We start from the raw sequence: 115,343 nt of genomic DNA, 5'->3' as shown, positions 1-115,343 counted from the left end.
GATGAGCCAGATGGTACATTATTAACAGCACGAAAATCTTCTACTAAAATTTAAAACCATCTTTATGACTATTACTAATGCTATTTATTGCTACAATATTGGCATTTTTTCTCGTATCAAGTAGCGATAAATTTGTTGTTCCTTTTTCATCAATTCTCTTTAATAACTGCTTCTCTGATTCAGAGATCACTGCTGAAGAACTAGCTTTTTTAGTATCCAGATCAGTTAAGTGTTTTTTTGCATTATCAAGAAGTTCTTTTAGCTTACCATCAGTCATCTGTACAATTTCAGAAACTGCACTTTTGTCGACTATTGATTCCAATGCTTTAGCAAGATATGCTTATTGATCTGGTGTACTGTTTTCTGCTAAATCCTTAAGCCTCTTTTGTAGTGCATCAATTATTCTTTTTACTTCAGTCATTTGCACAACGTTGGCAATAGCTTTTTTATCTGCTATCAATTCCAGCGATTTTGCAAGATATGCCAGTTGATCAGGTGTGCTATTTGCTGCCAAATCTTTAATTCTTTTATGCAATGCATCTATGGCTTCTTTAGCAATGGTCATTCCACAAATTCAATAAAGTTTCAAAGCTCAATCGTTTAAAATTATCTTTTAGTTCATCTTTCGGTGATATCTTCATCTATTTTTTTGATAGCTCTGCGAATACGTACTACATCTTCCACTACAATACTTTCTGGATGTGGTAGTGTATATCTTCGTTTGCTTCGGTCATTTGGCATTGATTCAAGTAATAATCACTCGCAATTTTTTTACTTTAGGACGATAGATAACCGTACCACTTAAAACTAATTTTATCCTTGTCTCATTGCCATTCAAATTTGTCAGTACATGAATTCTCTCTACCCAATTTTCTCCAATTGGTTTTCCTGATGTTAAATTCACTGTTAAATAATTGGCAATTCACGTTTTTTTGCACATACGCTTCAACATCTGCAGTACCAGGTATTAGCGCATCATAGGTAATTGTAATCTTAGTGTTAGCCCCTGCTGTAATACTTCTTGGAACATAATCTCCTTTTTCCCCTTTATTACCTATAACTAGCTGTAACCCAGGATAAAGAACTGGACTTTTCTCTCGTCCTCCTTTTAGGCTTGCTTTTACCGTTAGCTCTCCAGATAATCTTTCACGCAGTGCAAGAGGCAAATTATCAGACAAAAAATTCTCTTTTCCCTCTTCATCTGTTATGATAAGTTCTACATTGGTATCAAATGCTACTTTTTCGACGTTCGTCAAAATAATTAAATCTGATGCATTATTTGCAGTACCTTTACCCAGATCTATAATGTGAGAAACTTCGCTAAATTTTGCAGCTAGTAATCGAAACGTTAAATCTAAATTTTGATGTGGAGTCTAGGTACTTGCATTGCTTGATGAAAGTAATACTCCTACTTGATATGGTTGACTCGTTACCCAGCGGCTATTTACTGCATCATATTTGCCAAGCTCTGCTATTTTGACTGTTGTCTCTGAATCATCGGTAAGTAAAACTATTGCATACTAATCTCCTGCATGACAAAACACTGGCAACCATTCTATACGCGTTGCTGTGCCATCTATCTTTATATCTTTTGGCTCAATATAACTTTCAGCAATGACAGTCTGCGAGGGCATTCCCACTGCTGTTTCTCTAATCTGCATAACAACACGTCTTTTGTCGTTATTTATAAACCATAACTCTACGCCTCCTATGTGCCTACTCTCATTCAGAGTAAATGTTTGCACTAAAGGATCAATTCTTTTTGCTACGATAACTCTTCTTCTTTCCTCTATGGTAATTGTTTTTTTACTAGTGTAAGTTGCCTCTCCATAGCTTCCTTTATCCCCATAAAACTGTACTAATTTAGCACCTGCTGGAATGTTTGCTGGGATTTTTATTTTTCCCTTTAATTTTCCTTGGTTGTTAGCTGTTAACATCTTTTTTTACGCTGTAAGTTGAATAATTATTCCGTCAAATTTTATCTCTTTAAGCTTCTCACTTGACTCAAAGCCTTCGATCTCAAAATTCCGTATTGCTTCTCTCATAAATTTAGTTTCGTATGAAGTACTTGACAGCAGCTCTGTCGTTTCTTTAACATTAAATACTCTGGTTACTGGACTTTTCCAATTAGTGGTAACCTCTGTCCAGTGGTCAATGTTTTTATTTAGAGTAATTTGTGCCGGGACTGGATCAAAAGCTTGATATGGATTAATATTTTCTCCTTTAGTCTGTAAAAGCTGCTCCTATACCGGTTCAAGTTTATAAGGTAAAAGATAAGGTTCTCTACCTCTTTCGATATCAATGATTTCTACGTTTATCGGCAATATCAGCTCCCTATTTACTATTGCTGCAGATTGTGAAATTCCTTGATCACGCATATCATCATCGAAGAATGAGTCAACAAATACTCCTTTTTTAGTGGTAGGTTCTCGTGAATTTGCATCACTGCGTAAACTCTCAGGTGTAACAAGTGCATAAAGATCATTTATTCCTTTTTTCACTGCTTCAAGTTCATTCATTGGCACAGCATGAACAGCATTATTTACTATTTTTACCCCTTCGCCTTTTTTCCACGTCTGATGAATGTAGCAGAGCAAAAGTTGTCCGCAAGGTGTTTTAGGCATCGATGGTCGCCAAGGGTAAGCTATACCTTTTATTCTCCTTACTACCCCTTTTGCATCTATAGTAATTAAATCAAAGCGGGGCATTTTCCAAGTGTAATCAATCAAAACCAAGCTGTTATCAACTGCACCTCTTACCTTACACCCCTCTTCACTTATATCTTCAGGGCTTACATGAGTGCGGCAGCGGTAGGTTATTAGGTAACTACTTCCAGGAGCTGGTTCTTTGCCGGGTAATGACCAATCAATGTTTCCTGCATTTAACTTATAGTCTATACTATTTTCATAAATAACATTGCCTTGTTTAATTTGAATAATCTCAAGTACTTCAGAGTCAGGTATTGGATCAACAGCTCCTGAATATAAACCATGAGTAATGGTAATGGTTTTTTGAACAGTTATATCTACTTTTTTGATTTCACTTATTGGAAAATCATTAACTTTAAGTTCCATTACTCTTTGGCTATTTTGTTGAAAAGTATGTGGTTCTGATTCAACTGATTTTATATCTGGATCTTCATAAAAAGAAATGCGAATACTGTGAGGTAACTCAATCTCATAGCCATCAACATGAGCTTTGCCCTCATTAATCACAAATATTTTTTTCCTCCTTCTCCCTCTTCCTTTTGCAGGAACATTACTTCAAGACCATTTACGACATAGGAACCATTGGCTTCTTTGTCATAACGAGCAAGCGCAGTAGTTACTATATTTGCTTTTGGTGGCGGTGAATGTTCTATTAATCCTCCATTTTCAATGTTATAAATTGGATAAAATTCTCCATTTACAGAAAAAGGGGAAGAAATACCTTCAGATTGATAACCCCAAATGGTGGAAACTTTAAGTCTTGCTGCCCCTACTTCTTGATAATTTCTTGTACCAACAGCAGGATCACGAAGATTTTCATCCTCAAGTTCTGTAATAGTAGATTCTAGATAATAAACACCTATGCGAACTGTAGTACTCAGTGGAATAATAAACTCTTTTTCCTCTACTTTTCTCACCGCTCCACGAAGATAGATTTTTCCTGCTTCAAGTGTAGCTTTACCAGTTTCTCTATCTATAATACAATTGCTTCCTGTTATAACATCACCATCACGAAATATTGCATCGCCTATGCCTTTAAGCTTAGAGAGAGCATACTCCTGAGTCTCGTTTAATTCTGCAGATTGCAAACCTCTTCCAGCAAGAAATAAGCTTTTTTCGTATTCTTTGTCAGGATTAAAGCGGTTATAATAGTTGTTTAAAGTCATTTTATTCTAAAAAGTTACAACAAATGAAAAAGTCTCTCTTGTGGCCGATGTTCTGATAAGTGGTACGGTGTGTTCTAAAACTAACAAAATTCCAGGATTTTCCACGTCTTTTGGCTCAAAATATCTCTGCCCAGATGACACTTTTTCCTTTACCTTTGTACCAACCATAACCCCGAGCTCCCTTATTACTTGATTTGCTGAGTCCGTGAAATCGAAAGTGAATTTGAGAAAAAGATTATTAGTTGGTACATTAGAGGGTTTAAACCTACCTGTGGGAGTTAGAAGCTCTCCATCATCACCAGTACAAAAGAGTATCTCATCAACAACACGACGTCCAACTTCCTTAATTAATGTTGCAGAAGTAATTAGTTCCGGTGGTGTGTCTTGAGTGTACTCTATAGTGATTACGCTATCTGCTATAATTGCACCATTTTCTACACGCTCAATAGTGCCTAAGCTACTATCAACTATATAATCTATGCTTGACTGATAAATTGTTTGCCCTGTATAAACTTTTACATCTTTAATAGTGTGGTGATCTAAACTTATCTTGCCGCCTGCTGCAAAAGTTTTTTCAACTTTGTAGCTGCTTTCCCAGGTAGAATCTCCAGATCCCCAAGCAAGATGTATCGGTTGCTCTTTTATGCTCGCAGCAATAGCTGCTCTGCCTGATTGTGTGAGTACTGACATAGTTGATTGTGCAGTTGATATTATGTATATACAAGATACGTAGAAAAAACGTCCAATTTTTTTGCAATAATAGGATCAAAATCTTTCCAAGGGCGATGTAAGTGGCGATGTTCATGCCAAGTAACCATACCTAGATAGAATGCTGCTACATAATTTTCTAGCTCATGAATGGGATCTTTCTGTTTTGAATCTGAATCATTTTTACAATCAACGTGATATTCCACTAAATTAGACTCTATTATTTTTTGATCAGTAAAATTCTTCGCTTCATAGTAATAAGTTATACTAAATCGCTCTAAAATTGGTGTACGTTGAAAATTCCAAATCTGCTCAGAAAGTTTATCTTCACTTAAGTGAAATGTATGCTCTATTTCTTCATAAGTAGTTGATGCAAAACAAGCATTGATATCCCCTAAATTCCAACTATCTGACAATACTATCAATGCTTTAGCAAACTTAATTTCTGGCAATAAACTCTGTAGTAGAGGATATAGTGCTTCTAAGTTGTACCACTCATGATTTCTTTCATATGTACCGTTGTAATTCTTCGTGTGAGGCTCTGTCTCTCCTAATGTTGCAACATCTAATCTATATAAATCATTACTGTAACTTCTATCATAATGTGATCTAAAAGTGCCAAATTTAAATCTTGGATTTCCTATTTTCAGCTCAAATGAGTTTTTTCTTCCAAACGATAATACTGGTCCTTCTTTTGCTATTTTTACACCTGAGTAGTCTGAAAGAAGATCTTCAAAAATACTTTCATCTAACATAAACCGCTGAGCATTGTAATAGTCATTGAATATTCGCATTAATCGAGATCTTGCCAGTGCAGAAAGTTTTGCCAGAGCAATTACACTATCGACAAAAAAGTCATTAGGAACATCAGAGATGCCAATTTGAAATTCAGCAAAATGCTCTCCTGGTGGTTCTTCTTGAATGGTAATATTATCAATGTTTGCCCACTTCAGCGCCATCTTCAGCAACTGTGGTGTACCGCGCAAACGTTGAAATCTTATTCCGTTTTGCTTAGCTAAGACCCATTCTTTTAATGCACTCTTAGTAACTTTCTTACCCCAGGATAAAATTTCTCCCAATCCGTATTCCGCTACTAGCAACGGCAACATTTCAGTCTGTGGGTTAAATTTAAATCCCCGTAGAGAATTTGCATCAAAAGAATAATTAATTATGTCTGTAAGTATTTGCTCTTGCTTTGAAGCATTTTGAGGAAGTATCACCAATTTTTACCTAACACTTAAATTATTGAAAGTAACGCATTCATTATCTTGCACGACGATGTCTTCTATCGGCTCTGTAAGCTCTATATTCTGCATACCTTCTATAAAGAGGTGGGCAATAATCCATGATCTGGTAACATTCTACCCTAAACCTTTAGCAGATTCAAGATCTTTGATAAATTGTTCCTTTGCAGCTTCGATAACATCTTTGGATGCAGTAGGGTAAATATGCACTTTAGCATGAATAGTAATGGGAATAATACCACAGCCAATAACTGTAAGCGTATCTGTTAATACACGAATATCATCACGAATAACGTGATTTCTGACGATCTCTAGCAATTCTTCTGAAGGTACTCCATCATTTTCTGTGGAAAGTATTGAAATCTGTACACTTCCTGGTATAGGTGATACCACTTGCGCATCTTTTACTCTCGTGTCAGCAGATAATGCATGATAGCGATAATGCTCTTTACTCCCTGCTGTTGACCAACCAACAATTTTGGCTTTTACCCGCTTCCTTAAGTATTCATCATTCTCTGACTCCTTTCTCAGCACACCATAAAATTCAGCCAAGTGATCAAGGTCATTACCTCTTGCAAAACCAAGTAAATTTGCCTGTGCTGCATCATTAATCCTTTGCCTAAGCAAAAGTTCACGCCAGGCTGCTACTTCCAGTATCTTTATTGCTGGATCACTCTCAGTTAGAGCAGAAAAACTTGCATCTCGATGCACTAACTCTTCTTTCATTCGCGAAAGGATTTCCTCAAATTTTAATGTTTCGACAATATTTGGTGTTTTCATTCTACTGCCTTATACTATAATACCATCAAGGCGGATTGGCTTTCCATTTGGCAGATAGATTCCTTCTAAAATGAGAGTTACTTTACCTTCTTTTATTTCTGTTATTTGTACACGTTTAAGCTTAAATCGACGTTCCCACTTTTCTAATGCTTCTGCAACTGCAGCATAAAGTTCTTGTGCAAAACCAGGTACAATTGGATGATCAATCAGCTCAAATAACCTTGATCCATAATCTCGGCGCATAACACGAGTGCCAATTGGTGTAGTTAAAATATCAACTATTGATTGTTTTAACTGCTCTATACCACTTATTGTTTTACCAGTTTCAGAATTCATACCACGCATATTATTTACCCTGCAAAGACATTGTTACTTCCTTGTTCTGCTATTGCTCCACAAGAAATTAGGTCACCTGTACGAGCAATAGCTTTGCCATTTACAAATACTGAATTTGATCCCTGAACAAGAATTACATTATTATGAATTGGTAGTTCAGGATTAGTAGTAGATGAATGTTCGAGCCATCTGTCACCTTGACGATATACAGGCTTGCCGTTTATAAACACGTTTCCACTACCTTCTACACAGGGGATTTGTGGGTAAACTACATGTGCATTACACATATCACCTAATCGAACAACTTTTCCCTGTTCTGTCAGACTTAAGCCTTTGATGCGTTTTTCTACTCTACCTAATTCTGAAGGTTGTAGTCGTTTTTTCCCTAATACTGAACCTGTTTGACTCTCTGCTTCTTCTGACTCATCTTTGCTTGAGCATGCTGATTCATATCCACTTGATTCTAATGATAATTCACTTTGAGAGGTATGTTCGATGTTACCGAGTATTGTACCATAATAAATAAGTTGCTCATTATTTTGAGCACCTGCATTGAAAACCATGTACGGTTCTGTAAACTTCTTTTCATCACTAAAGGTCTTAAGATTAGTTTTATACTTCTCTACCTGTTCTTTTGCTTCATTAAATTTGTTTTGAGAGTCTATTTTGCCTTCTGCATATTTAAGTTCTATTACTGTAATTTTATGCTCGTTGTTGTTTTTCCCAAATAGTGAAACGACTACATCTATTCTTCCTTGGCCTGAAGGATTTGCCTCTGTAAATACCAAAGTTTTTTTGTCTTCTTTCTTATAATTCATCAACAAACCTTGCATAACCGCTTGAAAGTGGCTTTCTGACTCTATCAATCCTCTATGCGAAAACAACGCTTCTTTCAGTAATTTTATGGTTTCATTTTGACTTTCTTGATCCTCTTTCGTAACATTTTTGCTATCTCCTTCTTTTATATCAAAAAAGCTATCTAAAGTTATGTTTTTAATTTCTGATGACTTACCTTGATATTCTTTCTCTGAGAAGTCGTTAATACAGTTAACATTGATTTCTAATGATTTTGTTTCTACTGACTCTAAATTTACTTTTATGTTGAATTCTGTGTACTTATTGTCTTGTGAAGTAAAAAAATATCTACCTTCAAAACGAACTGGTTTTTTGTGTCTTGTTACAGGTATACCAGTTCCTTTATATTCTATAATATTAAAAACTAATGCTTTGCTCTGTTTTTTAATTAGGAAGGTACTGATTTGGCCACTTTTTACTATTACTTCGTTTTTGCCATCATAAAAAGATAAATATTTGTCATCGTGAATAAAAATATGCTTACTACCGTTTGGTACTTCTGCAGCCAGCATTTGTCCTAAAATTAACCTACTTAGGTAATTTTCTGTTCTTACTCCAGAAGATGCAAAGTATAGGTATTTTATTTCTTTTTCTATTTTTTCCTTTAAGTCATTTTTAATGTTATCTCTTTTTGCACTATCTGTGGTTTTAAGTAGATCATTTATTCCGTTCAACAACTCGTTTATAAAGCCTTGTGACTGATATATTTTTTCTTTCTTCGTTACAACTGGAGGGTTAAGAGTAAAATTTACTCCCACTATTACTCCTTGTTCAGCAGAGGTTCTCATACTAAGAGGAGTGTATAGATAACCTCTGTCCTTTATCCTATTTTATTGCTTTTTCTACAGTTTCGTCTTTTGCTTTAAACTCCACTACCACAGGTATTGCATTCCAACTTTTATTTTTTTTACGCGAAATTAATATCAAATCTGTATAACCTTTACCTTCTATACGTTCAACATAGCAGTCAAGGTCATACCTATATTTGAAATTCATTGCTAGAAAACCATAAACAAAGCCATGGTATGCTGACTCTGTTTTATCAAGCAACTTCTCATGTTCTTTATATATATCAGCAAGTTTTTTACAAATTCCTTCTATAGCTTTCTCTACTTTATCTATTTTAAGATTAGAAAGTTCTGATAAAAGATCGTCAAAACTGTTACTGCGTGATCCTAAGTTAATCTCCTTAAATTCCTCATTTGCTGTATCTGAAATTCGTGCTTCTTCGAATGCTTGGTATAATTCCTTTCCTTCTAATGTTTTTAGCTCTTCCACCTTCAACTTAAACAGCTTAATTTTTTTTTCGTCCTTTTTTGATATTTCCTCTTCTTCTGCTCAAATGTGAAATATTTTACCACTAATATCGCATCCATTCATGAACACGCTTTCTAATGCTCTTTTTTTAAATTCTTTTAACTCATTGCTATTATAGTGCTGAAGCAAAGAAATATCTTTGGCAGTAGTAACCGTTCTGAATATCAGCTTGTTTTTTCCATCATTACTAACCTTAAAAATTAATTTTAGTGTTGTAATTTTAGCATTCTCATCTTTTATAATTTTCCAAAATATGTTATTAACAATGATGTTTTTCATCAATGTGTCAGAAGAGCTACTTAAAATTGTAAAAAAGCAGGTTACTAGAGATGATATAAGGGTTTTAACTGATACAGTAACAGTGATAAGTTGCAATATTACGGAAATAGATATTCACAGCAGAATGAGCATAAGTCCTGTAATATCGTCCTCTTCCTGCAAGACTTCAGATCTGCTACAATAATCTCAAACTTTCCTCGACTTATATCACTTGGATATAAACTTCCCATATCCTACTTTATCCTCTCATTCTATCCCTTTTTTGAGATCACGTACAGTCTCTTAGAACATTCAGATAGTTTTTCCTTGAATTCTTTAACAAAAGTCTTAACAAAAAAAGTTGCTTTTTTCACTATTTCATCACTTGTAATGCTTATACAGCTAAACATTTCTTCATCAGTCGATGTACTGCTGCTGCCTATAGATGAAGATCTTGTTACTCTAGGGCTCTCTTGACTTCGTCAACACTGAAGTTCTTCACTAGATAATATATTTTCATAATCAACTATTGCTGATCCAGCATCTACATAATCCATTTGATTATCTGCTACTTGTTCTCCTATATTTTCTTTACCTAACATAAAGCCGCCTATATTTTAATATTCATATTTTGATTGTTTTGTCGTAAACCTCTTTTCTGAAGATTGATTTCAACATTTGATTCTTATGCAGCTGTACCAAAACAATTTGCTGTAGAAACCTTACGGTAATCCTAAGTGACTTTAATTGCTGAGTAACAGTGTGCTTTTCTTTTGACTTCTGACTAAAATAGATGTATTCTTAAAAAATCCAGAATTGCTTTCTGAGTGATATACATAATAAAATGCATCTAACTCACACCCCATGTGTTCATTACGTTAGACTGCATTGTAGCTAAAGAGATCTAGCAAAGCAAGAATTTTTTTGCATACTTTAGCGTTTTATTTTAGTTTTTATTTTAAAACTAAAGCAGCTCAGTTTCATGTATTTTTATTTCTTCATCGACTATTATTTTTCTTCTTCAATGCATCTATGAGTAATGATAACGTGGCCGGTAAAGCTTGTAAAGCAATTTTTTTATATAGCAAGATTCAGCTATTTAATAAAAAGATCGTGGCTAGACCAAAAAATATAAGAGCTGACAGAATATCAGTTGTTGCTGATGTTAAGATTGAAGACGAAACAGCAGGATCGGATCTTAAACGATGAAGCATTATAGGAATGAAAGTGCCGATAAATGTTGCAATAATCGACATTGCAATCATGGAAACTACGAAAATGATCTCTACTTTTAAACTATGGAACCTTATTGCTAATACTACAAGCGAAATTGTAGATAAAATCACTCCATTTATAAGACCTATTAAAAATTCTTTCATCAGTATTCTTTTTGCATTTTGCTCAGTTAGATATTTTGTTGCGATTGCCCGGATAGTTAGTGTTACTGTTTGGGATCCTGCATTTCCGCTCATCGATGCAATGATTGGCATAATTATTGGCAGTACTATAAAACTTTGTATTACGTTATCAAAAAAGCCAACTACTATAGAACATATTGTTGCAGCTAAGAGGTTAAACAGTAACCAAGGTAGTCTTTTAATTATAGTTTTATGTATAGGGGCATTTATATCAGATTTAGAAGATACACCGCTTATTTTAAGCACATCCTCTTCTGCTTCTTGTTGAACAATTTTGATTACATCTTCAATAAGGATTACACCTATAATTTTACCATTCTTATTTACTACTGGAGCTGATAATAGAGCGTAATCTTTAAATATTCTTGCTACTTCTTCTTGGTCCATTCCAGTTTTAATTATTTTTATATCTTGACTCATTATCTCTTTTATTATTGTTTCTCCTGAGTGAGATATTACCTTATTTAAGTTGAAAATGCCTATGGGTTCTAATTTTGAGTTAATGATGAAAATTTGATAAAATGTTTCTGGTATTTTTTTATAGTTGCGCAAGAATTCCATTAGCTGATTTATCGTCCAATAATATGGAGCTATAACCATATTTTTATGTATCAACCTTCCTGCACTTTCTTCTGGGTATGATAACAATTCCTCTACTAATTTTTGAGTTGCATTGGGTAAGTAGTTAAGTATATTTTCTATAGACTTTCTATCTAAATCTTTCACTATAGCTACTATGTCTTCTATATCAAGAAGCATTAGTAACTTTGCTGTATTTTCTATTCCCAATATTTCTATGATCTCTACTTGTAAATCTGGTACTACATGTACTAAGGCATCACTTAACAAATTTTGATCGAGGATATTAACTAATTTCTCCCTGTGATCACTGATCGAAGTAGATAAAAAATAAGCTAACTGAACGCTATCTATCGTTTTTACAATATTACGAACATTCTCTAATTCTTGATTATCGAGAGACTCTATTAAATCATCAATAGCCTTTTTGTCTAAACCATAATGAGAACTTATTTTAATATTCATTACTTTACCTTATTTTTTAATAAATATACACACTTGATTTTATTGAACATTCAAGTATAATAAAATTATTTTGAATTAACTATTATATGGTTAAATTTCTATTTTGTTTGCTGTTATTGTTAGTGATAATAAATATATTAAAGTCTAAAGTATAATGAAAACCCATCCAGAAATCCTTGAATACTTTCAAGGATTAAATAAAAGTATTTCTCTTATCAGGAGGTGTCTTTGACATAGAAAAATTGAAGTTGCGTCTTGAAAAGCTGGATTCTCAAGCGTCGAATGATAATCTGTGGCAAGACAATCAAAAAGCACAAGAAATTTTAAAAGAACGCTCTAAAATTAAGCATGACATAGAATCGTTTTCAAAGCTAGAAAGCGATTATAACGATGCTATCAGCTTGATGAAATCTGCTATTGATGAGAATGATGAAGAATTTTTTTCTGAAGTTAAAGGTGAGTTAGTAAAGCTAGAGAAATTAATCAAACTTAAAGAGACAGAATCCTTATTTACTGGTGAAGCAGATAACAATAACTGCTTTTTAGAAATCCACTCAGGAGCTGGTGGAACAGAGAGCAATGATTGGACTGAGATGCTCATGCGCATGTATACAAGATGGGCAGAAATTTATCACAATTTTAAAATTGAAGTTGTAGAAAAATTAGATGGTGATGCAGTTGGTATAAAATCTACAACAATAAAGATCATCGGAGAAAAAGCTTACGGGTGGGCAAAAAGCGAAAGTGGAGTTCATAGATTGGTTAGAATATCACCATTTGATGCAAATGGTAAACGTCATACCAGTTTTGCAAGTGTAGGAGTAAATCCAGTAATTGAAGATTCAATAGATATTGTTGTGGATGAAAAGGATTTAAAGATCGACACTTACCGTGCTTCTGGAGCAGGTGGTCAGCATGTAAATAAGACTGAAAGCGCGGTACGTATTACGCATATTCCAACAGGCGTTGTAGCTCAATGCCAAAATGGTCGTTCTCAACATAAAAATAAAGATGAAGCACTTAAACTACTTAAAGGACGTTTATATCAAATTGAATTGGAAAAAAAAGAACAGAAAATGGCCGAAGAATATGGCAAGAAATGCGATATAGGTTGGGGCAGTCAGATCAGATCGTATGTTATGCATCCATATCAAATGGTAAAGGATTTAAGGACTGGACATGAAGTTGGCAATATAAATTCCGTTTTTGATGGCAATATAGATTGTTTCATAGTTAGTGTATTGGAGTTAAAATGAGATTTATTAAAAAGCTAAGTTTTATGCTCTCCTAATAAGGGGAAAAGAAAACCAAAATCTATTGAGAAAAATGGAACAATTTTGTGAATATATCTATTATCCAAGTAGCTGATGAAAATGGCAATTCGTTTCTTATGGGTACAAAAATGTAATATGAAGAGAAATCTTCGTACATTAAGTTGTAGCCGCGCAACGTCTGCCATTGATGATTATTTCACCTACTGTAACTGCTGCTAAAATAAAGCAGTAATAAACTTGTATTAACAAAGAAATAGGTGAGACAGAAGCAATGCTACCTGCTAGCAGCAGCTGGGAACCATAAGGCAAAATGCCTTTTGTAACGCAAGCAAAAATGTCTAACAAGTATGCACTACGGTATGACGGAATATTATGCTTTTGCGCGAGCCTTTTTGCAATATCGCCACTTAATAAAATAGCAATGGTATTATTAGCAACTAAAACAGTAAACATAGATGCTATGCCCGCTATTACAAATTCAGCTTTAGTTTTTGTGATATTGCTTTCATCGATAAGTTTGTGTAATGCCTTTTGACCCTGCTTGTACATTATATGACTCAATCCGCCAATAAATAGAGCAAATATCACTATCTCGTTTACTTTTTTGAAACCGTCATATATGTCATGAGAGAGTTGAATGATAGTATAGTCAAAAAAAGTCATCCCTAATACACTAGCAACAATTATATTTATAGTTATTGTTACTAAAGTAGTAACTTCAAATAACCCCATGATTATTAAAGAAATATAAGGAATAATCTTTATTACTGATAAATAATCTAAATTTGATGTAGGAATAATTTTTGTACTATCTGCCATAATTGCCAGATAGACAAGCGTTATAATGCTGGCAACAAATGCTACTTTAGAATTCACTTTAAGTTTATCTTTTATCGTGGCCCCCTGTGAAGAAACAGATGCAATAGTAGTGTCAGATATCATTGAAAGATTATCACCAAATACGGCACCTCCAACTACAGTTGCAGTTCCTATTTCAAGACCAAAAGCCCCACTTTTTGCTAAGTTAACAGCTATTGGTACCATTAATACAACAACTCCCATAGACGTACCAATTGCAGTTGATATAAAAGCGGAAGCTAAAAATATTCCAGGCAGTAATAATCTTGCTGGAAGGAAATTGAGAATTAAATCAGCAACAGTATCTGCACTACCAATTGATTGAGTCACCACAGAAAATGCTCCAGAAAATAGAAAAGTTAAACACATAGTAAGGGTGTTTTTATCGCCCATACCCTCGATGAAAGTATCGATGTTACGTTGAATTTTACCTGCACTGCATGCAACAGCAAAAAATAGCGCCGGTAATAGGCAAATTACCGGTGAAACTTGGCGAAGCGGATTATCAATTCCAATAAAGGAAAAATAGACACCACTTCCAAGGTATAAGATTAAAAAAATAACTAAAGGAAAAAAAGCTGTCATTTTACTGCCTTAAAACTTATGATTATAATCAATTAAGTGGTTTCAGGCAAGCTTGGTTTTCTGTAAGTTAATAACAGTCCTTTTAGACTCTCAAGTTACGCTATGGAAAATGCGTTGACTATTCTACCATAATATATAGCATCAAAAAATACTCTATAGTATGAGGTAAAGCTATGGTAATGACATATGAACAGTTGAACATAATATTAGGTATAATTGATCAAGAGGTAAATTTAAGTAAAGACAATGTAATTGAAAGAATAAAAGAGCTATTAAAGGAAGTAAAGATACTAGGGCAAGCAGAAACATCAAGAATGTTAGAAGAGATATCGCATGGATTAGAAGTATCAAGCAAGATTAAAAGAGTACAAGAGACACAAGAGCCATTAAAAAAGAGACTAAAGGTGGTAAATGTACCGCAGACAAAAGAAGAAGCAAAAAAGATACTAAAGGAGTCAAGGGTATCAAATGCGCAACAAATGATAAAAAGAATGCTAAAAAGGTTAGGTGTACAAGAGACATCAGAAGAATCAAAAGCAGTGGCGCTAGAGGATGTGCTAAATGTACGAAAGATCTCAGAAAAGGTACCAGTGATGCTAGATACACAAAAGATACTAAAAACATTAAATAGACTAAAGAAAGAAAGTAAAAATGTGTATAAAGAGTGGAAGAAAGCCAAATTTGATGTAAATTATTGGTTTGAAATAGATTGTTTGCATGAACGCTTTTCATACACGTTATTATATTTAGCTATTGATTTTAAGCTGAGCAATTTAATAAATGCTATGCTTAAAGTAAAAGGAATCGATATTAATGCACCAAGTCCGTTTTCCGAATGGACTGCTTTACATTGGGCTGTTGAAGATAGGAACACAGAAGTAGAACGCAAGCTAATAGAAAAAGGGGCAAATGTTAATCAGTTGGATTCATCTCAACGAACTACTGTATATCAGCCATCTGTAAATGGCGATATAGAAATAACAAAAATCTTAGTAATGAATAAGGTAAATCCTAATGTGGAAGATCTGATGAACTTGACTGCTTTATATAAAGCTGCCAGGAATGGCCATAAAGAAGTAGTAAGGTTCTTAATGAATAATGGAGCAGATGTTAAGAAGAATGGGGCGCTTAAACTTACTCCTTTACATATTGCTGTTGCAAATGTTGATAGAGCAATGGTGGATTGTATAATAAAAAACGACAAGAATATTGACAAAAATATTGAGATAGTAGATGTATTTGGATGGACTCCTGTATATTGGGCTGCTATAAAGAACGATATTTCAATATTAGAAGCCCTATTAAAGTGCACATCAGAACATGGAGCAGATGTTAATCTAGAGGATAATTTAATTGGACGATCTCCCTTACATATTGCTGCTACGAATGGTAATGTGGAAGCAGTAGAGCTCTTAATAAAATATGGAGCAAATGTTAACCATAAGGATGCATGGGGATGGACTCCTTTTAATTGTGCTGTTACAAAAGGCAATAGAAAAGTAATGTATTATCTAATAGCCCATGGAGCAAGTATTGAGACGAATGATCCACAGAAAATATTACTTTCTATTTGTCCATATAATCATCTAGAAGCAGTAACTACTATGATATAACTTGGAATATGGAAGGATGTGATGAAATTGATGGGAGCTGAGTTTTTACGTTGTGCTGCCAGACATGGTGATACACTAATGGTACATGCTCTATTAGAAGCTGGAGTAAATGCTAATGCAGGTGATGATTTAGGATCAACTGCTTTACATAAAGCTGCCAAATATAACCATCCGGAAGTAGTAAGGATCTTAATTTTATATGGAGCAAATGTTAATGCGCAGAATAACTTAGGGGAATCTCCTTTAACTTATGCTGTCGAACGTAGAAACTGGATAGTAGTAATAACCTTACTATGCTATGGCGCAAATCCTTCATTGCCTGATAATTGTTATGAAACTGTAAGAGATTTAGCTAAACTTCAAGGTATAAGTAATCTTCTAGTGGAAGCAGAACAAAGAGCACTAGCTATACTTACACAGCTTGACTTAGAATCAAGTATACTCAGAAACAGATCATTACTGATAGTGCAACACATAGCATCATATATGTTGAGAGAAATAGAATTACATCCATCTATCAGCTTTGAATTTATGATAAGAGATCAAGCTAATCAAATTGAACAATTACAGTATAACGCTAAACTTAATGAAAAAGGAGTAGCATTTATAACTGACCACATTAAATGTGTGCAGTTAGGGACTACCACTAAAGCGTGTCCAGCTGAAATGGATGGAGTAAAAGAACAAATATTACATAGTCCTTGCAGGTGGTCATATCGCACTAAAAATGTTAATGTAGGAAGAGTAATATCTTTAGCTAACGGCATTGAGTGTACGAAGTTAGGGCCTAACACTGAAGCGCGTCCAGGCCCTAGTACTAAAGAGCTTAATACTCACCTCTCTATGATCGAGAAATTATCATTGTTACTACTTTACTCAGCTGTAGGAAAATATGAAGCTGTTATAAATAGTTAAATAATCCTCTAAATTCCAGCACGTAGCACTTGATGCAAATAGCTGAAACTGAGGAGTACATTAGGTATTTTAGATTTTAGTTTACACAATAAAATTTTTATAAGTAAGATGTCAGAAGGTATCAAAACCATATTAGTAGAAGACAATAACGTTAGGCTCGATAGGTACATTAGAAGAATTTTTCCCAATTTGAAACAATCTGCAATTGAGAAGTCTTTAAGGAAAGGATTAATCAAGGTTGATAATTGCACGGCAAAATCCAGCGATAGGGTAAGCTCTGGGCAAACTATAATGATAAGATACTTAGACTATATTGAGAACACTAATTCTGACTGCAAATATAATGAAAAGTTAGTGAATCTACTAAGAGAGAACATATTATATGAAGACGAATATATACTAGCTATAAACAAACCCGCAGGGGTCATTGTTCAAGGCGGCATAAAGGTAAAAATTAGCATTAGTGATTTACTTGACCAAATAAGAGAGGGAGAAATATTTAAAATTGTCCATAGACTAGATAGAGATACGAGCGGAGTGATAATATTCGCACGCAATGCTAATGTTGCCAGATACCTTATGGAGGAATTTAAAGAACGGAGGATAAAAAAAACTTACCTAGCATTAACTTTTGGTATACCAAGCAAAGATAATGGAACAATAGACTACCCATTGGTAAAAAAATATATTTCAGGACAAGAAAAAGTAGTTATTAATGAAGATTCACCTCAAAATGCCACTACGCATTTTTCAATTATAGCAAGGTTAAAACATAATGTTGCTTATTTAAAATTACAACCAATTACTGGCAGAACTCATCAATTACGTGCACATTTAGCCCATATAAATTGTCCTATTCTTGGTGACGGTAAATATGGCGGTAGAAAAGCTTTTATTGATGGAGTAGCAAATCAGATCCATCTTCATTCGCATTCTTTATCTTTAAAACTACCAAATAACAAAGAAATTACCATTACTGCCCCTATCCCTGGGCATATCGAAAAATCTATAGAAATGCTATCTTTTGACTGAAAAGATTTCACCAATCAACTTTTCTGTCTTTGGCTTTGATTTGAAGCACAGATATTAAGCTAATTAACGCACAAACAATAAGATAAATCCCTGCTGCAAGTTTTGTTTCGGTTTTTTCTATAATCCACATGCATATCGATGGAGAAAGACCACCAAAAATACCTGCAGATATGTTATGTGCGATGCTAAAGCCGGTGCACCTAACTTTTGTTGGAAATAACTCGCAGGCAAGAGAATTATATATTCCAAAAGATGCACCTATCGGCACACTTATCAACAGAAAAGAGAGCGTGACAATATAGTGGTTATCATTTGATAATAGCGAAAGTACCGGCAAATCGGCGCAAGCTAGAGCTACTAATGTAGGAATCATTACATTTTTTCTTCCAACTTTATCAGACAGTATTGCAAATAGCACTGCGGACGTTCCAAATGTAATTTCAACTATAATCCTTACTACATTTTTAATATCAATACCTGACAGAGTAAGCGCTTTTACAGATATGTTATAAAACATTATTACCGAATAAACGATTGCATTTTGAGCGATACCAAGCCCAATTGCTAGCACAAATGCCTTTTTATAATCCCTGATTAATTCTAAAAATGGAGAATCAGATAAGTTTCTATTTTGATCATGAATTTTATATGCTAAGCTCTCTTCCATTATATATCTTGTTAAAAAGCCTATTATGCCCATAATGAAGCAGAAATAGAATGGCAACCTCCAGCCCCAAATTTCATAATTTTCACCTGTAAATTTTTTGCAAACAGCTATCATTACAAAGCATGTAATAGAACCAAGAGCACCACTAAAAGCTTTCATGCTACCTAAAAAGCCTAGATTTTTTTTATCGCTTGAATGCTCTATTAAAAAAGCTGAATTGATACTTGTTTCTCCACCTGCTGCCATTCCTTGTGTTATTCTACAAAGCAGAAGCAGTATAGGAGAAAATATTCCTATTTCTTTAAAGCTTGGTATAATCGCAATTGCAGTAGATGATATCGAAGCTAATATTACGGAAGTCAGCAAAATTTTCCTTCTGCCGTATTTATCTCCAATGTAACCAAAAATAAATGCACCAAGTGGTCTAAATCCAAATCCAATTGCAAAACTGCCAAGAAATTTGATTGTGCTTAAATAATCACTTTCTGAAGGAAAAAAAACGTTGCTTATTATATGCGTTAAAACTCCAAACAGAGTTACTTCATACCATATAATCATATTGCAGATTATGCTTGATAGTATTGCTTTTTGAATATTGTTCATGATTTTTAACTCACTATAACTTAACTTACTAATAACAAGTATTTTTGTCTATAGATTGTAGTTTAGAATTTTGTAACTGTTTTAGTATAAAATTGTTTACAATATGCTCAAAAGATATTCATTAAATTTTCACTATTATATTTTATATTCAACATTTATTGTAATTATGAGGTTAGTATGAGTGAAAAAGGTATAGACGTATCTCATTGGAACGGAGAGATTGATTGGTCGAAAGTTGCAAAGGATGGGGTAAGGTTTGCATTTGCTAAAGCAACTGAGAGAGAAACTTCTCAAGACACTAAATTTGGACAAAATTTTCAAAGTATGAAAGATAATAATGTGCAAGCTGGGGCATATCACGTATTTAGGATGAACTCAACACCTAAAGGTCAGTTGAATAACATAGTTAACGAATTTAAAAAAGCTAATTTTGAGCCAGGTACAAATAAGTTAGCTGTTAGTGCTATAACTGGTATTTGCGAAGGAAGAACAACAAAATGTGATGATCTTACAAAACACACTAACACACAGAGAGCCAAAAAACTTCATTCTTTATTGACTCAATTGAATGAAAAAGGATACAGTCCAATTGTATATGCTTCACCAAAAACGTGGAATGATTACTATACACAAAAAGAACATAATTTTTCTCACTATCCATTATGGGTTGCTGATTGGAGAGGAAGATCGGAGCCTGAATTACCTAAAGATTGGAAGGATGCAGGTAAAAACTATACTTATTGGAATTACATCTCTCAAGGAAAAGTAGACGGAATAGAGGGCCAAGTCCCGCTAGACCAAACGTTTTGATATCCTAAAACTATAAAGTAGTGCTAGGGCCTAGCACTACTTTAACAGAATTCAATATTCTTGTTTTTTCCCCACCTAAACTCAAGTTATATACAACTTTATTCAACAATCTTTAAAGATAACTCACGTAAATGCTTATCCTCTACTTTAGAAGGAGCACCCATTAGAACATCTTCACCTTGCTGATTCATAGGAAAACAGATTACTTCACGAATGTTCGGCTCATCAGCAAGTAGCATAACCATTCTATCAACCCCTGGTGCTATTCCACCATGAGGTGGCACTCCAAACCTAAATGCACGCACAAGCGCACCAAATTTTGTATCAACTTCTTCTTTACTGTAGCCTGCAATGGCAAAAGCTCTGTACATAATATCTAGTTTGTTATTACGAATTGCTCCACTTGACAGCTCTATTCCATTGCAAACAAGATCATATTGGTAAGCAAGGATATCCAGTGGATTCTTTTCTTCTAAATCTTTCAAGCCACCATGTGGCATAGAAAATGGATTATGAAAGAAATCAAATTTTTTATTTTTATCGTCATACGCAAAGTAAGGAAAATCAATCACCCAACAGAATTTGAAGATATTGTCATCTATAAGACCTAGTTCTGATCCCAAAAGAATACGCACTTTCCCTGCAATTATTGCTGCTTCATTTTCCTTATCAGAAGCAAAAAATACACTATCTCCAGGTTCTATATTTGTTATTTCTTTTATGGAATTTAACCTATTGTCATCAAGGAATTTAGCAATTGGTCCTTTTGCAATTCCATCTTTATCGAACGTTATATATCCAAGACCTTTAGCACCGAATTCTTTTTGTGCATGTTCTATTTTTTTATCAAAAAAGCTACGAGGTTCCTCTGCTGTTTTAGGAGCAGGAATGGCTCTCACTACCATACCGCGTTCAATATTGCTTTTGAAAATATTGAACTCTGAATCACGGAAAATTTCCGTAACATCTCTGATTAATAACGGATTGCGCAAATCTGGCTTATCAGAGCCATATTTGAGCATTGCATCTTTGTATGTAATGCGTGGAAAATCTTTATCGACAGACTTGCGAGAAAATTTGGCAAATACTTTGTATAAGCTAGACTCAATAACCTGAAATATATCTTCTTGAGTCACAAAAGACATTTCAAGGTCGAGCTGATAAAACTCCCCAGGAGAACGGTCAGCCCTTGCGTCCTCATCACGAAAACAAGGTGCAATTTGAAAATATTTATCAAACCCTGAAACCATAAGCAACTGCTTAAAAATCTGTGGAGCTTGTGGTAATGCATAGAATTTACCAGGATTTAGTCTGCTTGGCACTAAGTAGTCACGTGCACCTTCAGGAGAAGAGGCAGTAAGTATTGGAGTTTGAATTTCCAAAAATCCTTGCTCTATCATGAGCCTCCTGAGCTCTGAAATGATCTGTGAACGCAGAATAATGTTATTACGAACCTTTTCACGTCTTAAATCAAGAAAACGGTATTTAAATCTCATGTTTTCTGGGTATTCTTGCTCGCCGGCGATACTTGCTAATATACTCCTTTCTTCTTTTGCTATTTCTTCATCACAGTGGAACTCAACTTCCGATTCAACTTGTAAATTACTAACTATAACTTCAATTTCTCCTGTGGAAATAGAGCTGTTTACCGTATCTTCAGTTCTAGCTTTGACTGTTCCTGTGACAGTAATCACACTCTCTGATTTTAAATTTGAAATTTCATTGAAAAAGTTTTTATCATTATTGAACACTAGCTGAGTGATTCCATAAAAGTCTCTCAAATCAACAAAGATTAGGTTACCATGGTCACGTTTGCGGTACAGCCACCCAGAGAGAGTAACTTCCTTTTCTACATCATTCTTCCTTAATTCATTACACTCGTGAGTTTTATAACAGTTCATTTAATTGAAATTTCTAAAATACAGAAAGATTATAAAATAAATTAACCTTTGGGCAAGCTAATATCTGAAAATCCTTTACAACCAATTCTGATTTTAATATAGTTTCTTTATTTATGTATGTTGAGGTATACTTATGAATTCTGAAGAATTAGAAGAAATGTTGGCTAAAAAAAAGAAGGTGGATGTTGTAATAAAAGATCTTGTTGATACTGTTACCAAAAATGATTTAGAAAAAGTAAAGTCAATTTTTGAGAAAAATAGTTCCATTATTCGAGATGTTGTTACTGACGTTAATTCCCGAAGAGGTACAAATTTATTAAAGTGTTCTGCTAATAACAAAATGGCCGAATATCTAATAGAAAAGGGTATAAGCTTTAGCGCTGCAGTCAAAAAGGCAGTTCAAAGAAGAGATTTAGAGTCAGTAAAATCAATCTGTCAGGTGAGTAGCTTAATAGCTAAAGATGAGTTACAGCAAGATTCTAATTCACTAGAATCTGCAACTTATGATCACAAATTTAATGATAAAATTGCAAAGTATTTGATTGAACAAGGTGCAAACCCTAATGCAACTGATCATCTTGGTCGTTACTTACTTCATCTGCAAATTGCAAAAAGCAATTTCAAAGGAGCTAAGGCTTTAATAGAAAACGGTGCGGATGTTAACTTAATAAATCAAGAGGTAAAAAGCTATCGGAGATTAATTATGGGTGGTAGTGAGTTGAATGGTGAAACTGCGTTGAGTTTTGCAATTAGAAAATATTACGAATATAAAGGCATAGACGATCAAAAATCTGATGAAACCTTAAAATTTATAAGTTATTTAATAGAACAAAAAGCAAACTTAAATATCAAAAATTGTAATGAGATGGTCTCTTTAGATATTGCTATATTTCATAATTCTCCAAAGATAGTAGAATTATTGATAAAAGCTGGTGCTGATCTTAATGTTGGAAGGGAAAAAGCAGAAGGTGTTTTAAAGTATGCAATTACTGAAGGGCATATAGATATAGGGAAAGCTACAATTCGATATATTTTGGAACATGACTCACACTGGTTAACAACTTCAAATAAACCAGATCTTCTCAATGACCAACAAGAGTTATCAAACTATTGGGATGAATATAAAGCTCAAGTTAAAGAGCTTCATGATATAGTGGAAGATAGAATTTACTTGATTGGTGAACGCTCTACCCGTCCTATAATGAGAACAGTGAGTGGCTTTTTAGATCATGAAAGTAGAAAAAATCTAGTAAAATCATCATTCATATCTAGTGCTGAGGCACCAGAAAATTTTTGTCCGAGAAAGCTGGCTGTTATAAGTTTAGCTGCAATAACTTGCGCTTTAGCATTATATTTTCTTGCTCCATTAATCATTGGGTCTTCTGCTGGAATTGGTACTCAACTAGCATTAGGAGCTGTAGGTGCAGTTGTAGGTGGTGTAATTGGAATCTTGACCAATGTGGCAATAGATCAATGCTACGTTAATTCAGCTACTCAGAAAGCTGACTAAAATTAAAGCGCCATAGATTGCTAAAACTCCATAATTGTGGAGTAATATAATGTTACTTTCCTCAAGCCTTTAGCTCCTTAAATACTTCTCTTGCTCTGTTTAAAACAGAATCAGGAAAACCAGCAAGTTTTGCTACATGTATTCCATATGACTCATCTGCAATGCCTTCAATTACTTCATGTAAAAAGATGACTTCTCCTTTCCATTCTTTTATTTTCATACAAAAACATTTCACATTTTCTAAGTATTCACCTACTTTAGTCAATTCATGATAATGAGTTGCAAAAATGGCGCGGCACTTATTTACATTGTGAATATGTTCAATCACCGCCTGTGCAATAGATAATCCATCATACACCCCTGTGCCCCTACCAATTTCATCAAGTATCACCAAGGAACGGTCCGTTGCCTGATTTACTATCGTTGCTGTTTCGATCATCTCTACCATGAAGGTAGAATAACCAGCTATTATATTATCCTTTGCGCCAACCCTGCTGAATATCTTGTCAATCACTCCAATATGCGCACTCTCTGCTGGCACAAATGACCCCATGTGAGCTAAAACTGCAATGAGAGCGTTTTGCCTCAAGAAAGTGCTTTTTCCAGCCATATTAGGACCAGTAATTAGATGTATATCAGCTAAATTGATGCTATTTGCAATGAATTTATCGTTAACTTCAACCACTGGATGTCTTCCGCTACAGATATTGAACTCTTTGCTGTCATCAATGATGGGTTTTACGTAATTATTTTGCACTGCAAGCTCTGCAAACGCGGTTCTAATATCAAGTTTTGCCAAAGCATTTGCAGCAAGAGCAATTTTTTTAGATTCTTTAGCGACTTCACTAAACAGTTCACTAAAAATTTTCATTTCTAAGCCGATTGCAGCATCACGTGCCGTAAGAATTTTATTTTCTAGTTCTTTCAATTCATTAGTAGTGTAGCGCATGCTATTTGCTAAGCTTTGTCTATGAATAAATATATCCGAAGTTATTTTGTGATTTGCCGACACTTCAACGTAATAACCGAGTATGTTGTTATGTAATATTTTAAGTGCGGCAATACCAGTTAGGTCGCGATAAGATTCACGGAGTTTGGTTATTAGTTTATTACTATTATTTAATATGTAGGATAACTCAGATAATTCTGAGTTGTATTTTGAGTGAATAAATCCTCCTTCTTTCACGGAACTGAGGTTATTATCAAGTATAGCACTATTTAACAGTTCAAATAGGTCTTTATGATTGCCAAGTCTTTTATGTATTGTGCTTAGTTCACTTTCGTCACTACTTATCACCTGAGTAGTAGATACTGGTTCCTTTTCTCTGTTCAAGCACTGGAATGACATCTGAGAGTTAATTTCTAATTTTTCACTTAAACAATAATTATGCAAGGTAGACAGAAACTCAGACAACTCTAAAGTTTTTCCTAGGCCTATTTTTAATAGGTTCATATCCTTTGGTGAACCACGCCCTAGTATTAAGCGCGATAAAGACCTCTCAATATCTGGAATGTTAGATAATATCTCTCGTATTTTTCTGCGTGGCTCATGATTATTTACAAAAAATTGAGCGGTGCTGAGCCTCAAATTAATTGCCTTAGAGCAAGCAAGGGGTGAAGCGAGCATTTGTTTGAGCAGGCGTCCACCAGAGGCTGTTACTGTGTGATCAATAACTGAAATTAGTGAACCTTTCTTTTCACCAAATTGAGTTAAAAACAACTCAAGGTTTCTCCTTGCTGAAGCATCAATAAGTATGAAATTTTGTTGCTTATAGGTTTTTGGGAATTCAAGCCTTGGAATGGAGCCCATTTGTGTTACTCTGACATATTCAAGTAGTGCACCACACGCCATGATTTCTACTTTGCTGAAATTTCCTATACTCCCAAGTTCCCTGATTTTATAAAACTCGCATAACGTTCTGTGAGATTTACTATACTCAAAAAAGCTCTGTGCGTGTTGCGTAATTGATATTTTATAATTTTTTAAAATTGATCTAATTTTTTCGTCCTCAGTAAATTTTTCAGAAATTAATAATTCTCTTGGTGATATACGCAATAAATCACTATCTAGAGCTTTCAAACTCGTTAAAGTGTGAAAAAATTTTCCCGTCGATAATTCAAGCCAACTAATAGCATATTCGTCATTTTGTTCAACTATGGATGCGAGATAATTATTGCTTTTATCCTCCAGTAGTGAATCTTCTATAATTGTACCTGGAGTTACAACTCGCACTACATCACGTTTTACTATGGATTTATAGCCCCTCTTTTTTGCTTCATCAGCAGTTTCTAATTGGTCACAGATTGCTACTTTGAATCCTGAATCTATTAGCTTGTGCAGGTAAGACTCACTACTGTGTGTTGGCACTCCACACATTGGTATTTCTTGTCCATTTGAATTGCCCCTCTTGGTTAGCACTATATTCAGCAATTTCGCAGCTTTAATAGCATCATCGAAAAACAATTCATAAAAATCGCCCAGTCTATAAAACAATAGATGATCCTTGTATTGAGCTTTCAAATTTAAATATTGCTCCATTACAGGGGTATTTTTTTCTCTTATTAAGTTCATAACATTTTTAAATATGTTAGCAGCAAACCACTTACTCTGGTGTTGGTTATTTTATTATGGATAAATATTTTTTTTTAGCTATAGTACAAAAACAAATAGTTTGAGGTAGAATTATGAAATATGAACGGTTGTTAAAAATATTAAGGACAATAAGTAACTTAAATGAGAACAATATAATCGAAAGGGTAAAAGAGGAATTGGAAAAAGAAGATCCAGACACGTATAAAAAGTGGCAAGATAATGGATTTAACATAAATTATACATTCGATGATCAAAATACATTGTTACATATAGCTGCTAGAAATGATCTTGTAAAGATAGCAGAGCTTTTAATAAAAAAAGGGGGTAATGTTAATACAGCAGATCAAGATGGGTTTACTCCTTTGCATTGTGCTACTATCAATGGACATGAAGAAATAGTAGAACTCCTATTAGAGAAAAGGGCTAATGTTGACGTAGCGTGTGAATACGGGCGTACTTCGTTATGCTGGGCTATTAGAAATGGCTATTCAGAAATAGCAAGAATTCTACTTGAAAACAAAGCAGATCCTTTATTGGGACATAAAAGCTTTTAATTGAATTAATAAAAAATGATTTTAAGCTCTCTAAGAGACTGTACGTGATCTCAAAAAAGGGATAGAATGAGAGGATAAAGTAGGATATGGGAAGTTTATATCCAAGTGATATAAGTCGAGGAAAGTTTGAGATTATTGTAGCAGATCTGAAGTCTTGCAGGAAGAGGACAGGTTGTTGAGAGATCTTCTTTTGCCTGGTTGCAAAAATGTAGGCGACTTTGGAAAAATTGCGAGCGGAAACTCAACACTAGCCTGCAAATGGTCGTTCTTGCTTTCGCTGCTTTGCTTCTGAAAAGATTATGAACAGGTTCCTAGGAAAAGAGCTAATCTTGATATAAAGGATAAAAAAGGTAAAACCCCAATAGAATTTGCAGTTAATAATCCCAACCTTAATATTAAAGAGTACTTTTTAACTGATGATGTTATTTATGGAACTTTTCGTAAAAAAACACAAGTTGACTATAATGGAAAAAAGTATTTGTGCAAAAGTGTAAATCTATGGGGAGAGGATTTTCTACTAGATGAGCAAGATCCAGATAAATATTTTTGTAAATTAGATGAAGTTCAAGACATAAATCAGCTAAAACAGGTTGTAAATGAAGCTATAAAATCTAGGGTAAGGTTCAATCTTACTTATGAGGGAAATATATATGAAAATACTTATGAGAGTAAGTATAATTTTACAGATTATGTAATAAGAAGAATTAGTGAATTAAAGATTTTTTAAGGTGAAAGGGACATAGAAGTTGCTAGTCGCATAGTATGTAATTTGGTAAAAAGAGGTGCAGTATTTGAAACTCTAAGTAGTATAATTGTAATTGATAAACTAGAGAAGTTTAAAGACCACAAAGCTAATCTTAAAGAAGCACATAAAAGCTATATACATTACTCTCTAAGGTTTTTGGAAGCTGCAAAAAACGCAACTAATGGTAAGGTAAAAGAGGCAAAAATGGACAACTTCACTTTCTACTTGAAATACTCAAAGAATAGTATAGTCGAGGTTGCAAAAATCATAAATGGAACAGATGAAAGCACAGAATTTCGAAGAGATGTGATAGCAATCGGTGAAAGCGAGACAGAAATTTTAACGGAAGGTGGGGTAAGAAATTATACTGACCTTATAGGTAATATAGTACTGACTTTTCATACTGATTTGGGAAAAGTAGATGCTAGATTGTATTCTGATGTCCAAGATGAAGGAAAAATTATAGTAGAAGTGAGTAACAAGGAGGAAATATTGGAAAAGTTTAAAAATTATAAAAAAGAGTTAGGTGAGAACTGCTTGCTTAGTGGTTCTTCTGTCTACGACGCTATTAAGCAGGGATACTTTAAAAGGCCTGAGGAAGTTTTAGAAAAAAATTCCATATATCATGTAAGTTCTTCATTAGAAAATATATCTTTATTTCCTATTGTACAACAGAACATAGAGAAAATTCGCTAGCAAGGTTAGTGTTGCTTAGCTTAAGTTTAAATTGCCAAAAAATGCAAACTTTATGATACTGAAGGAACTACTTTTTTACTAGAAGGCAAAGCAGCAAGGAGCGAACCAAAAGCGATAAGAAAGGATCCAAGCCAGATTATAGACATTCCAGGTTTATATTGCACTTTAGCTGCGATTTTGCTCTTACTCTTATCAATCTCTCCAATTACAACATAAATATCAGAAAATAAATTGTGGTAGATACTGCTTTCAACATTTTTCTGACCTTCCGCAAGGTAAAATCTATATTCAGGAGTTACTTCACCTAATATCTTATTATTCAGCAAATTTCTGATATCCATTGTACCCCTCACTGCATGGAAATTTTTTTCTTTTATTAGCTCAATATTTCGTAAAGTAACTTTAAATTTATTGACTGTTATGCTGTCTCCTATTCCCAAGTAGTTTTCTTTTTTCTCCTGCCAACCAACTGAATAAGATATACCAAGCACTAGAATTGACACTCCAGCATGAGCAAGCATCATTGCATAGTAGGACTTAGAAACTCTTCTTGCTAATAAAATCGATTCACCAAATGCTACCTTAAATAAATAAATTCTTTTACTATATGCTTCTAAAACAAAGATTAATAATGCTATGGAGATGGTAATTGATAGCACAATCATTAGCTCCATGTGAAAGATAAACGGCAAAATAGCTGCAGCACTACAAAATGAAAATCTATATTCACGAAATATTGGCAATAGACTATTTCCCTGCCAACTGCAGTATTGCCCTATCATGGTGAGCACTAGAATAGCTAGTGCAATAGAGTTAAATAAAGAATTGTAATATGGTGCTCCAACTGAAATTAATTCACCGGTTAAATACTCAAGCACTGTAGGGTATAAAGTGCCAACGAACACGATGAAAAAGGCAGTGATGAATAATAAATTGTTCATCAGCATCATCGTAAGGCGTGAAAAGAATCTTCTACCCTCTGTCACTTGAGTAGCAGATTTCTTTTCAGATTTCAATATCGAATACTGGAAAGATGTGTGATTCTTTCTCGTAAACACTACAAATATTACTAAGCTACTGACTGTAATTACACCAAGTAGAGCTAATATATAGAGTCCATATCTTGGGTCATCTGCAAACGTGTGCACTGAGGTAAGTATTCCTGAGCGGACTAGAAATGTTCCAGTCACACTCAATATAAAAGTTGTGAGCGTAAGTAAAATAGCAACATTCCTTAAAGTATTAAAATTTCGTACAACGAGCAACAAATGTGTCAGCGCCACTGCAATTAGCCACGGCATCAAAGAAACGTTTTCCACTGGATCCCAAAACCAAAATCCACTCCAACCGAGTTCACGATATGCCCACCAGCTACCCAAGCTGATGCCCAAAGTGAGCAGCGACCAAGAAATAAGTACCCAAGGCTTGACAATTTTAGCCCAAACATTTCCTTCAGTATTTAAAATTAATCCAGCTATAGAGAGCGAAAAAGGAACGCTAAATCCAAGGTACCCCAAATATAATACCGGTGGATGAATAGCAAGGCCTATATCCTGCAATATCGGATTAAAACCCAGTCCATCTGTTTCAATGCCTGGCATTTTAGTGAAGGGGCTGGATTCAAGTAAAGTGAACAGTAAAAAACAAAAGCAAATCAAGCCTTGGGTGATAAGAGATATTTTTTTTAATTTACTACCATTAGTTCGTTCTGGTGTCATTCCAGTGCTTGACACTGGAATCCAGTTTTTATTACACTGCCATTTGATGTACTCATTTGCAATTAAATTGTCTGGATCCCAGTGTCTGGGCACTGGGATGACAGAAGGTATATAAATATCCATTAGTAATAAATACATGACAAGCACTAAGGTCCAAAGCAACATAGACCCTTCTTTATTTCCCCAAACACCACAAATCTTATAGATCAAAGGTTTTGTTGTGTGTGAGTGGTAATATACGTTTTCAAGTGAGAAATCATTTTTAATGTGGCAGTAGATCAAAATAGCCATTGATGCTGACACACAAAAAAATATGGCAGAGGAGACGAATCGGTAAGAACTAAACGGTAGAAACAAATACGTTAAAGATAACAAACAGGCTACCAATAACAATATATTCCCAAATTCAGGCATAAGATTCATATAATGATATTACTAATAATAAATTGGGAGTTAAAGTTTTAATATAGGAACAAAGTTAATCTTCAATTATATTAATAGTAAGTAAAAATTAAGCATTAAGCTTTTATACTTTATATTATATAATATTAATATTGTGAGGTAATATTATGGGCACAACTAAGATTAGTGAATTTCTATTCAATATAAAAGGTAAAGTGGCAAAACAACATGCTGAACCAATAATTGAAAAAAATCTCTATACTATTTTAGGATTCAAAGATGTAGAAGATTTAGAACATAAGACAAGTAAGTCCGTTAACAAAAAAAAATTGGCAGCTATTTATTGATTGCTTTACAAAAGAAATAGATTATGTAGCAACTAAGCAAGTTGTAAAAAACGTTGTTTGTAATATTGCCAAAAGTGCCCAAGGCAATGCTTTTACTGAAGCTGAAAGCTTAATCTTAAACGAAAAACAAGATAATAAAAAGAGAGAAAGAGCGATTAAAAAGCTACTAATATTTTAAAAAAAATCAATCCAGAAAAAGCCTTCAATGAACTTTCAGTAATAAAAAAACAAGCCGAAGATTTTTTACAAACCGATTTTTATAAGGCGCAGAGCAAACCACTGCCAGGATTTGCTACATCTGGTGCGCAGCTTTTTGCGGAAACTTTGAAATATATAGAAACACTAGAAAAATTATCAGAAGTTAAAAAGGAAGATTTAACTAAGAGTTTCCTATTAAATTATATTAGTTCACTGAACAAAAAGTATCGTAAATCACAAGGTAAAAGGGAAGATGCTATACGAATACTATCAAGCGATGAGTTGAAGAATTTTTATAATAAAGGTGTAGAGGAAGGAATACTACAACCGCTGGTATCACATAAAGAATGCAGAAATCTGTATGATAAAATGAGCCAAACAAAGAATGAATGTATAATCAAAAAAGAAGAGCATGAGAAAGCAAGTAAGTCAATAATCAGTATAATTAGTGACATAAAAAAATGTAGAGAAGCAGTCCTTAATTGCAAAAATTTTCAGAGCTCTTACATAAAGGAAAAAGCAGAACACCCATTTAGAGGCACCTCATGTCAAAAAATGATTGATATATATCAAGAGAGAATTGCTGGATATCAGGAAAAAATTCGTCAAAACCTAAACCAAATAAGAGCAATATTAAAAGATACGCCGCAAGATGTGGAAGAATTTAAGGAAATAATCAATTGTGTGCATGAAGCAGAGCAGTATGATGAAATTTTTGATTCGGCTTTAATTTGTTTACCGAACATACAGAATAAGCTAGATATTCAACCAGAAAATCCCCTAACAGAACTCAGAGCTTCACAAATTAACGTTGAAATTGAGCTAACTAGGCTCTGTGAACAAAATATTAGAGTAAGCATGTGAGTGCTTCAACAAAATTCAAAAAATCAATAAAGACCTCATAAGTCTTATCAAAACAGGAGATTTCTAATAGTGGAAAATACCATGTATTTCTTTCAATTTGCCACTATTACGCCACCTAAATCACACATTGTCTTCCAGAAGGAAAATTTTTGTTCCACTGGCAACCACCTCATGTATATCTTTATTTCCATAATAAGAAAAATGGTAAAAGCAATTTTAGATCTACTCTAATAAAAGCCTATTTTCCTTGAAACTAAAATAGCTACTAAATGTGATAATAATATGATTTATTAATTCTATTTCTATGCTTTTGCAAGCTTCTGCAAGCTGTCTGGTGAGAAACATATCGCTACTTGAAGGTTGTATATCTCCACTTGGGTGATTATGGGATATTACAATGGATGTTGAGCCAATCAAAAGAGCGCGTCTTATGATCTCTCTAACGTAAATAGGAGTTTGATCTACTGTACCAAAGTTCTGCAGATCTTCCGCTATTAGACGATATCTTTTATTCATATAGATGACGCGAAAATTTTCTTTATTAAGGCTTCCTATACTTACTTTTAAATAATCAAGCAAATTTTCCCAGTTATTGATTATAGGTAGGTCCTTTACTTCTTCTCGTGCAGAACGAACAAAAGCCTGTTTAACACAAAAGATAGCAGAGCTGCATTACTAACTCCTTTGATATTCTGCAGTGCTTCTAAATCGGCATTAAAAACCTTATTTAAACTATCAAAATTTTCTATCAAACTCTTTGCTACTGGCTTTACATCAATTCTACTATATGCTGAATATAAAATGTGTTCTAAAATCTCATAATCAAGTAATGATTGTCCCTTATCTAAAATAATTCTCTCTAAGAGCCTGTACGTGATCTCAAAAAAGGGATAGAATGAGAGGATAAAGTAGGATATGGGAAGTTTATATCCAAGTGATATAAGTCGAGGAAAGTTTGAGATTATTGTAGCAGATCTGAAGTCTTGCAGGAAGAGGACAAAGCCAAGAACACTTGATTTATATGATGTATTTTGTGGAGTATTATACGTCTTAAAAAGTAGCTGCCAGTGGAGAATGTTACCAAAAGAGTTTCCAAAATGGAGGAGTTGTTACGACTATTTTAAGAAGTGGAGTAAAAAAGCAGATGCAAATAAAGAAAATGTTCTGGAGCTGGTATTAAAAAAAATAGTTGGCGTGGTCCGACAAAACAATGGTCGGAAAGAAAAAACCATCTTCTGCATAATTGATGCACAAAGCGTAAAAAATGCAGATACTGCTGAAGAAAAAGGCTATGATGCAGGCAAAAAGGTTTCAGGAATAAAACGTCATATTGCGGTAGATACGCAAGGTTTACCCCACGCAATTTATATAACAACGGCAGAAATAACTGATCGTAGTAGCGCTGTGAGAGTGGTTAAAAATGCTAAAGAAAACCTATGTTGAGAGATCTTCTTTTGCCTGGTTGCAAAAATGTAGGCGACTTTGGAAAAATTGCGAGCGGAAACTCAACACTAGCCTGCAAATGGTCGTTCTTGCTTTCGCTGCTTTGCTTCTGAAAAGATTATGAATAGGATCTAACATATTAGGATTAGTACCATATTTCAAAAGTATTTCCATAGTATGGTCATCATCACAAAAAAAACGCTTTAAACAACGGATTTTTACCATTTCTATCTAACATATTAGGATCAGCACCATTTTCTAAAAGAAGTTTCAAAATACTATAATTTCTTGAATCTTTAGCTTGCATTAAAGAAATAGATAATGGAAAGTAAATACAAATAAGTTCTTCATTGATGTAATCACCAAATCTTCCATCTTTACTGCTTTTGAATTTGGAAAAAAGCTTTTCAAGAAACTTTATATCCTTATTATATAGAGCTCTACTTAAGTAAAACCTCAAATCTTCAGGCAAATTAATTCCATTTAAATTTCCGTCAGTTAGATTTGTCACCCCTTCTATATTTTCCTTAGTGAGAAATTCATATGCATTACCTAGCTTTTTAAATTTCTCCTCATTTTGTTTCTTTACAGCTTCTGAATATTTATCAGGATGATATTTCAAGGCTAATTTTCTATACGCTGATTTAATTTCTTGTTCACTGGGCGCATCTCTTGATTCAAAACCTAAGATTTTTAAAGCTTACTTTCTACTTACAATAAATTCCCCACTGAAATATGTTAAATTAAACGTAACCCAAAATTTCAAAAAGTAAAGCTTTTATGTCAAATTTTATCTATTTCATAACTGTACAAATATTGTAGATCAGGAAATTTTAGTCCTTGATACTGGAATAACATCTCTATATTACTCCGGGCCAATCTAAATATTAAGAAATTTACCATATAAAAAAAGGCAAAAGAAACCCTATTATCTATTTTTTAAATTTATGTTCTTTATTGTCTCATTTGACGTTCACTAAACAGAATATAGTCTAAGTACAAACTTGTGAAAGGCTTATGTGTAATGCTTCTCCACATAATCACTAATAATTTCCTTAAATTCTTCAAAAATATTATCACCTTGTAAAGTTTTGAAATATTTGCCGTCTTTGTAGACTGCTGAAACAGGTTTTTCTCCATACCCAGGCAGGCTGATCCCCAGATTTGCATGTTTGCTCTCTCCAGGACCATTTACTATGCATCCCATAACAGCAATTTTCATATACTCTACACCAGGATTCTTTTTCTTCCATACCGGCATATGAGTTTTTATGTAGCCATTTACTTCCTTAGTTAATATACGAAAACGATCGCTACTTGTGCGTCCACAACCAGGACATGAACTCACCTGAGGGTTAAAGTAGCACAAACCTATAGACTGCAGTATTTCCTGACATAATATCACCTCATTAGTGCGTGATTCACCAGGGCGCTGAGTTAAAGAAGCCCGGATAGTGTCTCCAATACCATTTTGCAATAAATAAGTAAGCCCTGCTGTGGTGTTTACTACGCCTTTGTTACCCATACCAGCTTCGGTTAAACCCAAATGCAGCGCATAATTGGAAGATTTTGCAAGTGCCGTATAAACTAAAATTAAATCCTGCACTCTACTGACTTTACATGAAATGATTATTTTCTCTGCATTAAGGCCAATCTTTTCAGCTTTTTTTGCACTACCAAGAGCAGACATTACAAGCGTCTTACGTAATATAACATCAGAAGTTTTTGGATTACTAGACAAGGAGTTTTCATCCATTAATTTTTGTGAAAGGTACTTATCAAGACTACCCCAATTTACTCCAATTCTGACAGGAAGATCATGCGTTATTGCATACTCTATAATTTTTTCAAATTTTTCATCACGTTTATCACCAAAGCCTATATTACCTGGATTTATCCTAATTTTACCCAGAATTTTAATGTTGTCTGGATAATCCTGAATCAGCCTGTAGAGCTCATATTGTCCACAGCCTACTAATATCTTACCATCAAAGCCTTCTTTATTTATTTCCTCTACTATATAAGGTATTGCTTTTGCTACTTCCTCTGAGTTCAAAGCAATTCGCACCAATTCTGAACCTGCATGCGCTAGTTCTATTACTTCTTTTGCATATTTCTGAGCACTGCTTTTTATGTTGTCAGAATCTATATGTGCACCAAGTGCCATGGATTGAACAACTATAGGATTATTTCCACCTATCTTCACTTGTCCAACTTTTACAGTATGAGTTTTATGCCTTAAAACCGGCGATGACTCATATGCATCATCACTCAATGTCAGGTCTCTATCTAGCATATTATTAATCGTGACACTATTTTACTGTGTCAACTACACTGCCAAATGAACTTGAACCATTTAAACTATGCTGTGGTGTTATATTTAGATCAGTAATAGAATTATGAGAGCACGTTCTTCTTGATGGACTTTCTTTTATAGTAACATTTATAGGGGAAACTTTTTTTTCTCGTGTTGAAGTAACTTTTTTCCCTTTTTGTTGTTCACTTTTATGCTGCTTACTTTCATACTGAGAAACTGGCTCTTGATCTATAAATACAGCACCCTTTAAACGTGCAAGATTAATACCATGCTGATTGATCATAGCATCCTCCCCATCTTCAACTATGCAAGCTCCCACGTTGTTTAGCTCGTTATCAAGGCTAGCAATTTTTTTTTCTTTTAATTTTTTGATTAGATCTTCTTTATTTATAGCTAGATCTTGTAACTTTTTTTTCTTGAGGAGCTCCCTACGCTTCTCATACAGTTTATATGACTCAGCAAAATCCTCGTCTGCATGAAAGTTTGCACCACCAGGGTTACCAGGAGGTATGTACCTCTTACTGAACTTTACCTTAGACTTCGCTTCAACATTATGTACAGTAAAGAAACTAGAAACCAAAAGTATTAATATAAATAAAACTTTAGAAAAGATCTTAAGCATACTATAGTGAATATTGTGCTTTAAAAGATACCAATTAACAAACTTCAAGTAAATCAGAATCTCTACCAACTTTATAATACAAACATCTTTCTAAAAAATTTACTACCAAAACCTACATAATCTAAAGGAAATTTAAGGTGTTACAAATTTTATGTAACACCCTTTCAAGAAGAGCATTACACTCTTCCTTGCTGTAAGTTATTCTTCAGTTTTTCGGTATCATTCACATTATTAAACTTTCCGCTTGGCATATCTTGAGACAAGTCGTTTTTCTTCTCTTTATCAAGCTTAACTCCCTGATAGATACAGAATGCAACAAAATTAGTTACAGCTATTGCAGCAACAGCACTGACTATGGCACAAGTTAGTATTGCTTGTTCTTGTCCCCCTACCATTTCTGAAAATGTTTCTACTTTTTCTTCTAAGCCTGTAAATTTTTCTTGCAAGCCACTTAAGTGCTCTTGCATAGCTTGAAACTGCTCAGTACCAATCTTGTCTTCTAATGCACCAAAAACTTTTTCAAACTGCTCAACATCTATCTTTTGAGCTTCTTGCCACTCTTTTAATGCACTAAATACCTCTTCAAACTTTTTAGCATCAATATTTTGACTTTCCTGCAATGCTGTTACATCCGATTTATCAAACCCGAATACAAATTTGGTTATAACCATTTTTAACCCCCTAGCTAATTAATATATTACTATTGTACGTTTTTAGTAGTTAATTTAGTATTAAACACTATACAACTGGGATCCAATAAGAAATATCTGGATTCCAGCGTCATGCGCTGGAACTTTTGAATTCCAGTTATGCAAGAGATCTATTGATCTTAGAAATAACTTTCCTTGGCTTAAGTTAGCGATTATTCTACCAATATCTCTCTCTTTCCTGAGTAACTCGGAGCACTGACAATACCTTCTTTCTCCATTCTTTCAACAATATTTGCAGCTCTGTTATAGCCTATTCTAAGTTGCCTTTGAATGTAACTAGTTGAAACCTTTTGATCTCTCTGAATGATGGCCACTGCTTGCTTGTATAGATCGTTCTCTTCATCTTCTGTTTCACCTTCTGATTCCGCGAAAGAATTTTCATCTTCTTGAGTGATTTCCTCCATGTAGTTTGGCTTACCTTGCGTTTTTAGATAATCAACTATATTTTGCACCTCATCATCACTTACAAATGGACCGTGAACTCGAATAATCTTACCACCAGAGGCCATATAAAGCATATCACCCATACCGAGCAATTGTTCAGCCCCTTGTTCACCAAGTATTGTACGGCTATCTATCTTAGAAGTAACAGCAAAACTAATTCTCGTTGGAAAGTTTGCTTTTATCACACCTGTTATCACATCTACAGATGGGCGTTGTGTTGCCATTATGATGTGTATTCCTGCAGCACGAGCCATCTGAGCTAAACGTTGAATAGAGCATTCTATATCTTTGCCAGCAACAAGCATTAAATCTGCCATTTCATCTACAATCACCACAATATACGGAAATGTCTCCATTTTAATCGGTATTTTTTCAAACAAAGGTTTACCAGTTGTTGAGTTAAAGCCAATCTGTACAACACGTTCCAATTCTATTCCGCTATTCATCGCTTCTGTAATTTTTTGATTATAGTTTATTACATTCCGCACATTTAAATATGACATCATACGATAGCGATTTTCCATCTCTTTCACGATCCACTTAAGAGCAATAACAGCTTTTTTTGGCTCTGTTACCACTGGTGTTATTAGATGCGGTATTGAATCATATATTGAAAGCTCAAGCATTTTTGGATCGATCATTATCATCTTGCATTCATCAGGACTTAGTCGATAAACAAGCGACAGAATCATCGTGTTAATTGCAACCGACTTACCTGACCCTGTAGTTCCGGCAACAAGCAAGTGGGGCATTTTAGTCAGATCTGCAATAACTGGTTTTCCGCTTATTTCCTTGCCAAGCGCAATTGGAAGATTTAAGTTTGCATTTTGGTATTCTGGCGATTCAAGTAAATCACGCAGCATCACAATCTCTCGCTCCTTGTTTGGCAATTCTATTCCCATGGCATTTTGTCCACGAATTATTGAAATACGTGCAGAAAGTGCACTCATTGAACGTGCAATATCATCTGCAAGACCAATCACTCTTGCAGATTTTGTACCTGCTTGTGGTTCAAGTTTGTATAAAGTCACAACCGGTCCATAACATACACTTATAATTTTTCCTTGCACGCCAAAATCACTCAGCACCTGTTCGAGCAAAGATAAATTCTTATTGCTCTCTAATGCATTCAACTGTTTTCTCTGCATAGATTCTTCTACTTTGGAAAGTAAGTGAATGCTTGGAAACTCAAACTCGCTAGAAGGTGGTTGAAAAATCTCTTCGGTAGCTTTTTTCTGTCTTTCTTTTGGTTGTTGTCTAGTGGTTCTATATTTTCCCTCTATTACTAATGGTGCTATTGAATAATCAGTAGTTTTACGTAACCTGAAAAACAAAACCTTTGTAAAAAGGGAAAATATTTTTTTACATAGGAAAAGCAAAGAATAAACCGTTCTCTTCCAACCAACCAACCCTACAACACCTATTGATGCTACTACTGTGAATATGTAAAACGGGCAGTGGCCAATTAGAGTATTGCCGACTATTCCACCATGCATGTACCTAGTAGTGATACCGAGCGAAAGTTGCGCTAATGTAGCACATATTCCTAAATTGATTAATATTAAATAGAGAATTTTCAGCAGCCTTTTTGATATCAAAAAATAAACTATGGTTGTAGCTATTGTAATACTAGCGAGTCCAAGAAATTGAACCAATATATCAGCTAAATATGAACCTACCACTCCGCCCAAATTTGTTACTTCCTGATTTGTAGCTGTATTTAAGGATGGATCTTGATAATTATAGCTAAAAACAGATATATATATATACATTAAGAGTAACAGGTATATCGCTGATTTTAGCTGTTTTTTTAACATCTACTTAAAGTAATAAGTAATTGTATATTTTACAAAGTGAATTGCTATTATCAATATCATCACGGATAAATCTAATCCATTGAATGGTTGTATATACCTTCTGATAACCTTTAGTGGAGGATAAGTTAGTCTGTTTAAAGTTTGCATTATGCTGCTTACAATCTCATTATACATGTTAACTACATTCAATTTAATCAACAAATCGAGAGCAACTGAGCATATTAGAACGAAGCTGTAAAGATCAAGTAACAAGTTAAGTAAGTATATGATTGGATGCATATTACTAATTTATACTAAAGTCTATTATGTGTAGTGATATGTATAAAATCAAGCCCCACAATAATTTTTATGCTGAAATAGGTGTAAACAATAAGCTATAAGATATTATACCCTTTGATTCCACGTGAATAAAAAACTTATTGATAAATTAACGGAGAGATATGTACTGTATGAATAGCTTTTTGATCATGTTTATTACATGCAGGATAAGTGTTCAGGTACGTATGAAACCAGCGCTTCTTTTCTTGTCACCTCTTGTTACCTAAATAGCCTCTTTTCAAGTAGCCCCTTTGTTGTCATCCCAGTGCCCAGACACTGGGATCCAGATTGGCACTAAGTTGGTAAACATGAAAGCGCTTTACAACGTTTTTTATGTGAAAGCCAATGTCAGCTACTCAAATGATACCATTTGTTATAAACCCACTTTTACTCTATGGTCTTGTCGATATCCTGAACAGATACAATATTTTTTATTTATAAAATGAAGTAACTACTTATCGTAAAGTTGATCTATAGATATAATACTACCATTTGATGACTTTTCAGCACATTTCTCACTTTCATATTCTTTATCAGAATCAACGCTAAAGACTAAAGTATCTTCTGAAATTTTATCATGAAACTCACTAATAGCAAAAAACGGTACAGTGACTTGTTCTTGTTTTCCACGAAAGCTCAAACTGACGCTAAACTTATCCTCAAGAACTTTTAGACTATAAAATTGGTGCTGTAATATAATAAGCATTTGAGTAGGATATGATTCTTTCAAGTAGTCTGGTATGACAACACCATTAAATCGCGTAAAAAACAGTATCTCTAAGTGAGGAGTAAAAACATTATCTAATATAGTATTCAAAGCCTTTTTGATAACTTGAAATTTAGCATAACTAAGCGACTTCTGATAATCTGTTTTATCCATATAACCCTTACATATTTGGGGGAACTTCTTTTACCCGGCGTTCCCTAAACCGTGCTTATAGCAATGAAGTTATAGTGCCTAAATTAAGCAGCTAATGCAACATTGTCTTCAGCAGCAAAGTTATCGTTTGCATCTAAATTGTGAACTCTTAGCGGTGGTATCTAACCGAGCAAAGCTACCATCTTTACTATGCATGTCTATCCTTACTCGCCCCCGTATCAATCAAAAAATATGGTGGAGGCGCCGAGTACTGCCCTCGGGTCCAATACACCTATTACAAGGTAATTTTATTGCCATAGTACAAAAATGTACATCTTTATTATACAGTATTATTGAATAAATGTCAAGTTGTTGAACGTAAAATCGGTTGTAAGCTAAAAAACTAATATAAAAATTACTTCGCCTATTTATCTAATCTCAGTATAACCAAAGTAGAGGTATTTTTAGAGCTCAAAATCTATCTTCGTCTGCAGACTTTTTTATCACATAATCAAACTCAGTAAAGAATGTAGCGTATCTTCTTCAGCGAAAATGGGTGCACAAATATGCTTAATCTCTGTCGTATGTGCGTTACATTTTTTCTGAATCTTTTCTACGATGAGAATAAATTTAGCTCTTTTTGCAGCTGTATATATTTTAATTAGCAATAAAATAGACATAAGGTTTCTATAGCACAAATGCTTTTGATAAAAGCTTTTTAAGCGTCTAGTTCTATTTCTTATGTTAAAGAGATTATTAACTTATTAATAATATTTCTATTGACATTTTATATATTATAATAAATTAACTTTTATCACTAATATATAAATACTATGAAAAAATCTTTAATAAAAGGAATACTAAGCTTCTGATCAGCTTAGCAATAGCTAGTGTGGCTTTCATAGCATCAGTAACGCCTCTGATTTCCTTAAGTTTAACGTTACCTACAATCATTAGTCTATGTGTTGTTGCTTTATTATCTGCTGTGGTTGGTATTTTTTCAATGTATTATGCTATTAGAAACAACATTAACAGATTGGGAAATGTACTTGATATAAACAATCCCTATGCAAAGAAAGTAGATATAAAATTCTCACAATCTGACATAATGAATATAATCTGTAACTATAAATATCCCCTAACTGCAAAAATTCAAAGAGAGTACGATGAGTTATGTGATATACTTTGCAATTATGTTACTGAACACGATTTACTACTTGATATAGGCTCATCACAAGAACTTACAGAAAAAAGTAGATATGAAAACATTCTCAGTGAGCTAGAAACACACACAGTACATTCACACATATTAAAAACCTCATCTTTAATCGAAAAAACATTGGCATTTTTATTTGGAATTTATCCTTGTAATATATTAATATATCCTAATCAACTAAAAATAATCAATTATAATAGTAGTAGTGGATCTTATTGTATAAAAAAAGAAATACTTGAAAAAGATATTAATAGTATTGGTTCCGGAAATTATATCAAGTTCTGCATTTTTAAAAGAACAACAACTCAATTTCACGGTCATTTTATGTTAATAAGAAAGAATGGAAACAATGATTTTACATTTTTTGACCCTAATGATGGTATTAGATTTAACCTTACACTAAATGAATTAGCAGCAGTTCTAAATAAAAAAATGTGGTCTGATAACGATGTTGCCTTTATTGACAATACGAAATTCTTAAAGAAAATTCAAGGTTACCCAAGCCAGGAATTTACATCTACAAATGTAAATATAGCTAAGGCTGGTATAAAGGTCTTTTGCAGTGGTTAATATACTAAGAGAATCGGATTTACCTTAAGTGACCAACTGTCAAATAAAAAATTCACATCTTAAAAGGATCATACACATCAATTTCTTTAGTTTTCACTTTTTCATTTAATAACATCAGAATGGGCTGTAAATCATCGTCGATTGATAAGCACAGTACTTCTCTATCAAGAAAACCGGCTAGGTGATTCCTTTTCTCAAGGATTTCTGTTTCTTCCAATAAATCACATTTATTTAACACTACAATTTCCTCTTTTTCAACAAGATCGCTATTGTAAAGCTTCAGTTCATTATGCGTACAATTATAAGCTGAAATAATGTCATCGTGAGTTACATCAATTAAATGCAGTAAAATTTTGCACCTTTCTATGTGCTTTAAAAATTTGTGTCCGAGCCCAACTCCAAGATGAGCATCAGCAATTATTCCAGGAATATCTGCTATTAAAATTTCGCTATAATCCACTTTTGCTACACCTAAATGTGGTCTTATAGTAGTAAATTCATAATCGCCTACTTTCGTATCAGAATTCGAGCAGCGGGTTAAAAATTTAGATTTACCTACATTTGGCATACCAATAATGCCAACATCAGATAAAACTTTTAGCTTCAATATTATATTTCTTTCTTCGCCAGGCTGACCATGGGTAAAATGTCTTGGTGCCCTATTAGTAGCAGATTTAAAGTTAGTATTTCCAAGCCCACCTTTTCCACCTTTCACTACTTGAAATTCCATGTCAGGTTTATCAAGATCTACTATTATTTCCTCACTTTCTTCATCGATTATTTGTGTACCAACTGGAACTTTAAGTATAATATCTTTTCCTGCTGTGCCAGATTTATCTCTACTCGTACCACTTTTTCCACTACTCGCTTTAATATGTCTTCGACAACGAAAATTAAGCAAAGTGTTGAGATTTGCATCACTGATGAAAATTATGTCTCCTCCCCTGCCCCCATTGCCACCGTTTGGGCCACCAAATTCAACAAATTTTTCTCGACGAAAACTAGCGCAGCCATCGCCACCATCACCTGCTTTTAAATATAATTTAACTTCATCTATGAAATCCATGCCAACCCACGATAATATTTAGTATTTTCTCCTAATGAACTTTCTATTCTCATTAGCTCGTTATACTTCGCAAGCCTATCAGAACGCGACAGCGAGCCAGTCTTTATTTGCCCGCAATTCGACGCAACTGATATGTGGGATATCGTTGTATCTTCTGTTTCACCTGAGCGGTGAGAAATAATAGCCCTGTAGCCATTTAATTTTGCCATTTCAATAGCAGCAAAAGTTTCCGTAAGTGTTCCTGTCTGGTTTGGCTTGATTAGTACAGCATTTGCCATTTTCTCCTCTATTCCTTTACTTATTAGTTCACAATTTGTAACAAATAAATCATCTCCAACCAATTGAACTTTATTCCCAAGTTTTATAGTAAGTAATTTCCAACCTTCATAGTCGTCTTCATTCATTGCATCTTCTATAGAAATTATTGGATATTTGCCTACAAGGTCAAAATAATACTGAACCAATTCCTCTGAAGTGAGTTCTCTGTTTTCAAATTTATAAACTCCATCTTCATAAAAAGTAGATGCAGCAACATCAAGACCCAGTGCAAAGTGATTTTTCATCGAATAACCGGCAGATTCAACAGCCTGAATTATCAAATTAAGAGCTTCTTCAGTGCTTCCAATATTTGGTGCAAAACCACCTTCATCTCCTACGTTTGTGCTATAACCTTTTTTCTTAAGAATGCTGCGCAAGTTATGAAATACCTCTGCAGATATTCTGATTGCTTCACTGAAAGTTTCAGCACCAACCGGAAGAATCATAAATTCTTGAAAATCGAGTTTATTATCTGCATGTACTCCACCATTCATTACGTTAATGAGTGGAACTGGCATCTGCTCTTCCCCTACTCCCAAATACTTATATAACGGCATTTTAAAGCTGTTTGCTGCTGCTTTTGCAACAGCAAGAGACACACCCAAAGTTGCATTTGCTCCAAGTTTAGATTTATTTTTTGTTCCATCTAGTTCAATTAAAACTTTATCAATTGCACTCTGGTTTGCTGCGTCCATGCCAACAATTTCATTTACTATCACTCCGTTTACGATTTGAACAGCTTTCAGCACTCCCTTACCACAATACCTTTTTTCATCCTGATCTCTCAGCTCCAATGCTTCTAGTTTACCGGTTGACGCCCCAGAAGGCACAGCAGCTCTACCCGTTGCTCCATCACAGAGTTCAATTTCTACCTCAATTGTTGGGTAACCCCTGCTATCTAAAATTTCTCTTGCAAATACACTGCTGATCGTTTTCATATTAAACCTCTACTTTTAGCATAAGTACCGTAGTTTCTTTCGCTAGTTTAGCTATATTACTACCAGCACCAATAAATAATACTACATCTTCTGAACTTGTCGAATTACTAATAAAATGTGAAATGAGTAAAGCATCATTCATAATCTTCACATCATTAAACCCATTACTGATCAAGGCTTTTTGTATATCATCAATTCCACAGCCAGGAATAGGCTTATCTTCTGGAGGATGGACAGGAGTGAGAATTACATAATCAAACATCATGAAAATTCGTACGAACTCATCAAAAAAATTACGAATACGAGCAAAACGAAGCGGCTCGATAATTCCTGTTACCTTTCCTTTAGTGATCAAACGTGCTGATGCCAGGGTTGCCTGTATTTCATTTGGGTGGTGAGCATAATCCTCAATTAACTTAACACCTTTAATATCGGCAATTAAAGAAAATCTCCTTGCTACTCCTTTAAATTCCAAAAGACCTTTTTTAATCTCTTCATCACTAATTCCAAGTTTCACTGCAACTGATATTGCAGCCAGGGCGTTGCTAACTTTATGCATTCCTATTGCATTTGATAGCACTACATTCTTTATAATTCTGGTACAAGGTTGAATATCTTCTTTTTGTCTTTCGAGAGCGAGTTCTTTTAATCGAAACACCATATTTACATTATCATCATCAATTTCAATACGCTGAACTAACTTTCTAATTATATTAAATTTAGTCTCCCAATCTACCTCTGATAAATCACACTTTTCCTTCGTTATATGCTCTCTTACCATCTTCGCTTCTTTCCATATTACCTCTTCTAGTATATCCGCGCGTATTGGTCTGCTATTACATTCATCAAAACGGTTTCCAGGACAACGATAATAACTTCTTCCTCCCTTAGCATTACTCATTCCATAATAAATGGATTTACAATACTGACATACAATTAATTCTTGTAATAAGTATTTACTTCCTCTTTGTTGCATTTTTTCTATTTGTAGCTCTTCTTTTTCCATGCTGCCTCCCTACAACTTATATCTATTTTGCCTACAGTAAAATACGCACATAATGAGACAAATAAAGGAAAGTGCAAACCAAGTAATTGCATACTCCAAATGCTTAATTGGCTGTATAGTTAATTTTCCACCAAAATTGTCTTGCCAAAATATACATTTTTCTAGCTTAATACCTAGATCATTGGAGATTTCTTCTGTACTTAAGGTAAACCACGTATTTGAAGCAATATCATTTTTGATAAACCAATTTTTGCTACCATCACAATATAAAACTCCACTCAAAGCTACTTTTTCAATTTTTGCTTTTTCTTCTTTTTTTTCTCTAACTATTCCTTTATTCACTAACATGTAATGTCCAGTGATAAGCAATATAGGAGACAGCACATGATAGCCACGTTGACCTGCGAAAACATATAGTTCTATATCACTTAAAATTCCGTCGATTTTAACGTTTCTGTAGTTAAATTTTGAAAGATTATCACTAGGCAGTAGGTGAATAACTGGAAGATCCATATTTTTGATAATATTATTCTTCCAGCTCAATCTAAATAACTGCCATAACCCGAGTGAAAAAAGAAGTAAAAAAGGTATAATGAAAATAAATACTGTTTTTCTTAACACTCTATATTTGTGTTCTCAAGTAATTTTCAATACCCATAAGCTCAATAAGGTCAATCTGTCCTTTGATCCAATGTAAGTGCTCTTCCTCATTTTTCAGTAGTCCTTCTAATAACATTACACTCACGAAATCCTTTTCTTTTTCAGCAACGGAAATTGCCTCTTTGATGCCCTTGATACCTTCTTCTTCTAAGTTAGAATTATCTTCTAAGATTTTCTGCATTGTATCTTTTGTGAACTTTCCTTCATACTTTGAGATTTTATTTGTATCTTGAAAATTTGGCATGCCCTTAAGCAGTAAAATTCTTTCTGCCAGCCTATTTGCATGCTCAAGTTCTTCATTAAGCTCCTTTCTCATCTTTTCTGCAAGTTTATTGATTCCGCTATTTTTAAGAATCGCAGAATGCAAAAGATACTGGCGTACAGAAGTCAGCTCATTTGTAAGTAATTTATTTAAATGTTCTACTATTTCTTTATTCATAACCTTTCTTTAGCTAATATACCAATGTAATCTACATAACAATCAAGGCAACATCAATTCATTTTTCTCACAACAATCGTATCAAATAGCACATCATGAAATGCCTGTTTCCTCTGAGAGAAGCAAGCAACTAAATACCAACTGAAGGTAAGGATCACTATAATCACTTCTAGTGTACTTAAAGCATTTACTGATGTTTGAAAAAGTTTGATAAAGGTGATAATTGAATTATTTAGCATAGGAAGGAAAAACTGAGAGATAGTGCGATCAAATGCTAAGCTCAAACCTATTTTAGAACTATCTAAAGTGATAGTATATATATTCATTAACTGTTGACCAGGAGTTGCTTGAGCTGTTGAAGATATAAAATATGTAAAGTAGCCACAATTTATACACATGTATGACAGGTGTAAAATTAATGGAAAATCCCCTAATGACAACACAATTAGTAAGGTTGGAATTAATAAAATTGCTACATCTATTAAATATGCGCAAAAGCGCCTGTGTACACTAGCGATCTCTGTCATTACCACTTATCTTTCAAATACTTTACTATGAATTCTGTAAGTTTATTAAAATGTTGAAAGTATAACAAATCTTCATAACCTCTTATTGATTGTCCGTATACAATAGGTAAGCAATTTGCATTTTGTGCACATAGAATGTCTGTGATGCTGTCACCAACAAAAAACACATTTTCTCTATTTACAGGTAGCGTACTCTCCTCTAGTGCAAATAGCAGTGGAGTTGCAGATGGCTTATCTTCTGCAGTATCACATGAGCCAACTACTCTTTCAAAGTAAGAATCTAGTTTTAAATAGGCAACTTCTTGACGTAAATTAGTATTTTTCTTATTGCTAACTATCGCTAGGTAAATATTGTGGCTTTTCAGTGTCTGCAGTATTTTCTCTACTCCTTCATTCAGAGTAATATTTTGTAACAATGCATTATCTAGGTATTTTTGATATATCTGGTTCGCTTTTTTCCACTTATCACCAAACAAATTGACCATGTAGCTCTTTCTTGATTCATTAGAGTTTCTATCAGCAACTTTGTTGCTGCACCCCATTGAATCCAAGGTATGCTGAATGGCATTAGAAATATTATCTTGAGTGTCAAATAAGGTATTATCCCAATCGAATACTACCGCTAATCGGCTATTTTTCATTTTTATATTGTGACGTATTTTAAACTAATAAGTAAATAATATTTTGATAATAAAGCTTCTACGTTAATAATTTTTACATAATTACCTAGTATACTTATTTTAGTATAGGCTTTTATATAGTAGGCATGACAAAGCTTAAAGATACATCAAATATTGACAAGCAACCAGATAATAATGATAAACCATTGCAGAAAACTAAGCAAGTTTCTGAGCAGAAAGGCATGGGCGCTCAAGACTCAAAGAAAGAAGAAGGCTTTTTGGTACGTTTTCTGAAGAAAATATTCAAAAAACTTTTGGTAAGATAAAGAGTGTAGAGAATATAAAAGGAATTGCTCAAAAAAGCACTTCAAATGATGAAGGGCAACAACAAAATAAGCTCTTTTCAAATTAAGACCAAAGCGCAAGTGAAAGTTTAAAGCAAATTGATAATCCATTGTTAACTCCTGTCACGAAAGTAGAAAAAACAAATACAGACCATAAAAGATAATTCGCCTTAGATTTCTTGCATAGTCTGGGGTCCAATTTGTCATCCTATGGCTTGACCATAGCTAAAAATCTGGATTCCAGCGTTACGCGCTAACTTAAATTATTCATAAAATTTGCTTCGGTAAACCTAATTTGGATTAGCTATAGAAAGCAAAACAGACACAAATCAGGAAAACAATTAATAGAATTCCTGTTTTTATAATAAAAATAATTAATTTTTAAATATTTTATATTGATTTTATCATTAAATCTCATGTAATATTAATATATTAACTTTGATGGTGGTAAAGAAATGCATGGTAGTATAAGCGACGAAGTGGTGAAAAATTTAAACAAGTTAGCTTACTCTCACCAAACAAATAAATTTAGAAAGGCATTTAATAACCTTAGCACTAACCATAAAAATGAATATATAGAGCATGTTAAAGTAAGGCCTAAAAGCTCTACAGCTATGGCCAGTATACTAAATGTGTTAGAGAAGGAAGGAGCACTTAAAATCTTCAAGAAGTTACTCCAAAAGGATAACGAGTCTGCTTTCAATACACTCTATGTTATTAGTCCTGAAGAGGCTTTATTTAAAATTCTATTTGGTCAACTAAATATTCAGCAAAAAGAAGATTATAGAGTACATTTGAAAACAAAATCAACTGTCAAAGCTAAGTATACCCTAAGAGACTGTACATGATCTCAAAAAAGGGATAGAATGAGAGGATAAAGTAGGATATGGGAAGTTTATATCCAAGTGATATAAGTCGAGGAAAGTTTGAGATTATTGTAGCAGATCTGAAGTCTTGCAGGAAGAGGACAATGTTGAGAGATCTTCTTTTGCCTGGTTGCAAAAATGTAGGCGACTTTGGAAAAATTGCGAGCGGAAACTCAACACTAGCCTGCAAATGGTCGTTCTTGCTTTCGCTGCTTTGCTTCTGAAAAGATTATGAATAGGATCTAAGGGAATTTTATTTAAATAATAAAGAGAGTGTAAACAATTTAAGAACTAAAAACTCCAATAAACCGTTAATACAAAACAGAGATGATTTGCCAGCAGCACATTTCTCTCCTATATCTCCTGTGTTCGAGGAAACAGTTATTGAACATCAATTTGATACTAGATTAGAACTTTCTTCTGACAAAGAGGATAAATCATGTAGCCAAACAGTAATTCCATTTCCAGATTTTGCTGAATTCGATAATCAATTCCGCAATACTGTAACAGAAAATTCAACAATTAGTAGTAGTTTAACGTCGAATGAGAATATATCAGATAGCCTAGAAGGTGAGCAATTATCCCCAGAGTCTTATTATAACTATTTGATAAATGGAGTAACTAATCTGCAATCCTTAATTGTGGATGATTTGCCAGAGTTAAATTTATCCCCTATAACTCCTGCATTCGAGGAAACTGTTGTTGAACATACATTTGATAGTAGACCAGACTTTTCTTATGAAAATGAACCGTTAGTAAACAAAAGAAAAAGAGCTGAAGAGAATCAATTATATAGCCAAATAATTCGTTCAATAACTGGAAAACAGCGATCACAAGACTTATGTTTTACAGCGTATAATAGTCTTACAGAATGTGAATTAGAAGAAATATGCACAGTGGAGCCACCAGCAAAGCGCCAATGCATATCAGTACCTTCATTTGAGGGTTTTGCTGAATTCCATAATCAATTCTGCAATATAGTACCAGAAGATTCAATAGTTAATGATAGTGCAGTGCCAGAAAAATATACTAGCCTGGAAGGTAAGCTAACTTTCCTAGACTCTCAAATAAATGGCGAAGAGCCATTAACTAGTCTGCAATCCTCAAATGTGAATCCATTGCCAGAGTTCAGTTTCTCTCTAAGCTCTGTTACACTAGATGAAATGGTTAAGAGATATGGCTTTAATCACAATGACCACGCTCTAAGTGATTTAGAAGAGGTATATGTAGAGCAACCAGCAAAGTTCCATACATATTACCACAATAACTAAGGACAAAAAAAGGTGATAGTTTAATCTACCATCTCCTCTGGTTTCACTATCCTTTCAAACTCCTCCTCAGTGAGCAGTTGAAGTTTTGCTGCTGCTTCTTTTAGAGTGATATTTTCTTTATAAGCAAGCTTCGCTATTTTTGCTGCATTGTCATATCCTATATGCGTATTTAATATAGTAACTAGCATTAATGACTGATTTAATAAATCCTTTATTCTTTCTTCGTTTGCTTTAATATCAACTACGCATTTCTCTGCAAAATTTAAACTTGCATCAGCTAAAAGTCTTATAGACTGCAAAACATTATAAATTATCACCGGCTTAAACACGTTCAATTCAAAGTGACCATTTGAGCCACCAATTGTCACGGCAACATGATTTCCCATAACTTGAGCACATACCATAGTCACCGCTTCGCATTGAGTTGGATTCACCTTACCCGGCATGATTGAAGAGCCAGGCTCATTTTCTGGTAACATTATTTCTCCAATTCCGCATCTTGGACCAGAACCAAGTAGCCTTATATCATTTGCAATTTTCATCAAGCTTACTGCTACTGTATTGAGTGCTCCACTGAGCTCAACTAAAGCATCATTTGCTGCTAGTGCTTCAAACTTATTTTTTGCTGAAATAAATGGAAAATTAGTGATTTTTGCCACTTCTTTAGCAAAATCCTCAGCAAAACCCTTTTTAGTATTGATTCCCGTGCCAACTGCAGTGCCACCTTGTGCAAGTTCATATACATTGCTTAGAGTTGACTTTACTCTCTCTATTCCCTTTTTAATCTGAACTGCATAGCCAGAAAATTCCTGCCCAAGTGTTAGAGGAGTTGCATCTTGCAGATGAGTACGCCCTACTTTTATTATATCTTTAAATTCATGAACCTTATTATTTAGCGCTTTATATAATTCTTCAAGATTGGGAATAAGCAAGCGGTTTATTTGCTCTGCTACTGCTATATGCATTGCTGTTGGAAAAGTGTCATTTGATGACTGACCACAGTTTACATGATCATTTGGATGCACTGGAGACTTACTACTTAAATCACCGCCCAAAATTTCTATTGCACGATTGCTGATCACTTCATTCATATTCATGTTAGTCTGAGTTCCAGACCCGGTTTGCCAAACAACAAGCGGAAATTGATTATTAAATTTACCGTCTATTACCTCCTGTGCCGCTGTGCAGATTGCATCCCCTACTCTATTATCTATGCTACCCTGTTTCATGTTAACACGTGCTGCTGCAAGTTTTACTATTGCTAGCGATTTAATCAGAAACTCTGGCATTTTCTCTGTACCAATTTTGAAATTTTCCAAAGAACGCTGAGTCTGCGCTCCCCAGTAATGTTCACTTGGTACTTTTACTTCTCCTAAGCTATCTGATTCTATTCTAACTTTTTTATCCATATTTCCTCATTCTAGTGTTTGACATTACCTACATATATGATTAGTTAAATCAAATTGTATTTCAGTGTCAAGTTGAGACATTTTTAGTCCAGACCGTAGAAAATTTTCAAGCCATATCTTTTACTTCTATTACTTTTTTATTGTTATTAAGGCAATCATGCAACCTTAAGCAATAAACCTACTTTCAATCTCTATAAGGCTATTCTACTTAGAGCTTGAATAGTGAAAACATCTTTAAGCGCAGAAGCTATACCTGTGTTTGCTTTCTCTTTTTTTACTTCTACAATCATATAACCCAACATTGCACCTAACGCTAGACTAACGGTCGCTGATGCTGCACAAACTGCAATCACTGCTCCCACAGAACATGATATTGTCATACCGGCAACATAACCTATTGCACCATTCACGCCAATGCAGACGTATTTCTTCCGCAGTTCTTTTTGTATATGACTTTTTAGATATTCTTTTACATCTAAATGCACGTTTCTAGTAGCATAATTCAGAGCAGTGTTTTCATAGCCATCTTTCACATTAACATTTGCTTTTGCTGTTTCTATCAGGTACTTTACTACCTCTAAATAGCCACTTCCAGCAGCCCACATTAGAGCAGTTCTGCCATAGCGATCTGTTGAATTAATATCTTCTTTCTGTTTTTCTATCAGGTATCTTACTGTTTCTAATTGACCATTTTTGGCAGCTGAAAATAATCCTGCATGATTGTTAATCATTTGTGCAAATGATAATGTTTTTAGTTTATGGGGTTGTAACTCTTGAGTATTAAAGTTTAATTGTGCTGGAACAATTTCTACTTCAAGCTCTACATGTTCTCTTGTGAAACGATCAAGTAGCCTTTTTACCTGATCAATTGTTTGAATTCTTACCTTAATAATACCGCGATAAAGAATTGATTATTTCCCTGTTGTTAAGAAAAAATATCACTAATTCTAGTTTATCTGTTAAATCTTAAGCATACATTGAGTATTCTATATTTAATCTATCTTGTGAAATATTTTGTATTGTCTAACTCTCTGTCCAAATTCTTACCTGTTCATTAATTCTCTTACTTACAAGAAAATTATATAATTCACTATCTTCTTCCTTCATTTTATTGAGCTCATCCTTACAGTCATACCAATAAGATGATAACTCTGGTATACAAGTAGGAAGAGGCAAGCGAGGTATTGACATATCAAGATTAGCTATTAAATAATATCTAATTAGAAGCTTTGCTACCTCCGTATGGCCATTTACAATAGCATATGTTAGGGCAGAGAATTGACCTTTACGTTTCACATTTAAATCAGCTCCATTTGCTATTAGAAGTTATACTACCTCAAGATGACCATGGGCAGCAGCATGAATTAGAGCAGTTATGTTTCCCGGAGATTCTGCATTAACATTTGCTCCCTCTTCTATCAAGTATAGTAATATCTCTAGTTGACCATTGTCAGCAGCCCATATTAAAGCAGTTCTCCCATAATCATCATCTATTGTATTAATAATTGCTCCATCCTGTATAGCTTGCTGAACAAAATCTAGCTGTCCTTTTTTAGCAGCATCAATTAGCTGCGCATTTAGCTGTTTTTGTGATGGCATATACCCCTCCTAAAAAAATATACAATTTAAAGCTATTTTAGCCACTATTCAAGTTTTAATGGCTAAAATTGATTGAATCACTTTTTAGTGTTTTTTTATGGTTATTTAAGTCTAGCAAAGATGAGTCTATATCACAATCTAGTAATTCTCCTACTGCACTTAGTAAACCAGCTGTACAACCAGCTATTTTGATCTGGATGAGAGGAGATATAATTTATAACCACTCCCCTATCCTTTCTAGTTGTTTGTAGATGTTAAATCTCATGAATTTATCAAAATAAGGAGAGGCAATGAAAGGAGTAGTATCTCTTAAATAATTAGATAAGAAATCTGGTAGAATATTCTGAAATTCATGCATTTTTTGTCTATAATCTTTCAAAGCAATAACCTTTATTTTATCATAATCAAGTTTCCAATAAGCAAGCTCCGAGACTTCTTTTTTTGTTGTGTATTCCACTGCTAAAGCTTGTAAAATTAATTGCGGGAAAAATCCTGACATAACTTCCTCATTGGAAGGTGGTGAACCAAGTTTATAGTCTATAATTGCTACTTGCCCACCTGGTAGATACTCAACTCTATCACATCTTGCTGTCAATAAAATTTCTTCTGTCATTCGAGTATCTGACCAGCTATTATTACACAATTGTCTGATGTGTTCATTTCCAATCAAATTTTCTGGATCCAAGTAGTCAAGCACTGGGATGACACCCTTCTTCTTAGTGGAAGTTGTACAGCATCCGCGCAGTTGTGTGTCACGCTCTGGAATATGAAATATCGGATAGGAAAAGCTCTTCTCCAACTCAATTTGATTGTTTCCAGTCCTATCAAACTCAACAAAAGATTGAATTATCCTCTGCAACCTTACCCACCACATATTTGAAAAGTGGAATCGATTAGACGAGAATATTTCTCGTACAATACTCATCAGCGACTTTTCGTTGCGTAAATATCTTGCAAGAATATTGTGTACCATAGTGCCAAACTCCAATATCGATGGCTTAAAATTTAAGTCTTTCAACTGTCTAAGGTTCAGTATGTATTCAACATAAAATGAATAAGGGTTACGAATCAGTTTTTCTACCGCACTGCAAGACATCACTTGCATTTTTTCTTCTCTGACTTTGGCTTGAGGTTTTGGCATAGGCTGAGTACATGGAACAATGCACTCAGGTGTATTTAATATTCTTAGCCAATTGCGATAAGGATATTTTGGTTCTTGTAACAGAATTTCCAAACGGCGCAATAGAATTGATTTTCTATCACTCACTAGCCTCGTAATATAAACCTTGCCGGCACCAAATAAATTTCGCAAAGTATACAAAAAGTACCCTTGCTCTTCTTGCACAGAAGGAAGGTTAAATTTTTCTCTATTCAGTGCACTCAAAAACGGATTCTGAAAATTTGGTATATCATTAAATCCAGCAAGTATTACAACTTTATTTTGATATAAGCTAAATTTATCAAAGTTATTTTCTGGAGAAAAAAACTTCCTTTTTAAAAATAATATCAGAATTTGACTATATAACTCTAAGGAACACTCAATTGCTATACCGTCACATGCATTTAAGAAATCACGAGTAAAATTACCTATTTCACCATTTAGCTCTAGAAAATTCACATTAGAAAGCACATTAACACACTGTAAATGAGCTGCTGCCATATCAGAAATAGGATAATTTATAAGATTAAGTAAAAGATTAAATATAGTTTCTAATCTACTGATAATAATTAATATATCTTCTTTATATCTTAGCTTTTTACAAGTACTAATAGCGTTGATAATATCCTTAAGACCATTTATATCAAAGCTACGCAATACTTCTATCTCAAACTCAGATAAAATACGAGTGTACTCTTCTTGAGCGTAACCAAAAGTCACTAGCCTATGTTTAAGAAGAGAAAGCAATGCCACACCGTTCCATTTTGAATTCAAAATCTCAATACTATAAAGCAGAAGCGTCTCATAAGAATAGTTTTTTGATATGGGGCACACCATACGAACTTCAAGTAATTTATCAAAAACAAACAAAGAAACGTTTTCATAACCTTCATTCTCCATAATTAGTGACGTCACCTGTGCTTCTTCCTCTCTGGAATCACAAGTGATGACTTCAATATTGCCAATATATCCATTACTAACTTTACTTAGATCGGCAGTTGTATCAAAGACATAATCTAGTTCAGGACTGCCTGTCATCCCAGCCCTCTGATTTTTAGTGTACGAACATTGTAATTTGCAGGTAATTTGAGTAGTAGATGATGTCATTCCAGTGCTTGACACTGGAATCCAGTTTCTATTGTACAGCCACCTGGTGCACTCATTTAAAGTTAAGTTTTCTGGATCCGAGTGTCTGGGCACTGGAATGACATCAGAACACGCTTCTGGCAGAAAACTTACATCCTCTCTGCCTATACTTAAATAATCGAGCAGATCTTTCAGGCAATATTGATAATGTTTTTTATCAAGTGATTGCCAATCTTTCTCTTTAATTTTCAAATTCAGATTAGGTAAAATTATCTTTCCAAATGGCAGGTCGTATACAGCTTTAATCAACAATTTATAAATCTCCTCCTTTCCAATTCCAATAAAGATTATATGCTGATCTTTCTTCAGGGAGGCTATAATATTGTTTATGTAGTCACTCTTATGCTTTAGTATATCTACTACTCCTAATTTTTTTAAAGTGTTACTCCAAGTTTTGATAAGTAAGTTTATGAAATTCTCCATTTTCTTCGAATGCTCATCAAGCTGATAACAATCCGCTATTTGGGTATATTGAAGTAATGACGGCAAACTGTAAACTAGATCGATTGGAAAACTATCATTGTGTTTTTTATTCCACTCCAATATAAATTGAATGAGTAGCAGCGTTCTCTTTGTCGGGTTAATAACTTTAACTCTATCAAGATTTAATATTAAATCTTCTTCATCAATGTTTTCTAGTGAAACTATCTCTGGCAAAATTATAGTTCTGTAATTCTTGAATGCACTCAGCAATGCTATAACATCCCTCTTGCAGGGAAGTATGATCTTTATCTCGGGAATTTTTTCTCTTTCATATTCAGAAAATATGTGCTGAACCAGCACATCAAAAAGGGACTCATTCACATTAACAGTAAAAACTCTTCCCACTAACAGTAACAATTAATACAACACTTTTATTGTATAGAAATTATTTAAAATATAAATGTGCTCGCAGTTTCTTATGCTATAATATATTAAAGTCTTTCACAATATTACATGGCAAACATCAGAATAGAAGTTTTTAATAAATGTGAACAAGTTGGCCGCAGAAGGGTAGTTAATGTTTACTTGATTTACATAAGCAAAGAATTACCATCAAAATTACATGAAGAAATTTGTGGGCTATTTTATAATAAAGTCATACAAGACTGCCGTTATTATTCCTACAATGAAAACCTTGAAGAAGTTCAATATAACTTCATAGAATCACAAGCAAAGTGGGGCTTGGAGATAAGCTTTTTACCTGGCATGACCAATAACGTAGGAAACACGGCAAAACAAATTATTAGAGAATATCTAATGAGCAAAGGCCATATTGATGAAAGTGTTTCTATCAAGGCAAGAAGTTCAAAATTGATTCTAAGTCAAGGAGGTTTTCCAACCGAAGATGATATAAAACAGGAATTCAATCCTATTACTGAATATTGCATACTTTTCTATAAAGAAAACGGCAATTGCCATTGGAAGTATTACAGTAAACAAAATACCCCACCTGGTGTCATTACAGCGCGTGACCAGGAAAAAAAAGAATGGATTTCAGTGTCAAGCACTGGGATGACACCAGGTAATAATGGAGCAAAATCTGTCAAACTTAATGTAAATGACCAAGAGCTTGAAAAAATCAGCAGAGATGGAATCGATGGTAATGGCACTTTAGGGCTCTCGCTGGCAGCAATGAAAGCTATAAAGGATTACTTTAAAAAACTCGGTAGAAATCCATATGATATTGAACTTGAGTCTCTGGCACAGACTTGGTCTGAACATTGTAAACACAATATTTTTTGCTCCCCTATTGATGAAATAAAAGACGGTCTATATGCTCATTATATTAAGCGTGCAACGCGTGAGATAAATTCTAACATATGCGTGTCAGTTTTCTCCGACAACGCAGGAGGAATAATTTTTGATGACGATTACTTGATTGTAGATAAAGTTGAAACTCACAATAGTCCTTCAGCTCTCGATCCGTTCGGTGGAGCAATGACTGGAGTGCTTGGAGTTAATCGAGATATAGTCGGTTTTGGCAAAGGTGCAGAACCTATCATGAATACTTATTACTTTTGCTTTGCCAAAGAATCAAAAGGTAAACTTTATAGAGATAAAGAGCGTACTGATAAAATCTTACCACCAAAATATATAATGAAAGAAGTGATTCACGGTGTTAATGTTGCTGGTAATTGCTCCGGTATTCCAACGCAACTTGGATTGGTATACTTTGATGATAGATTCTGTGGAAAGCCATTAGTTTTTGTTGGAAGCATCGGAATTATTCCACGGAATATAAATAATGCACCTTCACACATAAAAGAACCCAAAAACGGTGATAAAATCGTAATTATTGGTGGAAGAGTTGGAAGGGACGGAATTCACGGTGCAACTTTTTCTTCAGAGGCATTGTCGGGAAACAGCCCTTCAACAATTGTGCAAATTGGTGATCCTATAACACAAAAAAAATTATCCAACGCCGTCGTAAAAGCAAGAGATCTTGGTCTTTATAATGCAATAACGGATAATGGAGCAGGCGGTCTATCATCGTCCATTGGTGAAATGGGAAAAGACGGATTTGAAGTTGATTTGAGCAAGGTTCTCCTTAAAAACGATGGTATGGCTCCGTGGGAAATATGGATATCAGAATCACAAGAGAGAATGACCTTAGCAGTGCCAGAAGAAAATCTTCCTGCGTTTAAGCAAATCATGAAAACACATGATGTGGAGGTCTGTGTAATTGGAGAATTCAACAAAAGTGGCAAAGCCGTTGTTAAATGTCCCCCAGGGGCAGTAATAATGGACATCGAAACTGAATTTCTGCATGACGGTAATCCCAAAGTGCATTTACAAACAAAGCCATGGTCTGGAAAATCTACCCCATACGCTGTCATTCCAGAATTCTCTCCTGTCATTCCAGTGCTTGACACTGGAATCCAGCAGGCTTTGTCTGCAAATAAATCTAAAACTTTATGTCAAAATACGTGCGATGGCAGAGTTGAGCTTGAGATAGATTCCAGTGTCAAGCACTGGAATGATACCTTTGCACTAAAAGAAATGCTAAGCAGACCAAACATACGCAGCAAAGAGTTTATAGTGGTGCAATATGACCATGAGGTTCAAGGATCGTCAATACTGAAACCACTGCAAGGCAAGGGAAGAGTGTGCAGTGAAGCTGTTGTCTCGAGGCCAGTCCTTTCTTCAAACAAAGGTATTGTAAAATCGCAGGGATTTGGCTCAAGTTATGGAGAAATTGACACTTATCACATGGCAGCATGTGCAATTGACACTGCAATACGCAACTACGTAGCTGCAGGAGGAAATATAAATCATCTAGCGTTGCTCGACAATTTTTGCTGGTGCGATGCTTATAATCCAGAAAGATTGTGGCAACTAAAGAGAGCTGCAGAGGCTTGTTACAACTTTGCAACTGCATTTAAAACGCCATTTATATCCGGAAAAGACAGTATGTTCAATGATTTCAAGGGATATGACGAAAATGGCGAGAAAGTGATGATATCTGCACCACCTTCATTACTCATTTCAGCAATTGGAGTTATAGACAATATTGAAAATGCGGTATCGCTTGATGTGAAAATGCCAGGGGACTTGATATATGTGCTTGGTACAACCCACGATGAGCTTGGTAAATCTGAATACCAGTTATATAGTGGAATAGATAATAACAACGTGCCAAAAGTTAATGCAAAGAGCGCTAGGAAGTTGTATGAACGTTACAACCAGGCAATAAAAGATGGCATAATTGTCTCTGCAATTGCACCAAACTTAGGCGGCTTAATTATTGCTCTGGCAAAATCGCTAATTGCAGGAGACCTTGGTGCTGAAATTGATCTTTCACTAGTACCAATAGGAAAAACACAAAATACAGACATAATAAACAAGATAATAATGTTTTCTGAATCGCAAAGTAGAATATTAGTAACCATTGCCCCGCAAAATCAGCGGAAGTTTGAAGAATTGTTTAAAGGTATAGTTTTTTCATGTATTGGAAAATTGACAAAGGAGAAAGCTCTCAATATAAAGAATATTATAAGAATAGATTTGAAAGACTTAGGTACTAGTTTAAATAACTTTTGATTACGCTAGACAAATTTTTCATTATGTGTAATGTCTGATTAAAATAAATGCATGTTATTAAATTTGGGTAGGTGATTATGTCCATTTTATCAATACTCTTGCTTATCAGTCTTTCTTTACTTAACACTTCAAATAAATTAATGATATGTGCTACCTTATTTGTGGGAGCTACTTTAGTTGTAAATTCAATGATTGAGTTTCATGGTAGAAGAAAAGCTACTTACAGCTTAATAGTGTGTACAGTGATATGCTGTCTTTTTAAATTGCAAAATTTTAGTTTGGTAATATTGGTTTCATATACTGCAATTCTAGTCTCTCTTCTCTCAAGCATAGTTATTTTAAAAAAATTAAAGTCCAAATTGAATTTTCATATGGCAAATTTCATAACTTTAATTATAGCATCAGTCATTGATAGTACGATTGTTTGTGTTGGACTACTATACAAAATTTCTGCAGGTAAATGCTTATCAAGATATATTAAAGATTTAATTTTCAAGTTTTCCTATGCATCGATATTGAGTATCTGCTTGTTTTTAGGAATGTATTTATTCTCCTTGGCAAGCAAGAAGTATTTTAAGGTTTCTGCATAACCCGTCTTCTGATATAGCCAAAATAGTTTAGATTTAACTATAACCGTCATTCCGCTATTTGTTAGCAGCTTGGCAGTATAATGTGAAAAGCTCTTATTCGGATAGCGGTTCTAAAATCAAAATAATTGAAAACTGTTAACTTAAGTTATCCTTTAAGAGAGCTAGTACAATTTCTTACAGGTTTCATACATGATAAGAGTTTTATTTTTAGCTAAACCAATTGAAATAAGCTATAAAATCTGTTAAAGTCAACTTTGTGAAAGCATCCTTAGCTCAGTTGGATTAGAGCATTTGACTACGGATCAAAAGGTCGGGCGTTCAAGTCGCTCAGGGTGCACCATATTTTATAGGAAATAGAGGTCATACTTGAAATTCATATATGTAATACCTATCTCTAAAGGTAAAATACTGAGCTATTATATATGAACAAAAAAGACTACTATGATCTGCTAGAAGTGAGCAGAAATGCTAGTACTGACGAGATAAAAAAAGCATATAAAAAACTAGCATTAAAATATCATCCTGACAGAAATCCTGGTAATAAGGAAGCAGAGGAAAAATTTAAAGAAGTAACAGCTGCATATGAAGTTCTATCTGACTCTGAAAAAAGAGCAGGTTATGATCGTTATGGTCACGATGGTGCTTCCTGTGGATTTGATTTCAGCCAAGCTGGAGGGGATTTTAGCGATATATTTAACGATTTTTTTGGTGGAGGATTCGGCGGCAGTACAAGTAGGTCAAGAACAAAAAGAAGTACAACAGAAGTATCTGGAGCAGATCTGCGCTACAACCTTGAAATTACCTTAGAAGATGCATTTAAAGGAATACAAGCACCTATACATTATGTGACAAATATAAAATGTAATACATGCCAAGGCACAGGTAGCGAAGGAGCAATCAAACCAGTTCAGTGCAACACATGCCAGGGAAGCGGTAGAATCAGAACTCAACAGGGCTTTTTTACCATTGAAAGAACGTGTACTACATGCTATGGGGAAGGAGAAATAATACAAAATAAATGTAAGAAATGCGTTGGAAGTGGGCGTAAAAGAGATGAAGTAAATATCTCCGTTTCAATTCCAAAAGGCATAGAAGAAGGAGCTAAGGTAAGGGTCAGTGGTAAAGGAGAAGCTGGAGCAAGAGGTGGAAAAAGCGGAGATTTATACGTATGTGTGAAAATAGCTACTCATCAGATCTTCACTCGCAATAGAGCAGATTTACACTGTAAAGTGCCTATAAGAATGACACTAGCAGTGCTTGGTGGTGAAATCGATATTCAATCAATTGATGGAGCTAAAATAAAAGTAAAGGTCCCTGAAGGCACTCAAACTGGTACCAAACTACGTTGTAGGGAAAAGGGTATGCCATATATGAACTCACATGCTCGTGGTGATTTATACGTACAGGTAATAGTTGAGACTTTAAATCCAAAGAATTTAACCCAAAAGCAGATTGAGCTATTAAAAGCGCTTGAGGAAGAGGAACATGAAAGTGTAGAGCAGAAATCTGAAGGATTCTTTGGAAAAGTAAAAAAAAAATGAGAAATTTGCTAAATGATATAAAGAGGTAGCTGTCTACACTTAATTCTTTTTACCAATTTGAAAGCCTTCTCTTTTAGTGAAAAGATTTTTTTAAGTTATGCAAAAGTGATAAATTCCTTTATTTAAGGTCGAAGTTTTGCTATCCTCGCATTTTAATAATTTAAAATTAATGAACATAAACAAAAATGAGTTTTTATTTCTTCCTCTTGGAGGAGTAGGAAGAATTGGGATGAACGTTAGCCTATATCATTATCAAGGCAAGTGGATTATGATCGACCTTGGTATCGGTTTTGCAGATGAAACTATGCCAGGTGTTGAGCTACTCATTGCTGATGTAGATTTTATTGCTCAAAGAAAAAAAGAGTTGCTTGGAATAATAATTACACATGCACATGAAGATCACTGTGGTGCAGTGCCTCATCTGTGGGAAGATTTGCAATGTCCCATATATACAACAAAGTTTACAGTTAATTTTCTCAAGGAGAAACTAAAGGAGTTTCGATTGGAAGGTGTGGTACCTGTGAAAGAGGTAGACATAAATGGCAGCATAAATTTGGGTCCTTTTACCGTTGAGTTTATAAATGTAACTCACTCAATTCCTGAGGCAAATTCAATATTAATTAGCACTGAAGCAGGTAGTGCACTTCATACTGGGGACTGGAAATTTGATCCAAAACCTGTTGTTGGATTAATTTCTAATATAGAGCGTTTAAAAGAAATTGGCGATAAAGGTGATCTACTTGCAGCAATTTGTGATTCAACAAACATACTGAGCAAACACGATCCTGAATCAGAAAGTAAAATTTATGATAATATTTACAATATAATAAAGCGGTCTAAAAAATTGATTGCTGTATCGCTATTTGCCTCAAATTTGGCGCGAATTGAGACTATCGCTAAAGCTGCACAAGCACTAAATAGAAAAGTGGTTTTACTTGGCAGATCTTTATGGAGAATAGTGAAAGTTGCTCAGGATAGTGGTTATTTAACTGATTCTCCTGAGTTTCTAGAAGCAAAGGAGGCAGTAAATTTTCCAAGGGAAAAGCTGGTGCTACTTTGCACAGGTTGTCAAGGTGAGCCACTGGCAGCTACCGCAAGACTTGCCGCCAAGAGTCATCAAGCATTTAAAATGCAGCAAGGTGATACCATGATCTTTTCATCAAAAATCATTCCTGGCAATGAAACTCGTGCACATAACATGCTCAATGCCTTTATTGAGATGGGAGTGGAAGTTATTACTGAAAAAACAGAGAATGTTCATGCTTCCGGACATCCAGTAAAAGCAGAGCTAAGGGAAATGTATTCTTTGATAAAACCTAAGATGTCTATTCCGGTTCATGGTGAGTATATTCATACGGATGCACATGTAAAGTTTGCTAAAGAGTGCGGTGTGAAAAAAGCAATAATGATTGCACCAGGTGATATTGTTAATTTGGAAAATGGGGAAAAAGTTAGCTCCATTGATGTTGACTACTTTGGTATTGATGGTATGTTACTCCGTCATCCAGAATGCAGCGTTATAAAAATGCGTGAGAGAATGAGAGATGCCGGAGCTATCGTAGTGACAGCAGTTGTAAACAAGAAAAATAAACTGCTTGCTAAGCCAAAAGTATTTGCACCTGGTGTTTTCGAAGCGCAAAAAGATGCAGCCATTATGCAAAAGATCATAAAGAAGGTTGAGTTAGCATTTGACTCACAGCCGATAAAAAAAATAAGAAATAAAATTGAGAGCTCAATATTTAGTATCTTAAAAGAATATTTACTAAAAAGACCTATAATTGAAGTCCAGATAGAACAGGTATAGAAATACACCTCTTTTTATTAACCATTATTTGAGTAAGAAGTTAACAATGTATTCTTTGATATTATTTCAGCATGCAATACTGGAATCCATAAAAAAAAATCAATGTCAGATCACACAACTATACAAACATTGTGATTTGAATCTACCAGAAGGGTGCCATCTCAACGCCCAGGCAAACATTGTAGTTTTAGAGGAATCTCCACCAGTAAGGTGTCATCTCAGTGCTCTGACACTGGAATCCAGTTTTTCATGCAACCTTGTCAAAGACGTTTATTTTAGAATAAAACAGCTACTTTTATGCTTGCCACCTCAGTGCACTTACTTGCAGTCAAATTTCTGGATTTCAGTGTCAAGTACTGCAGAAATTGATTTACTCTACTGTCATGCAGTTTAACTTCAAAAGTAAGATATTTGCTGAGATGACAGGAGGTAATGCAAGAAATCTAATGAAGCTATTCGTTCAACTGGTGTTATTTATTTCGTTATTTATTCCTTATTCCACAAAAGCTGTTTTATATGTTGATATAAAAAAAAGCAATATTGGTAATATTGATCTTGTTGTATCTAAATGTGCATGCAAGACAGAAGTGGAAAGTGAGCTAAGTGAAAGCATCACAAAAGTAATTGAAACAAATCTATCTAATTGTGGCTTATTTAATGTGAAACGTAACACGAAAGTTGAGTCTTGGAAAAGCGATACTATAGTCACAGTAAGTTTAAGTGAAGTATCAAACAGAAATTTAGAGCTATCTTTTCGTTTATCTGACAGCTTTACAAACAGAGAATTACTTACTCAGTCGGTTGTTTTTCTAGCAAAAGACTGGAGGAAAATTAGTCATCTTGTTTCAGATGTGATACATGATAGATTGATTGGTGAGAAAGGGCATTTCAATACAAAAATTACATATATCGCTGAAGAAAAAGATAGCAATTACAAATCCGTCCGTAAAATTGCTGTGATGAATCAAGATGGAAGTAATATAAAGTACTTAACAAATGGTGAGAAATTTGTGTCAACACCAAGATTTTCACCAAATGGAAAGGGTATTGTTTATATCTCATACACAAATGGTAAAAGTTATATAATATTAAAAAATTTAAAAGATAACACTGAATCAATAATCAGCGCATTTGAAGGAGTTATTTCTGCACCAAGATTTTCTCCTGATGGTAAATCTCTTTTTATTTCCCACTCATTGAGTGGTGAAACAAATATATTATCTCTAGACTTAAGCAGTAAACGAACAAAAAAAATTACTAAAGGTTCAGCTATAAGTACTTCTCCCTCTTTGTCTCCAGATCAAAAGTACATGGTTTTTAGTTCTGATATAAGTGGAAGTCAGCAACTATATATCATAGATTTCACTAAAAAAAGCAAAAAACCCAAGAGAATTAGTTTTGGAAATGGAAGATATGCTACACCTGTTTGGTCGCCAAAAGGAGATCTGATAGCTTTTACAAAAATTCAGTCAGGAAAATTTTACATAGGAGTTATGAAGCCAGATGGCAAAGAAGAGCGCTTGCTTTCAGAGGGACATAAAATTGAATCTCCGGCATGGCTACCAAATGGCAGAGAAATTATCTTTACTAACACAGAATCACCAAGCAACTCTAAATTATATTTAGTAGATTTAGTAAAGAAAAATCAAAAAATGGTTTTTACTCCAACGAATGCTTCTTTACCAGATTGGTCTTATTTTTGAAAGTAGATCTATAAAATCGGTATAAATCTTGCTTTATCTTAATCGTTTATAACCTTCGGTACTACGAAATACCCATGCTCCGATTTTGTATTGGATAATATTTCTTCTTTAATGTTTTGAGAATTTATAATATCATCGCGTACATGGATATCCTTATCTATAGTTCCATAACGCATAGGAGAAACACCTTCAGTATTAACTTTCAACAAAGTATCATGTATCCAATCCAGCATTGTCAGTTCTTTTGAGTAGTATTGAATCTCATCATCGGATAACTTAATCCTCACAAGCTGTGCAGTTTTAAGCATTTCTTCTTTAGTAATTGTTATTTTTCTCTTATTTGCAAATTCTATTAACGAAGTGATAACATCTTCTGTTGATCTAGCTGGCATTTTTACCTCCTTGCATAAAGCAAATTAAAATATTTGCAATTGAAACAACCTCTATCTTATCATTTTTTTTAAATTTGTGAAATACGGTGTCCGTAATTACTAATTTATCCAGAGAAGAGGAAGAGATTTTCTCAACTGCATTTCCTGAAAGTATTCCATGTGTAATGCACGAAACTACAGACTTTGCTCCTCGGTTTTTTAAAGCAAGAGCTGCATTACATAATGTTCCGCCAGAGTCAACTATATCATCAACAATGACGCAATTTTTGTTTGCAACTTCTCCGATTACATTAATTACCTCAGATGTACCTGCTTTTTCTCTATATTTATCTACTACAACAATATCATTATCTAACTTGTATTTTTCCTCTAAAATCTTTGCAAAAGTACGAGCCCTTCCAATTGCTCCAACATCAGGCGCAACTATTGCCAAATTCTCCTTGTATATAGAGTTAACAAATACTTCAAAACAGCTTATACCAGTAACTGGTATATCAAAAAAACCTTCAATTTGACTTGAATGCAAATCAATAGCAGCAACGCTATTTGCACCTGCAGTTTGAATAAGATTTGCAACTAATTTAGCACTTAAAGCAGATTGCATATTATTGTTTTTAATAACCCTATCCTGCCTACTGTATCCGTAATAAGGAATAATAGCCGTTATTCTCTTGGCTCCTGACCTCTTTGCTGCATCAATTGTAAGCAGAAGCTCCATAAGGTTATCATTTACAGGGGAAGAAATAGATTGTACTAAGTATACTTCTTGATCACGTAGATCATTTGCTACTTCTACATTTACCTCACCATCAGCAAATCTTGACACCTGATTAGGAAATAGCTGAGCATTTAAACCACTTGCTATTAAATCTCCTAATTGTTTACTAGCACTACCTATTATTATCTTCATATATATCAATTAAGTTTTGAAAATTATACAGAAATCATGGAATGATTAAAACTTTATTCTTGCCCTAAAGTAGCTCATAGAAAAGAAAAAATTACTCGAAACATTTCACTAGCTTTCTTATCATAATGATGGTAATGGCTGAGTTCATTAAGTAATTTTATGGGCAGTGGAATGATAAAAAGCGTTTTCACAAACACATTTTACTACATAATCAGCGCTAATATTAAAATGCTTATAAAGAGCTTCATAAGGTGCTGATTCTCCAAAATTTTTCATGCCAATAAATATACTGTTTGAGCCTACATATTTATGCCAACCCACTTCACTTCCAGCTTCAATTGCAACTTTGATGCTGTCATTATTTAATACTACCCCTTTATATTCATCACTTTGCTCGTCAAAAAGCCTCCAACACGGCATAGAAATGACCCTTGTACCTACACCTTTTTCCTGTAATTTTTCTCTTGCCTCAACTGCAATTTCAACTTCAGATCCGGTAGCAAATATCGTCACTTCTAGCTTCCCTGAATATTCGCATAGTATATATGCACCAAATTTTGATAGGTTGGCCAATTGGTCAGTATAAGAGTGGATGTAATTAATATTTTGCCTTGAAAGCGCAAATAGTGCAGGTGACTCTTTTTTTTCAAGTGCAATGCTAATGCACTCCAAAGTTTCAATTGCATCTGCTGGCCTAAAAACATACAGATTTGGTATAGCTCTCAGAGAAGCTAAATGCTCTATTGGCTGGTGAGTTGGACCATCCTCCCCTACTCCAATTGAGTCATGAGTCATTACATATATAACCTGCTGTTTCATCAAAGCTGAAAGACGTATAGCAGGTCGGCAGTAATCGGAAAATACTAAAAAAGTTCCACCATAAGGAATAATTCCACCATGAAGAGCCATACCATTTATACAAGCTGCCATAGCGTGCTCTCTCACTCCATAGTGTACATAAGAGCCACCATAATTATTACTATCTATTACCTGCATGTGCTTATATTTAGTACAATTTGAACCGGTAAGATCAGCAGAGCCACCAATTAATTCTGGCATAGACTTAGTTAATAATTCCATTACTCTGCCGAAAGAAGATCGAGTAGCTTCGTTCGGCACGAGCTCACATATTTGTTTCTTCAGGTTAGCCAAATCATTTTCGATATTGTCTGGCAAACGTTTCTCAAGTCTTCTTTGTAGTTCTTCATTGATCAAGGATGTATAGTTTTGTTTTGCCCTCTTAACTGTTTCCATCCAAGCGTTTTTCACATCTTCTGGTACATAAAATGGTTCATAATTCCAATTCAATTTTTCTCTCATCTGTTTTACATCTTCCTCTGTAAAGGCACCACTATGAGCAGAAGATGTGCCAGCACGGCTCGAAAACTTTCCGATAATAGTTTTGCAACAGATTAGTGTAGGTTTATCAGACTTTTGCGCCTGCTCTATTGCAAGGAATATAGCATCAAAGTCATGCCCATCGATTTTGTCAACATTCCATCCATACGCTGAAAAACGCTTTTCTACATCATCAGAGCAAGAGAGGCTAGTAGAGCCGTCTATAGAGATGTCATTGTCGTCAAAAAGTGCTATCAGCTTATTTAATTTAAGATGCCCAGCAAGGGACGCTGCTTCATGGCTTATACCTTCCATAAGACAACCATCTCCTAGCATTACATAAGTGTAGTGACTGATTTCAAACTGCTTTTCAAGAATCGATTCAGCAAGTGCCATGCCAACAGTAGTGGCAAATCCCTGACCAAGCGGGCCTGTTGTTGCTTCTATACCAGAAGTTAAGCCAAATTCTGGGTGACCTGGAGTTTTTGATGTAAGTTGCCTGAAGTTTTTTAGTTCATCTATACTAATGTAGCCTGTCAGATATAATATAGAGTATTGCAACATTGAACCGTGACCATTTGATAGGACGAAACGATCTCTACTGATCCATTGAGAATCATCAGGGTTATGGTTTAGATATTTAGCAAATAATACAGTGGCAACATCTGCCATGCCAAGTGGCATACCTGGATGTCCAGAATTTGCTTTTTGTACTGCATCAATTGATAAAAAGCGGACAGCATTTGCCATGGATTTTAGTAGTAGATGATTCATGTATTAATAGGAAAACTTAAAAGTGAAGTATACTATATCATAGTGGCAAAAACAAGTTGACACTTAATGTTAAAATCATTAATAATTTATAGTTAGATTGTGAGAATTTTTGTATGACAACTGTTATCAATAGAAAGTATAGAATCAGTCGCAGGCTTGGTGTAAACTTATGGGGTAGAGCAAAAGATTCGGTCAATAAAAGAAAATACCCTCCAGGCCAGCATGGTATTCTTGGATTTAAGAAGTTATCTGACTTTGGTAAGCAGTTTGCTGCACATAAAAAATTTAAGTTCTACTATGCAATTTCAAGCAAACAGCTTAGACGTACATTTTTAGATGCTTACAAAAGAAAAGGTTATACGGCTGATAATTTTATTGGTGCCTTAGAATCAAGGTTAAGTTCTGTTTTATATCACTCTGGTTTTGTGCCAACAATTTACTCGGCAAAACAGCTTATATCTCATAAACATGTTACAGTTAATGATAAGGTGGTTAACATATCAAGTTATAGAGTGAAGCCTGGTGATATAGTAAAAATAAGGGCAAGAGCAGCAAAAATTCCTATATTAATAGAGGCTGAACAAAAACAAGAACGTAAGGCTCCAGATTATTTAGAGGCAGATAGCAAAGCACTTTCAGTGAAGTATTTGAGAGCGCCTCAATATTCCGAAGTCCCATATTCAGAAGACATGGAAGTCAATTTAGTAGTGGAATTTTACTCTAGATAAATAAGGCCCGTGTGGCGGAATAGGTAGACGTAGCGGACTTAAAATCCGTGGGTTTTGCGACCTTGGGAGTTCAAGTCTCCCCATGGGCACCAGTTCAATTTATTAAAAAAGTATGAAATGGCTTGATATAGAAGATATTGCAGAAGCTCTAGAAGAGAAATTTTCAAATGAAGATATAATTAGTATTAGATTCACTGAACTTAAAAGAAAAGTCTTGGATTTAGAAGAGTTTGATGATGATGAAAAGTATTGTAATGAAAAAATATTAGAGGCCATTCAAGCAACTTGGATTGCAGAAAGATCTTAAAAACAGATAGCTATAAGAAAATTACGGCATACAGTAAAAAGATAATCTTCTTGGAAATACTATACTTTACTCGAATTTTACTTAACTTCATAATAATTTAACAAATTAAAATTAAAAATGATTACAAGGTAGGAAACACAAAATTCTGGCAAATGCTAGATATACAAATACTGCTTTTTATGTGTGAGGCCGAGGGTCATGAAAACAATAAGTTAGTTTTTTGTATAAGAAAGTTGTAATATAATTTAATTTTAAGCACTGGAAAGATGTTTAAATATAGCGGGCCAAAGAAATTAAAATCTATAATAGAAAACTATGCATTAAAATGCATGAAAAATAAGATCAGCAAAAATGAAATACGTCTTATTTTAAACTGGAAAAGTATAGTTGGAGAGGAATTAGCAGAATGTACAAAACCACAAAAGATCTCATACGCACAAAACGTAAACTCTGGTGTGCTGTATCTGTTAGTAACAAATGGCAGTAAATCATTAGAAATGCAGCATATGGTTTCTCTTATAATAGAAAAAATTACAGTGTTTTTTGGCTATAAAGCAGTATACGGTATAAAAATCAAGCAAGGGAGTTGACTATTTAACTATATCAGGTTAACCTAGTTACATAGGATAAATTGGTATATTGAAGTGAGTAGAATTTGTGAGTTAACAAATAGAAAAAAGTCTTTTGGTAATAAGGTATCGCATTCAAATCGTAAAACAAAGCGTACCTTTCTCTTAAATTTACATAAAGTTACATTGACGAGTAATATATTAGACAAAAAGTTTAGCTTTCGTATAGCAACAAGAACTTTAAGAACTATAGACTATAAAGGTGATCTTGATGCTTTCTTGCTCAATACAAAAACAATTAAACTAAGTAAAGAAGCACAAAAGATAAAAAGAAGATTAAAGAAAGTTTTAGCAAAACAAGAGGTAGAATTAGCTATTTCAGATGCATAGTAAGCCTATATGGCTCAGAGCAAAAGCTCCAGCTGGTAAAATATTCAATGAAACCTTACACACTGTTAAGCTACATAACTTACATACAGTATGCGAAGAAGCTGCGTGTCCAAATATTGGTGAATGTTGGAATAAACGTCATGCTACTGTGATGATTCTCGGTTCTGTTTGTACTCGTGCTTGTGCGTTTTGCAACGTTGCAACTGGCATTCCTGATAAGCTCGATCCTCATGAACCAGAAAATTTAGCAAAAGCAATAAAAAAGTTAAATTTAAAGCACGTTGTCATTACCTCTGTTGACCGTGACGATTTACCAGATGGTGGTGCAAATCAGTTTATAAGGTGTATAGAAGAAATTAGAAAGATAACTTCGGAAACAACAATAGAAATTCTCACTCCTGATTTTTTAAATAAGAAAGGAGCGTTTGAAGCAATAGCTATTGCATCACCTGATGTTTATAACCACAACATCGAAACAGTACCAAGGCTGTATGCAAAAATAAGACCAAGAGCTCGTTATTTTCATTCACTATATTTGCTAAAGATGGTGAAACAGATTAATCCTAAACTTTTTACGAAGTCAGGGCTTATGGTTGGTCTTGGAGAAACAAAAGAAGAAATCTTTCAGGTTATGGATGATTTACGTAGCGCCGAAGTTGACTTCATTACAATTGGTCAATATTTGCAACCAACTCCAAAGCATGTAAAGGTTGATAGATATGTTACCCCAGAAGAGTTTGAGCATTATAAATATATTGCTTATTCCAAAGGCTTTTTGGTAGTTGCATCAAGCCCATTAACGCGGTCATCGTACCACGCTGAAGAAGATTTTAACAGACTTGCTGCTGCTAAGACTTCAACCTAATTTAACCTACCTGTTCAAGGAAATGTGCAAGCCATTGCTCCCTTTCTTTTCATTCAAGTAGCCTCTTATCCTTCCAGTAGCCCATCGGTGTTATTTCAGTAACACCTGTTATTCGAGTAGCCTAACACTGAAATCAAGAGGACTGACCAGGCAATCAGAACTGGTCACGCGCTGGAATGATACCATCATAAATCGCTAAGCCTTCATACCAGTGCTTTGTCATCTCAGTGTTCTCTTTACTCTTGTCATCCCAGTACTTGATACTGGGATCCAGAACAGGCAATCAGAACTGGTCACGCGCTGGAATGACATCATTGTTTTTTGCATGAAAAGACTGGATGATAGCTACTTTCATGATACCCACTTATTAGTTTCGTCTAATTTATTTTACCACTCTGCTGAACGGATACATTCTAACTGAGAGCAAAGCACACTTACATCATTTAATACCTTCAGTGGCTCCCCTAGACTATGTTCCACTTTTGTCTCAAATTTAAATCCCAAATTTCCAAAAAATTCTTGAAAATACTCAATAGTAATGTCACATAAACTTCTACCACTTGCTTTATGATTTTTCAGCTCTTTCGGAATATTAATAAGCACTTTACCATCTTCATATGTTATACTTCTTCCCTTAGATTTTAACTTAAATTTTATTGAACTGTGAAAATTTGGTGTTTTAATATCATTAACAGGATTAATGCTGCACACCTTTATACAATCCATGCTAAAATTGAGTTTTAGACAATTGGAGTCACGGCAATCCATACTATAAGTTATTATTATGTTAGAATCTAACACAAGCAAGCCAACTGGAGAAAGAGCCTTTAATATATGAAGAAACAGAAAATGATTATACCCTTCTTGATAATAGTTAGTTATCAATTCTTCCATGATAGAGTTACTCGGAACTTCTGCACCGACGTGTTCCGTGAAGATTTGCTTAAGAAACAGACGATAACTCCCTTTTTTGTCCTTTGTAATGAGATTTTCATGTTTTAAATATAAATTTTAATGAAATCATTAGTTATTGCCTTCCCATTAATCACAAGGTCACAAACAAATTCATATTCACTATTGAAGTCCATATCCAAATCCTTATATGTTCTATAATCAGAACTTTCTGTAGACTTCAAATCAGCATATCTCCTCTCCCTCTCCTTATCTTTCAGTGCATTAACTATTTTTTTTGACATATTATTCCCTCTATCACATAGATTAATACTAGTATTATATTTTATTGACTGTCAATTATTTAGAACCTTTGCTTTAAAGGACTTTCTATTTTTAATATAGAAAAGTCCTTTAATAACTGTTATGTAAGCGATAGCTTTTCCATTGCTACCCTGTCTACTTCTGCTCCTTCCAGCTTATTATCTACTCGTTCACGGTATAGATCTTTTCCTTTCATCCAGGATACATCACTATTTGCTAGACCAATAGAATGGTTACCATTGTTCTCTCCAAAAGCAAATGACTTCCATTTGCTTTCTTCTTGACTAAGTAATTTATCATTCACTATCCTCACAACATTTAGTTGACCTAAATTTGCTCCAAATCTGGTAAGGAAGGGAAAAAAAGCTTGTTCATACAACTTCGCTATTCTACTATTGCTTAAATCTCTTACACACCTTTCTGCATACTTTTTCTGACTCACAATTCCTTTGGTAATCTCTTTTATTCTATCTTTCTCTTCTCCCCCGTCATCTCCTTCTCTTTTTCAAGCATATGATGGATGCAATCACCTAGTTCACTTATAGTTGAAGGTAAATACTCTACTAATTTACCGCACATTTCTTTTTGACTTAGTACTTCACTTTTATATTTAGATAAGATATCAACTGCTATACCTAAATCACTTATTGCAATTAAGTCATTATTTAATTGTGTATAAACGATTTTTCCACCATCGTTAATACCTACAACAATCGGTCCCAACAATATTCCCTCAGGAATTGTTATATCCTTCCCTATATGAGAGTCAATGGCTTTTAAAGAATCAAAGTCTATATATATTGCACCTTTCTCTCCTGTCATTTTTTCTGAAAGAGCAAGAGCAATCAATCTAAAAGTATCTATTTCAACAGCAAAATACATCCTTTGCTCCTCTGACATATTATACATATTCTTAAACAAATCCTTTATGCTAATGTCTTCACCATCTATCTTCCATCCTGTATCTATTTCGCTCCAGTCGTATTGGTGTAAATCTACAACATGTACTCCTTCAAATTCTTTCAGTTTACATTTTAAATCATCTATTTGATTTTCTTTGAATCTAGGACCGTTGATAATCAAATATATATCCCTCTCTTCTTTATTTATTAATTTATGATTTTTTATTATATCTAAATAATTAAGGTCACTGTTTTTACCATCTGGTAAAGATGCACCATGTACTCTTGGCACCCATGTTAGTATTATTGGCGCTTCATTTGATAATTTTTTTACATTACCGATCATTATTTTATCTTACTATATTGCTATGTTTATAATATAGTGGATTTTTTAATAAAATGCAAGTAGACATTAAGATTTCACTTACGCTCTCTCAGTTTACAATTTTTGTTTCCGTATTATCTAATGAATCACCGTAAGTGACTGCCTTAAGATAAAACTTTCTCCCTTTTTGCACTTCAAAAAAAATTATTGAATCATCAAGTAGAATAAATTTTTCACCTGAGGTGTGTTCATATTTCTTAGTACCCTCTTGGCCTCTAATTAGGTCGATAAGCTGATATTTATTCTTACCTATGAGCTTTGCTCTTTCGAATTTTATTACCAGCGCTAACACAGTTGGACTCATGACGTCTATCTTACCAAAACACAGTACTACTGTAATTCCCTCATCGGTAAATTCGATTACATATCCGTAAGTAGATTGTATATTTGCGCTCGCGATGGGCTTATAATTTTTATCATCATACGAAATAAAAAGCGTTGCTCCTTTCCAACCTTCCTCTTCACTAATTAAAGTAAAACTTACGATATTACCTTTAATATAAGGTAAATCTATCATTTCCACGATAGATTTACTGACGCGAGAAGGAGGGTATTCTTTAAGCATAAGTGATCTTGTTGAAGGAAAGGAGAGCTTGTATATAGAGGGATCATAACCAACTCCCATTACTTGAATGGACATGCTTTCAAACTTTGTTTTTATAATTCTCATCGTATGTCTTTTATCGCCATCTGAAATTGCTATGACATCACTTGGTAAAAGCCATGCATATTTTATCGGGAGCTTAAAGTTGTATACATTTCTCTCTTGCCATGAAGAATAAAGTAAAACTTCAGCTATATTTTGCGCCTCCCCTTCCTCCATAATGAGCGGTATTGGAACTGTTGCAGCATTGCCCTGCTTTGGCAGCTCAGCATATTTCACATCAATTGGATAGCCAAAATTGCGGTTAAAATAAACGATATTAATCCTATTGTTTAAATCTAATTGACTAAGCTGTATCAGCTTGGGATTGTGATTGAAAACAGTTTCGTCAACTGGTATACCAGTTGTCACTCCCTTGCCCTTTTGAATAAATTTCAGTTTTGAGTTCTGTTCAACCACATCAAAAAAATAGCACCTTCGCAGCATTTTAATAATTGAGCGTACGGGTTGCTGATCATTTATTACATACCTAGATAGTAATCCTTTAACATCTCTTGTATCAAACTGATCGCCTTTGAGACCTACCTTTTGCAACAGATCAGATAAAACATCGGAAATATTAAGTTGTGAAATTTTTCCCTAAATCCAGTGCCCGGTCTGCCAGTTATGGCAGTCAGCCCACATGTCACATAAATTGGGGAAATAAGGAAATGGCCTTGCATCTCACGCCCAGAGGAACATTTTCTCCACCATTTCTGAGCTTTGCCACTTTTTTAATGTTCCTTCGATTGCAGTTTTCTGCGAAAGAAAGCTCACCTCTCCGTTTGAGTATCGTGGATATTTACTCTCTATACTACCTTTATCAACAAACACATTGGGCTCATTAGTGCAGCCGTTCATACTGGGAAATCCATATTCGGTAAACCATATTTTCTTCATTTTTGGTTGCCATTTTGTTTTACTATCACCTGGATTTACATGAACTTCACTCCACCATTTCTCAATATTTTTCCATGCATATTCGCTGTCATTATAATTTATTTTCTCAGGATCACTTTTTGAGTAATCGTAAAAATAATCATACCCTACCCCACTGCTCCAACCACCCGTTACATCTTTCGCAGAATAGCCAAAAGGAGGTTCTTCGCCATCGATAAGTGGAAAATAAGCATCTATGCCAATAACATCGATGAACTGTGAAGACCAAAGTTCATCCATATTATACCAACCATCATATGAATGATACTCACTCCAATCGGCAGCGTAAGTTACGTTTACTTCTTTTCCAAGCTGAAGCTTTACTTGCTTTGCAACTTTAACTAGCTCTGCTACTGCAGGATAGTTACCCTCTACATCTTTTACTCTGGTAAGCTGAGCAAACTCAGAACCAATAATAAACCCTTCCACTTTAGTTTGTTTGGCAATGCTCGTGTAATGCCTTATGAATTTGCTATACTGATTCTCAAAAAAAATCACTTATATCCTGAGGAGTACCGCTCAATTTTCCTCGCCACTCTTTGTTCTCTGTGTCAAGCAAGAGCATTGGATAGAGCATCACCCTATAACCTCTGCTATGCAGCTCTTCTATATATCTTATTAGTGCTGCATCGCTAACTGTACCACCATATCTTGGATTGCCATGATTATCTTTTGAAATGAGCTGGGCATTATCCCTGGTTATATTTCCCACTTGCCAATCATCAGGCACTATAGCAGAATCGTCTTGAAATTCAACTGCAGGATATATTTTACAATCTTTGATATTCAAACTGCTTGCAAACCAATTAACCACTACCGATGCCTATTCAACATTTGGTAAACTTTCCTTCAATTGGTCCAAAGAAAGCATAGCATCGCTCTTTTTTGTGTGATTATTGTGATTTACTCTTTGTGCCGGTCCATAGGGAATATATTGACTACTGCTTATTTTTTCTCGTGCAATTTTCTTCTGTATTTTCGTATCATACACAAACTCCCCTGAACCTGTTATGATATTGATATTTTTAATGTTTTCTGCTACTGAGAATCCACTGAGCTTCAGTGCAGTTTGCACTTCAAATGTAAATACCGGAACACGACTACTATAGTCTGCCAAAGGAAAATTTTTGATGACTATGTAAGATATTCCTCTATAAGCTGGTACATTCTTCTCACCTTCAATTGATAACATAAACGGATCAGGGTTTTGGTCTTCTCTGCCGTGGTAAAAAGTATAATCTATTTGGTCAAAGCTAAGCGATTTTGTACCCGCCCAGATTCTATTTAATTTTTCTACTTTCCCCTTGCAAATTGCAATTGCGAGTGTTGCATAGTAGTTATATGTAATATTTATACCTCTTCCTGTTTTATTTTGAGTGGTTATCGCCTCCTCTTTTATTGGCTGTGACCAAATAATGTTTCCAGCAACGCGAGCAGTGCCATAGATAATTGGAATTGCTTTGCCATAAGTTGAGGTTTGAACTTGCAGATTTTTCAGCCTCGTCCCATGCGTTATCTTTTTGTCGGCATCAAGACCAAATATTGCATTATCAAGCTGTGCACCAAGCAGAGCACCGATTTCTGAGCCAACAATCTGGCCAATTGGCCAAAAAATACTGCCTGCTTTACTTAAAATTGATGATAAAATTATTGTAGACATAATATTCTCCTTTTCAATAGATTGTTTTGAATTTTTGAAAAAAGATCCCAGACTGGGATAAAATTGGGACCTACTATATAGTAGTGTCATGCGACTGGTATCCAGGAAAAAAAGGATGTCACCCGAGTAGCCCTCTTCCTGTCATCCCAGTGCTTGTGACACTGGGATCCAGCCTTTCTTACCAACAAAAAACTTGGCATAACTTGCATGCTCAAAAAATTCCTGGATTCCAGTTTCAAGCACTGGAGTGACACCCTTTTAGAAGTTCAATGATCCTTCTGGATAAAAACTATTGTCAAGCACTGGAATGACATGATTCGAATTGTGTCACTTGCATGGCGTCATCCCAGACTGTGTAGTAATTCTCTTTATTCCTCGATTTGCCACTTACTTCTTCGAGAAGATACATCACTCAATGAAGAGCTTACTGATGAACTTCTAGATAAGCTTCCAGATGATAGCCTTATATCCTTGTTTTTAGTTTTTCCGTTACTATGCTTCTTATCTAGCTCATCTTTTATGTTATGCTCCTTTTTGAAATTTTTACAGAAAGTGCGAAGATATTTTATTTCGCCTTCCTTTTCTGTAGTTTCGTTTATTTTATCGATTAAGCAAAATCAGATTTGCCATTGCGAATCCCTTACTAGCCTGTACAATAATTTTCATATCGCTATCTTTTAATTTTTCGAGCCGTTCTTGTAATATTTTTTGATGTGTATCGTCTTTATCCAGCCCAGTAACCTCAATACACTCCAAACGACCACCCCTAATAAGCGCAGGATCTAAATGATTCTTATGATTAGTTGCAGCAACTACCGTTATATTTTTTGAGGATAAAAACTCTCGATCCAATTTAGTGAGTAAATGAGTTAAAGGTCCTGCATTTTCACTGGAAGTGCGCTTTTTGCCAATGCCGTCAATCTCATCTATAAAAATTATACACGGACTATTTGCCTCTGCTTTCTCAAAAACCTGATCTATATTTGATTGATTAGACAAGCAAGATGCAGAAACAGACATAAACGCAAACAGAGATTTAGTTTGATTTGCAATTGCCTTACTAATACTAGTCTTACCAGTTCCTGGTGGACCGTACAAGAGATATCCTCTGCCTTGTAACTTACAAATCCCTTTCAATTTTTCTTTTATGTCATTTGGTAATATAATATCACTAAATGTTGTATTCCACCCTCTTTCTTCACCTTTTGCATAAAATTCCATATTCAACTTTTCTTCTACTTCATCTATTGCAGTACTATTAATTAACTGTGCAGAAAGGTCATCAACCACTTTTTCTAACCCCTCCACTTTATCTTTTGTTACAAAATTATCTGAAATTCTCTCGACTTTTTTTTCTAGATCACTAAGCTTTTTTTTATTTTCTTTAGCCTCTTCATTCTCTAATTCTTCTTTAATTGGAGTTAGCTTATTTTCTTCTTTACTTGACTCTTTATTTAGCTCTTTGACTTCAGCTTTCAAGTTTTCTTGAGATTTTTTACTTTGTTTAATCATTTTATATGAAAACACAATTACTATTGCAGAAAGCGCAAGTAAAATAAAAATAACAGGGGGAGCTATATTTAAAGCTGCAACTGAAGATAAAAATGCAACGTAAGGAGCTACAGCAAAAACTCCAGATGTAATTAATGTAAGAGAAGCAATAGCACCAGCTATAAAAAAAGGTATATTAGCTCTACTAGACATATTTTAGCTTATAAACAGTGAATTTATAAATAATACATTTAAAGAGTACAATCTTTTCATAGTAAAGCAAGACTAACTAAAGAGATAACTCAAGGTGTCCTTAATCAATCTATAATCGAGGTATTATGCAGTATTAAGATATAAGATGGTATGTTGTATTTTTAATTCAGTGTTCTTTTTCTATCATTCCAGGGTACTGGAATGATAGATGCTATGATAAGAAATTCAATAACTTAAAGCAAGTAATTAAAGCTTCTAATTAAGATCTAAATCTATAGTTATTATAAGCAACACTAAAGAAGTGCGGAAGTAAAAAGTTACGAAAGAGCATTATGTATACGTATGCTTTGTAGATCTACACTTTACCACCCTTCTGTTAAGCTTTGCCTCCCTTCCATTACGTTTTGTCGCTCTTTTATTTCGTTATCGAATTTTGACATTAGATATTTAGCATAACCAGATGTTAATGCTGTTGATGCAGATACAGCTATTGCTACCGCAACAGATGTTAATGTAATTTCCATTGTCTCGGTTATAAAAAGCGTCGATGTTACAAAATTCCCTAACATGGCAACTAAGCCACCAACAACTACACTACCTTGAACTACTTTATTTTTTAAAAACCCTTTTATACTCTCTACCTTATCTTCTTGGTGATTTATAATGGTATAATACAAAGGAGTTTTCTGCAAACTATCTTTTTCATAAACATCTGCACCTCTGTCTAGTAGAGCATCTACTATCTCTAAACAGCCATTTTTAGCAGCATAATGCAAAGGAGTACTACCATTTCTATCTTTTACATTAATATCTGCACCTGTTTTTAGTAGAACATTTACTACATCTATGAATTTATATATAGTAGCATAATGCAAAGGAGTAATACCACTTCTGTCTTTTACACTAACATCAGCACCTTTTTTTAGTAGAGCATTTACTACACCTACACATCGACTATAAACGGCATGATGCAAAGCAGTCTCTCTATTTTCACCTTCTACATGAACATCCGCATGCCTATCTAATAAAACATTCACTAAATCCTTACAGCCAACTGCTGCAGCTGCAATTAATAATGTAAATTCGTCATCAGGATCACTTTGGATGAATGTATGATTTATACTAAAATTTTTATTTTCCCACTCTTGATACGCTATTGTATCTTCCCTTCGCAATACCTCTTTTATTTTATTAATTACGTTATCTTTATTTACACTTTCATCTTTATCAATTGCACTTAATATCTTTTTCAGATTTTCAAAATCCATCTTTACCTCCTATAACTTTACGTTGCAGTTACTACACAATTACAAACAAAAGTAAACACATTTTTGGAAATTATTTAGAAAAAGAATCCATTAAAAAAGTCAGTGATTTGCAATAAATAACTGATCCATTTAGTTGAAAGAAATATGTGATGTAACTATAGTTATTATAAACAACAATAGAAAAAACACGGAAGTAAAAAATTTATATTGATCTTATCATATTTATTATTAGCATAATTATAAACATGGGAAAGCAAATACAAGTCAACTTATCTAAAAAAATAGTGAGAGGGTCTTATCTGGCGAAAAATGGATGGCCAACCTTAGTGAAAATTATTTTGCATCATTGAATAATAACAGCATTAAACCAGCCAGCTCTATAAGAAAACTAATAGAGGCTTTTTTACTTGTTCCAATTATTACATCCAGTGCTATTACACTAGCATGTACCTATTTTTTTCTGAATGCAGTGAGTATTCAAAAATATGATTGCAGCTTTGAATAAGGGAAAAATTATGGCGCCTATGATTTTTGAAGGCTATTGCGATACAGACGTTTTTAATAGCTAGTTCAAGCTTTATTGCTGGGTGATTTTGGATAATGCAACTTTTCATAGAAAATAAGTGGGTTGTTGAGAGATCTTTTGCTTGGTTGCAAAAATGTAGGCGACTTTGGAAAAATTGCGAGCGGAAACTCAACACTAGCCTGCAAATGGTCGTTCTTGCTTTTACTTCTTTCCTCCTCAAAAGATTATGAACAGGTTCTAATGGAAAAAATATAATAGACACAGTAAATCAAGTAAAATACTTAATGGACAAAGCAAAAGATCAATTACCTGAAAATTTAAAAGTAGTTTATTTGAATGACCAGTCAAAAAATGTACGTGATGTGCTTGACGACTTGGAAAATGGTATAATATTTGCCGTATTACTAATACTAACCATAATGATGCTCTTTATGGAAACAAGGGCTGCTATTCTTGTTGCACTATCAATACCTGGCTCCTTTCTCATAGGAATAATGGCTCTTTACCTAATGGGTATTACTCTAAATATAGTTGTGCTCTTCATTCTAATTATGGCAGTTGGCATGCTGATTGATGATGGAATTGTAATCAGCGAATATGCTGATAGAAAGATGATTTGTGGCATGGATAAAGTAGAAGCCTTTTGCACCTCAGTTCATGATATGTTCTATCCAGTTTTATCATCAACATTGACTAAATTAGCAGTGTTTTTCCCTCTGTTACTCTGGCCCGATACAGTCGGTAAATTTATGCAGTACATACCAATTACAATAATTCTAACTTTAACTGGATCGCTAATTATGGCTTTGGTTTTTATACCAACACTTGGTGCAATATTTGGTAAACCTTCAATAACTTCAAAAAAAAATAATAAGAATGAGTGCTATAGAAAGTGGTGAGGTAAAAAATACTAGGCTTATAATAAGAACTTATGTACGTATGTTAGAGAAAGTCTTAGATCACCCCAAAAAATTTGTATGTGTTGTTGTATTTGGTTTATTTTTGTCTAGTATATTATATTTTACTTTTGGTCCTGGATTAAAGTTCTTTCCGAATGTAGATTCAGATAACATTTTAATCAGCGTTAAAGTAAAAGAAAGCTTATCAGCCAAAGAACGAGATTTGATACTTAAGAAAGTAGAAGAACGTATTTTGGGTGTTGAAAAGGAAATTTATGTTTTTTATGCTCGATCAGGAAAATTTTCAGACAACGTTATTGCCAAAATTCAATTGGAATTTGTAGATTGGCGCTGCAGGCGCAAAGCTAAGCAAATACTAAATGATATAAGGAGTAGTGTACAAAACATAAAAGGAGTAATAATTGATGTACAGGAACAAAAGTCAGGACCATCAGATGACAAGCCAATACAAATTAACTTAAGCGGAAGTGCATCCAACTTGAATTCAGTAGGAGAGAAAACCCTAAAAATTACGGACCAAACTTCATCTGGATTTATAAATATTCAAGATAGTAGATCAGCACCTGAAATAGAGTGGAATATGAGTATTGATAAGAGTAAGGCTACAAGCTCTGGAGTAAGTGTTGCAACCATCGGTGATTTTATAAAAATGGTTACAAATGGAGTATTAATTGGAAAATATAGACCAAATAACGCAGATGAAGAAATTGATATTGTACTACGCTTTCCCAGAAAGAATCGCAACATGAAAACTATAGATAACCTTTTTATTAATACAGCAAATGGACCTTATTCTATAAGAAGCATAATAAAATACGTTCCCGAAAAAAAAGGCAAATAAACTAAGTAGGATTGATGGATCACGCACAGTAACAATCTCTGCTGACGTTGATAATGGCTATCTTGTTGATGAAAGAGTTAAGTTCATTCAAAATTCGATTATTCAAGACTGTAGTAAAGGAGTAAAGATTGATTTCAAAGGTGACAAGGAAGATCAACAAAAATCAGGAGCATTTTTATTAAAGGCTTTTATATTAGCAATTACATTGATGATATTGGTGCTAGTGGCACAGTTTAACAACATATACTATACATTTATCGTAATGACAGCAGTGTTTTTATCAACAACATGTGTATTTTTCATTTTCTTTCTTATTCAGAAAATTTTTGTAGTTGTCATGTGTGGAGTGGGGATAATTGCTTTAGCAGGAATTATAGTGAATAATAATATACTATTGCTTGATGCCTTTCATCAGCAAATTAAGGTGCGCAAAAATAACATTAAGCAATGTATAATAAACGCTTCAATTTCTCGCATCAGGACAATACTACTTACCGTTGCAACTACAGTTCTTGATTTAATACCGATGATTACTAGGTTAAATATCAGTTTTTTTACGCTATAAATCACATATTATGCTCCATCAAGCCAGTGGTGGGTTGATATTTCAGCAACCATAGCAAGTGGAATATTGGCTGCAATGGTCTTAACTTTATTCTTTACTCCGGCATTGCTTATCATACAAAGACATGAAAAAACTTGACTTAAATTAGCAATCATTTAACATTTAAGATGGCGTTCTTTACCTGTTGAAGCTATAATTATAACTAATTAAATTGGATTTATTTATATGATTGCTAATCGTAAAAGCAGTGTTAAGCAGAAAAGCAACAAGAATAACATAGTTGGAAGCCTTGATGTAATAAAAAAAGCGGGAGAGCTCTCACTTCAAAAAGGTTTGGATTTTAATATTATAATAAATGCACTTAAAAGTGCTATCGAAGCAGTAGCTCAACAAAAGTATGGTAGCAAAAGTAAAATTGTAGTTAATATAGATAAAAACACAGGCAAAGTTACCTCATATAGACAATTAAAAGTCATTAATGATGAATCAAATGAAAATGAGTGTGACTTAATTAAGTTGACACAAGCTAAGTTAATAAAAGAAGATGCAAAAGTTGGAGATACTATTAGTGAGTTGATTTCTCTTAACACTGATCTTGTTTCAGCAAGAATTGCCCAGCAAAAGATTTCTGAAATAATCAAAAATGAAGAGTTAAAAAAGCAATATGAGGAATTTAAAGATAAGGTAGGAGAAATGAGGTATGGCATCGTTAAACAAGTAGAATATTCAGATCTTATTATAGACATAAACGGAATTGGAGCATACCTTCCTTTACGAAACTTAATTGGTGGTGAGTCATTTCGTGAAGGCGATAAGGTTAAAGCTTACATACAGGCTGTTAAGCGCTCTGACGATGGACGTCAAATCATTCTTTCTAGGACTCATGAAGGCTTTTTAGAGGCATTGTTGAATCAAGAAGTACCAGAAGTTGCTGACGGATTGATAACAATTAAAGGTATAGCTAGAGACGCTGGTTCAAGATCTAAAATTGCTGTTTTTTCATCTGATAAGAATATCGATCCAGTAGGTGCTTGCGTTGGAGTTAAAGGAGATAGAATAAAAACTATTATACACGAATTAAACGGTGAAAAAATCGACGTCATACATTACTCATCAGATTTGGGTCAATTTGTTATTAAAGCCATTACTCCTGCAGAAGTATCAAAGGTCATTATTGACGAAAATGAAAATTGTATAGAGTTAATAGTTGCTGAAGATCAATTGAGTTTAGCTATAGGAAAAAAGGGTCAGAATGTAAGATTAGCTTCAGAGATTGTTGGATGGAAAATTGAGATATTAAGCACTCAGCAAGAATCAGAAAGAAGAAATAAAGAATTTAGTCAATGTTCAGTTTTATTTGCTGAAGCTTTAAACTTAGAAGAGATTATGGGCCAATTATTGGTAACAGAAGGTTTTTCAAGTGTAGAAGATATATCTAACACTTCAATTAAGGAACTTGCTTCAATAGAGGGCTTCAATGAAGATATTGCAAATGAACTTCATAATAGAGCAAATAATTACCTAAAAGCAGAGAATGATAAAAAAATAGAAGAGCTAAAAAATTTAGGTATGGAAGACGATGTAATCAACTTAGCCTTATCAATAGATAATAAAATTGCTCTTAGTAAACATAATATTAAAACTTTAGAGAACATAGCAGATTTATCAAATTATGAGTTTTGTAGCCTATTCTCTTCCTCAACTAATAATAAAGACAATCTAAAAGATATAGCAGATTTAATAATCATAGAAGCACGTAAAAAGCTTGGATTAATATAAAAACAATATGAATAATGAAGATATCAGTAATAAAAAATTAACCCTACAAGGCTTAAGCAAGCTTAAATTAGACATTAATTTAAGCTCTTTAGATAGTCAAAGTACTGGTACTACAATAGTAAAAAAAAGAAGAAAAATTCATTCTGCAGAAGAATATAGTTTATTTGACGAGAATAAATTAGGCTCTTTAACTGAAAAAGAACAAATTTCCCGCATTAATGCTGTACAGAATGCTATTTTGCTGAAAGAAAGGAATCAGAGAGAACAAGAAGAGAAAATAAAAAAAGAAGAAAGTAATCAAGAAGCTGAAGATAAAAATGAATCACACTCTGTACCTAAAGAAATAAATAAGGAAGTTTTAAGTAATACTCACTCAGTTGAACAAAAAGAAGATAGTATTGAATATGAGAACAATGATAAAAAGTCTTTTAAAGCTAGCAAAGATATATACTCTAAGCATTCTAAGCTAGTCATTACACAGGCAATAGATGAAAGAAATGAACACCTCCCTGTATTTAAGCAAAAATTTGGTATAAGAAGTAAACAATCAAAGTTTACTAAGGGTAAAAATATATCAAGAGAAGTTATTATATCAGACAAAATAACTATCAGGGAGTTATCTATTCGTATGGCAGAAGATAGAAAGAGTGTGCTAAAAATGCTCAAAGAAGAAGTTGGGGAGAGCTATAGAGTAGATGATCTAGTAGATCCAGATATAGCATGCGAAATAGCAAAAAAATTTAATCATACGGCTAAACGAGTAAGTGATGCTGATAAAGAAAAGAATTTACTCTTCATAAGCAATAGAGAAAACTTACCTAAAAGACCAAAACCACCTATCGTTACTTTTATGGGACATGTGGATCATGGTAAAACATCATTGCTTGATGCATTTCGTGAATCCAATGTTGCAGAAAGAGAGTCAGGTGGCATCACTCAACATATAGGTGCTTATCAATTAACGGCAAAAAATAAGCAAAAAATTACTTTTATTGATACACCAGGGCATGAGGCGTTTACTGCAATGCGTGCACGTGGTGCCAATATTACTAATATAGTTGTGATAGTAGTTGCAGCTGATGATGGAATCATGAAACAAACAGTTGAAGCAATAAACCAGGCAAAAGCAGCAAATGTCTCTATTATAGTTGCCATTAACAAAATTGATAAATCACAACCTGGCGATGTAGAAAGAATAATTAATAGTTTGCCTCAGTATGACCTCATCCCCGAAGAACTTGGTGGTGATGTTATAATTGTGCCAGTATCAGCAAAAAAGAAAATCAACTTAGATAAACTAGAAGAGGCAATTTTATTAATTGCTGAATTAATGACGCTAGAAGGAATAGAGGATTGTCGAGCACTTGGATGGGTGATAGAGTCGAAAATAGATAAAGCTAAAGGAATATCAGCTACATTAATAGTTGAAGAAGGAACATTAAAGATTGGTGACATATTGATAGTTGGTACAACATACAGCAAAGTACGAAGTATGATTAATCACCTTGGTCAAAGAGAAAAAGCGGCACTACCTTCTACTCCAGTTGAAGTTACTGGTTTAAATGGTGTACCAAATGCTGGAGATAAATTTGTTGTTGTAAACTCTGAAAGGCAGGCTCGTGAAATTGTTGAATACAGGTTAGAATTAATCAAGAAAAAGCAAGAAGATTTAGACGACAGTAATTTAGATATATTCAGTCGTAATGATAGTGAAACAGAAGAACTATCTGTAGTTTTAAAGTGCGATGTCACTGGTTCTATTGAAGCAATATCAAGTTCAATTGATAAGCTTGGTAAAGACCAAGTGAAATTAAATATTCTACACAAAGCAGGAGGAGGAGTAACAGATTCAGATGTGCTGCTTGCAGAAGCATCAAGCGCAGTAATTTTAGCTTTTAATGTAAAAGTGGATTCAAAAATAAGAGAATTAGCAAAACAAAAAGGTATAGAAATACATACTTACAATATAATATATGAGCTTATTGAAGACATGAGGATGTATCTAACTAAAATGTTAAAGCCTGTTACACGAGAGGTTCGTTTTGGTTCTGCATCTGTAAGGCAAATATTTAATGCATCCAAAGCCGGTAATATAATCGGATGTTATGTCACTGATGGAGTTATAAAAAAAGATTCTTTAATTAAGGTAGTACGTGGCAGCAAATTGGTGCATGAAGGAAAGTTAAAAGCACTACGTAGATTTAAAGATGACATTAAAGAAGTAGGTGTCAACTTTGAATGCGGAATATCGCTAGAGGGTAATATCGATATTAAAGTTGGAGATATTTTGGAAGCTTATCAATTAGTGCAAGAAGAAAGGACGTTATAGTAGTTGAATATGAAAAAGGAAATTAGAAACCTAAAAGTAGCGTCGGTATTACATAGGGCAATATCAAAAGTCTTAATGGAAGGTAATGTTCTTAATGAAAAAGTAGTAGTATCTGATGTAAAGCTAAGCAAAGATTTGAAGAAAGCAGATGTATATATTGTGTTATCTTCATTAAAAATCCAAAATGATAATGATGATATCAGCACTGTTGTTAATGAAATGAACCAATCTGCATGGTCAATACGTAAATCTATATTGTGTTATGTTGATTTGCGATTTATACCTGAGTTAGTTTTTAAGCCTGATTTAGCATTCGATAATTTTGTCAATGTAAGCAAAATATTACATAATCAAACTTAATTAATGTATTTCAACCATTATTTCTCATTAATGAGAATACACAGTTTAACAGGTTTATGGCTTGTGCTATTTTCTAGCTTAAGCGGCATTCTTTTAGCCTCAACTTCCCTATCGTATCAAGCTCTTTTTCTCCTTGTTTTGTTTACTATAGGTGCATTTTTAATGAGACCCGCAGGGTGCATAATCAATGATATCTTCGATAGAGAAATAGATGCACATGTTGAACGAACAAAATACAGACCACTTGCAAGTGGTGCATTAAACATAAAGCAAGCTTTGGATTTACTTTCACTGTTACTGTCTATTGCCCTGGTAATCTTATTATTAACCAATAAAACTACTCTTATACTTGGAATAATTTCAATGTGCATGATAGTTATCTACCCCTTGCTAAAGCGTTACTTTTGGTGGCCACAATTGTTTTTAGGGTTTACTTTCAACATGGGGTCACTCATGGGTTCAGCAGCAATAACAAACCAGATTAGCATAGAATCCTTGCTATTTTATATAGGATGCGTCTTTTGGACGCTTAGTTATGATACTATATACGCTCATCAAGATAAAAAAGATGATGAGAAATTAGGAATGAAATCCACTGCATTATATTTTGGCAATACAACAAAATCTTGGTTGAAAAGATTTTACTTAATATCCTTAATGGCATGGTTGTACGCTGGTATACTATCATCATTAAATAACATCTTTTATATTGCTTTACTTGCCATAGGATTCATATTTCATCATCAATACAAAAATTTCAATCCAGACGATTCTAATCAATGCATGTCCATATTTAAAAATAATTCCCAGATAGGACTCCTGCTCTTTTTCGGTATCCTTTTAGATAGAATTGTAAATTCTACTTTTGTATCCGTTCAGATGAATGGCTAATGTGTAAATATCGAAGCAAAAATGGTGTCATTCCAGTGTCAAGTACTGGGATGACAGAGAAAGCATCATATTGGGATGACACCATTTATTTCTATGGCTGTCTTTTCTATCTGATTTTGTCACCCTGCTGAACGGATTCTACTTTTTAGAACATATCTTGAAAGGAAATCAAGAAAATAATATGATAGGATCAGTAAAAAATATATCCAGGTGATGTAAGTGACAAAGAATGGAAATTTCTTGAGCCAAGAGTTGCACAAGGTGTGGCCAAGAAAGCACAAAATAAGAACAATTATTAATGTTATACAATACATAATGAAAGGTATTTGCCATTAGAGCAAAAGATTTTCCTCTATGGAAGACAGTGTATGATTATTTTTTTAGGTTGCGTAATAGTCACACATTGCTTGAATGCATACAAAATAAAGGCTGGTGTGCCCATTGATGTTATAAGATCAAATTACCAACCTTTTACTAGATGAAATCAAAAAGCTAAGGAATTAAGCCTTACCTTGATTTATTAAACCTCTATCCTGAATTAAATGACCTTGAACAGAAGTATTACTTAAATAACTTTGAGGCTCTAAGTTTATTTGCTGTTCTTCAACTTCTAATGTACTATCTCTATTGTGTAATATCTATTGCATTGATTGATTTACTATTAAATCTAGTTCCTTATTAAATACAACCATAAATTTGTTAAACTTCTTTGGACTTAACTTACCTGTTTCTCTATCGTGGCATGCTTGCTCTACATATGAGTTTAAAAATCCTGAAATCTCATTAAACTTACCACCCGTGATTTTTGCAGTAACCTCTTTCTGCATTTTTACACAATCAATATTTAACCGATGTATTGATATCCCACTTTTTAATGCAGCTTGCTCTACTACTTTCTCAAATTCCTCTATAATATTTAATGCATAGCCCTGTGCTTCTAATGGTGATATAGACTGAACTACTGTGGAAATATACTTCTGAACTGTGATTTTCCTTATAAATACATCTAATAAAAGAAGTACACCGTCGTTATCAATACCTTGAACTGTAATAGCTTTAGAAGGTTCCATACTTATAGCTGCCTTAAAAGGAGAAGAAACAAACTGAAAAATACCTTTAATAGTATCTACCGTAGTGTAAGCAAAAATATTGATAAATGAAGATGGCTTACTTGTTCCGCTTGTAACTCCTATTTTATTAGGACCTATCTTATCATTTTGCAACGAATTTTCATCTTCTTGTTCAATACTGCGGCGATTATGGACACGTGTTGATAGGGAGCTGCTTTCTTCTTGTAAATTAAGATGTTGGGTGATTTCTTCATTTCTTCTTATTCTTTCTTCTAGAAGGTTTCGTATTTCTAAGCTGTTTTCTTCATTAAGCGTATTTGCCACGGCTAAAGCTCCTCTAGCATCAACATAATCACTTTTATCAAGAATGAGCTTAACTATATTTAAATTGCCATAAGCAGCTGAAAAGTACAAAGATGTCCAACCATCTTTATTTTTAGCGTTAACGTCAGCATGATTACTTATAAGAAATTTAGCTACTTCTAAATGACTGCTTTTAACAGCCCAATGCAAAGGAGTATTGCCATTATTGTTCTTAGCATTAATATCAGCTCCTTTCTCTATAAGCTCTTCTACTATACTTAACCTACCATAACTTGCAGCCCAGTGTAAAGGGATATTACCATATTTGTTTCTTTCATTAACATTAGCTCCTTCCTTTATGAGCTTTTCTAATACATCTAAATGACTATTTTTAGTAGCCAAGTGCAAAGGAGTATCGCCATGATTATTCTTAGCATTAACATCATCCCCTTTATTGATAAAATCCGCAACTTGATTAGCATCTCCACTACGTACAGTAGCAAATAATTCATTAATCATTTAACCTTCCATAAAAACCACTCAATTTCAAAGTAAGAAAAAATATCCTTTTCTGAATAAAACAGCTACCTAATAATATAAAGAAAAATATTTTCACTATCATATTTATTATACATAAAAAATTAATAGCTCAATATACTTTTCATAAAATACTCCATCTCTAAAACTTGTCAATCCCTATTTAGAAGTTTTTTTGATAATCTTTAATGAAAGTTCTTAACGAATTAATACTGACTTAATAGTATATATTACTAATAACTTAGACAACACAATCACTTCCGCAACCAAAACCAGCTATTGTGAGAAGAGTTTATTTTGGAATCGCGTGGTCTACCACTTATTCTACGCGAATTTATATCAATTTATTACTTTATTTCTCTGTTTTTTTGAAATTCCCCTCATAAAATTAAATAGCTTACTGTAAAATTATAGTCTTAAGTCCTTGTTTGCAGGTTTTACAGAGACGCTGTTAAATGAAGATATAGGTGACCTATGAGTTAAGTTAACCGTGCTTTTATCTTCAAATTGAAATGCTTCGCTTATATTTTTTAATTTTCTTTTTTTAGGTAGTGTATGTTCATCAAATGTCTCTAGGTTTCTTTTATGTGATTGTGTTTTTAAGTCTGGAGCTAAGTGCATATCTTCAAGATAATAAATAATTTCTTCTGAGTTAGAATATACAATAACATAGTCCAAAGGACTCATATTTTTTTCATCTTATCTATCTATAATAGCTCCTTTCTCTATAAGGTATTCAACAATATCTAACTGACCATGCATAACAGCAAAGTGCAAAGGACGCATGTTATTTTTATCCTTTATATTTATACTATCTCCTTCCTCTACAAGGTATTTAATAATATCTAAGTGACCATATATAGCAGCAAAGTGCAAAGGACACATACTATCTTTGTTTAATGATTTTATTATAGCCCCTTGCGCTACAAGGTATTTAGCAATATCTAAGTGACCATATACGGCAGCAAAGTGCAAAGGATTCATACCTTTTGTGTTATTTAGATTTACATCACCCCCTTTCCTTACAAGATGCTGAACAGTACCTAAGTGACCATGTATGATAGCATAATCTAAAGAAGTAAAATTCTTTTCATCAATAGCATTAATAATTTTGCTTAATTTATTAGGTTCTATTTTCTCTAATATCAGCTTAATAACTTCTTCATTACCATCTTTGGCTAGTAAATGTAAGATAGTACTTCTATCATAAATAGAATCAATAAATTCATTAACTAATCTGTCATATTTACTTGCATGACTCCAAACAGATATAATGTTATTCGTATTTATAAAGCAAGATGATGTCATCATTTCTAAGTGAATTTGTTAAAAGTGTCGGTGCTGAAGTTATATATCTGCCTACATATTCTCCTGATTTTAATCAAACCATTGGTTTGCTATAAAAAATTGAGCCAGAAAGAATATCCAGCTATTCGAATTATTAGAAAAAGAGCTATATATGAGCATGTTTTAGCACAGACATTTTTTTGTAACTAGGCGAATGTAATCAGTTTTAGCTGCTTGAGAGGATATCAATTAATAAAGAAATGCATCCATAGTAATTAGAAGAAAGAATGAAAAAGTACAGAAGTAGAAATGTGAGTTGACAAAATAAGAGAAATATAATATATTGACGATAGTGAGACTATTTAAAATTAATTATACCAGTAGTAGTAAATACACCAGGTAACATACAAAGAACGTCAAAATTAAGAGATATTTTACTAGCCCCTGTGAGGTGGCTAGTCATTGGTTTAGCTGTAGTATTACTCATAGCATCTATTGTTCTTGTTCTAGCATTAATTCTAATCGCTCAAGCATTGAGTAAGCTATATGTTCTTGCAGAAGGCAAATTACCAGAATGGTTAGATCAAAGAACTGAAGCATTTATGGAGGCAGCACGTATCTCACAAACAACGCATGATACTAATGTAAATGATGCAATTAATATTAACGTTCAAAAGCTAAAAGAAAACTATGGCGAGCCTGATGTTGATGATAAGTTTATAGAGGAAATAGAAAGATTTATTGATCAGTTAGAGTGAATAGCAAATGGCACACAAAAAGCTGTAGATAAAGATCAACTCACAGCAGATGAGCAAAAACATGCACTTGAGTGCCTAAAGCGTATAAAAAATGACCCTGATTCACATAGTGGAAGTGGATTAAGATTGAAGCAAGTTTTAAGTTTGGTTTGGAAAGCTTGTAAGGATAAAAATAAAAAAAGTACTGATAATAATATAGATATTAATACCTGCATATCACAGAGAAAATATCAATTGGTTAAACATTTAGTAGAATCGCAAACAGAATACGGAGTACTTGTTGGCAGTGCATGTTTTACTGGTACCTTTAACAGTATTGTCTCTTCCTTGTACACTTTTGAAGAGTTTTCTTTCTTGCAAAGAGCGGATAAGGCTACTGTAAAACAAGAATTTCAAAATGAGCTACAAAAAAAGGTGAAGAATTATTTAATCAGCTTGCCAATGATGAAGAAAAAAAAGAAGTTGCAAAAGCTTTAAGTAATCCTTCTACAAATTTCTTTATTAGCTTTATAGAATCATTTAAAAATCACTCTGCACGTGCAGTTTTAGGTGATAAAAAATGTGATGAACTAATAAAAGAAAATTTTGCTAATCTTCAATACAAAGAATCAATATCTAGCTTTATCTAAAATAATCACTTAACTAACGGCAAAGTGATACCATGTTGATTCATATATTTTCCTTTCATATCATCGTATGATTTCTCGCATTCACTTTCGCCGCTTAAAAACACAAACTGGCATGCACCTTCATTAGCGTAAATTTTTGCAGGAAGTGGAGTAGTGTTAGAGAATTCAAGTGTGACGTGACCTTCCCATCCAGGCTCTAAAGGTGTGACGTTTACTATAATACCACATCTTGCATAAGTTGATTTACCAACACAAATTACCAGTACATTCCTTGGTATACGAAAATATTCCACCGTGCTGGCAAGTACAAAACTATTTGGTGGGATTATACATACATCTGTTTCCTTATCTATGAAACTATTCTCAGAAAAATTCTTGGGGTCTACAATAACTGAATTAACATTAGTAAAAATCTTAAACTTATTACTAACTCTTGCATCATAGCCATAAGATGATAATCCGAAAGATACAACACCCTTACTGCTTTTATGATTCACAAAAGGCTCTATCATTCTAGAGTTTTCAGCCTTTTCCCTTATCCATTTATCTGGCATAACTGCCATAATTGTCCTTTAAAGTTTTGTAATACTTATAATAATATGTAATAGAATTTAAATGTAAACCTGAATTAGCATTACGCTCTGGAATGGCAAAGTTTCCAGTATAAACTACCTATAAAAAAATAAATTGGCAATATTTTAAGCCTGCCAAGCAGCATCAAAAACGATAGAAATAGCTTTACTCCACAACTACCACAACTAAAGGAGGAATAATTACCTGAAGGAACTATTAGGTTACTAAACCCTGGGCCAGAATTTGTAAGCATTGCAGAAACAGAGCTGATGCTAATTATAAAGTCCGCATTGCTCAAGTAAGACATCACTATTGATGATATAGTGAACGTTAACATGTAAATCGCAAAAAACGTAAAGACGGATTGAACTTCATCATTTTCCAGTATTTTACCATTGAGTTTTACTCTATCGCTTTCACTTGGATTTAATAAAGAGCTAAAGTAATTCCTTATAGACTTTAGAAAAATGACTAAACGGAAGATTTTGATTCCACAACTAGCAGAACCACCACATCCACCAATAAAGGCTAAAAAGAAAGCTAAGACTGAAATAAAGCTCCAATTCAAGTAGTTGCACATTACATAGCCAGTTGATGTGATAAAGGAGGTAATGGTGAATGTGCTGTACCTAAATGATAAAAATACTCCTAAGTTAAAATTTTTATATAACCAAAAACAAGCAAGCAAAGATGAGATAACAACTATCTTAATAACGCAAGAGACCTGTTCATCATAACAAACGTCTAATCGTCTTATAATTTTTAAATAGCTCAGAAAAGGTAAAGAGCCTAAAATCATAAAGATAATTGTTATGACCTCCAATATAGGGTTATTGTAGTAGCCTATAGAATCGTTATAGTTAGCAAATCCACCAGTTGATACAGCGGACATTTCGTTACATACTGCGTCAAATAATGGCATGCCATCTAGATAGTAGGAAAATATGAACAATAAAATTAGGCATTAATATATTTCTGCAATATGTATTACTACGCTTCGCGTATGTGGTAACTTTCTTTTAAGAGCATCTGAGTACTCAGAATAGAGTAAATTATTTCAGCTCAAAACCTTAAATATGGGAAAAATTGCAATTCCTACTGTAATTACTCCAAAACCACCTATACCGTACAGCATTGCTCTCCACAATAGTATCACTGGAGATTGTTGCTCGATGTAACTTAGAACAGTTGCTCCTGTGGTTGTAATCCCAGATACTGCTTCAAACAGTGCATCAATGTAGCTTAAACTATCAAGATAAAATGGAATAGCTGCAAATAGAGATAATGCAATCCAGGTATAACTGGTAATCGCAAAAATTGCCAGCATTCCATGTAACCTACTTAGTTTACCCAGTAGAATAAAAATCGCACTAAATATGCAAGTAACTATAAATCCAACCAGAAAATTTTTCCATTCGTAACCTAGATAATTATTAGTAATAGCAGGAATAAGCATTGCTACGCCAAATAACAATAGAAAAATTCCCACAATAAACGCAATTGAACGTAAAACTTGCAGACTTTCCATAGACAGTACTTTGAAAGCTATATGTTATTAAAACTTCAACCGCTTTGCTAATTTTTTCTCTTGACTTGATTATAAATACGTATAATTATAGCGCTAAATTTGTCATAAGAGGTAGAGGTATGTTATTAACTGAAAGACAAAAAAACATTCGAGATTCATTAATTAGTGAAGCTATACAAGGCAACTTTGAGAATATAAAAAATAATTACGATAGCGATATACAAGAAGTTTTGAAAAGCGAATTACCTAGTAATATACAAAAAGAGTTTAAAGACGATCTACCTAATCCTTGTACCATTTCACAGTTGATTATATTCAAAAAAAATCAAAAGGAAATTAATCAATGTATACAGAAAATGGAGCAAAAAATTGAGAATATTTCGTGTGATATAGCTATGCAAGAAGAGGAAGGAAATGATGATTCGCATATGCAAAAAGTGAAAAACTTAAAGAGAATAAGTGATCTTCATCACAAATTACGTCAAGCAATAGATTATTTAGATGTTAAAAAAGTTAAAGCAGTATTAGAAGATTGTGATACAAATTTAGCAATGATTTTAAATAGACCTATACATTCACAGAGCAAAACTACCCTTTTACTTTATCCTCTGCAAGTTGATCTTAATAAACGATATATAGGTGATGGTAAAAGATTGAAACAAGAAGATCTGAGAAATATAAAAGAAATTACTAAACTTCTTTGGGATAAAGCTTCTCCTGATATTCGCAATTTCTGGTTTAAATTTCATCAAGATCAACAAGAAGAAAGTACAAAAGACACAAAAGCAACCTTTGAAGCTCATTTGAAAAAAGATCCTCCTGATATTCGTGACTTGTGGCTTAAATATCAAAGAGTGCCTGAAAATCAAGATGCAGCTGTAATAAAACTTCTTAAAGGTGAGCAACAACGACATGCCAAGATAGGTAGTGAGAAGTGGGTTGAAGATTTCATTCAAGAAGTTAAAGATTACACAGAACAAAAAAGCATAGAAGAAAACCTTGAAATAGCTACAGAGAAACCTACAACAAAATCTGTTCTACAAGACGCACAACTTTCTCAAATAAATAGAACTTGTTGTATTTTATAGTAAATAAGTTCTTAGGAAATCTAAGTATGATAACAATAAAAACAAGAAATTTAAACGTTCTATTTTTAACCTAGTATCCAGAATAAAAAAATATCAAAGTCATCATATTATATCACGAACCTTTTCCAAGACTTTTTTCATATTTTCGCTTGAAAGTGGAATTAAGCCAAGCCTAGATAAATATCCACCTTCAGTACTAATAGAGTCTACAACTTCTCTAATGAATTCCCTTAATCCATCAACAATATCTAAGTGTTCTTTCTTTATGTAAAGATATAAAGGCCTTGCTAACATATACTCCCCCGATGATATATTTTTATAAGTTGGCTCAATTCCTGCGATTGTGCTTCCTTGAATCTCATCTTGGTTTTTCGCTAAAAAGCTGAAGCTAAATATTCCTAAAGCATTTTTATTGCTCTTCAATTTTTGTATTATTATGTTTTCATTAATTCCAACTTCTATATATCTTCCATCATCTCTGATATTACTACATGCTTTCTTTCTTTTTTCTTGGTCTTGATAATTCTCTTTGAAAACCCTTGAGTTCATACATGAATATTGATCAAGCATAATAAAATTAATCAAAGTTTCATGTGTACCTGTATTTTGATGTGGGCCATAGATTTTAATTTCTGTTTTTGGTAGAGCTTGATTTACATCAGACCAAAATTTCTTGTTATTCTTTACTAATCTATCATTGTCTTCAGAATATGAAGATAAAGTTTCAAACAGGTCATTTTTTGTAAAATCAAATCTATGGCTTTGATTTGAATTTGCAATAACAATTCCATCATAGCCAATTATGATCTCTATTACTTCATTCACTTTATTTCTTTTACATAATTCTCTCTCTACTTCCTTCATAGGGCGAGATGAAGTAGTGATATCTGGTGTGCCTTCCCCTATTCCTGAACAAAACATTTTGAACCCTGATCCACTTCCTATCGATTCTACAACTGGAGTTTTAAAGGAAAATATACGGCTGAATTCTTCAGATATAAATGAGATAAAAGGAAAAACAGTTGAAGATCCAACAATTCTGATATATCTTCTGGCATCAACATTTGACAGTGGGATGAGTAATACAAATGCAAAAATAAGGAAAAGGCGTTTCAGCATCGTTTTCGCTCAAGAGTGTAAACTTAATTATCGTAATAAAAAATCAAACTGAAAAGCTTTTTTTCTAGATTTCAAAAGGTATAAGATCAAATGTGTGCGTAATGATGAGATTTGAATCACAGCATTCATACAATTGAATCTATATCGAATCCTCTTATGTTTTTCAATACTGAAAAATTCTTTCATATTAACTTAATGATGCAGTATATCCTTTTCTTTAATAGATAAGTCATCATCGACTTTTTTTACATTATCATCAGTAATGTTTTGTATTTCCTTTTTGGCAACATGAAAATCATCTTCTGAGATTTCCTTATTTTTCTTCATTTCCTCTATTTCTTCCATAACATCTCTACGTATATTTCTAATTGCAACTCGTGCATTTTCAGAAAATTGATGCAATAATTTCACTAATTTTTCACGAATTTCTTGTGTTAAGTCTGGAAGAACTATACGTATAGTATTTCCTTCAACAACAGGATTTAAATTTAAGTTAGCATTGATTATCGCATTTTTCACTTCACCGATAACAGTAGCATCCCAAACTTTAACTGATAGAGTTTTGTTATCTATAGCTGAAACGCCTGCAACTTGGTTCAGTTTTTGATGTCCACCATAGATATTTACAACTATACCATCAAGTAATGATGAGTTAGCTCTACCAGTACGTATACCTTTCATATCATCATGAAAAGACTGAATAGTTTTTAGCATTCTTTCTTTTGTTTTAGCTTTTATTTCGTTTAACATAAATTACCTAATGTTTATAATCTGAGACTATAGTATAATTACCTTGACCTTTAATAATATTGACCATTTTTTCACTTTTCAAAGAAAAAACTACAATTGGAATAGAATTTTCACGAGCAAGTGAAATTGCTGACGCATCCATAATCTTCAAATCACGAGTTAATAAATCTGTGTAAGAAAGCCTATCGTACATTACAGCATTCTCATTTTTTTTTGGATCAGCAGAATACACGCCACTTACTTGCGTACCTTTTAAAATAACATTACAATTCATTTCAACAGCGCGTAAAGCTGCAGCTGTATCCGTAGTAAAAAATGGATTACCCGTTCCTGCTGCAAAAATTATCACCCTGCCCTCTTCTAAATGATGAATAGCCTTCTTTCTTATATAAGGTTCACATATAGTAGTCATAGGTATAGCAGACAACACCCTAGAGACTATAGAGCTTTTTTCTAAAAAATTTTGCAAAATTAAAGCATTAATGACAGTACCAAGCATTCCAATATAATCACTGCTTGCTCTTTCACAGCCACTTAAAGATGCTGATGCACCACGAAAAATATTCCCACCACCAACAACAATACAAACTTGAACTCCGAGATTACAAACTTCAACTATGTCTTTGGATAGTTTATCTATCACTTCCATATCATGGCCAAATAGCTTTGATCCCATCAAAGCCTCCCCAGAGATTTTGAATAACACTCTGGGGTATTTTACTTCTGAAGTTTTGTTACTTATTTGCACCATCCAAAGTAAGTAACTTATAATTAGCTAATTTAACAGCACTTGATTCTATAAAATCAGCAATCTTCATTTTATCATCTTTTATAAACTTCTGCTCTAGCAGAACAACTTCTTCATAGTATTTAGCCATTCGTCCATCTACTATTTTTTTCACTACCTCTTCAGGTTTATTTAAGCTCTTTACTTGCTCCTCAATTATAGAACGCTCATTGTTTAATTTTTCTTGATCTAAATCATCTATAGATAAAGCTTCAGGTTTCATAGCAACTACATGCATAGCTATTTGCTTTCCAATCTCTTGTTTATCACCAGATGATTGCAATGCTACTAAAGCACCAATCTTACCTAAGCCATGCATATTACCATGTACATAGCCAGCAATAATCCCATTCTTAGTCTCTAGGTAGCAAAGATTGCTTAACTCTAACTTCTCACCAAGAACCGATGTACCACTCATAATAGCTTCCTGCACTGTACCAACATCTTCATATTTGGCATTTTTTAACTCATCAAGACTAGTACAACGTTCTTGACAAGCAATTGATGCTAAATTTGAAACTAATGCTATGAACTTCTCATTTCTAGCAACAAAATCAGTTTCACAATTGACTTTAACCAATACACCATAATTTTTAGCCAAGCACATAGCAATAAGCCCATCTGAAGCTACTCTATCAGACTTTTTGTCAGCTTTAGCAAATCCTATTTTACGTAACTTATCAACGGCTTTCTTAATATCACCATCACACTCTTCTAACGCTTTCTTACAATCGCTTAAGCCAAGCCCTGTTCTATCGCGTAATTCCCTTATACTACTTGAATCCATCTTCATTTACTTACTATTACCTCCCTTTCTGTTTCAACCTTAATACGCTTCTTTTTAGTTTGCACAATATCCTCTTCTTTTTCTTGAATAAGCTCATCATCCTTAACTCTAGACCTTGTCAAACTAGACTCTATTCCAGCTAATATAGAATCAGCAACTAATTTACAATAGAGCTCTATTGATTTTCTTGAATCATCATTTCCTGGTATAGGATAGGCAATACCATCTGGGTCAGAATTGGTATCAAGTACTCCAACTACAGGAATACCCAGTTTTTTAGCCTCTTTAACCGCTATATGCTCTTTGTTAGTATCAATAATAAATAAAATATCAGGAACTGCTCCCATTTCTCTAATTCCACCCAATTCTTTATCAAGCTTTTTTCTTTTCTTTTCAATGTTTCCTAATTCTTTTTTTGTTAAGATGCTATCTTCATCATTGGATATTTTCTCATATTGTATCAAAGTTTTTATCGAAGAAGAAACAGTATTCCAATTAGTAAGCATACCACCAAGCCATCGATCATTTACATAATACTGACCACAACGAACTGCTTCACTTGCAACAATATCTAAAGCTTGAAATTTCGTACCAACAAATAAAATGCGACCATCTTGAGATGCAACATCGTATAAAGCTTTCATCGCCGCCTCTAACAATGGTAATGTTTTTCGTAAGTCTATTATGTGTATACGATTCTGTTGATGTATACCATATATATATGGGGCCATTTTCGCATTCCAGCGACTAACTTTATGGCCAAAATGCACACCAGGTTCAGCTAAATCACGTATAGTAACTTTAGGTAAATTTGTCATATTTACTCCTCCAAATAGTTTATCCTCCATGGCATAACCCTAACGGGACTACTTGCATAAGCCATGTGTGAAATTAAGTTATTTACATGGTAATAAAAAAGACAAAAAAGCGCAAACAAAAAATATTGACAAGTGGCAACACGTTGATTAGCTTTAAAGTTGCAAACGTTAAAAAGCAATGGGGGGTGTAGCTCAGTTGGTTAGAGCGCATGCCTGTCACGCATGAGGTCGTGAGTTCAAGTCTCATCACTCCCGCCATTACAGCAGAAACACCTTAAAATTCTTTAAGTTTCTTATTAATTTGAATTAATTTCTTTCAGATACTTGACATGATATTGTAATTGCTGCTTAATCTATTTAATTTTGTCGTTAATAATTGGGATTAAATATGTTCATTTCTGAGGTTTTTGCGGCAGATGCGACTAACAATGTATCAGCATCTGTTGCTAGCTTTATTCCACTCATTTTAATATTTGTAGTATTTTATTTTCTCATTATTCGCCCCAATCACAAAAAACTAAAAGAACATAGAAGGATGATAGATCAAATAAAACGTGGTGATACGGTTATTACTTCTAGTGGAATAATAGGTGAAGTAAACAAAGTTGACGAAGTAAATGCACAACTAATACTAGAAATAGCACCAAAAATTGAAATAAAAATCCTAAAGTCTGCTATATCTGAAATCTTAAATAAAGAAATTCAAAAGCCAGTAGCTAAATCTATTGAAAAAAGCAAAGTTGAAAAGAATGGCAAGAAAAATAAACTAGAGGAAAGTAAAAAAGACAAAAATGCTTCATAATTTACGAAGTGTGTGGAATATTAGGTATAGTAAGTAGCGGTGATTCAGTAATACCAACTTTACTAACCGCGTTGCAAAAATTGGAATACAGAGGGTATGATTCTTCAGGTATAGCAATTATAAATAATAGAGGTAAGATAGAAGTCAAAAAATCAGAAGGTAAAGTTGAAAGATTATGTGAAGTTGTTCATGAGAGCAAGATATCTAGTAGCAAAGTTGGTATAGCACATACTCGTTGGGCTACACATGGAGCTCCAAATCTTAAAAATGCTCATCCCATTTATATAAATAATGTTGTTATTGCTCATAATGGCATAATTGAAAATTACAATATATTAAAAAAGGATCTGGAGGAAAAGGGAGTATCTTTTCATACCGACACTGATACAGAAGTAATACCAAACATATTAACTGCATATCTTAATGAAGGATTGTCACCAGTTGATTCTATATTACAGTGTTTAAACAATTTACAAGGTTCACTTGCTTTGGCTTTATTACTTGCAGAATATCCAGATACTTTATTTGTTGCAAAAAGAAATTTGCCTTTAGCAATAGGATATAACTGTAATAAAGTGTTTGCTGCTTCTGATACTAATACTTTGAATTCATTTGTAGAAAAAATATTGCATTTAGAAGATAATGATATTGCAGTAATAAAATCTAACGAATTCAGTATATATAATAATGGCATACAAGTTAAACGCAGAACAGAAAATAGCAGTCCAAGAAATTTTCTAATTAGTAAAAATGGTTACCCTAGCTTTATGCTAAAAGAAATTTTTGAGCAACCGTATGCATTAAACACAACAATAAATCAATTTTATAAACAATATAAAGAAATCAACAAAGAATTATTTTCTGAACTAGGTTACATTACTATAGTTGGATGCGGTTCATCCTATTTTGCTGGACTAATAGCAAAGTGTTGGCTGGAAAGTATTGCTCAAATTCGGGTATATCTAGAAATCTCGTCAGAATTTAGGTATAGCAGCGTCAAGCTCGAAGAAGGTAGTATTGGCTTATTCATTTCTCAATCTGGTGAAACTGCAGATACTATGGAAGCACTACGTTATGCGAGATTGCAGAAACAAATGATCATTAGCATAATTAATACATTTAATAGCAGCATAGAAAAAGCCTCAGATATTGTATTGCATACTCTTGCTGGACCTGAGATTGGTGTTGCTTCGACAAAAACCTTTTCTACGCAGCTTGCAATTTTAGCATGCTTTGCTGTAGAGCTTGGAAAAATAAAAGGTATACTAGGTAGAGAGAGGATAAAGGAACTAAGCGGTGCTATTAATTCCATTCCCGAACATGTAGAGCATGTTTTGAATGTGATGAAAATACAACATATATCAGGCAGTATATTAGAGCACAATAATATAATTATAATTGGGAGAGGAAGCTCATATGGAGTTGCAATGGAAGGTGCATTGAAGATAAAAGAGCTTTCATATATCAACACAATTGGTATTGCAGCGGGAGAAATGAAGCACGGTTCTATCGCCTTGATAGACTCTACTGTACTTGTTATCGCAATTATTCCTTACGATAATTTATTCTTTAAAACGCTATCCAATATACAAGAGATTATTGCAAGAAAAGGTAAAGTAATTGCCTTTAGTGATAAGCAAGGAGCACCGCTCTTAAAGGGAATTTGCATAGATGTGGTGCAACTTCCAGAAGTTGACAATTTTGTTTCTCCAATTATCTACAGTGTTGCTATGCAATTTCTTGCTTATTCTATTGCAGAAAAAAAAGGGTTAGATGTAGATTGTCCGAGAAATTTAGCTAAATCTGTCACAGTTGAGTAACTTATTTAAAGTGAGTTGCTAATTAACAGCTCTAATTGTCAATTATAAATTACTGAATTTTACTAATAAATTCATTGCTATCATTAGCCCTCTGCGAAAGAATATGTAACTAATGTAAGGATGAGAGAGGCTAAAATCCACGCCTCAAATTAACAAGATTTGCCATTATGGTTACCAGACACAACTTAACCTAGCAAGCAAGAATTAACTAACAGAAAAATTGAAAACTAATATCAGTCTCTTATGTAATGCTACTAATATTTTTCTAAAAAGCAATATGTTTTCTATTCAGGAAAGTCTACATCGCCATAACAATATTTACTAGAATGAGGTCTTGTCTCATTGTAAAAACACAACCAATGATCAACGTCCATCTGAAGATCTTCTAATGAATTGTAGATTGTTTTACAAAAAAAGAGGAGTAAATGAGAGTTCAGTAACTTGATCATAGAGTTGTACTGCCTTTCCATATTTGAAGCAAGTTGTTATTCTACCTCAAACCATAGCACAAAGTAAATATGGCATTTTATACTAAAATTTTCTGTTTATGAGTTATATTATGTAAAGATACTATTTGACATTGAGCTTTAAAGATATTATGTAATAGCATTATTTAATATGTGAGGTTTATTATGGCTAAAGTAAGTGCTGGTGAAAACTCAAAAAAGCTTAAAGATGGTAAAAATCAGCCCATATCACCAAAAAAGTTCAAAGGCAGTCAGTCTATGTCACCAAAACGGAGTCAGAATTCTGGTGAAAAGCTATGGAATGCATTAGAATCATTAGAAGAAGCAAAATCAGAGTTAAAAAAAAAGAAAGTTTGAAATAGAACTAAAAAAAGACACTAAAATATCAGAAGAAGGAATAGAAAAAGCAGTGGAATTGGAAAGGAAAAAAGAAAAAGAGATAGAAGAAATAGCAATGCTAATATCAACGTTACTACTTAAGGAAACAATAATAAAATTACAAGGAACAAAAATAATAAATTTTTTAAAAAAATTAGAAAAATAAGTAAAAGAAATGCAAGAATTATATAAGAAACTAGAATTAAATGCTAAAATAGAAAAAGAAGATCTAAATAAGCTCGAGGACATAAAGAAAGAATCAGAAAAGTGTTGCAGAGAGTTAGTGAGCTATATGCCTAATTCAAATAATCCTAGAATGTTGTACACTGCTGTTATTGTTGTTGGTCTTGCTGTTGGGCTGGTAGCAAGTACTATACTTGAACATACAACTAGACTAAGTATATTAGCAATAATTGGCATAGCTACAGCATCTGCACTCGTAGCTGGTGGTACTACATATGAAGCACTAAGACCTAATACTAAAATAGATGAATCAAAAGAAGTCCAAATAAAGAGTTCTCATCACTCACTTTCCTAATCACACTTTAATTCAAACTTTATCAGTTTTATTCAAGTTGCTTCTAAAAGGAGAATATCAATGATGTCCTCTTTACTGATTTGGTTAAAATGCAGAAAACGCCTATGTCAAAATTTACACAGATGTTAAGTGCTGCCACTAATTCCCAGTTAGTACAATTTGTGTATCTTATTGACATATTTAATTTATTCTGTTACAATTTTTAGTAGTTAGGTTGAGGTAAAACAATGAAGAGTTTTAAATGGCTACTTAATCAAGTCAGACTTTCATGGATTAGCTTAATATCAAAAGTAAAGAGCTTTTTTCAAATTAACGATACACATCATCAAACAACTGCTAGCAATGGAAATGACCATACAAAAAAAATAAGTATAGAGAATAAAATAGAAACGAAAGGTAATGAGATTGATTTAGAGGATGAACAGGATGTGTTTGAGGATGCTCTAACAGGAGAAGAGCTAGATGAAGAAGAATTTTTTTATGCTGTTGAAAGTTTTAATGAACAGGAAGTTAATGCTAATAGAGAAAAAAAGGAATATGAAAAAAATAAGTACTATGGTCTACAAGAAAAAAATGAATTTGATCACACAACGCACACTCTTACACTTGCTTTTGAAATTGAAAAGCCATTTCCAGACTCTGACCTTAGTAAATTTAAATTGTGCGAGCTTAAGCAAAATGGTGATAAATATACATTTACTCTAGAGGATGACCAGAAAAATCGTATAGAGCTACACTCTAAATACCTTAATATGTATTTTCCTAAGTATTTTGAGAAACACAGAAAAAAAGGAGCATACACTGAACTTTTTTCTCAAGAAGAAAATGGAATTAGCAATGATATTATCATCCCATTAGAAGTTCCAAAAGAGGTAGGGATACTTACTGAAAAATTCGGCCGGATGAACTTCATAAAAGCAAATATACAATCTCAAATATCAGATTTTCCGGGAGATATAAATCTAAAAGATTGTAAAGATCATGTAAACTTCTATCTTAATTCAAATAATACTATATCTCTTTTTCTAACGTCAGCACCGATAAAATTTGCAGCTAAATTATCAGGTACTCAGATAGAAATAAACTGGCCAATAAAGGATATTTTAGTTAGAGGTAATTTTATTAATCAACATATTGATAAACAATCTAGAGTTGAAGAAACTTTTGAAGTAGTTAACGTAGAATATCATCAGAGTCAAAGATTTCAGTCTAGCATGTAGCTTTATACTCCTTCATCAATACAACATAATTTTGTGCTGACTGCATAATATGTTTAATTTCCTCATCTGACATTTTTTTGAAGAATTGTGCTGGCCTGCCAGCCCATACTTCACCACTTTCTATCACTTTTTCATGTGTCACCAGTGAATCAGCAGCTACCATAGCTTCAGACTCGACAATCGCATGATCCATTATAACAGAGCCCATACCAATAAATGCTTTATCATGTATCGTGCATGCATGTAACACACAAAAATGTCCAACCGTCACCATACTACCAATAATCGTGTCACCGCCTGGATTTCTATCTACATGAATTACGGTGCCATCTTGAATATTCGTTTCATCACCTATTTCGATTGATCCAACATCTCCTCTGATCACACAATTAAACCAGATACTCGCATTCCTTCCTATTTCAACGTTACCTATGATACGCAAACCATCTGCGATAAAAGAACTTTCATCCATTTTTGGTTCATAATCTTTGTATTTTAAAATGTGATAGCTCATAATTTAAATAAGGTTTAATACATACTTGGATTCCAGTAGTCAAGTTACTCGGGTAAAGATATTCTTGACTTATGATCCTTATGCCCCTAAAATCTTTATTTTTAGCTCTATTCATAATGTCAGTAACAGTACTTAGTGTACTTCAAATAATATTAGTTGTTGTATTGGTAATTTTAGTGCTCCTTCAGCCACCTGGAAGTAGTTCATTAAGTGGCTTTAGTAATTCACAACAGGGAATGAATTCAATAATTCCGGTAAATTCTTCTGAAAATCCACTCAGTAGAATAACTTCTATAGTTGCTGGGCTGTTCATTATAAATACACTGTTACTATCAGGATTATGTTCAAAAGATGTACATAAAAAATCAATTGCAGAGAAGATTATATCAGAAAAGAAGCAAGAAGGCCAATCAACTTCTGTTCCATTTGAAAATTAATGAAAGAAACCAAGTTTATCTTTGTTACAGGTGGAGTTGTTTCATCACTTGGTAAGGGTTTAGTTGCTTCAAGTGTGGGAGCACTTCTTCAAGCTCATGGGTTCAATGTTCGCATCAGAAAGCTTGACCCATATCTCAACATTGATCCTGGAACAATGAGCCCAGCTCAGCACGGGGAAGTATTTGTTACTGAGGATGGTGCTGAAACTGATTTAGACCTTGGACATTACGAGCGTTTTACTAAAATTAAAGCAACCAAGGACGACAATATAACAACTGGTAAAGTATATAATAAATTATTAAAGAAGGAAAGGTGTGGTGATTATCTAGGCAAAACTGTGCAAATCATTCCTCATGTGACAGATTTAATCAAATCTTTCATTTTTAATGGTACAGAAGATTTAGATTTTGTAATATGCGAAATAGGCGGAACCGTAGGTGATATTGAAAGCCAACCGTTTTTGGAAGCTATACGCCAAGTTAATTATAAACTAGGAAAGCAAAAAGTTATCCTTATTCATTTAACTTTAATACCATATCTCACTGCAGCACAAGAATTAAAGACAAAACCGACACAGCATTCAGTTCGAGAGTTAAACTCTGCGGGGTTACAACCAGATATTATATTATGTCGCAGTGAAAAAGAAATTTCCGATAATCAAAAAGAAAAGATAGCCAATCTTTGCAATGTTTCTTTATCTAACGTAATACCTGCTCCTGATGTAAACCATATATACGAGTTACCGTCCTTGTATAATCAATGTGGGCTCGGGACACAAATTTTGGATCACTTTCACTTAAGTAAGCCAAAACCAAGCTTACCTGAATGGGACCAAATAGTACACTCTATGAGACATCCAACACAAGAAGTTATCGTTTCCATAGTAGGAAAATATACTGAATTTCCTGACGCATATAAATCACTGATTGAAGCATTAAACCATGGTACAATTAGTAATAAAGCTAGAGTGAAGATAAATTGGGTCAACTCAAGAGAAGAGAATGGAAAATCTATAGATGCAAAGTTTATCAGAGAAAAATTACAAAGCTCTAATTCAGTTCTTGTTCCAGGAGGATTTGGTGATAACGGAATAGAAGGTAAAATATTAGCAATAAACTATGCCCGTGTAAATAACATTCCTTTTTTAGGAATATGTCTTGGTATGCAGCTTGCAGTGATTGAATTTGCTCGTAACGTTATTAAGCTTGAAGATGTACACTCTGAAGAATTTTATACTTGCAAACACCCAATCATCAAGCTCGCTGATGGAACCATGAGACTTGGAACATACAAGTGTAATGTAAATCCAAATTCAAAAATGGCAAATGTGTATAGTAGTGTCACTATTTCAGAAAGACACAGACACAGACATATAGTTAATTTAGATTATAAAAAAAACTTAGAAGAGAATGGAATGATATGCAGTGGTATATCAGAAGATAAAACATGCATAGAGGCAGTGGAGCTAAAAAATCACTCATGGTTTATTGGTGTGCAATTTCATCCAGAATTTCAATCAAGACCATTTTCTCCTCATCCTCTCTTTATATCATTTATTAAGGCAGCTATTGACAATAGAGTTTAATAGAACTGAATAAACTATATTCTAATAGAGAGGTAAAAAATGTTACTAAGAAATAGTAAAGATAGCATTACACATGGATCTGCGACCTTCGAGGAATTGAATAGGCATGTAGAACAAATAATATATAAATTAGAGGAGGATCAAATTATAGAGGATATAATGGAAGAAGTAGTTGTAGCTATAAACGAACTAAAATCGGTAGAAGAAATAAAAAAATATTTAAAGCGAAAAATAGATAGCCTTGTAAAAAGGACAATAGTCCTTAGTGAATTCTATAACCTAGAAAAAGTAGAAAAGCCAAGAAAAGAAAATTATATTTACCCAAGCACCTAATGTTTAAGTACCAATACATGGAACTTGCCATAGAGCAAGCAAAACTTTCTCAGAAAGATGGCGAAGTGCCAATAGGTGCTGTAATAGTTAATGGAAACAATATCATCTCCTCTGCACACAATATATCTAATGATCCAACTGCACATGCAGAAATGTTAACAATTAGAAAAGCATTTTCAACTTCCACGCTTTATGAAGCTGAAATGTACGTAACGTTAGAGCCGTGCCCGATGTGCGCTCAAGCTATCTCTTTTGCAAAAATTAAACGTCTGTACTTCGGTGCTTACAATCCCAAAGGTGGGGGAGTTGAAAACGGCACTAGAATATTTCAATTCTGTAACCACATACCTGAAGTTTATGGTGGAATATTAGAAACAAAATGTTCTCTTTTATTAAAAGATTTCTTTGAGAAATTGAGAACTTAGTTTAAGATCTGTGAGATTGTTTCAATATTTTTTGAGTAAAATCTGTATTATAACTCTTTCGTATATTTGATCAATTTGCTCATGCAACGTACATAAGGGATGTTATTACGATAACTCCGTTGCAGAAAAGTTTACTCAAAAGGGAGCTTCTTATTGATACTTCTCAACGTTATGTTCAACAAACTAGAACTTCCATATTTGAATACGTAGAAATTAGATTTCTTGCACTACTGGAATCTAGATTTTCTTGCTAAATCCCAGACTGGCTGGTTATGCAAGAAATCTATTTTTTATCATAAATAACTTAAATATTATATTATAAACTCTGCTAAATTTATTCTCACAACAAAAACTTCTTCTCTATTTTTTTTTGAGTAAGGTCACCAATTCTATTTTTCTACAAAAGTGTTCTCTGAACTAAAAAATCCAGAGAACATTCTCTCTTATATCAACTCATTATCAATGGGAAAAGAACTAACCTCATTATCATAAGAGTAAGGAGTTGTTCTTTGCACATTATCAAAGACAGCTTTTAATAGTCCTTCCTTATCACTATCTCATGCAACTTTCTCCATAATTCCATTATAATCTTTACACTTTTGATCATTTCCACAGTCCTTGATTTTACCATTAAGCTTTAGATAAGGCTTTAATGAATTATAGTGTACTTGAGTATTATTGCCCTCTTTATCTATCATATTCCCTGCGTTATTAACAATTATCAATGGTGCAACTTGTTTCGCTTTCACAATACTTGCTCCACCGGAGTCTTTGATGAGATCAGGACATGATTCTCTAGAAAAAAAAATTCTTGTTTAATTCTTTATTAGCATAATCATTGCCAGATTGGCAGAAACTCTTAACCTTCTCGTCCTGAAAAGCTAACTCTTGTGGACTATCAATACATTTAAGACATTTCGTATTACCAAAGTTAGCTACTGAACTAATAGTATCAGTAAAGGCAAATTTAAAATTTACTGCACCATAAACACCCTCTGATTCCTTTTCTATATATGGCAAAATTTTAGAATTACTATACATCTCAGGATAGAGTTCTTTTAATAAATCAGATGTATTAAAACCTTGATAACCTATCTTATTATCCGATTTATACAAAGTAGCCTTAGGCCCACAAATTTCTGGCAGGCTAAGATCTGGTGTTATTTCTCGAGATGTAGTTTCTCCACTTTCATTCCCTCCTTCATTGGTAACATGTTTGCCTCTATCATTTTCATTCCCTCCCTTAATACTAGGTTTATCTGCACCGATTCTTTTCTCATTTTTACATTCTTCAGCTGCTTTTTTATACCACTCAGTCTCTGCTTTTGCCATGTTAATTTTACACTTTAAAAGTTCTTCTTTCTCCTGTTCAATTTTGTACCTCAAAACTTCCTCTTTTGCTAATTTAGCTTCTAATTTTGCTTGTTCAGCTTCTGCTTTAATATCATCACATTTTTCCTGATTAATTGCCTGTCCACCGTTTTCTTTCATCTTCTCAGCATCTTTTTTACACTGTATTAACTTATCTTTTGCCTTCTTAGTTTCATCTCTACAGTCACGAAGTAAATCTTCTTCTGATTTATCATCCTCTTCTCCCTCAACCTGATCTCCTAGATTTTCGACTTGCTCACCCTCTTCACCATAAAAAAGTTTGTTGGCATATAAATTACTATTATTAACTTGATCGCTATAGATATTGTTTGACATTGTGACCTCCTATACAGTCAAAACTGGAATTAAATTAGAGTATAAAAGCTGAGCATTCAACATGGGTAAAAGAAACCACAGTTCAGGAAATCTCAGGTTAACTCAGAAATTATTATAAGCAAAAATGATTAAAAATTTTATAGCTTATATTATAGATCTAGCATGATAACCAACAATTAGATTTTCTTTCAATTTCCACCTTACTCACCAGCTTGACACAGTCCATCTTTATTCATTAAAGAGCCGTGATTCCTCTACTCTCCAATGATTAATCACTTGTCAGTTTTGAGTGTAGTAGTTGATAGCCTGTACGTAAATACGTTGCTTTTGTCCTTTAGAAATTTTTAGTCTGCTATCTTTATCCAGAAAAAAAATTGTAAAATTTTTATAGTTATGGTATAATTATGGATACCGCTTGCCAATAAGCTGAGTATAAAAATGCCGTTCGGACAAATCATTACATATAGCACGATATTACTTGCTATAATTGCAGTATTTTTCTTTTTGAGAAAAATATACAAAAATCATATTAGAAAAATTATATTTCCTCTAAAAGTTCTCAAAGAAGAGTGGGAAGAAAATAGAAGATTCAATGAATTGTATCAAAAAAATAAGCAAAAAGAGTTGATGAAACAACAGGAAATGCTAAGTGAGAAGCAAAAAGATATGCAAGTTTACAAAGAAGATCTAGAAATAGTTGATATAGCAAAACCGCTAGGTAAATGGACAAAGATGGTTATGATGGGTAGCGGTTTAATGAAGCATTTTGCACAATTGATACACAGAGAAGGTGATAAAAAAGGATTTTGGGAGCTGTTTATAAAAGCTCAATCTTCAATTAAGGGTAAGCATAAAGGAAAAGGCAGATGACGTATCCGTTGTATAACCTGCTTTCTGGCATTAAACTTCTTAAGTGTTATAGTCAATCAAGTATAAGGGTGTCATCCCAGTGCTTGACACTGGGATCCAGCTCTTCATGTAATCTAGTTAAAAATATTAATTTTAACATAAAGCAACTACTTTTATGCCAACCAGCTCAGCATGCTTACTTAAAATTCCTGGATCCCAGTGTCAAGCACTGGGATGACACCATCTGCTACCTACAAACCCAATGTTCGTACAGTTGTATGTCAAACACTGACTGTTTGTTGTGCAAGCTATCCAATGTTCATATACTGAAGTGTTTAGGCTCCAAGTTCTCTTTAAAGGTCCAATAGATGCTTGAATGTAAAAATCTATCCTGTGCTCGTAATAACAAAGTATTATTTAAAAACCTCAATTTTAAAGCTGAACCAAAATCAAAAATCTTAATCACTGGTCCAAATGGTAGCGGCAAAACCAGCTTAATCAGAAGTTTATCTGGACTTTTGCCACCAGTGTCAGGTAATATAATGTACTGTGGAAAAGATATATATGATGACCTAAAATCCTATATACCTTCCATGGTCTATATAGGACATAAAAACGCCTGTAAAGATAGCTCAACAGTTGGTGAAAATATAAAATTCTGGGCAAGAATACGGAATACTAGAGAATTAATTATGGCAGCCGTTTGTTGCTTACAGTTGCAACCTGTACTTAATATCAAGTATAGTGAACTTTCTGCAGGTTGGAAAAGAAGAGTTGCGCTTGCTCGCCTCTTAATTTCTAATGCAAACGTTTGGATGATAGACGAACCATTTTGTAATCTCGACAGTTTAACGTGTGAATTAATATTAAATCTAATCTCAATACGCTCTGAGCAAAACGGTACAGTAATTATTACAGGACATAGCTCTACAGAACAACTGTGTGACTTCAAGACAATCGATATACGTGATTTTAACAGACCTCTTGTATAATTTTTGGCCTTAAAATTAACTCATCTCTTTCAAAGGCTCTATATTAAAAATAGAAAGCCCAGAAGAGATTACGTGTGCTAAGGCTTGGACGAGAAACATTCTTGCAGCGGTGAGGTTCAAGTTATCTTCTAGTATGAACCGCATGTTTAAATCACTTTTGCCATACCCCCATAAAACGTGAAACGCTTCTGCAACTTCAAGTAAGTAGAAAGTAATTCTATGTGGCTCACAAAGCCTTGCAGATATTTCTACCACATCTGGCCACTTTGCTAAGGTTTTTATGAGGAAGAGCTCGCCATCTGTCTTTAAAAGTGAAAGGTTTGTTGTTGGAAGCTCTTTTGGAGCATTACGCATTAATGAGTGAGCACGAGCATGGGCATATTGCACGTAAAAAATAGGGTTGTCTCTTGATTGTTCTTTTACTTTAACAAAATCAAAGTCCAAGACCATATCATTCTTGCGTGTTAACATTATAAAACGAGTGATACCTATACCAACCTCTTCCACCACATCCCTGGCTGTAAGAAAGTTCCCTGATCTTTTGGACATTTTAACAGGTTTGCCATTTTCAAAAAAATTCACAATATTATGCAATTTTACCTCTATCTTTGCTTGATCATCACTGAGCGCAGAGACAACTGCTCTAAGCCTTTTAATATAACCGCCATGGTCACTGCCGAGTTCTACGATCATATTGTTAAAACCACGTGATATCTTATCAAAATGGTAAGCAATATCTGAGGCAAAATAAGTCCAGCTACCATCCTCTTTTTTCAGTGCACGATCAACATCATCACCAAATTTTGTGGAGCAAAACAACATTTCTTTTCTGGAAGTCCAACTTTCACTTTCTTTGCCTTTTGGTTTCTCCAAGTATCCTTCATACACTAGACCCTTGTCAGATAATATCTTTATACTCTCTTCGATTTTGCCACTTTTTTGCAGCTCATACTCTGAAGTAAAGACATCATGATTGACTCCAAGCAAGCTCATTTCCTCCTTTATAAGTTCTAAGATAGAACTTAAAGTATATTCTCTAATTACTCGATTATCTTCCTCTTCTCTAAGCTCCTTGCCATATTTTTTAGCTAGCCCCTCCCCTATTGGTTTTAAATATTCACCTGGGTATAAACCTTTTTCGATGCTAATTTTTTCTCCCAGAGCTTCCTTATACCGCAAATATACTGACTTTATTAGTGTATCTATCTGCGCTCCAGCATCATTAATATAGTATTCCTTAGTAACATTATAACCAACTTTTTTTAGTAAATTTGCTAAAACATCACCAAACACTGCCCCTCTTGCATGACCAATATGTAGTGGCCCAGTTGGATTTGCAGATATAAACTCAACATTGATGGCCTGATTGTTTCCAATGTTGAGAGTGCCAAACTCCGTTTTTAGTTCATTTATTTGTTTTAAAATCCCATGCCATACTTCCATTTTCAAGTGCATATTGATGAACCCCGGACCCGCTATTTCCACTTTTGCAACTGCATCAAAAAGCTCAAACTCTTTAGCTAAAACTTCCGCGATTTCAATGGGATTCTTCTTTTCATGTTTTGCAAGCACCATAGCAACATTTGTATAGATATCACCATGTGCTCTATTGCTTGGAGGTTCCACAATAAAATTTTCTGCACTTGTGCTTATAACACCCGTTTGCTTTAATTCATCTAATTTGCCAGAAATTAGAGAAAAAATCCGCTTAAAAATGCTCATTCACTATACTGTTATAAAATCTATAGCAGTATAGCGGACAAATGGGGCTAGTTGAAGAGTTATCTCACGTTCTATAAGTTTTTATTGGCAAATGCAGCTCAGTTGGCAGAGCGTCAGTCTATGGCGCTAAATGCTGCCAGTTGTTCATTCATTCTATTTTTCTAAAAAAGTGTTTTCTGAGATGAAAAGCCCAGAAAACATTTAGTCTTATATAAAATTAGTATCATCAGAAACAGAATTATCTTCATAGTAAGGACTCGCTCTTTGCATATCATCAAAAACAGTTTTTAATAATACTTCCTTATCAGTATCCCATGCAACTTTCTTCATAATTTCAGCAAAACTTTTACAGTCTGCGTTACCTGCACAATCTTTTATATGGCCATTAGCCTTAAGATGAAGCAATAAGCTGGAATAGTGTATTTTAGTATTATCACCTTCTTTATTTATCATTTCTCCTGAGGAATTAACAAATATTAGCGGCGCAACTTGTTTTGCTTTAATAGCAGCTGTACCGGATATTTTAACAAGATTAGGGCATGTCCTTTCAGCAAAGAAGGCCTGGTTATAGCCTTGATTCGCATATAAACCTGCAAGGTAGCAGAAACTTTTAATTTCATCATCTTGACAAGCAATCTCGCTTAAATTATCCAAACACTTTTTACACCACATATTGCTAGCACTTCCCCATGAGTAATCAAAAGGTTCTGAAAAAGCAAATTTGTAATTTACTGCACCATAGAAGACCTTTGATCCCGCTTTCAGATGTTCCGCAATTTTAGGGTTACTATACATCTCAGGGTGAAATGCCTCTAGTAATTCAGATGTACTAAAACCTTGGTGACCTACCTGACTATATGTCTTGTAGTAACCACCAAAAACTCCACACTTTGTAGCATCAGCATGATCATCGGTTATTTCTTAAGATAAAATGAAAGCTGTTTTTGTGACTTCACTTCCATCATCGTTATCACCTTTTTTCTTGCCATCCTCATAAAAGCCTTTTTCATTATAGCCATCTTTGTCATAGCCATCCTTATTAAAGCCGTCTTTATCTTTGTCGCCTTTATCGTGGCCATTTTTATCACGCTTACAATCTATCTCATCCTCTATTTCTTTTTTTATTTTATCCTTTATCTCATTCTTAGTCTTGTCATCAATCTCGTACTTAGGGTCTTTACCATCATCTAGCCTTGTATGTAAATTAATTTTCAATTTATTTGAATAAGGGAAAGTGTTCTTTAACATAAAAGAG

The 115,343-nt window shown here is 33.8% G+C and carries 102 protein-coding genes, 3 tRNA genes, 1 other RNA gene and 16 pseudogenes (2 of these 122 only partly in view); 56 read left to right on the top strand and 66 right to left on the bottom strand.

What is annotated here, in order from left to right:
- The 12 genes and pseudogenes from JSQ73_RS06475 to JSQ73_RS06415 all read right to left on the bottom strand — a co-directional run.
- Nucleotides 1-565, bottom strand: a pseudogene (locus JSQ73_RS06475) (hypothetical protein); its annotated part reaches 61 nt to the left of the window's first position; the annotation flags it as partial.
- Nucleotides 552-741: pseudogene (locus tag JSQ73_RS06470) on the bottom strand (hypothetical protein). The pseudogenes JSQ73_RS06475 and JSQ73_RS06470, both read right to left, overlap by 14 nt.
- A gap of 83 nt (nucleotides 742-824) precedes the next feature.
- The gene (locus JSQ73_RS06465) at nucleotides 825-1,256 is read right to left on the bottom strand and encodes a hypothetical protein (protein ID WP_234301753.1); all 432 of its coding nucleotides are present in this window, start codon (nucleotides 1,254-1,256) and stop codon (nucleotides 825-827) included.
- 264 nt (nucleotides 1,257-1,520) lie between these two features.
- Complete coding sequence (locus tag JSQ73_RS06460; RefSeq protein ID WP_234301752.1) at nucleotides 1,521-1,937, bottom strand: hypothetical protein; 417 nt, start codon at nucleotides 1,935-1,937, stop codon at nucleotides 1,521-1,523.
- Nucleotides 1,938-1,943: 6 nt separating this feature from the next.
- Nucleotides 1,944-3,874, bottom strand: a pseudogene (locus JSQ73_RS06455) (DUF4815 domain-containing protein).
- 6 nt (nucleotides 3,875-3,880) lie between these two features.
- Entirely contained in the window at nucleotides 3,881-4,564 is a 684-nt protein-coding gene (locus JSQ73_RS06450; protein ID WP_214250161.1) for a hypothetical protein, read from the bottom strand.
- A 20-nt stretch (nucleotides 4,565-4,584) separates the two neighbouring features.
- Nucleotides 4,585-5,802 (bottom strand): phage tail protein, encoded by a 1,218-nt coding sequence (locus tag JSQ73_RS06445; RefSeq protein ID WP_214250162.1) that lies wholly within the window; start codon nucleotides 5,800-5,802, stop codon nucleotides 4,585-4,587.
- 6 nt (nucleotides 5,803-5,808) lie between these two features.
- Nucleotides 5,809-6,606, bottom strand: a pseudogene (locus JSQ73_RS06440) (baseplate assembly protein).
- A gap of 9 nt (nucleotides 6,607-6,615) precedes the next feature.
- Nucleotides 6,616-6,951 carry a GPW/gp25 family protein gene (locus tag JSQ73_RS06435; RefSeq protein ID WP_214250160.1) on the bottom strand — a complete coding sequence of 112 codons (336 nt, stop codon included), beginning with the start codon at nucleotides 6,949-6,951 and terminating at the stop codon, nucleotides 6,616-6,618.
- A gap of 5 nt (nucleotides 6,952-6,956) precedes the next feature.
- Nucleotides 6,957-8,585, bottom strand: a complete 1,629-nt coding sequence (locus tag JSQ73_RS06810; protein WP_214250159.1) for a PAAR domain-containing protein — start codon at nucleotides 8,583-8,585, stop codon at nucleotides 6,957-6,959.
- 37 nt (nucleotides 8,586-8,622) lie between these two features.
- Nucleotides 8,623-9,075 carry a hypothetical protein gene (locus JSQ73_RS06420; RefSeq protein ID WP_214250158.1) on the bottom strand — a complete coding sequence of 151 codons (453 nt, stop codon included), beginning with the start codon at nucleotides 9,073-9,075 and terminating at the stop codon, nucleotides 8,623-8,625.
- Between the two features lie 60 nt (nucleotides 9,076-9,135).
- Nucleotides 9,136-9,393, bottom strand: coding sequence for a hypothetical protein (locus tag JSQ73_RS06415; protein ID WP_214250157.1), 258 nt, complete (start codon nucleotides 9,391-9,393; stop codon nucleotides 9,136-9,138).
- Nucleotides 9,394-9,397: 4 nt separating this feature from the next.
- Between JSQ73_RS06415 and JSQ73_RS06410 the strand changes: the two are divergent.
- Nucleotides 9,398-9,556: pseudogene (locus tag JSQ73_RS06410) on the top strand (baseplate assembly protein); the annotation flags it as partial.
- Here the strand turns inward: JSQ73_RS06410 and JSQ73_RS06670 are convergent.
- Together JSQ73_RS06670 and mgtE are read right to left on the bottom strand one after the other, a co-directional pair.
- Entirely contained in the window at nucleotides 9,492-9,623 is a 132-nt protein-coding gene (locus tag JSQ73_RS06670) for a hypothetical protein (RefSeq protein ID WP_255701072.1), read from the bottom strand. The pseudogene JSQ73_RS06410 and the gene JSQ73_RS06670 sit on opposite strands and share 65 nt — an antisense overlap.
- Nucleotides 9,624-10,463: 840 nt before the next feature.
- A complete protein-coding gene (mgtE, locus tag JSQ73_RS06405) occupies nucleotides 10,464-11,834 on the bottom strand; it encodes a magnesium transporter (protein ID WP_214250155.1) in 1,371 nt (456 codons plus the stop codon).
- Between the two features lie 154 nt (nucleotides 11,835-11,988).
- On the opposite strand from mgtE, the gene prfB reads away from it, so the two are divergent.
- A protein-coding gene (prfB, locus tag JSQ73_RS06400; protein WP_234301751.1) for a peptide chain release factor 2 occupies nucleotides 11,989-13,090 on the top strand; the annotation gives its coding sequence in 2 pieces (ribosomal slippage) (nucleotides 11,989-12,054 and nucleotides 12,056-13,090; 1,101 coding nt in all).
- A 174-nt stretch (nucleotides 13,091-13,264) separates the two neighbouring features.
- Here prfB and JSQ73_RS06395 read toward each other — a convergent pair.
- Nucleotides 13,265-14,551 (bottom strand): Na+/H+ antiporter NhaC family protein, encoded by a 1,287-nt coding sequence (locus JSQ73_RS06395; protein ID WP_214250153.1) that lies wholly within the window; start codon nucleotides 14,549-14,551, stop codon nucleotides 13,265-13,267.
- 173 nt (nucleotides 14,552-14,724) lie between these two features.
- Here JSQ73_RS06395 and JSQ73_RS06390 point away from each other — a divergent pair, with 173 nt between their 5' ends.
- From JSQ73_RS06390 to JSQ73_RS06380, 3 genes are all read left to right on the top strand, one after another.
- Entirely contained in the window at nucleotides 14,725-16,164 is a 1,440-nt protein-coding gene (locus JSQ73_RS06390) for an ankyrin repeat domain-containing protein (protein ID WP_234301750.1), read from the top strand.
- A gap of 21 nt (nucleotides 16,165-16,185) precedes the next feature.
- Nucleotides 16,186-17,079, top strand: coding sequence for an ankyrin repeat domain-containing protein (locus tag JSQ73_RS06385; RefSeq protein ID WP_234301749.1), 894 nt, complete (start codon nucleotides 16,186-16,188; stop codon nucleotides 17,077-17,079).
- A 108-nt stretch (nucleotides 17,080-17,187) separates the two neighbouring features.
- Entirely contained in the window at nucleotides 17,188-18,111 is a 924-nt protein-coding gene (locus JSQ73_RS06380) for an RluA family pseudouridine synthase (RefSeq protein ID WP_214250152.1), read from the top strand.
- A 7-nt stretch (nucleotides 18,112-18,118) separates the two neighbouring features.
- Here JSQ73_RS06380 and JSQ73_RS06375 read toward each other — a convergent pair whose 3' ends face one another.
- Nucleotides 18,119-19,381 carry an MFS transporter gene (locus JSQ73_RS06375; protein ID WP_214250151.1) on the bottom strand — a complete coding sequence of 421 codons (1,263 nt, stop codon included), beginning with the start codon at nucleotides 19,379-19,381 and terminating at the stop codon, nucleotides 18,119-18,121.
- 177 nt (nucleotides 19,382-19,558) lie between these two features.
- Here JSQ73_RS06375 and JSQ73_RS06370 point away from each other — a divergent pair, with 177 nt between their 5' ends.
- Nucleotides 19,559-20,191, top strand: a complete 633-nt coding sequence (locus tag JSQ73_RS06370) for a glycoside hydrolase family 25 protein (protein ID WP_214250150.1) — start codon at nucleotides 19,559-19,561, stop codon at nucleotides 20,189-20,191.
- Between the two features lie 98 nt (nucleotides 20,192-20,289).
- Here JSQ73_RS06370 and aspS read toward each other — a convergent pair whose 3' ends face one another.
- On the bottom strand, nucleotides 20,290-22,092 hold the full coding sequence (gene aspS / locus JSQ73_RS06365) for an aspartate--tRNA ligase (RefSeq protein ID WP_214250149.1): 1,803 nt from the start codon (nucleotides 22,090-22,092) through the stop codon (nucleotides 20,290-20,292).
- 133 nt (nucleotides 22,093-22,225) lie between these two features.
- Here aspS and JSQ73_RS06360 point away from each other — a divergent pair, with 133 nt between their 5' ends.
- On the top strand, nucleotides 22,226-23,602 hold the full coding sequence (locus JSQ73_RS06360) for an ankyrin repeat domain-containing protein (protein WP_214250148.1): 1,377 nt from the start codon (nucleotides 22,226-22,228) through the stop codon (nucleotides 23,600-23,602).
- Between the two features lie 61 nt (nucleotides 23,603-23,663).
- On the opposite strand, the gene mutS is transcribed toward JSQ73_RS06360, so the two are convergent.
- Entirely contained in the window at nucleotides 23,664-26,174 is a 2,511-nt protein-coding gene (gene mutS / locus JSQ73_RS06355) for a DNA mismatch repair protein MutS (protein WP_214250147.1), read from the bottom strand.
- Between the two features lie 113 nt (nucleotides 26,175-26,287).
- Here mutS and JSQ73_RS06350 point away from each other — a divergent pair, with 113 nt between their 5' ends.
- From JSQ73_RS06350 to JSQ73_RS06335, 4 genes and pseudogenes are all read left to right on the top strand, one after another.
- Nucleotides 26,288-26,749 (top strand): ankyrin repeat domain-containing protein, encoded by a 462-nt coding sequence (locus JSQ73_RS06350; RefSeq protein WP_234301748.1) that lies wholly within the window; start codon nucleotides 26,288-26,290, stop codon nucleotides 26,747-26,749.
- Between the two features lie 171 nt (nucleotides 26,750-26,920).
- Nucleotides 26,921-27,052 (top strand): annotated as a pseudogene (locus JSQ73_RS06345) (IS5/IS1182 family transposase); the annotation flags it as partial.
- 175 nt (nucleotides 27,053-27,227) lie between these two features.
- Nucleotides 27,228-27,476, top strand: coding sequence for a hypothetical protein (locus JSQ73_RS06340; protein ID WP_234301747.1), 249 nt, complete (start codon nucleotides 27,228-27,230; stop codon nucleotides 27,474-27,476).
- 42 nt (nucleotides 27,477-27,518) lie between these two features.
- Entirely contained in the window at nucleotides 27,519-28,190 is a 672-nt protein-coding gene (locus JSQ73_RS06335; RefSeq protein WP_234301746.1) for a hypothetical protein, read from the top strand.
- Between the two features lie 50 nt (nucleotides 28,191-28,240).
- On the opposite strand, the gene JSQ73_RS06330 is transcribed toward JSQ73_RS06335, so the two are convergent.
- On the bottom strand, nucleotides 28,241-30,322 hold the full coding sequence (locus JSQ73_RS06330; protein ID WP_458694698.1) for a heme lyase CcmF/NrfE family subunit: 2,082 nt from the start codon (nucleotides 30,320-30,322) through the stop codon (nucleotides 28,241-28,243).
- Between the two features lie 155 nt (nucleotides 30,323-30,477).
- Here JSQ73_RS06330 and JSQ73_RS06325 point away from each other — a divergent pair, with 155 nt between their 5' ends.
- Entirely contained in the window at nucleotides 30,478-30,657 is a 180-nt protein-coding gene (locus JSQ73_RS06325) for a hypothetical protein (protein WP_234301745.1), read from the top strand.
- A gap of 324 nt (nucleotides 30,658-30,981) precedes the next feature.
- Nucleotides 30,982-31,719, top strand: a complete 738-nt coding sequence (locus tag JSQ73_RS06320; RefSeq protein WP_234301744.1) for a hypothetical protein — start codon at nucleotides 30,982-30,984, stop codon at nucleotides 31,717-31,719.
- 222 nt (nucleotides 31,720-31,941) lie between these two features.
- On the opposite strand, the gene JSQ73_RS06315 is transcribed toward JSQ73_RS06320, so the two are convergent.
- A complete protein-coding gene (locus JSQ73_RS06315; RefSeq protein WP_234301743.1) occupies nucleotides 31,942-32,298 on the bottom strand; it encodes a JAB domain-containing protein in 357 nt (118 codons plus the stop codon).
- Between the two features lie 336 nt (nucleotides 32,299-32,634).
- Between JSQ73_RS06315 and JSQ73_RS06310 the strand changes: the two are divergent.
- Nucleotides 32,635-33,286: pseudogene (locus tag JSQ73_RS06310) on the top strand (IS5 family transposase).
- 63 nt (nucleotides 33,287-33,349) lie between these two features.
- On the opposite strand, the gene JSQ73_RS06305 reads toward JSQ73_RS06310, so the two are convergent.
- From JSQ73_RS06305 to ssrA, 8 genes are all read right to left on the bottom strand, one after another.
- Nucleotides 33,350-33,853, bottom strand: a complete 504-nt coding sequence (locus JSQ73_RS06305) for a DnaJ domain-containing protein (RefSeq protein WP_234301908.1) — start codon at nucleotides 33,851-33,853, stop codon at nucleotides 33,350-33,352.
- 324 nt (nucleotides 33,854-34,177) lie between these two features.
- Nucleotides 34,178-35,458 (bottom strand): flavodoxin-dependent (E)-4-hydroxy-3-methylbut-2-enyl-diphosphate synthase, encoded by a 1,281-nt coding sequence (ispG, locus tag JSQ73_RS06300; protein WP_214250096.1) that lies wholly within the window; start codon nucleotides 35,456-35,458, stop codon nucleotides 34,178-34,180.
- A gap of 16 nt (nucleotides 35,459-35,474) precedes the next feature.
- Complete coding sequence (locus JSQ73_RS06295) at nucleotides 35,475-36,101, bottom strand: TRP75-related protein (RefSeq protein WP_214250095.1); 627 nt, start codon at nucleotides 36,099-36,101, stop codon at nucleotides 35,475-35,477.
- Nucleotides 36,102-36,277: 176 nt separating this feature from the next.
- Nucleotides 36,278-36,772, bottom strand: coding sequence for a hypothetical protein (locus JSQ73_RS06290; protein ID WP_214250094.1), 495 nt, complete (start codon nucleotides 36,770-36,772; stop codon nucleotides 36,278-36,280).
- Between the two features lie 191 nt (nucleotides 36,773-36,963).
- Nucleotides 36,964-39,072, bottom strand: coding sequence for an FtsK/SpoIIIE family DNA translocase (locus JSQ73_RS06285; RefSeq protein ID WP_214250093.1), 2,109 nt, complete (start codon nucleotides 39,070-39,072; stop codon nucleotides 36,964-36,966).
- A complete protein-coding gene (locus JSQ73_RS06280; RefSeq protein WP_214250092.1) occupies nucleotides 39,073-39,351 on the bottom strand; it encodes a YggT family protein in 279 nt (92 codons plus the stop codon).
- 490 nt (nucleotides 39,352-39,841) lie between these two features.
- Nucleotides 39,842-40,270, bottom strand: a complete 429-nt coding sequence (locus tag JSQ73_RS06275) for a ClpXP protease specificity-enhancing factor SspB (RefSeq protein WP_214250091.1) — start codon at nucleotides 40,268-40,270, stop codon at nucleotides 39,842-39,844.
- A 16-nt stretch (nucleotides 40,271-40,286) separates the two neighbouring features.
- Nucleotides 40,287-40,621, bottom strand: a transfer-messenger RNA (tmRNA) gene (gene ssrA, locus JSQ73_RS06270).
- A gap of 520 nt (nucleotides 40,622-41,141) precedes the next feature.
- On the opposite strand from ssrA, the gene JSQ73_RS06265 reads away from it, so the two are divergent.
- On the top strand, nucleotides 41,142-42,035 hold the full coding sequence (locus JSQ73_RS06265) for a hypothetical protein (protein WP_214250090.1): 894 nt from the start codon (nucleotides 41,142-41,144) through the stop codon (nucleotides 42,033-42,035).
- A gap of 52 nt (nucleotides 42,036-42,087) precedes the next feature.
- Here JSQ73_RS06265 and cgtA read toward each other — a convergent pair whose 3' ends face one another.
- Genes cgtA through JSQ73_RS06230 form a run of 7 tightly spaced genes read right to left on the bottom strand, consistent with a single transcriptional unit; the run spans nucleotide 42,088 to nucleotide 47,630 of the window.
- Nucleotides 42,088-43,101: an Obg family GTPase CgtA gene (cgtA, locus tag JSQ73_RS06260; RefSeq protein ID WP_214250089.1), complete on the bottom strand. Its 1,014-nt coding sequence runs from the start codon at nucleotides 43,099-43,101 to the stop codon at nucleotides 42,088-42,090.
- Nucleotides 43,089-44,357, bottom strand: a complete 1,269-nt coding sequence (gene eno / locus JSQ73_RS06255; protein ID WP_214250088.1) for a phosphopyruvate hydratase — start codon at nucleotides 44,355-44,357, stop codon at nucleotides 43,089-43,091. Before eno ends, cgtA begins: the two co-directional genes overlap by 13 nt.
- Before the next feature lies 1 nt (nucleotide 44,358).
- Nucleotides 44,359-45,363, bottom strand: coding sequence for a glutamate ligase domain-containing protein (locus tag JSQ73_RS06250; RefSeq protein ID WP_214250087.1), 1,005 nt, complete (start codon nucleotides 45,361-45,363; stop codon nucleotides 44,359-44,361).
- Between the two features lie 9 nt (nucleotides 45,364-45,372).
- Nucleotides 45,373-45,984 carry an SURF1 family protein gene (locus tag JSQ73_RS06245; protein ID WP_214250086.1) on the bottom strand — a complete coding sequence of 204 codons (612 nt, stop codon included), beginning with the start codon at nucleotides 45,982-45,984 and terminating at the stop codon, nucleotides 45,373-45,375.
- A 1-nt stretch (nucleotide 45,985) separates the two neighbouring features.
- Nucleotides 45,986-46,462, bottom strand: a complete 477-nt coding sequence (bfr, locus tag JSQ73_RS06240; RefSeq protein ID WP_214250085.1) for a bacterioferritin — start codon at nucleotides 46,460-46,462, stop codon at nucleotides 45,986-45,988.
- 53 nt (nucleotides 46,463-46,515) lie between these two features.
- Nucleotides 46,516-46,989 carry an RDD family protein gene (locus tag JSQ73_RS06235; RefSeq protein WP_214250084.1) on the bottom strand — a complete coding sequence of 158 codons (474 nt, stop codon included), beginning with the start codon at nucleotides 46,987-46,989 and terminating at the stop codon, nucleotides 46,516-46,518.
- On the bottom strand, nucleotides 46,989-47,630 hold the full coding sequence (locus tag JSQ73_RS06230; RefSeq protein ID WP_214250083.1) for an HAD family hydrolase: 642 nt from the start codon (nucleotides 47,628-47,630) through the stop codon (nucleotides 46,989-46,991). The genes JSQ73_RS06235 and JSQ73_RS06230 overlap by 1 nt, the downstream gene beginning before the upstream one ends.
- 125 nt (nucleotides 47,631-47,755) lie before the next feature.
- Between JSQ73_RS06230 and JSQ73_RS06225 the strand changes: the two genes are divergently transcribed.
- The 4 genes and pseudogenes from JSQ73_RS06225 to JSQ73_RS06210 all read left to right on the top strand — a co-directional run bounded on the left by JSQ73_RS06225 (nucleotide 47,756) and on the right by JSQ73_RS06210 (nucleotide 50,090).
- A complete protein-coding gene (locus JSQ73_RS06225; RefSeq protein ID WP_234301742.1) occupies nucleotides 47,756-47,935 on the top strand; it encodes a hypothetical protein in 180 nt (59 codons plus the stop codon).
- A gap of 473 nt (nucleotides 47,936-48,408) precedes the next feature.
- On the top strand, nucleotides 48,409-48,801 hold the full coding sequence (locus tag JSQ73_RS06220; RefSeq protein ID WP_214250082.1) for a hypothetical protein: 393 nt from the start codon (nucleotides 48,409-48,411) through the stop codon (nucleotides 48,799-48,801).
- A 124-nt stretch (nucleotides 48,802-48,925) separates the two neighbouring features.
- Nucleotides 48,926-49,054 (top strand): annotated as a pseudogene (locus JSQ73_RS06215) (IS5/IS1182 family transposase); the annotation flags it as partial.
- 97 nt (nucleotides 49,055-49,151) lie between these two features.
- A complete protein-coding gene (locus JSQ73_RS06210; RefSeq protein WP_234301741.1) occupies nucleotides 49,152-50,090 on the top strand; it encodes a hypothetical protein in 939 nt (312 codons plus the stop codon).
- A gap of 20 nt (nucleotides 50,091-50,110) precedes the next feature.
- On the opposite strand, the gene fumC is transcribed toward JSQ73_RS06210, so the two are convergent.
- The 6 genes and pseudogenes from fumC to JSQ73_RS06185 all read right to left on the bottom strand — a co-directional run bounded on the left by fumC (nucleotide 50,111) and on the right by JSQ73_RS06185 (nucleotide 56,231).
- On the bottom strand, nucleotides 50,111-51,499 hold the full coding sequence (fumC, locus tag JSQ73_RS06205; protein WP_214250217.1) for a class II fumarate hydratase: 1,389 nt from the start codon (nucleotides 51,497-51,499) through the stop codon (nucleotides 50,111-50,113).
- Nucleotides 51,500-51,690: 191 nt separating this feature from the next.
- Nucleotides 51,691-52,230 (bottom strand): ankyrin repeat domain-containing protein, encoded by a 540-nt coding sequence (locus tag JSQ73_RS06200; protein WP_234301740.1) that lies wholly within the window; start codon nucleotides 52,228-52,230, stop codon nucleotides 51,691-51,693.
- Nucleotides 52,231-52,522: 292 nt separating this feature from the next.
- A complete protein-coding gene (locus JSQ73_RS06195) occupies nucleotides 52,523-52,795 on the bottom strand; it encodes a hypothetical protein (RefSeq protein ID WP_234301739.1) in 273 nt (90 codons plus the stop codon).
- Nucleotides 52,778-52,825: pseudogene (locus JSQ73_RS06805) on the bottom strand (hypothetical protein); the annotation flags it as partial. The pseudogene JSQ73_RS06805 and the gene JSQ73_RS06195, both read right to left, overlap by 18 nt.
- Nucleotides 52,826-53,098: an ankyrin repeat domain-containing protein gene (locus JSQ73_RS06190; protein ID WP_234301738.1), complete on the bottom strand. Its 273-nt coding sequence runs from the start codon at nucleotides 53,096-53,098 to the stop codon at nucleotides 52,826-52,828.
- A 214-nt stretch (nucleotides 53,099-53,312) separates the two neighbouring features.
- The gene (locus tag JSQ73_RS06185; protein ID WP_214250216.1) at nucleotides 53,313-56,231 is read right to left on the bottom strand and encodes a WPE palindromic element domain-containing protein; all 2,919 of its coding nucleotides are present in this window, start codon (nucleotides 56,229-56,231) and stop codon (nucleotides 53,313-53,315) included.
- Nucleotides 56,232-56,339: 108 nt separating this feature from the next.
- On the opposite strand from JSQ73_RS06185, the gene JSQ73_RS06180 reads away from it, so the two are divergent.
- The 6 genes from JSQ73_RS06180 to JSQ73_RS06155 all read left to right on the top strand — a co-directional run bounded on the left by JSQ73_RS06180 (nucleotide 56,340) and on the right by JSQ73_RS06155 (nucleotide 65,064).
- Nucleotides 56,340-59,426, top strand: a complete 3,087-nt coding sequence (locus JSQ73_RS06180; protein WP_214250215.1) for a phosphoribosylformylglycinamidine synthase subunit PurL — start codon at nucleotides 56,340-56,342, stop codon at nucleotides 59,424-59,426.
- A gap of 371 nt (nucleotides 59,427-59,797) precedes the next feature.
- Nucleotides 59,798-60,016 (top strand): hypothetical protein, encoded by a 219-nt coding sequence (locus tag JSQ73_RS06175; protein WP_234301737.1) that lies wholly within the window; start codon nucleotides 59,798-59,800, stop codon nucleotides 60,014-60,016.
- A 262-nt stretch (nucleotides 60,017-60,278) separates the two neighbouring features.
- Nucleotides 60,279-60,356 (top strand) — tRNA-Arg (locus JSQ73_RS06170).
- A gap of 82 nt (nucleotides 60,357-60,438) precedes the next feature.
- Nucleotides 60,439-61,557, top strand: coding sequence for a molecular chaperone DnaJ (dnaJ, locus tag JSQ73_RS06165; RefSeq protein WP_214250213.1), 1,119 nt, complete (start codon nucleotides 60,439-60,441; stop codon nucleotides 61,555-61,557).
- Nucleotides 61,558-61,726: 169 nt separating this feature from the next.
- A complete protein-coding gene (locus JSQ73_RS06160) occupies nucleotides 61,727-63,361 on the top strand; it encodes a ribonuclease J (protein ID WP_214250212.1) in 1,635 nt (544 codons plus the stop codon).
- Between the two features lie 446 nt (nucleotides 63,362-63,807).
- A complete protein-coding gene (locus tag JSQ73_RS06155; protein ID WP_214250218.1) occupies nucleotides 63,808-65,064 on the top strand; it encodes a Tol-Pal system protein TolB in 1,257 nt (418 codons plus the stop codon).
- Nucleotides 65,065-65,102: 38 nt separating this feature from the next.
- Here the strand turns inward: JSQ73_RS06155 and gatC are convergent, their stop codons facing one another.
- The 3 genes from gatC to tkt all read right to left on the bottom strand — a co-directional run bounded on the left by gatC (nucleotide 65,103) and on the right by tkt (nucleotide 68,478).
- Nucleotides 65,103-65,456 (bottom strand): Asp-tRNA(Asn)/Glu-tRNA(Gln) amidotransferase subunit GatC, encoded by a 354-nt coding sequence (gene gatC, locus JSQ73_RS06150; RefSeq protein ID WP_007302647.1) that lies wholly within the window; start codon nucleotides 65,454-65,456, stop codon nucleotides 65,103-65,105.
- Nucleotides 65,446-66,366 carry a ribose-phosphate diphosphokinase gene (locus JSQ73_RS06145; RefSeq protein ID WP_214250211.1) on the bottom strand — a complete coding sequence of 307 codons (921 nt, stop codon included), beginning with the start codon at nucleotides 66,364-66,366 and terminating at the stop codon, nucleotides 65,446-65,448. Before JSQ73_RS06145 ends, gatC begins: the two co-directional genes overlap by 11 nt.
- Before the next feature lie 147 nt (nucleotides 66,367-66,513).
- A complete protein-coding gene (tkt, locus tag JSQ73_RS06140; RefSeq protein WP_214250210.1) occupies nucleotides 66,514-68,478 on the bottom strand; it encodes a transketolase in 1,965 nt (654 codons plus the stop codon).
- 113 nt (nucleotides 68,479-68,591) lie between these two features.
- Here tkt and rpsD point away from each other — a divergent pair, with 113 nt between their 5' ends.
- The 6 genes from rpsD to lipA all read left to right on the top strand — a co-directional run bounded on the left by rpsD (nucleotide 68,592) and on the right by lipA (nucleotide 71,337).
- Complete coding sequence (rpsD, locus tag JSQ73_RS06135; RefSeq protein WP_214250209.1) at nucleotides 68,592-69,206, top strand: 30S ribosomal protein S4; 615 nt, start codon at nucleotides 68,592-68,594, stop codon at nucleotides 69,204-69,206.
- Nucleotides 69,207-69,211: 5 nt separating this feature from the next.
- Nucleotides 69,212-69,298 (top strand) — tRNA-Leu (locus tag JSQ73_RS06130).
- 20 nt (nucleotides 69,299-69,318) lie between these two features.
- Nucleotides 69,319-69,513: a Fe-S cluster assembly protein IscX gene (gene iscX / locus JSQ73_RS06125; protein ID WP_214250208.1), complete on the top strand. Its 195-nt coding sequence runs from the start codon at nucleotides 69,319-69,321 to the stop codon at nucleotides 69,511-69,513.
- 266 nt (nucleotides 69,514-69,779) lie between these two features.
- Entirely contained in the window at nucleotides 69,780-70,103 is a 324-nt protein-coding gene (locus tag JSQ73_RS06120) for a DUF721 domain-containing protein (protein WP_214250207.1), read from the top strand.
- Between the two features lie 54 nt (nucleotides 70,104-70,157).
- Nucleotides 70,158-70,472, top strand: coding sequence for a 50S ribosomal protein L28 (gene rpmB, locus JSQ73_RS06115; RefSeq protein ID WP_214250206.1), 315 nt, complete (start codon nucleotides 70,158-70,160; stop codon nucleotides 70,470-70,472).
- Nucleotides 70,465-71,337, top strand: a complete 873-nt coding sequence (gene lipA / locus JSQ73_RS06110) for a lipoyl synthase (protein ID WP_214250205.1) — start codon at nucleotides 70,465-70,467, stop codon at nucleotides 71,335-71,337. Before rpmB ends, lipA begins: the two co-directional genes overlap by 8 nt.
- Before the next feature lie 387 nt (nucleotides 71,338-71,724).
- Here lipA and JSQ73_RS06105 read toward each other — a convergent pair.
- From JSQ73_RS06105 to JSQ73_RS06065, 5 genes and pseudogenes are all read right to left on the bottom strand, one after another.
- Nucleotides 71,725-72,533: pseudogene (locus tag JSQ73_RS06105) on the bottom strand (hypothetical protein).
- A 119-nt stretch (nucleotides 72,534-72,652) separates the two neighbouring features.
- Nucleotides 72,653-73,800, bottom strand: a pseudogene (locus tag JSQ73_RS06095) (hypothetical protein).
- Nucleotides 73,801-73,888: 88 nt separating this feature from the next.
- Nucleotides 73,889-77,081 (bottom strand): annotated as a pseudogene (locus JSQ73_RS06860) (glycoside hydrolase/phage tail family protein).
- A gap of 600 nt (nucleotides 77,082-77,681) precedes the next feature.
- Entirely contained in the window at nucleotides 77,682-78,785 is a 1,104-nt protein-coding gene (locus JSQ73_RS06070) for an AAA family ATPase (protein ID WP_234301730.1), read from the bottom strand.
- Nucleotides 78,786-79,147: 362 nt separating this feature from the next.
- Nucleotides 79,148-80,053 carry an ankyrin repeat domain-containing protein gene (locus JSQ73_RS06065; protein WP_214250204.1) on the bottom strand — a complete coding sequence of 302 codons (906 nt, stop codon included), beginning with the start codon at nucleotides 80,051-80,053 and terminating at the stop codon, nucleotides 79,148-79,150.
- Between the two features lie 612 nt (nucleotides 80,054-80,665).
- On the opposite strand from JSQ73_RS06065, the pseudogene JSQ73_RS06060 reads away from it, so the two are divergent.
- The 8 genes and pseudogenes from JSQ73_RS06060 to ubiA all read left to right on the top strand — a co-directional run.
- Nucleotides 80,666-80,809: pseudogene (locus JSQ73_RS06060) on the top strand (IS5/IS1182 family transposase); the annotation flags it as partial.
- Between the two features lie 54 nt (nucleotides 80,810-80,863).
- Nucleotides 80,864-81,478, top strand: a complete 615-nt coding sequence (locus JSQ73_RS06665; protein WP_255701034.1) for an efflux RND transporter permease subunit — start codon at nucleotides 80,864-80,866, stop codon at nucleotides 81,476-81,478.
- On the top strand, nucleotides 81,456-82,340 hold the full coding sequence (locus tag JSQ73_RS06660; protein WP_255701033.1) for an efflux RND transporter permease subunit: 885 nt from the start codon (nucleotides 81,456-81,458) through the stop codon (nucleotides 82,338-82,340). Before JSQ73_RS06665 ends, JSQ73_RS06660 begins: the two co-directional genes overlap by 23 nt.
- A 10-nt stretch (nucleotides 82,341-82,350) precedes the next feature.
- Nucleotides 82,351-82,905, top strand: a complete 555-nt coding sequence (locus JSQ73_RS06655) for an efflux RND transporter permease subunit (RefSeq protein WP_369409689.1) — start codon at nucleotides 82,351-82,353, stop codon at nucleotides 82,903-82,905.
- Nucleotides 82,906-83,130: 225 nt separating this feature from the next.
- Nucleotides 83,131-84,684, top strand: a complete 1,554-nt coding sequence (gene nusA / locus JSQ73_RS06050) for a transcription termination factor NusA (RefSeq protein WP_214250224.1) — start codon at nucleotides 83,131-83,133, stop codon at nucleotides 84,682-84,684.
- Nucleotides 84,685-84,691: 7 nt separating this feature from the next.
- Complete coding sequence (infB, locus tag JSQ73_RS06045; RefSeq protein ID WP_214250223.1) at nucleotides 84,692-87,013, top strand: translation initiation factor IF-2; 2,322 nt, start codon at nucleotides 84,692-84,694, stop codon at nucleotides 87,011-87,013.
- Between the two features lie 9 nt (nucleotides 87,014-87,022).
- A complete protein-coding gene (locus tag JSQ73_RS06040) occupies nucleotides 87,023-87,373 on the top strand; it encodes a ribosome-binding factor A (protein WP_214250222.1) in 351 nt (116 codons plus the stop codon).
- Between the two features lie 3 nt (nucleotides 87,374-87,376).
- Nucleotides 87,377-88,264: a 4-hydroxybenzoate octaprenyltransferase gene (gene ubiA / locus JSQ73_RS06035; RefSeq protein WP_214250221.1), complete on the top strand. Its 888-nt coding sequence runs from the start codon at nucleotides 87,377-87,379 to the stop codon at nucleotides 88,262-88,264.
- Between the two features lie 638 nt (nucleotides 88,265-88,902).
- Here the strand turns inward: ubiA and JSQ73_RS06030 are convergent.
- The 3 genes from JSQ73_RS06030 to JSQ73_RS06020 form a co-directional block, all read right to left on the bottom strand.
- The gene (locus tag JSQ73_RS06030) at nucleotides 88,903-90,156 is read right to left on the bottom strand and encodes an ankyrin repeat domain-containing protein (protein WP_234301729.1); all 1,254 of its coding nucleotides are present in this window, start codon (nucleotides 90,154-90,156) and stop codon (nucleotides 88,903-88,905) included.
- A 426-nt stretch (nucleotides 90,157-90,582) separates the two neighbouring features.
- Nucleotides 90,583-90,861 (bottom strand): hypothetical protein, encoded by a 279-nt coding sequence (locus JSQ73_RS06025; RefSeq protein ID WP_214250220.1) that lies wholly within the window; start codon nucleotides 90,859-90,861, stop codon nucleotides 90,583-90,585.
- 12 nt (nucleotides 90,862-90,873) lie between these two features.
- Nucleotides 90,874-91,485, bottom strand: coding sequence for an ankyrin repeat domain-containing protein (locus tag JSQ73_RS06020; RefSeq protein ID WP_234301728.1), 612 nt, complete (start codon nucleotides 91,483-91,485; stop codon nucleotides 90,874-90,876).
- Nucleotides 91,486-91,907: 422 nt separating this feature from the next.
- On the opposite strand from JSQ73_RS06020, the gene JSQ73_RS06010 reads away from it, so the two are divergent.
- Together JSQ73_RS06010 and JSQ73_RS06005 are read left to right on the top strand one after the other, a co-directional pair.
- Complete coding sequence (locus tag JSQ73_RS06010; RefSeq protein ID WP_234301727.1) at nucleotides 91,908-92,219, top strand: hypothetical protein; 312 nt, start codon at nucleotides 91,908-91,910, stop codon at nucleotides 92,217-92,219.
- A 126-nt stretch (nucleotides 92,220-92,345) separates the two neighbouring features.
- Nucleotides 92,346-92,696, top strand: a complete 351-nt coding sequence (locus tag JSQ73_RS06005; RefSeq protein ID WP_234301726.1) for a hypothetical protein — start codon at nucleotides 92,346-92,348, stop codon at nucleotides 92,694-92,696.
- 157 nt (nucleotides 92,697-92,853) lie between these two features.
- Here the strand turns inward: JSQ73_RS06005 and dcd are convergent, their stop codons facing one another.
- Nucleotides 92,854-93,411 (bottom strand): dCTP deaminase, encoded by a 558-nt coding sequence (dcd, locus tag JSQ73_RS06000; protein WP_214250077.1) that lies wholly within the window; start codon nucleotides 93,409-93,411, stop codon nucleotides 92,854-92,856.
- A gap of 71 nt (nucleotides 93,412-93,482) precedes the next feature.
- Nucleotides 93,483-94,949, bottom strand: a pseudogene (locus tag JSQ73_RS06800) (TrkH family potassium uptake protein).
- A gap of 119 nt (nucleotides 94,950-95,068) precedes the next feature.
- Here JSQ73_RS06800 and JSQ73_RS05985 point away from each other — a divergent pair.
- On the top strand, nucleotides 95,069-96,037 hold the full coding sequence (locus JSQ73_RS05985; protein ID WP_214250076.1) for a hypothetical protein: 969 nt from the start codon (nucleotides 95,069-95,071) through the stop codon (nucleotides 96,035-96,037).
- Between the two features lie 102 nt (nucleotides 96,038-96,139).
- Here the strand turns inward: JSQ73_RS05985 and JSQ73_RS05980 are convergent, their stop codons facing one another.
- The 5 genes from JSQ73_RS05980 to rpsB form a co-directional block, all read right to left on the bottom strand.
- Nucleotides 96,140-97,156: a substrate-binding domain-containing protein gene (locus JSQ73_RS05980; protein WP_214250075.1), complete on the bottom strand. Its 1,017-nt coding sequence runs from the start codon at nucleotides 97,154-97,156 to the stop codon at nucleotides 96,140-96,142.
- A 192-nt stretch (nucleotides 97,157-97,348) separates the two neighbouring features.
- A complete protein-coding gene (gene frr / locus JSQ73_RS05975; protein WP_214250074.1) occupies nucleotides 97,349-97,906 on the bottom strand; it encodes a ribosome recycling factor in 558 nt (185 codons plus the stop codon).
- Between the two features lie 7 nt (nucleotides 97,907-97,913).
- Nucleotides 97,914-98,657, bottom strand: coding sequence for a UMP kinase (gene pyrH / locus JSQ73_RS05970; RefSeq protein WP_214250073.1), 744 nt, complete (start codon nucleotides 98,655-98,657; stop codon nucleotides 97,914-97,916).
- Nucleotides 98,641-99,486 (bottom strand): translation elongation factor Ts, encoded by an 846-nt coding sequence (gene tsf / locus JSQ73_RS05965; protein WP_214250072.1) that lies wholly within the window; start codon nucleotides 99,484-99,486, stop codon nucleotides 98,641-98,643. Before tsf ends, pyrH begins: the two co-directional genes overlap by 17 nt.
- On the bottom strand, nucleotides 99,483-100,298 hold the full coding sequence (gene rpsB, locus JSQ73_RS05960) for a 30S ribosomal protein S2 (RefSeq protein ID WP_214250080.1): 816 nt from the start codon (nucleotides 100,296-100,298) through the stop codon (nucleotides 99,483-99,485). The genes tsf and rpsB overlap by 4 nt, the downstream gene beginning before the upstream one ends.
- 181 nt (nucleotides 100,299-100,479) lie before the next feature.
- Between rpsB and JSQ73_RS05955 the strand changes: the two genes are divergently transcribed.
- From JSQ73_RS05955 to glmS, 3 genes are all read left to right on the top strand, one after another.
- Nucleotides 100,480-100,556, top strand: a tRNA-Asp gene (locus JSQ73_RS05955).
- A 130-nt stretch (nucleotides 100,557-100,686) separates the two neighbouring features.
- The gene (gene yajC / locus JSQ73_RS05950; RefSeq protein ID WP_006012489.1) at nucleotides 100,687-101,100 is read left to right on the top strand and encodes a preprotein translocase subunit YajC; all 414 of its coding nucleotides are present in this window, start codon (nucleotides 100,687-100,689) and stop codon (nucleotides 101,098-101,100) included.
- An 8-nt stretch (nucleotides 101,101-101,108) separates the two neighbouring features.
- Nucleotides 101,109-102,920, top strand: coding sequence for a glutamine--fructose-6-phosphate transaminase (isomerizing) (gene glmS / locus JSQ73_RS05945; RefSeq protein ID WP_214250071.1), 1,812 nt, complete (start codon nucleotides 101,109-101,111; stop codon nucleotides 102,918-102,920).
- A 265-nt stretch (nucleotides 102,921-103,185) separates the two neighbouring features.
- Here glmS and JSQ73_RS05940 read toward each other — a convergent pair.
- A pseudogene (locus JSQ73_RS05940) lies at nucleotides 103,186-103,339 on the bottom strand (IS481 family transposase); the annotation flags it as partial.
- A gap of 213 nt (nucleotides 103,340-103,552) precedes the next feature.
- Between JSQ73_RS05940 and JSQ73_RS05935 the strand changes: the two are divergent.
- The 4 genes from JSQ73_RS05935 to JSQ73_RS05925 all read left to right on the top strand — a co-directional run bounded on the left by JSQ73_RS05935 (nucleotide 103,553) and on the right by JSQ73_RS05925 (nucleotide 105,523).
- Nucleotides 103,553-103,744 (top strand): hypothetical protein, encoded by a 192-nt coding sequence (locus JSQ73_RS05935; protein WP_234301725.1) that lies wholly within the window; start codon nucleotides 103,553-103,555, stop codon nucleotides 103,742-103,744.
- A 52-nt stretch (nucleotides 103,745-103,796) separates the two neighbouring features.
- Entirely contained in the window at nucleotides 103,797-103,931 is a 135-nt protein-coding gene (locus JSQ73_RS06650) for a hypothetical protein (RefSeq protein ID WP_255701032.1), read from the top strand.
- Between the two features lie 9 nt (nucleotides 103,932-103,940).
- Nucleotides 103,941-104,303, top strand: coding sequence for a hypothetical protein (locus JSQ73_RS05930; RefSeq protein WP_234301724.1), 363 nt, complete (start codon nucleotides 103,941-103,943; stop codon nucleotides 104,301-104,303).
- 227 nt (nucleotides 104,304-104,530) lie between these two features.
- Entirely contained in the window at nucleotides 104,531-105,523 is a 993-nt protein-coding gene (locus JSQ73_RS05925; protein WP_214250070.1) for a hypothetical protein, read from the top strand.
- Here JSQ73_RS05925 and JSQ73_RS05920 read toward each other — a convergent pair.
- On the bottom strand, nucleotides 105,513-106,037 hold the full coding sequence (locus tag JSQ73_RS05920; protein ID WP_214250069.1) for a gamma carbonic anhydrase family protein: 525 nt from the start codon (nucleotides 106,035-106,037) through the stop codon (nucleotides 105,513-105,515). The two genes, JSQ73_RS05925 and JSQ73_RS05920, sit on opposite strands and share 11 nt — an antisense overlap.
- A gap of 116 nt (nucleotides 106,038-106,153) precedes the next feature.
- Here JSQ73_RS05920 and secG point away from each other — a divergent pair, with 116 nt between their 5' ends.
- From secG to JSQ73_RS06955, 5 genes and pseudogenes are all read left to right on the top strand, one after another.
- Nucleotides 106,154-106,474 (top strand): preprotein translocase subunit SecG, encoded by a 321-nt coding sequence (gene secG, locus JSQ73_RS05915; protein ID WP_214250068.1) that lies wholly within the window; start codon nucleotides 106,154-106,156, stop codon nucleotides 106,472-106,474.
- A complete protein-coding gene (locus tag JSQ73_RS05910) occupies nucleotides 106,474-108,060 on the top strand; it encodes a CTP synthase (RefSeq protein ID WP_214250067.1) in 1,587 nt (528 codons plus the stop codon). Before secG ends, JSQ73_RS05910 begins: the two co-directional genes overlap by 1 nt.
- A 39-nt stretch (nucleotides 108,061-108,099) precedes the next feature.
- A complete protein-coding gene (locus JSQ73_RS05905; protein WP_214250066.1) occupies nucleotides 108,100-108,393 on the top strand; it encodes a hypothetical protein in 294 nt (97 codons plus the stop codon).
- A 17-nt stretch (nucleotides 108,394-108,410) separates the two neighbouring features.
- Complete coding sequence (locus JSQ73_RS05900; RefSeq protein ID WP_214250065.1) at nucleotides 108,411-108,818, top strand: nucleoside deaminase; 408 nt, start codon at nucleotides 108,411-108,413, stop codon at nucleotides 108,816-108,818.
- A gap of 79 nt (nucleotides 108,819-108,897) precedes the next feature.
- Nucleotides 108,898-109,033: pseudogene (locus JSQ73_RS06955) on the top strand (IS3 family transposase); the annotation flags it as partial.
- 342 nt (nucleotides 109,034-109,375) lie between these two features.
- On the opposite strand, the gene JSQ73_RS05895 reads toward JSQ73_RS06955, so the two are convergent.
- Both JSQ73_RS05895 and JSQ73_RS05890 read right to left on the bottom strand, forming a co-directional pair.
- The gene (locus JSQ73_RS05895) at nucleotides 109,376-109,567 is read right to left on the bottom strand and encodes a hypothetical protein (RefSeq protein ID WP_234301723.1); all 192 of its coding nucleotides are present in this window, start codon (nucleotides 109,565-109,567) and stop codon (nucleotides 109,376-109,378) included.
- Nucleotides 109,568-109,613: 46 nt separating this feature from the next.
- Nucleotides 109,614-110,525, bottom strand: coding sequence for a hypothetical protein (locus tag JSQ73_RS05890; RefSeq protein WP_234301722.1), 912 nt, complete (start codon nucleotides 110,523-110,525; stop codon nucleotides 109,614-109,616).
- A 438-nt stretch (nucleotides 110,526-110,963) separates the two neighbouring features.
- Here JSQ73_RS05890 and JSQ73_RS05885 point away from each other — a divergent pair, with 438 nt between their 5' ends.
- Together JSQ73_RS05885 and ccmA are read left to right on the top strand one after the other, a co-directional pair.
- The gene (locus tag JSQ73_RS05885; RefSeq protein WP_214250064.1) at nucleotides 110,964-111,395 is read left to right on the top strand and encodes a hypothetical protein; all 432 of its coding nucleotides are present in this window, start codon (nucleotides 110,964-110,966) and stop codon (nucleotides 111,393-111,395) included.
- Between the two features lie 347 nt (nucleotides 111,396-111,742).
- Entirely contained in the window at nucleotides 111,743-112,366 is a 624-nt protein-coding gene (gene ccmA / locus JSQ73_RS05880) for a heme ABC exporter ATP-binding protein CcmA (RefSeq protein ID WP_214250063.1), read from the top strand.
- Between the two features lie 15 nt (nucleotides 112,367-112,381).
- Here the strand turns inward: ccmA and argS are convergent, their stop codons facing one another.
- The 3 genes from argS to JSQ73_RS05865 form a co-directional block, all read right to left on the bottom strand.
- Complete coding sequence (gene argS, locus JSQ73_RS05875) at nucleotides 112,382-114,088, bottom strand: arginine--tRNA ligase (protein WP_214250062.1); 1,707 nt, start codon at nucleotides 114,086-114,088, stop codon at nucleotides 112,382-112,384.
- A 207-nt stretch (nucleotides 114,089-114,295) separates the two neighbouring features.
- Entirely contained in the window at nucleotides 114,296-114,883 is a 588-nt protein-coding gene (locus tag JSQ73_RS05870; protein ID WP_214250061.1) for a hypothetical protein, read from the bottom strand.
- Nucleotides 114,884-115,009: 126 nt separating this feature from the next.
- Nucleotides 115,010-115,343: the 3' portion of a hypothetical protein gene (locus JSQ73_RS05865; protein ID WP_214250060.1), read on the bottom strand. Its footprint extends 53 nt past the window's final position; 334 of the gene's 387 nt are visible here — the last part of the coding sequence; its start codon lies off the right edge, out of view; the stop codon is at nucleotides 115,010-115,012.

The sequence above is a fragment of the Wolbachia endosymbiont of Anopheles demeilloni genome, from assembly GCF_018491735.2.
Lineage (GTDB): Bacteria > Pseudomonadota > Alphaproteobacteria > Rickettsiales > Anaplasmataceae > Wolbachia.
This window is presented reverse-complemented; position numbering and strand designations above follow the sequence as displayed.

Coding starts and splice junctions, on each gene's coding strand:
- JSQ73_RS06460 (WP_234301752.1), bottom strand. CDS start 1,937: ATGTTAACAGCTAACAACCAAGGAAAATTAAAGGGAAAAATAAAAATC.
- JSQ73_RS06450 (WP_214250161.1), bottom strand. CDS start 4,564: ATGTCAGTACTCACACAATCAGGCAGAGCAGCTATTGCTGCGAGCATA.
- JSQ73_RS06435 (WP_214250160.1), bottom strand. CDS start 6,951: ATGCGTGGTATGAATTCTGAAACTGGTAAAACAATAAGTGGTATAGAG.
- JSQ73_RS06810 (WP_214250159.1), bottom strand. CDS start 8,585: ATGAGAACCTCTGCTGAACAAGGAGTAATAGTGGGAGTAAATTTTACT.
- JSQ73_RS06415 (WP_214250157.1), bottom strand. CDS start 9,393: ATGAAAAACATCATTGTTAATAACATATTTTGGAAAATTATAAAAGAT.
- JSQ73_RS06670 (WP_255701072.1), bottom strand. CDS start 9,623: ATGGGAAGTTTATATCCAAGTGATATAAGTCGAGGAAAGTTTGAGATT.
- mgtE (WP_214250155.1), bottom strand. CDS start 11,834: ATGAATATTAAAATAAGTTCTCATTATGGTTTAGACAAAAAGGCTATT.
- JSQ73_RS06395 (WP_214250153.1), bottom strand. CDS start 14,551: ATGACAGCTTTTTTTCCTTTAGTTATTTTTTTAATCTTATACCTTGGA.
- JSQ73_RS06390 (WP_234301750.1), top strand. CDS start 14,725: ATGGTAATGACATATGAACAGTTGAACATAATATTAGGTATAATTGAT.
- JSQ73_RS06385 (WP_234301749.1), top strand. CDS start 16,186: ATGAAATTGATGGGAGCTGAGTTTTTACGTTGTGCTGCCAGACATGGT.
- JSQ73_RS06380 (WP_214250152.1), top strand. CDS start 17,188: ATGTCAGAAGGTATCAAAACCATATTAGTAGAAGACAATAACGTTAGG.
- JSQ73_RS06375 (WP_214250151.1), bottom strand. CDS start 19,381: ATGAACAATATTCAAAAAGCAATACTATCAAGCATAATCTGCAATATG.
- JSQ73_RS06370 (WP_214250150.1), top strand. CDS start 19,559: ATGAGTGAAAAAGGTATAGACGTATCTCATTGGAACGGAGAGATTGAT.
- aspS (WP_214250149.1), bottom strand. CDS start 22,092: ATGAACTGTTATAAAACTCACGAGTGTAATGAATTAAGGAAGAATGAT.
- JSQ73_RS06360 (WP_214250148.1), top strand. CDS start 22,226: ATGAATTCTGAAGAATTAGAAGAAATGTTGGCTAAAAAAAAGAAGGTG.
- mutS (WP_214250147.1), bottom strand. CDS start 26,174: ATGAACTTAATAAGAGAAAAAAATACCCCTGTAATGGAGCAATATTTA.
- JSQ73_RS06350 (WP_234301748.1), top strand. CDS start 26,288: ATGAAATATGAACGGTTGTTAAAAATATTAAGGACAATAAGTAACTTA.
- JSQ73_RS06330 (WP_458694698.1), bottom strand. CDS start 30,322: ATGCCTGAATTTGGGAATATATTGTTATTGGTAGCCTGTTTGTTATCT.
- JSQ73_RS06325 (WP_234301745.1), top strand. CDS start 30,478: ATGGGCACAACTAAGATTAGTGAATTTCTATTCAATATAAAAGGTAAA.
- ispG (WP_214250096.1), bottom strand. CDS start 35,458: ATGCTAGATAGAGACCTGACATTGAGTGATGATGCATATGAGTCATCG.
- JSQ73_RS06295 (WP_214250095.1), bottom strand. CDS start 36,101: ATGCTTAAGATCTTTTCTAAAGTTTTATTTATATTAATACTTTTGGTT.
- JSQ73_RS06290 (WP_214250094.1), bottom strand. CDS start 36,772: ATGGTTATAACCAAATTTGTATTCGGGTTTGATAAATCGGATGTAACA.
- JSQ73_RS06285 (WP_214250093.1), bottom strand. CDS start 39,072: ATGTTAAAAAAACAGCTAAAATCAGCGATATACCTGTTACTCTTAATG.
- JSQ73_RS06280 (WP_214250092.1), bottom strand. CDS start 39,351: ATGCATCCAATCATATACTTACTTAACTTGTTACTTGATCTTTACAGC.
- JSQ73_RS06275 (WP_214250091.1), bottom strand. CDS start 40,270: ATGGATAAAACAGATTATCAGAAGTCGCTTAGTTATGCTAAATTTCAA.
- cgtA (WP_214250089.1), bottom strand. CDS start 43,101: ATGGATTTCATAGATGAAGTTAAATTATATTTAAAAGCAGGTGATGGT.
- eno (WP_214250088.1), bottom strand. CDS start 44,357: ATGAAAACGATCAGCAGTGTATTTGCAAGAGAAATTTTAGATAGCAGG.
- JSQ73_RS06250 (WP_214250087.1), bottom strand. CDS start 45,363: ATGGAAAAAGAAGAGCTACAAATAGAAAAAATGCAACAAAGAGGAAGT.
- bfr (WP_214250085.1), bottom strand. CDS start 46,462: ATGAATAAAGAAATAGTAGAACATTTAAATAAATTACTTACAAATGAG.
- JSQ73_RS06235 (WP_214250084.1), bottom strand. CDS start 46,989: ATGACAGAGATCGCTAGTGTACACAGGCGCTTTTGCGCATATTTAATA.
- JSQ73_RS06230 (WP_214250083.1), bottom strand. CDS start 47,630: ATGAAAAATAGCCGATTAGCGGTAGTATTCGATTGGGATAATACCTTA.
- JSQ73_RS06225 (WP_234301742.1), top strand. CDS start 47,756: ATGACAAAGCTTAAAGATACATCAAATATTGACAAGCAACCAGATAAT.
- JSQ73_RS06220 (WP_214250082.1), top strand. CDS start 48,409: ATGCATGGTAGTATAAGCGACGAAGTGGTGAAAAATTTAAACAAGTTA.
- fumC (WP_214250217.1), bottom strand. CDS start 51,499: ATGGATAAAAAAGTTAGAATAGAATCAGATAGCTTAGGAGAAGTAAAA.
- JSQ73_RS06200 (WP_234301740.1), bottom strand. CDS start 52,230: ATGATTAACAATCATGCAGGATTATTTTCAGCTGCCAAAAATGGTCAA.
- JSQ73_RS06190 (WP_234301738.1), bottom strand. CDS start 53,098: ATGCCATCACAAAAACAGCTAAATGCGCAGCTAATTGATGCTGCTAAA.
- JSQ73_RS06180 (WP_214250215.1), top strand. CDS start 56,340: ATGGCAAACATCAGAATAGAAGTTTTTAATAAATGTGAACAAGTTGGC.
- JSQ73_RS06175 (WP_234301737.1), top strand. CDS start 59,798: ATGGCAAATTTCATAACTTTAATTATAGCATCAGTCATTGATAGTACG.
- dnaJ (WP_214250213.1), top strand. CDS start 60,439: ATGAACAAAAAAGACTACTATGATCTGCTAGAAGTGAGCAGAAATGCT.
- JSQ73_RS06160 (WP_214250212.1), top strand. CDS start 61,727: ATGAACATAAACAAAAATGAGTTTTTATTTCTTCCTCTTGGAGGAGTA.
- JSQ73_RS06155 (WP_214250218.1), top strand. CDS start 63,808: ATGAAGCTATTCGTTCAACTGGTGTTATTTATTTCGTTATTTATTCCT.
- gatC (WP_007302647.1), bottom strand. CDS start 65,456: ATGCCAGCTAGATCAACAGAAGATGTTATCACTTCGTTAATAGAATTT.
- JSQ73_RS06145 (WP_214250211.1), bottom strand. CDS start 66,366: ATGAAGATAATAATAGGTAGTGCTAGTAAACAATTAGGAGATTTAATA.
- tkt (WP_214250210.1), bottom strand. CDS start 68,478: ATGAATCATCTACTACTAAAATCCATGGCAAATGCTGTCCGCTTTTTA.
- rpsD (WP_214250209.1), top strand. CDS start 68,592: ATGACAACTGTTATCAATAGAAAGTATAGAATCAGTCGCAGGCTTGGT.
- iscX (WP_214250208.1), top strand. CDS start 69,319: ATGAAATGGCTTGATATAGAAGATATTGCAGAAGCTCTAGAAGAGAAA.
- JSQ73_RS06120 (WP_214250207.1), top strand. CDS start 69,780: ATGTTTAAATATAGCGGGCCAAAGAAATTAAAATCTATAATAGAAAAC.
- lipA (WP_214250205.1), top strand. CDS start 70,465: ATGCATAGTAAGCCTATATGGCTCAGAGCAAAAGCTCCAGCTGGTAAA.
- JSQ73_RS06070 (WP_234301730.1), bottom strand. CDS start 78,785: ATGTCTAGTAGAGCTAATATACCTTTTTTTATAGCTGGTGCTATTGCT.
- JSQ73_RS06065 (WP_214250204.1), bottom strand. CDS start 80,053: ATGGATTTTGAAAATCTGAAAAAGATATTAAGTGCAATTGATAAAGAT.
- JSQ73_RS06665 (WP_255701034.1), top strand. CDS start 80,864: ATGGACAAAGCAAAAGATCAATTACCTGAAAATTTAAAAGTAGTTTAT.
- JSQ73_RS06660 (WP_255701033.1), top strand. CDS start 81,456: ATGAGTGCTATAGAAAGTGGTGAGGTAAAAAATACTAGGCTTATAATA.
- nusA (WP_214250224.1), top strand. CDS start 83,131: ATGATTGCTAATCGTAAAAGCAGTGTTAAGCAGAAAAGCAACAAGAAT.
- infB (WP_214250223.1), top strand. CDS start 84,692: ATGAATAATGAAGATATCAGTAATAAAAAATTAACCCTACAAGGCTTA.
- JSQ73_RS06040 (WP_214250222.1), top strand. CDS start 87,023: ATGAAAAAGGAAATTAGAAACCTAAAAGTAGCGTCGGTATTACATAGG.
- ubiA (WP_214250221.1), top strand. CDS start 87,377: ATGTATTTCAACCATTATTTCTCATTAATGAGAATACACAGTTTAACA.
- JSQ73_RS06030 (WP_234301729.1), bottom strand. CDS start 90,156: ATGATTAATGAATTATTTGCTACTGTACGTAGTGGAGATGCTAATCAA.
- JSQ73_RS06025 (WP_214250220.1), bottom strand. CDS start 90,861: ATGAGTCCTTTGGACTATGTTATTGTATATTCTAACTCAGAAGAAATT.
- JSQ73_RS06020 (WP_234301728.1), bottom strand. CDS start 91,485: ATGATGACATCATCTTGCTTTATAAATACGAATAACATTATATCTGTT.
- dcd (WP_214250077.1), bottom strand. CDS start 93,411: ATGGCAGTTATGCCAGATAAATGGATAAGGGAAAAGGCTGAAAACTCT.
- JSQ73_RS05985 (WP_214250076.1), top strand. CDS start 95,069: ATGTTATTAACTGAAAGACAAAAAAACATTCGAGATTCATTAATTAGT.
- JSQ73_RS05980 (WP_214250075.1), bottom strand. CDS start 97,156: ATGCTGAAACGCCTTTTCCTTATTTTTGCATTTGTATTACTCATCCCA.
- frr (WP_214250074.1), bottom strand. CDS start 97,906: ATGTTAAACGAAATAAAAGCTAAAACAAAAGAAAGAATGCTAAAAACT.
- pyrH (WP_214250073.1), bottom strand. CDS start 98,657: ATGGTGCAAATAAGTAACAAAACTTCAGAAGTAAAATACCCCAGAGTG.
- tsf (WP_214250072.1), bottom strand. CDS start 99,486: ATGAAGATGGATTCAAGTAGTATAAGGGAATTACGCGATAGAACAGGG.
- rpsB (WP_214250080.1), bottom strand. CDS start 100,298: ATGACAAATTTACCTAAAGTTACTATACGTGATTTAGCTGAACCTGGT.
- yajC (WP_006012489.1), top strand. CDS start 100,687: ATGTTCATTTCTGAGGTTTTTGCGGCAGATGCGACTAACAATGTATCA.
- JSQ73_RS05935 (WP_234301725.1), top strand. CDS start 103,553: ATGGCTAAAGTAAGTGCTGGTGAAAACTCAAAAAAGCTTAAAGATGGT.
- JSQ73_RS05930 (WP_234301724.1), top strand. CDS start 103,941: ATGCAAGAATTATATAAGAAACTAGAATTAAATGCTAAAATAGAAAAA.
- JSQ73_RS05925 (WP_214250070.1), top strand. CDS start 104,531: ATGAAGAGTTTTAAATGGCTACTTAATCAAGTCAGACTTTCATGGATT.
- JSQ73_RS05920 (WP_214250069.1), bottom strand. CDS start 106,037: ATGAGCTATCACATTTTAAAATACAAAGATTATGAACCAAAAATGGAT.
- secG (WP_214250068.1), top strand. CDS start 106,154: ATGTCAGTAACAGTACTTAGTGTACTTCAAATAATATTAGTTGTTGTA.
- JSQ73_RS05910 (WP_214250067.1), top strand. CDS start 106,474: ATGAAAGAAACCAAGTTTATCTTTGTTACAGGTGGAGTTGTTTCATCA.
- JSQ73_RS05905 (WP_214250066.1), top strand. CDS start 108,100: ATGTTACTAAGAAATAGTAAAGATAGCATTACACATGGATCTGCGACC.
- JSQ73_RS05900 (WP_214250065.1), top strand. CDS start 108,411: ATGGAACTTGCCATAGAGCAAGCAAAACTTTCTCAGAAAGATGGCGAA.
- JSQ73_RS05890 (WP_234301722.1), bottom strand. CDS start 110,525: ATGTCAAACAATATCTATAGCGATCAAGTTAATAATAGTAATTTATAT.
- JSQ73_RS05885 (WP_214250064.1), top strand. CDS start 110,964: ATGCCGTTCGGACAAATCATTACATATAGCACGATATTACTTGCTATA.
- ccmA (WP_214250063.1), top strand. CDS start 111,743: ATGCTTGAATGTAAAAATCTATCCTGTGCTCGTAATAACAAAGTATTA.
- argS (WP_214250062.1), bottom strand. CDS start 114,088: ATGAGCATTTTTAAGCGGATTTTTTCTCTAATTTCTGGCAAATTAGAT.
- JSQ73_RS05870 (WP_214250061.1), bottom strand. CDS start 114,883: ATGTATAGTAACCCTAAAATTGCGGAACATCTGAAAGCGGGATCAAAG.